General features: G+C 66.6%; 107 protein-coding genes (2 of these 107 only partly in view). 43 read left to right on the top strand and 64 right to left on the bottom strand.

The annotated features are described in order from the left end of the window. The 3 genes from AB4Z16_RS09365 to mbfA all read left to right on the top strand — a co-directional run. A protein-coding gene (locus AB4Z16_RS09365; RefSeq protein WP_441511057.1) for a L,D-transpeptidase crosses the window boundary here: on the top strand, window positions 1-311 show its 3' end. The gene continues 451 nt to the left of window position 1, outside the view; the window shows 311 of its 762 coding nt (coding positions 452-762); the start codon falls outside the window, past its left edge; it ends in the stop codon at window positions 309-311. Between the two features lie 100 nt (window positions 312-411). Then, a complete protein-coding gene (locus AB4Z16_RS09360) occupies window positions 412-1248 on the top strand; it encodes a DUF2076 domain-containing protein (RefSeq protein WP_441511056.1) in 837 nt (278 codons plus the stop codon). A 114-nt stretch (window positions 1249-1362) separates the two neighbouring features. Then, window positions 1363-2319 (top strand): iron exporter MbfA, encoded by a 957-nt coding sequence (gene mbfA, locus AB4Z16_RS09355; protein ID WP_441511055.1) that lies wholly within the window; start codon window positions 1363-1365, stop codon window positions 2317-2319. Window position 2320: 1 nt separating this feature from the next. Here mbfA and AB4Z16_RS09350 read toward each other — a convergent pair whose 3' ends face one another. Together AB4Z16_RS09350 and AB4Z16_RS09345 are read right to left on the bottom strand one after the other, a co-directional pair. Further along, the gene (locus tag AB4Z16_RS09350) at window positions 2321-3127 is read right to left on the bottom strand and encodes a L,D-transpeptidase (protein ID WP_441511054.1); all 807 of its coding nucleotides are present in this window, start codon (window positions 3125-3127) and stop codon (window positions 2321-2323) included. 166 nt (window positions 3128-3293) lie between these two features. Continuing rightward, window positions 3294-4724: a lipopolysaccharide biosynthesis protein gene (locus tag AB4Z16_RS09345; RefSeq protein WP_441511053.1), complete on the bottom strand. Its 1431-nt coding sequence runs from the start codon at window positions 4722-4724 to the stop codon at window positions 3294-3296. 150 nt (window positions 4725-4874) lie between these two features. Between AB4Z16_RS09345 and AB4Z16_RS09340 the strand changes: the two genes are divergently transcribed. Together AB4Z16_RS09340 and AB4Z16_RS09335 are read left to right on the top strand one after the other, a co-directional pair. Continuing rightward, window positions 4875-5378, top strand: coding sequence for a GNAT family N-acetyltransferase (locus tag AB4Z16_RS09340; protein WP_441511052.1), 504 nt, complete (start codon window positions 4875-4877; stop codon window positions 5376-5378). Further along, complete coding sequence (locus AB4Z16_RS09335) at window positions 5375-6217, top strand: DMT family transporter (protein ID WP_441511051.1); 843 nt, start codon at window positions 5375-5377, stop codon at window positions 6215-6217. The genes AB4Z16_RS09340 and AB4Z16_RS09335 overlap by 4 nt, the downstream gene beginning before the upstream one ends. Here the strand turns inward: AB4Z16_RS09335 and AB4Z16_RS09330 are convergent. Both AB4Z16_RS09330 and AB4Z16_RS09325 read right to left on the bottom strand, forming a co-directional pair. Further along, complete coding sequence (locus tag AB4Z16_RS09330) at window positions 6204-6686, bottom strand: PaaI family thioesterase (RefSeq protein ID WP_441511050.1); 483 nt, start codon at window positions 6684-6686, stop codon at window positions 6204-6206. The genes AB4Z16_RS09335 and AB4Z16_RS09330 overlap by 14 nt on opposite strands. A gap of 95 nt (window positions 6687-6781) precedes the next feature. Next, window positions 6782-7249 carry a MarR family winged helix-turn-helix transcriptional regulator gene (locus tag AB4Z16_RS09325; RefSeq protein WP_441511049.1) on the bottom strand — a complete coding sequence of 156 codons (468 nt, stop codon included), beginning with the start codon at window positions 7247-7249 and terminating at the stop codon, window positions 6782-6784. 228 nt (window positions 7250-7477) lie between these two features. Between AB4Z16_RS09325 and groES the strand changes: the two genes are divergently transcribed. The 5 genes from groES (at window position 7478) to AB4Z16_RS09300 (ending at window position 14206) form a co-directional block, all read left to right on the top strand. Then, entirely contained in the window at window positions 7478-7765 is a 288-nt protein-coding gene (gene groES / locus AB4Z16_RS09320; RefSeq protein WP_047576256.1) for a co-chaperone GroES, read from the top strand. A 54-nt stretch (window positions 7766-7819) separates the two neighbouring features. Then, complete coding sequence (groL, locus tag AB4Z16_RS09315) at window positions 7820-9457, top strand: chaperonin GroEL (RefSeq protein WP_441511048.1); 1638 nt, start codon at window positions 7820-7822, stop codon at window positions 9455-9457. 221 nt (window positions 9458-9678) lie between these two features. Then, complete coding sequence (gene phnD, locus AB4Z16_RS09310) at window positions 9679-10593, top strand: phosphate/phosphite/phosphonate ABC transporter substrate-binding protein (RefSeq protein ID WP_441511047.1); 915 nt, start codon at window positions 9679-9681, stop codon at window positions 10591-10593. Window positions 10594-10768: 175 nt separating this feature from the next. Then, window positions 10769-11881: a branched-chain amino acid ABC transporter substrate-binding protein gene (locus tag AB4Z16_RS09305; protein ID WP_441511046.1), complete on the top strand. Its 1113-nt coding sequence runs from the start codon at window positions 10769-10771 to the stop codon at window positions 11879-11881. A gap of 231 nt (window positions 11882-12112) precedes the next feature. Then, window positions 12113-14206 carry an ABC transporter ATP-binding protein/permease gene (locus AB4Z16_RS09300; RefSeq protein WP_441511045.1) on the top strand — a complete coding sequence of 698 codons (2094 nt, stop codon included), beginning with the start codon at window positions 12113-12115 and terminating at the stop codon, window positions 14204-14206. A gap of 39 nt (window positions 14207-14245) precedes the next feature. On the opposite strand, the gene AB4Z16_RS09295 is transcribed toward AB4Z16_RS09300, so the two are convergent. From AB4Z16_RS09295 to AB4Z16_RS09250, 10 genes are all read right to left on the bottom strand, one after another. After that, window positions 14246-14728, bottom strand: a complete 483-nt coding sequence (locus AB4Z16_RS09295; RefSeq protein ID WP_441511044.1) for an META domain-containing protein — start codon at window positions 14726-14728, stop codon at window positions 14246-14248. Window positions 14729-14860: 132 nt separating this feature from the next. Continuing rightward, complete coding sequence (gene hisG / locus AB4Z16_RS09290; protein WP_441511043.1) at window positions 14861-15847, bottom strand: ATP phosphoribosyltransferase; 987 nt, start codon at window positions 15845-15847, stop codon at window positions 14861-14863. Continuing rightward, a complete protein-coding gene (locus AB4Z16_RS09285) occupies window positions 15844-16956 on the bottom strand; it encodes an ATP phosphoribosyltransferase regulatory subunit (protein WP_441511042.1) in 1113 nt (370 codons plus the stop codon). The genes hisG and AB4Z16_RS09285 overlap by 4 nt, the downstream gene beginning before the upstream one ends. A gap of 172 nt (window positions 16957-17128) precedes the next feature. Beyond that, on the bottom strand, window positions 17129-17446 hold the full coding sequence (locus AB4Z16_RS09280; RefSeq protein ID WP_441511041.1) for a GIY-YIG nuclease family protein: 318 nt from the start codon (window positions 17444-17446) through the stop codon (window positions 17129-17131). A 58-nt stretch (window positions 17447-17504) separates the two neighbouring features. Then, the gene (gene hisS / locus AB4Z16_RS09275; protein WP_441511040.1) at window positions 17505-19139 is read right to left on the bottom strand and encodes a histidine--tRNA ligase; all 1635 of its coding nucleotides are present in this window, start codon (window positions 19137-19139) and stop codon (window positions 17505-17507) included. A 222-nt stretch (window positions 19140-19361) separates the two neighbouring features. Further along, a complete protein-coding gene (gene glcF, locus AB4Z16_RS09270; protein ID WP_441511039.1) occupies window positions 19362-20735 on the bottom strand; it encodes a glycolate oxidase subunit GlcF in 1374 nt (457 codons plus the stop codon). 3 nt (window positions 20736-20738) lie between these two features. Continuing rightward, a complete protein-coding gene (locus AB4Z16_RS09265) occupies window positions 20739-21374 on the bottom strand; it encodes a DUF2585 domain-containing protein (protein ID WP_441511038.1) in 636 nt (211 codons plus the stop codon). After that, complete coding sequence (locus tag AB4Z16_RS09260; protein ID WP_441511037.1) at window positions 21374-22561, bottom strand: FAD-binding protein; 1188 nt, start codon at window positions 22559-22561, stop codon at window positions 21374-21376. Before AB4Z16_RS09260 ends, AB4Z16_RS09265 begins: the two co-directional genes overlap by 1 nt. A 163-nt stretch (window positions 22562-22724) precedes the next feature. After that, window positions 22725-23012, bottom strand: a complete 288-nt coding sequence (locus AB4Z16_RS09255) for a GIY-YIG nuclease family protein (protein ID WP_441511036.1) — start codon at window positions 23010-23012, stop codon at window positions 22725-22727. A 171-nt stretch (window positions 23013-23183) separates the two neighbouring features. Then, window positions 23184-24620 (bottom strand): FAD-binding oxidoreductase, encoded by a 1437-nt coding sequence (locus AB4Z16_RS09250; protein ID WP_441511035.1) that lies wholly within the window; start codon window positions 24618-24620, stop codon window positions 23184-23186. A gap of 137 nt (window positions 24621-24757) precedes the next feature. Between AB4Z16_RS09250 and AB4Z16_RS09245 the strand changes: the two genes are divergently transcribed. Together AB4Z16_RS09245 and AB4Z16_RS09240 are read left to right on the top strand one after the other, a co-directional pair. Further along, window positions 24758-25663, top strand: coding sequence for a LysR family transcriptional regulator (locus AB4Z16_RS09245; protein WP_441511194.1), 906 nt, complete (start codon window positions 24758-24760; stop codon window positions 25661-25663). 149 nt (window positions 25664-25812) lie between these two features. Then, window positions 25813-26751, top strand: a complete 939-nt coding sequence (locus AB4Z16_RS09240; RefSeq protein ID WP_441511034.1) for an SMP-30/gluconolactonase/LRE family protein — start codon at window positions 25813-25815, stop codon at window positions 26749-26751. Window positions 26752-26767: 16 nt separating this feature from the next. Here AB4Z16_RS09240 and AB4Z16_RS09235 read toward each other — a convergent pair whose 3' ends face one another. The 3 genes from AB4Z16_RS09235 to mscL form a co-directional block, all read right to left on the bottom strand. Further along, window positions 26768-27829 carry an AbrB family transcriptional regulator gene (locus AB4Z16_RS09235; protein ID WP_441511033.1) on the bottom strand — a complete coding sequence of 354 codons (1062 nt, stop codon included), beginning with the start codon at window positions 27827-27829 and terminating at the stop codon, window positions 26768-26770. Window positions 27830-27948: 119 nt separating this feature from the next. After that, window positions 27949-29142 (bottom strand): pyridoxal phosphate-dependent aminotransferase, encoded by a 1194-nt coding sequence (locus tag AB4Z16_RS09230; RefSeq protein ID WP_441511032.1) that lies wholly within the window; start codon window positions 29140-29142, stop codon window positions 27949-27951. A gap of 121 nt (window positions 29143-29263) precedes the next feature. Further along, window positions 29264-29686 carry a large conductance mechanosensitive channel protein MscL gene (mscL, locus tag AB4Z16_RS09225; protein ID WP_441511031.1) on the bottom strand — a complete coding sequence of 141 codons (423 nt, stop codon included), beginning with the start codon at window positions 29684-29686 and terminating at the stop codon, window positions 29264-29266. Window positions 29687-29966: 280 nt separating this feature from the next. Between mscL and AB4Z16_RS09220 the strand changes: the two genes are divergently transcribed. Next, on the top strand, window positions 29967-33533 hold the full coding sequence (locus tag AB4Z16_RS09220) for a hybrid sensor histidine kinase/response regulator (RefSeq protein WP_441511030.1): 3567 nt from the start codon (window positions 29967-29969) through the stop codon (window positions 33531-33533). Window positions 33534-33623: 90 nt separating this feature from the next. Here AB4Z16_RS09220 and AB4Z16_RS09215 read toward each other — a convergent pair whose 3' ends face one another. Then, window positions 33624-34184, bottom strand: coding sequence for a thioesterase family protein (locus AB4Z16_RS09215; protein WP_441511029.1), 561 nt, complete (start codon window positions 34182-34184; stop codon window positions 33624-33626). A 222-nt stretch (window positions 34185-34406) separates the two neighbouring features. Here AB4Z16_RS09215 and AB4Z16_RS09210 point away from each other — a divergent pair, with 222 nt between their 5' ends. The 4 genes from AB4Z16_RS09210 (at window position 34407) to AB4Z16_RS09195 (ending at window position 37198) form a co-directional block, all read left to right on the top strand. Next, the gene (locus tag AB4Z16_RS09210) at window positions 34407-34916 is read left to right on the top strand and encodes a tyrosine phosphatase family protein (RefSeq protein ID WP_441511028.1); all 510 of its coding nucleotides are present in this window, start codon (window positions 34407-34409) and stop codon (window positions 34914-34916) included. Between the two features lie 253 nt (window positions 34917-35169). Further along, window positions 35170-35634: an Lrp/AsnC family transcriptional regulator gene (locus AB4Z16_RS09205; RefSeq protein WP_441468969.1), complete on the top strand. Its 465-nt coding sequence runs from the start codon at window positions 35170-35172 to the stop codon at window positions 35632-35634. Between the two features lie 139 nt (window positions 35635-35773). Continuing rightward, complete coding sequence (locus AB4Z16_RS09200; RefSeq protein ID WP_441511027.1) at window positions 35774-36046, top strand: exodeoxyribonuclease VII small subunit; 273 nt, start codon at window positions 35774-35776, stop codon at window positions 36044-36046. A 231-nt stretch (window positions 36047-36277) separates the two neighbouring features. Then, window positions 36278-37198 carry a pirin family protein gene (locus tag AB4Z16_RS09195; protein ID WP_441511026.1) on the top strand — a complete coding sequence of 307 codons (921 nt, stop codon included), beginning with the start codon at window positions 36278-36280 and terminating at the stop codon, window positions 37196-37198. Window positions 37199-37225: 27 nt separating this feature from the next. Here AB4Z16_RS09195 and AB4Z16_RS09190 read toward each other — a convergent pair whose 3' ends face one another. Further along, window positions 37226-38455 (bottom strand): MFS transporter, encoded by a 1230-nt coding sequence (locus AB4Z16_RS09190; RefSeq protein WP_441511025.1) that lies wholly within the window; start codon window positions 38453-38455, stop codon window positions 37226-37228. A gap of 183 nt (window positions 38456-38638) precedes the next feature. Here AB4Z16_RS09190 and dxs point away from each other — a divergent pair, with 183 nt between their 5' ends. After that, the gene (gene dxs, locus AB4Z16_RS09185; RefSeq protein ID WP_441511024.1) at window positions 38639-40549 is read left to right on the top strand and encodes a 1-deoxy-D-xylulose-5-phosphate synthase; all 1911 of its coding nucleotides are present in this window, start codon (window positions 38639-38641) and stop codon (window positions 40547-40549) included. Between the two features lie 198 nt (window positions 40550-40747). Next, complete coding sequence (locus tag AB4Z16_RS09180; RefSeq protein ID WP_441511023.1) at window positions 40748-41476, top strand: TlyA family RNA methyltransferase; 729 nt, start codon at window positions 40748-40750, stop codon at window positions 41474-41476. On the opposite strand, the gene AB4Z16_RS09175 is transcribed toward AB4Z16_RS09180, so the two are convergent. Further along, a complete protein-coding gene (locus tag AB4Z16_RS09175; RefSeq protein ID WP_441511022.1) occupies window positions 41477-41980 on the bottom strand; it encodes a hypothetical protein in 504 nt (167 codons plus the stop codon). 85 nt (window positions 41981-42065) lie between these two features. On the opposite strand from AB4Z16_RS09175, the gene AB4Z16_RS09170 reads away from it, so the two are divergent. Next, window positions 42066-42833 (top strand): SOS response-associated peptidase, encoded by a 768-nt coding sequence (locus AB4Z16_RS09170; protein ID WP_441511021.1) that lies wholly within the window; start codon window positions 42066-42068, stop codon window positions 42831-42833. A gap of 49 nt (window positions 42834-42882) precedes the next feature. After that, window positions 42883-44478 (top strand): gamma-glutamyltransferase family protein, encoded by a 1596-nt coding sequence (locus AB4Z16_RS09165; protein ID WP_441511020.1) that lies wholly within the window; start codon window positions 42883-42885, stop codon window positions 44476-44478. A 1-nt stretch (window position 44479) separates the two neighbouring features. On the opposite strand, the gene AB4Z16_RS09160 is transcribed toward AB4Z16_RS09165, so the two are convergent. The 5 genes from AB4Z16_RS09160 to AB4Z16_RS09140 form a co-directional block, all read right to left on the bottom strand. Further along, entirely contained in the window at window positions 44480-45256 is a 777-nt protein-coding gene (locus AB4Z16_RS09160) for an ABC transporter permease (RefSeq protein WP_441511019.1), read from the bottom strand. Further along, on the bottom strand, window positions 45256-45981 hold the full coding sequence (locus AB4Z16_RS09155; protein WP_441511193.1) for an ABC transporter ATP-binding protein: 726 nt from the start codon (window positions 45979-45981) through the stop codon (window positions 45256-45258). Before AB4Z16_RS09155 ends, AB4Z16_RS09160 begins: the two co-directional genes overlap by 1 nt. 170 nt (window positions 45982-46151) lie before the next feature. Then, window positions 46152-47225 (bottom strand): ABC transporter substrate-binding protein, encoded by a 1074-nt coding sequence (locus AB4Z16_RS09150; protein WP_441511192.1) that lies wholly within the window; start codon window positions 47223-47225, stop codon window positions 46152-46154. A 259-nt stretch (window positions 47226-47484) separates the two neighbouring features. Further along, complete coding sequence (locus AB4Z16_RS09145) at window positions 47485-48897, bottom strand: FAD-binding oxidoreductase (RefSeq protein WP_441511018.1); 1413 nt, start codon at window positions 48895-48897, stop codon at window positions 47485-47487. A gap of 171 nt (window positions 48898-49068) precedes the next feature. Beyond that, window positions 49069-50307, bottom strand: a complete 1239-nt coding sequence (locus tag AB4Z16_RS09140; RefSeq protein WP_441511017.1) for a class I SAM-dependent RNA methyltransferase — start codon at window positions 50305-50307, stop codon at window positions 49069-49071. A 142-nt stretch (window positions 50308-50449) separates the two neighbouring features. On the opposite strand from AB4Z16_RS09140, the gene AB4Z16_RS09135 reads away from it, so the two are divergent. Together AB4Z16_RS09135 and corA are read left to right on the top strand one after the other, a co-directional pair. Then, complete coding sequence (locus AB4Z16_RS09135; RefSeq protein WP_441511016.1) at window positions 50450-51496, top strand: cysteine synthase A; 1047 nt, start codon at window positions 50450-50452, stop codon at window positions 51494-51496. Window positions 51497-51608: 112 nt separating this feature from the next. Continuing rightward, window positions 51609-52664: a magnesium/cobalt transporter CorA gene (gene corA, locus AB4Z16_RS09130; RefSeq protein ID WP_441511015.1), complete on the top strand. Its 1056-nt coding sequence runs from the start codon at window positions 51609-51611 to the stop codon at window positions 52662-52664. Here the strand turns inward: corA and AB4Z16_RS09125 are convergent. The 4 genes from AB4Z16_RS09125 to AB4Z16_RS09110 all read right to left on the bottom strand — a co-directional run bounded on the left by AB4Z16_RS09125 (window position 52661) and on the right by AB4Z16_RS09110 (window position 57270). Beyond that, window positions 52661-54439: an SLC13 family permease gene (locus tag AB4Z16_RS09125; RefSeq protein WP_441511014.1), complete on the bottom strand. Its 1779-nt coding sequence runs from the start codon at window positions 54437-54439 to the stop codon at window positions 52661-52663. The genes corA and AB4Z16_RS09125 overlap by 4 nt on opposite strands. Before the next feature lie 33 nt (window positions 54440-54472). Beyond that, on the bottom strand, window positions 54473-55462 hold the full coding sequence (locus AB4Z16_RS09120; RefSeq protein WP_441511013.1) for a magnesium transporter CorA family protein: 990 nt from the start codon (window positions 55460-55462) through the stop codon (window positions 54473-54475). A 79-nt stretch (window positions 55463-55541) separates the two neighbouring features. After that, on the bottom strand, window positions 55542-56402 hold the full coding sequence (locus AB4Z16_RS09115; protein WP_441511012.1) for an SDR family oxidoreductase: 861 nt from the start codon (window positions 56400-56402) through the stop codon (window positions 55542-55544). Next, window positions 56386-57270: an SDR family NAD(P)-dependent oxidoreductase gene (locus AB4Z16_RS09110; protein ID WP_441511011.1), complete on the bottom strand. Its 885-nt coding sequence runs from the start codon at window positions 57268-57270 to the stop codon at window positions 56386-56388. Before AB4Z16_RS09110 ends, AB4Z16_RS09115 begins: the two co-directional genes overlap by 17 nt. Before the next feature lie 80 nt (window positions 57271-57350). Here AB4Z16_RS09110 and AB4Z16_RS09105 point away from each other — a divergent pair, with 80 nt between their 5' ends. Continuing rightward, on the top strand, window positions 57351-58145 hold the full coding sequence (locus AB4Z16_RS09105) for a class I SAM-dependent methyltransferase (protein WP_441511010.1): 795 nt from the start codon (window positions 57351-57353) through the stop codon (window positions 58143-58145). A 17-nt stretch (window positions 58146-58162) separates the two neighbouring features. Here AB4Z16_RS09105 and AB4Z16_RS09100 read toward each other — a convergent pair whose 3' ends face one another. Then, the gene (locus AB4Z16_RS09100; RefSeq protein WP_441511009.1) at window positions 58163-59938 is read right to left on the bottom strand and encodes an acyl-CoA dehydrogenase; all 1776 of its coding nucleotides are present in this window, start codon (window positions 59936-59938) and stop codon (window positions 58163-58165) included. Window positions 59939-60112: 174 nt separating this feature from the next. Between AB4Z16_RS09100 and AB4Z16_RS09095 the strand changes: the two genes are divergently transcribed. After that, on the top strand, window positions 60113-61093 hold the full coding sequence (locus AB4Z16_RS09095) for an L-threonylcarbamoyladenylate synthase (protein ID WP_441511008.1): 981 nt from the start codon (window positions 60113-60115) through the stop codon (window positions 61091-61093). 174 nt (window positions 61094-61267) lie between these two features. Further along, window positions 61268-62167, top strand: a complete 900-nt coding sequence (locus AB4Z16_RS09090) for a LysR family transcriptional regulator (protein ID WP_441511007.1) — start codon at window positions 61268-61270, stop codon at window positions 62165-62167. A gap of 3 nt (window positions 62168-62170) precedes the next feature. On the opposite strand, the gene acuI is transcribed toward AB4Z16_RS09090, so the two are convergent. Then, complete coding sequence (gene acuI, locus AB4Z16_RS09085) at window positions 62171-63157, bottom strand: acrylyl-CoA reductase (NADPH) (protein ID WP_441511006.1); 987 nt, start codon at window positions 63155-63157, stop codon at window positions 62171-62173. Window positions 63158-63254: 97 nt separating this feature from the next. Further along, window positions 63255-64487, bottom strand: a complete 1233-nt coding sequence (locus AB4Z16_RS09080; RefSeq protein WP_441511005.1) for an MFS transporter — start codon at window positions 64485-64487, stop codon at window positions 63255-63257. A 233-nt stretch (window positions 64488-64720) separates the two neighbouring features. Between AB4Z16_RS09080 and AB4Z16_RS09075 the strand changes: the two genes are divergently transcribed. Next, window positions 64721-66022, top strand: a complete 1302-nt coding sequence (locus AB4Z16_RS09075) for a cell wall hydrolase (protein WP_441511004.1) — start codon at window positions 64721-64723, stop codon at window positions 66020-66022. Window positions 66023-66263: 241 nt separating this feature from the next. Continuing rightward, complete coding sequence (locus AB4Z16_RS09070) at window positions 66264-66857, top strand: hypothetical protein (protein ID WP_441511003.1); 594 nt, start codon at window positions 66264-66266, stop codon at window positions 66855-66857. Between the two features lie 129 nt (window positions 66858-66986). Here the strand turns inward: AB4Z16_RS09070 and AB4Z16_RS09065 are convergent, their stop codons facing one another. The 4 genes from AB4Z16_RS09065 to AB4Z16_RS09050 all read right to left on the bottom strand — a co-directional run bounded on the left by AB4Z16_RS09065 (window position 66987) and on the right by AB4Z16_RS09050 (window position 69456). Then, window positions 66987-67253 (bottom strand): hypothetical protein, encoded by a 267-nt coding sequence (locus AB4Z16_RS09065; RefSeq protein ID WP_441511002.1) that lies wholly within the window; start codon window positions 67251-67253, stop codon window positions 66987-66989. An 11-nt stretch (window positions 67254-67264) separates the two neighbouring features. Continuing rightward, entirely contained in the window at window positions 67265-67534 is a 270-nt protein-coding gene (gene infA / locus AB4Z16_RS09060) for a translation initiation factor IF-1 (protein WP_047578165.1), read from the bottom strand. 93 nt (window positions 67535-67627) lie between these two features. Further along, window positions 67628-69073 carry a DEAD/DEAH box helicase gene (locus tag AB4Z16_RS09055; RefSeq protein ID WP_441511001.1) on the bottom strand — a complete coding sequence of 482 codons (1446 nt, stop codon included), beginning with the start codon at window positions 69071-69073 and terminating at the stop codon, window positions 67628-67630. Between the two features lie 173 nt (window positions 69074-69246). Continuing rightward, window positions 69247-69456 carry a cold-shock protein gene (locus tag AB4Z16_RS09050; protein ID WP_441468752.1) on the bottom strand — a complete coding sequence of 70 codons (210 nt, stop codon included), beginning with the start codon at window positions 69454-69456 and terminating at the stop codon, window positions 69247-69249. A gap of 276 nt (window positions 69457-69732) precedes the next feature. Between AB4Z16_RS09050 and AB4Z16_RS09045 the strand changes: the two genes are divergently transcribed. Next, window positions 69733-70227 carry a GFA family protein gene (locus AB4Z16_RS09045; protein WP_441511000.1) on the top strand — a complete coding sequence of 165 codons (495 nt, stop codon included), beginning with the start codon at window positions 69733-69735 and terminating at the stop codon, window positions 70225-70227. Between the two features lie 27 nt (window positions 70228-70254). Here AB4Z16_RS09045 and AB4Z16_RS09040 read toward each other — a convergent pair whose 3' ends face one another. The 3 genes from AB4Z16_RS09040 to AB4Z16_RS09030 form a co-directional block, all read right to left on the bottom strand. Next, complete coding sequence (locus AB4Z16_RS09040) at window positions 70255-70965, bottom strand: HAD family hydrolase (RefSeq protein WP_441511191.1); 711 nt, start codon at window positions 70963-70965, stop codon at window positions 70255-70257. 118 nt (window positions 70966-71083) lie between these two features. Next, window positions 71084-73768, bottom strand: coding sequence for a pyruvate, phosphate dikinase (ppdK, locus tag AB4Z16_RS09035; protein ID WP_441510999.1), 2685 nt, complete (start codon window positions 73766-73768; stop codon window positions 71084-71086). A 182-nt stretch (window positions 73769-73950) separates the two neighbouring features. Next, window positions 73951-74445, bottom strand: a complete 495-nt coding sequence (locus AB4Z16_RS09030; protein WP_441510998.1) for a YcgN family cysteine cluster protein — start codon at window positions 74443-74445, stop codon at window positions 73951-73953. Window positions 74446-74687: 242 nt separating this feature from the next. On the opposite strand from AB4Z16_RS09030, the gene AB4Z16_RS09025 reads away from it, so the two are divergent. From AB4Z16_RS09025 to AB4Z16_RS09015, 3 genes are all read left to right on the top strand, one after another. Next, window positions 74688-76907 carry a transglycosylase domain-containing protein gene (locus AB4Z16_RS09025; protein ID WP_441510997.1) on the top strand — a complete coding sequence of 740 codons (2220 nt, stop codon included), beginning with the start codon at window positions 74688-74690 and terminating at the stop codon, window positions 76905-76907. A gap of 73 nt (window positions 76908-76980) precedes the next feature. Beyond that, window positions 76981-77556, top strand: a complete 576-nt coding sequence (locus AB4Z16_RS09020) for a DUF1214 domain-containing protein (protein ID WP_441510996.1) — start codon at window positions 76981-76983, stop codon at window positions 77554-77556. An 89-nt stretch (window positions 77557-77645) separates the two neighbouring features. Further along, the gene (locus AB4Z16_RS09015; RefSeq protein ID WP_441510995.1) at window positions 77646-78185 is read left to right on the top strand and encodes a DUF1254 domain-containing protein; all 540 of its coding nucleotides are present in this window, start codon (window positions 77646-77648) and stop codon (window positions 78183-78185) included. Between the two features lie 19 nt (window positions 78186-78204). On the opposite strand, the gene AB4Z16_RS09010 is transcribed toward AB4Z16_RS09015, so the two are convergent. Both AB4Z16_RS09010 and AB4Z16_RS09005 read right to left on the bottom strand, forming a co-directional pair. After that, the gene (locus AB4Z16_RS09010) at window positions 78205-79002 is read right to left on the bottom strand and encodes a hypothetical protein (RefSeq protein WP_441510994.1); all 798 of its coding nucleotides are present in this window, start codon (window positions 79000-79002) and stop codon (window positions 78205-78207) included. Next, entirely contained in the window at window positions 78999-79217 is a 219-nt protein-coding gene (locus AB4Z16_RS09005; protein WP_441510993.1) for a hypothetical protein, read from the bottom strand. The genes AB4Z16_RS09010 and AB4Z16_RS09005 overlap by 4 nt, the downstream gene beginning before the upstream one ends. Before the next feature lie 172 nt (window positions 79218-79389). Between AB4Z16_RS09005 and AB4Z16_RS09000 the strand changes: the two genes are divergently transcribed. Beyond that, on the top strand, window positions 79390-80526 hold the full coding sequence (locus tag AB4Z16_RS09000; RefSeq protein WP_441510992.1) for a DUF2336 domain-containing protein: 1137 nt from the start codon (window positions 79390-79392) through the stop codon (window positions 80524-80526). A gap of 9 nt (window positions 80527-80535) precedes the next feature. On the opposite strand, the gene AB4Z16_RS08995 is transcribed toward AB4Z16_RS09000, so the two are convergent. From AB4Z16_RS08995 to AB4Z16_RS08985, 3 genes are read right to left on the bottom strand one after another with little or no spacing between them, the layout of a single operon-like run. Continuing rightward, window positions 80536-80871: a DUF1491 family protein gene (locus AB4Z16_RS08995; RefSeq protein ID WP_441510991.1), complete on the bottom strand. Its 336-nt coding sequence runs from the start codon at window positions 80869-80871 to the stop codon at window positions 80536-80538. An 18-nt stretch (window positions 80872-80889) separates the two neighbouring features. Then, window positions 80890-81483, bottom strand: a complete 594-nt coding sequence (locus AB4Z16_RS08990) for a hypothetical protein (RefSeq protein ID WP_441510990.1) — start codon at window positions 81481-81483, stop codon at window positions 80890-80892. A gap of 14 nt (window positions 81484-81497) precedes the next feature. Continuing rightward, entirely contained in the window at window positions 81498-83300 is a 1803-nt protein-coding gene (locus tag AB4Z16_RS08985; protein WP_441510989.1) for a sensor histidine kinase, read from the bottom strand. 325 nt (window positions 83301-83625) lie between these two features. On the opposite strand from AB4Z16_RS08985, the gene AB4Z16_RS08980 reads away from it, so the two are divergent. Further along, on the top strand, window positions 83626-83892 hold the full coding sequence (locus AB4Z16_RS08980) for a hypothetical protein (RefSeq protein ID WP_441510988.1): 267 nt from the start codon (window positions 83626-83628) through the stop codon (window positions 83890-83892). Between the two features lie 103 nt (window positions 83893-83995). After that, window positions 83996-84424, top strand: a complete 429-nt coding sequence (locus AB4Z16_RS08975) for a SufE family protein (RefSeq protein WP_441510987.1) — start codon at window positions 83996-83998, stop codon at window positions 84422-84424. 6 nt (window positions 84425-84430) lie between these two features. Here the strand turns inward: AB4Z16_RS08975 and AB4Z16_RS08970 are convergent, their stop codons facing one another. From AB4Z16_RS08970 to AB4Z16_RS08960, 3 genes are all read right to left on the bottom strand, one after another. Further along, on the bottom strand, window positions 84431-85228 hold the full coding sequence (locus tag AB4Z16_RS08970; protein WP_441510986.1) for a DUF6456 domain-containing protein: 798 nt from the start codon (window positions 85226-85228) through the stop codon (window positions 84431-84433). Further along, window positions 85225-85590, bottom strand: a complete 366-nt coding sequence (locus tag AB4Z16_RS08965; protein ID WP_441510985.1) for a helix-turn-helix domain-containing protein — start codon at window positions 85588-85590, stop codon at window positions 85225-85227. Before AB4Z16_RS08965 ends, AB4Z16_RS08970 begins: the two co-directional genes overlap by 4 nt. A gap of 206 nt (window positions 85591-85796) precedes the next feature. After that, on the bottom strand, window positions 85797-86213 hold the full coding sequence (locus AB4Z16_RS08960) for a Ros/MucR family transcriptional regulator (protein ID WP_441511190.1): 417 nt from the start codon (window positions 86211-86213) through the stop codon (window positions 85797-85799). A gap of 334 nt (window positions 86214-86547) precedes the next feature. Between AB4Z16_RS08960 and AB4Z16_RS08955 the strand changes: the two genes are divergently transcribed. Next, window positions 86548-88719 (top strand): S9 family peptidase, encoded by a 2172-nt coding sequence (locus tag AB4Z16_RS08955; RefSeq protein ID WP_441510984.1) that lies wholly within the window; start codon window positions 86548-86550, stop codon window positions 88717-88719. On the opposite strand, the gene AB4Z16_RS08950 is transcribed toward AB4Z16_RS08955, so the two are convergent. After that, window positions 88720-90078: a hypothetical protein gene (locus AB4Z16_RS08950; protein ID WP_441510983.1), complete on the bottom strand. Its 1359-nt coding sequence runs from the start codon at window positions 90076-90078 to the stop codon at window positions 88720-88722. A 288-nt stretch (window positions 90079-90366) separates the two neighbouring features. On the opposite strand from AB4Z16_RS08950, the gene AB4Z16_RS08945 reads away from it, so the two are divergent. Continuing rightward, entirely contained in the window at window positions 90367-90966 is a 600-nt protein-coding gene (locus AB4Z16_RS08945; protein ID WP_441510982.1) for a superoxide dismutase, read from the top strand. 69 nt (window positions 90967-91035) lie between these two features. Here AB4Z16_RS08945 and AB4Z16_RS08940 read toward each other — a convergent pair whose 3' ends face one another. Both AB4Z16_RS08940 and AB4Z16_RS08935 read right to left on the bottom strand, forming a co-directional pair. After that, on the bottom strand, window positions 91036-92721 hold the full coding sequence (locus AB4Z16_RS08940) for a methyl-accepting chemotaxis protein (RefSeq protein WP_441510981.1): 1686 nt from the start codon (window positions 92719-92721) through the stop codon (window positions 91036-91038). 120 nt (window positions 92722-92841) lie between these two features. Then, complete coding sequence (locus AB4Z16_RS08935; protein ID WP_441510980.1) at window positions 92842-93675, bottom strand: ChbG/HpnK family deacetylase; 834 nt, start codon at window positions 93673-93675, stop codon at window positions 92842-92844. Window positions 93676-93798: 123 nt separating this feature from the next. On the opposite strand from AB4Z16_RS08935, the gene AB4Z16_RS08930 reads away from it, so the two are divergent. Together AB4Z16_RS08930 and murJ are read left to right on the top strand one after the other, a co-directional pair. After that, a complete protein-coding gene (locus AB4Z16_RS08930) occupies window positions 93799-94830 on the top strand; it encodes a glycosyltransferase family 2 protein (protein WP_441510979.1) in 1032 nt (343 codons plus the stop codon). Window positions 94831-94945: 115 nt separating this feature from the next. After that, window positions 94946-96472, top strand: coding sequence for a murein biosynthesis integral membrane protein MurJ (gene murJ, locus AB4Z16_RS08925; protein ID WP_441510978.1), 1527 nt, complete (start codon window positions 94946-94948; stop codon window positions 96470-96472). A 3-nt stretch (window positions 96473-96475) separates the two neighbouring features. On the opposite strand, the gene AB4Z16_RS08920 is transcribed toward murJ, so the two are convergent. The 4 genes from AB4Z16_RS08920 to AB4Z16_RS08905 form a co-directional block, all read right to left on the bottom strand. Beyond that, entirely contained in the window at window positions 96476-97456 is a 981-nt protein-coding gene (locus AB4Z16_RS08920; protein WP_441510977.1) for an NAD(P)H-dependent flavin oxidoreductase, read from the bottom strand. Window positions 97457-97472: 16 nt separating this feature from the next. Continuing rightward, on the bottom strand, window positions 97473-98345 hold the full coding sequence (locus AB4Z16_RS08915; protein ID WP_441468778.1) for a branched-chain amino acid aminotransferase: 873 nt from the start codon (window positions 98343-98345) through the stop codon (window positions 97473-97475). A gap of 126 nt (window positions 98346-98471) precedes the next feature. Beyond that, entirely contained in the window at window positions 98472-98789 is a 318-nt protein-coding gene (locus AB4Z16_RS08910) for an AzlD family protein (protein WP_441510976.1), read from the bottom strand. After that, window positions 98776-99489, bottom strand: coding sequence for an AzlC family ABC transporter permease (locus AB4Z16_RS08905; RefSeq protein WP_441510975.1), 714 nt, complete (start codon window positions 99487-99489; stop codon window positions 98776-98778). The genes AB4Z16_RS08910 and AB4Z16_RS08905 overlap by 14 nt, the downstream gene beginning before the upstream one ends. 126 nt (window positions 99490-99615) lie before the next feature. Here AB4Z16_RS08905 and AB4Z16_RS08900 point away from each other — a divergent pair, with 126 nt between their 5' ends. Further along, a complete protein-coding gene (locus AB4Z16_RS08900; RefSeq protein ID WP_441510974.1) occupies window positions 99616-100233 on the top strand; it encodes a 4'-phosphopantetheinyl transferase family protein in 618 nt (205 codons plus the stop codon). A gap of 3 nt (window positions 100234-100236) precedes the next feature. Here the strand turns inward: AB4Z16_RS08900 and AB4Z16_RS08895 are convergent, their stop codons facing one another. From AB4Z16_RS08895 to pheS, 7 genes are all read right to left on the bottom strand, one after another. Next, complete coding sequence (locus tag AB4Z16_RS08895; protein ID WP_441510973.1) at window positions 100237-100977, bottom strand: TerC family protein; 741 nt, start codon at window positions 100975-100977, stop codon at window positions 100237-100239. 21 nt (window positions 100978-100998) lie between these two features. Then, window positions 100999-101703, bottom strand: a complete 705-nt coding sequence (locus AB4Z16_RS08890; RefSeq protein ID WP_441510972.1) for a TerC family protein — start codon at window positions 101701-101703, stop codon at window positions 100999-101001. A gap of 88 nt (window positions 101704-101791) precedes the next feature. Then, window positions 101792-102868 (bottom strand): tartrate dehydrogenase, encoded by a 1077-nt coding sequence (locus tag AB4Z16_RS08885; RefSeq protein ID WP_441510971.1) that lies wholly within the window; start codon window positions 102866-102868, stop codon window positions 101792-101794. Then, window positions 102865-103776, bottom strand: a complete 912-nt coding sequence (locus AB4Z16_RS08880; RefSeq protein ID WP_441510970.1) for an alpha/beta fold hydrolase — start codon at window positions 103774-103776, stop codon at window positions 102865-102867. The genes AB4Z16_RS08885 and AB4Z16_RS08880 overlap by 4 nt, the downstream gene beginning before the upstream one ends. Window positions 103777-103965: 189 nt before the next feature. After that, complete coding sequence (pheT, locus tag AB4Z16_RS08875; protein ID WP_441510969.1) at window positions 103966-106389, bottom strand: phenylalanine--tRNA ligase subunit beta; 2424 nt, start codon at window positions 106387-106389, stop codon at window positions 103966-103968. Between the two features lie 26 nt (window positions 106390-106415). Continuing rightward, window positions 106416-107597, bottom strand: a complete 1182-nt coding sequence (locus AB4Z16_RS08870; protein WP_441510968.1) for a ceramide glucosyltransferase — start codon at window positions 107595-107597, stop codon at window positions 106416-106418. Between the two features lie 28 nt (window positions 107598-107625). Then, window positions 107626-108708 carry a phenylalanine--tRNA ligase subunit alpha gene (pheS, locus tag AB4Z16_RS08865; RefSeq protein ID WP_441510967.1) on the bottom strand — a complete coding sequence of 361 codons (1083 nt, stop codon included), beginning with the start codon at window positions 108706-108708 and terminating at the stop codon, window positions 107626-107628. A gap of 112 nt (window positions 108709-108820) precedes the next feature. Here pheS and AB4Z16_RS08860 point away from each other — a divergent pair, with 112 nt between their 5' ends. Beyond that, window positions 108821-109597, top strand: a complete 777-nt coding sequence (locus tag AB4Z16_RS08860) for an LOG family protein (protein WP_441511189.1) — start codon at window positions 108821-108823, stop codon at window positions 109595-109597. 60 nt (window positions 109598-109657) lie between these two features. On the opposite strand, the gene rplT is transcribed toward AB4Z16_RS08860, so the two are convergent. Continuing rightward, window positions 109658-110032 (bottom strand): 50S ribosomal protein L20, encoded by a 375-nt coding sequence (gene rplT / locus AB4Z16_RS08855; protein WP_265052281.1) that lies wholly within the window; start codon window positions 110030-110032, stop codon window positions 109658-109660. A 28-nt stretch (window positions 110033-110060) separates the two neighbouring features. After that, complete coding sequence (gene rpmI / locus AB4Z16_RS08850) at window positions 110061-110261, bottom strand: 50S ribosomal protein L35 (RefSeq protein WP_066718776.1); 201 nt, start codon at window positions 110259-110261, stop codon at window positions 110061-110063. A gap of 270 nt (window positions 110262-110531) precedes the next feature. On the opposite strand from rpmI, the gene AB4Z16_RS08845 reads away from it, so the two are divergent. Continuing rightward, entirely contained in the window at window positions 110532-111557 is a 1026-nt protein-coding gene (locus AB4Z16_RS08845) for an amino acid ABC transporter substrate-binding protein (protein ID WP_441510966.1), read from the top strand. 24 nt (window positions 111558-111581) lie between these two features. On the opposite strand, the gene AB4Z16_RS08840 is transcribed toward AB4Z16_RS08845, so the two are convergent. After that, on the bottom strand, window positions 111582-112790 hold the full coding sequence (locus tag AB4Z16_RS08840; protein WP_441510965.1) for an MFS transporter: 1209 nt from the start codon (window positions 112788-112790) through the stop codon (window positions 111582-111584). A 101-nt stretch (window positions 112791-112891) separates the two neighbouring features. Between AB4Z16_RS08840 and AB4Z16_RS08835 the strand changes: the two genes are divergently transcribed. After that, on the top strand, window positions 112892-113401 hold the 5' portion of the coding sequence (locus tag AB4Z16_RS08835) for a TetR/AcrR family transcriptional regulator (protein WP_441510964.1). 87 nt of this gene lie beyond the right edge of the window; 510 of the gene's 597 nt are visible here — the first part of the coding sequence; the start codon lies at window positions 112892-112894; its stop codon lies beyond the right edge, outside the window.

The raw sequence follows: 113401 nt of genomic DNA, 5'->3' as shown, positions 1-113401 counted from the left end.
CGGAGCGCAACCGCCCCTGGGCGGCCGGCATGGCTGGCGGTCTCGAGAACCCGCTCGGCGCGCGCGCCCTCTATCTCTACCAGGGCAACCGCGACACGATGTATCGCATCCACGGCACGTCCGAGCCGTGGTCGATCGGCAAGTCCGTCTCCTCGGGCTGCATCCGCCTGTTCAACCAGGACATCATCGACCTCTATAGCCGCGTGCCGACCGGAACGTCGGTCCTGGTGCTCAACCGCGGCACGCTGCAGCCGGGCTCCGAGGTCGACGAGATGCCGCCGCCGGACGACGATCTCGATGGCAGCATCTGATCCGCGGCAGCTTGCCGCGGCCACGGCCTTGATACTGTCACAGGCCGGTCCCACCTCTTCAACGCGGCGCAACCGCGCCGCGTAACGAGAGGAGATGACGATGACGCCGCAAGAACGCGACGTGATCGCCGGGATTTTCGACCGCCTCAGGCAGGCGGCCAACCAGCCCCGCGACCCCGAGGCTGAAAACTTCATCGCAGAACGCCTGCGCGACCAGCCCTATGCGCCCTATGCCATGGCCCAGGCTGTCTATGTGCAGGAGCAGGCGCTCGCCAATCTGCACCAGCAGGTCGAAGCCCTGCAGGCGCAGCTGCGCGACGCCGAGAAGCGAGCGAGCGAGGCTGCGGCCCAACCGGCTGCCGGCGGCTTCCTGTCCGGCATCTTCGGTGGCGGCAACGTGCCGCGCACCGGGTCGGTACCATCCGTGACGCCGCGAGCCGATGCGCCGGCCCCCTCCGGCGCCTGGAACACGCAGCCGCAGGGCCAGCCTATGCAGGCCGCTCCGATGCAAGCCGCTCCACAGACCGCCGCGCCGATGCAGCCCGGCCCATGGAGCAATCAGCCGCAGCAGGCGCCCGGCCGCGGCGGCGGCTTTATGGCGAGCGCACTGAGCACGGCGGCGGGCGTCGCAGGCGGCGTCGTTCTCGGCAACGTCCTTGCCAACGCCTTCAGTGGCGCGGGCGGGGCTGCGAAGGCCGCAACCCCGGCGGCCGCAGCCGATACGAACGCCAATGCCGGCGCCAATACGCAGCAGGCGGCCTATGATCAGGGCGCCTCGGATCAGGCGGCCTATGATCGCGGCTCGTCCGACCAGGCGGCGCAGGATCGCTCGGATCACGGCCAGGGCTATGACGGCGAGGCCGACACCCAGCAGGCCAATTACAATGACGACGACGATCCCGGCTTCGATTCCGGCGACGACGACAGCTGGGTCTGACGTCAGAGTCTCCGCAACGCCCGCCCAAAAGGCGGGCGTTCTTTTTTGGGGCGAGCCCTTCCCTTTGTAATCCAGAGCTCGTAGATTGGAATTATTCTAATCTACGAGTCTCCCATGAAACGCGTCACCGATCTCAGCGAGGCCGAAATCCTCGCCCTCGCCATTTCGAACGAGGAGGAGGATGCCCGCATCTACCTCTCCTTCGCCCAGCGCCTGCGTGCCAACTATCCGCATTCGGCCGGGATGTTCGAGGAGATGGCGGCCGAGGAGCACGGCCACCGCCATAGTCTGCTTGCCCTTTATGAGAGCCGTTTCGGCAAGGAGCTGCCGCTCATCACACGACAGGACGTGAAGGGCTTCCTCAAGCGCAACCCGGTCTGGCTGCACGAAGACCTGCAGCTCGACGCGGCACGCCGGCATGCCGCCTTGATGGAGCTCGAAGCGAGCCGCTTCTATGCGAGCGCAGCCGAGCGCGCTGTGGACACCGGCACCCGGAAGCTTCTCGCCGACCTTGCCGAGGCGGAACGCGCACATGAGAGCCTCGCCGAGCGGCTCGGCGAAGAACTCAAGACCTCGGGCGCAGCGGATGAGGAAGAGGAGACGCGGAAGCGGCTGTTCGTGCTCCAGATCGTCCAGCCGGCACTCGCCGGGCTGATCGACGGCTCGGTCTCGACGCTGGCGCCGATTTTCGCCGCGGCTTTCGCGACGCATGATTCCTGGAACGCCTTCGTCGTCGGCCTCGCGGCCTCGATCGGCGCCGGCATCAGCATGGGCCTGACCGAGGCACTCTCCGACGACGGCGTGGTCACCGGGCGAGGCCACCCCTGGGTGCGCGGCGGCGCCTGCGGCATCGCGACGACGATCGGCGGGCTCGGGCACACCCTGCCCTATCTCATCCCCGATTTCTGGCTGGCGACCGCCATCGCCGGCGTGATCGTCGCCTGCGAGCTCGTGGTGATCGCCTGGGTGCGCTGGCGCTACATGGATACGCCGTTCGGCTCCGCCATCGTGCAGATCATCCTCGGCGGCCTGCTCGTGCTGGCCGTCGGCATCGCGATCGGCAGTTCCTAACTCAGATCACCAGGACCTTGGCGCCGACGCGGACGCGCTCATAGAGGTCCTGGACGTCGTCATTGGTCATGCGGATGCAGCCCGAAGAAACGGCCTGCCCGATCGTGTTCGGCTCGTTGGTGCCGTGGATGCGGTAAAGCGACGAGCCGAGATACATGGCGCGCGCACCCATCGGATTCTCCGGCCCGCCGGCCATGAAGCGCGGCAGATCGGGGCGGCGCTTGAGCATTTCCGCCGGCGGCGTCCAGCTCGGCCATTCCGCCTTGCGCGAGACCGTCTTCATCCCGGCCCAGGAGAAGCCGGGGCGGCCGACGCCGATGCCATAGCGCAGGGCACGGCCACCCGGCTGCACCAGGAAGAGGAAGCGCTGTGGCGTGTCGATGATGATGGTGCCGGGCTTGTGCGGCCCGTCATAAGCGACTTCCTGCTTACGGAAGCGCGGGTCGACGAGTTGCTGGATGCCCTGCTGCGGCTCGACAGGCTGACCGAGCGCCGCCACACGGCGACCGGCCTCCGGCTGGCGCGCGGCCTCGAAGGGATCGGCCTCGTAGCCGGGGGCAGATCGAACGTTCTGGCCGTAGGCGTACTGACCACCGGGACGGTTATAGACGGCACCGCCGCGGCCATAGGGCGTGGGGTCACGGCCCGTCATCAGCATCTCGATGAAGCCGCCGCCGTAATTCGCGCGGCCGTGCGCCGCTGCCATCGGATCACGGGGCGCGGCATAGCCATAGCCCTGCGCCATGGCTGCGCTGGTGGTGAGGGTGCCGGCAGCGACCAGCAACGGAAGGACAATCGTTCGACGCATGACGCAAGACTCTCGACATCGGCTGCCGAAAACCTGCGGAATGGCCTGAAAGGAATGGTGAATCGCGGAGTTCCAGCACGCGAATCACGCCGAAACCCAGCCAATTCGCGGAATTAACCTTAGCGGGGCATCAAGCCGCAGGGTGAAGGAAGTGTTGCAGCGCGGGTCAGCGCTTTAACCCTTTTCGGGCGAGCCAGCGCAGCTTCAGGCCACTGCGCCAGCGGCCGACATCGCAGGCGAGAATCGCCACCGCATAGGCCAACCCGCCAAGGCCGATCTGGAGCGGCAGCTCCGCCAGAGCCGGCAGGCGGTTCTGCAGCGGCCAGACCACGAGAACCATCACGGCAGCGGCGAGGACGACACAGCCGAGATCGCGCAGCGGCGGCCAGGACGGCAAGCTGCGCAAGGCCACGATTCCCGTCACTGCAAAGGCCGTCACGAAGGCGGCACTTTGCGAAATCGCGATCGTTCCCGGTCCGGAGGCGCCCGGTATTGCGAAGATCGCGGCGAGATTGACGGATAATCCGGCGAGGGCCGCGAAGGTGGCGACAAGGGTGCGCCTTGCCAGCAGGAAGACCGGGTAGATCGCCGCCTGGAACAGCGCGATGGCGGCGAAGCCGGGCAGCAGCAGGGCCATGTAGTAGGCGAAGTGACCTCGGAAGCTGGCCGGCACCACGAGGCGTTCGAAGGCCGGCAGCGTCAGCCAAAAGCCGAGCGCAACGGGCAGCACGACGGCAAGCACGCCCACCATGTTGCGCGCGATGCGCTTCTGGGCGGCAGGGCGGCCGCGCGTCTCGTCGAGGCGAATGACCTCACGCAGCAGCAGGATCTCCAGCATCGAGGCCAGCACCGGAAACAGCCTGAGGCCGATATCGGAGGCGAGCGAGAAATAGCCGGCTTCCGCGAGGCCGAAGCGCTCCGCCAGAATGGCGCGATTGAGCAGCGGGATCAGTGAATAGACGGCGTTTCCGGCCACCAGCGGGAGTGCGTAGCGGGCGAAGCTGCGGGCAAGATCGGCGCGTGCGGCGGCAAGAACCGGCCCCGCATCCGCCAGCCTGCGGCGCACTGCGAGCACCGAGACGATGGTGCTGGCCAGCCCTCCCAGCAGGACGGCCATCGGATCGCGGAGCCACCATGCCGCGCCGACCATCAGCGCGAGGGCAAAGCTGCTCCTGACGAGGACGAGCCGGGCATAGGCAGCGTCGAGGAAGCGCGAGCGGGCGATGGCACCGTGATAGTCGAACCAGCCGGCGCCGACGCCGCCGGCAACGGCCACGGCGAGCAGGGTCATCGGCAGGCCCGTGTCGATTCCGGCGAGCAGCGCCGCCGCCAGGAGCGCGCAAAGGGAAAGGCCGATGCCGGCGAAGAGCAGATCGAGCGTCGCGCGGATGCCGGGGTCGCTTTCGCAGCTCTGCGCCGAATAGAAGCGGACGACCGAGAGCTTCAGCCAGTCGAGCAGTGCCGTGTTGATGAGCACGACGATCGCGGCGCCGATGGCATAAAGGCCGAACGCCTCGGGCCCCAGGAACAGGGCGACGAGCAACCCGAGGACGAAGTTCAGCCCGGCATTGACGATGAAGGGCAGAAGAACGGTCATGTTGTCTCGGTCGCGGCGCCCGTGCGGCAAGGGTCTTTTGACACCGGCAAGCGCAGGAAACCTGCCATGGTCCCTAACAGCCTCTAGGCCATCGGATCGAAAAGTGGAATCGGGTTTCTCGGAACAATCCGATGCTCTAAGTCAATCGCCATGACTGCCTTGCTACCGCCGATCCGCGACGCCCGCGATTCTGATTCCGAACCGCTCGCCAGGCTCATCGCCGCGAGCTTCGCCGAATATCCGAATTGCCATTTCGAATGGTCCGAGTTTCCCGAACTGCGTCGCCCGGCCAGCCACTTCGCAGCCAAAGGCGGAAAACTCTGGATCGCGGATTCGCCCCATGGCGGCATCGCCGGCTCGCTCGGCGTCACGCCGCTGCCGGAGCAGAACGCAATCGAGATCACCAAGGTCTATGCCGATCCGGCCTTTCGCGGTTCGGGCCTGGCGCAGGCGCTCTTCGACGAGGCGCTGCGCTTCGCCGAGGCCGGCAGCTTCAGCGAGATGATGCTATGGTCCGACAGCCGCTTCGCGCGTGGCCACCGCTTCTACGAAAAGCTCGGTTTCGTGCGCTGGCCGGGCGAGCGCTATCTGGCTGACGTCTCCGCGAGCTGGGAATACCATTTCCGCAAGCCGCTTGCCGCGCCGCCGGCATGACCTTGTCCATCGCCCTGCGCGCTGCGCTCGGCATCGCCCTCCTCACCGCCATGGATGCGGTGATCAAGGGCCAGATGCAGCAGCATCCTTTCATCGTCGCGCTGTTCATGCGCTTCCTGATGGGCGGCCTCTGCGCGCTCGCCGTCCTCGCGCTCGCCCGCCCGGCCCGCCCGACCCGCGACAGCATCATCGGCAATGTCGCGCGCGTCCCGCTCGTCGTGCTGACGGCTGGCAGCTTCTTCTATTCGGTCTCGGTGCTGCCGCTCGCCGAAGCACTGACGCTGTCGTTCCTTGCCCCTGTCTTCGTCGCGGTGCTCGGCGGCCTGCTCCTCAAGGAGACGATCGACCGGCGCGTGCTGCAGGCGCTCGCCTTCGGCCTCGCCGGCATGCTGGTCATGGTCTGGCCGCGGTTGCAGGGCCATGTCAGCGGCGCCAGCCTCGGCGTCGCCACGGCGCTGTTCTCGGCGGTGAGCTACGCCTTCAACCTGATCCTGCTGCGGCGCATCGCGGTCCGGGAGCACCCCACGGTCATCGTCGCCTTCCAGAATATCGGGCCGGCGCTGTGCCTCGCCGTCCCGGCATTCCTCGCCTTCGTGCCGATGACATTGGCGGATCTCGCGATCTATCTCTTCGCCGGTGCGCTGGGCGTCGCGGGCCATCTCACGCTTACCTCGGCCTATGCCAAGGCTGCGGCGTCCCGGCTGGCGGCCATCGAATATACCGCCCTGATCTGGGCGAGCCTGCTCGGCTTCTTCCTCTTCGGCGAGGTGCCGCTCTACACGACCTATCTCGGAGCGCTCCTGATCGTGGCCGGCGCCGGCGCGGTCAGCCGGCGCTAGCTTTCGCCGGAAACACCATGCAGGTTTCGGTGCCGTGCGCGAGCAACTTGCCGCGCTCGTCGCGCAGATTGCCTTCCGTCGTGATGACGGAACCGCCACGATGGATCAGCCTGCCTTCGCAGCGCACCGTGCCGGAATCCGGCATCACCGGCCGGACATAGTTCAGCTTCATCTCGAGCGTGGTGTAACCCTCGCCCGGCTTGAGCGTGGAATGGGCGGCGCAGGCCATGGCGGAATCGAGGATCGTCGCGGTCCAGCCGCCATGGATCGTACCGAGCGGGTTGAAGAAGCGCGGGGACGGCCTGCCGACAAAGACGACCCGCCCTTCATCCGCCTCCACCAGATCGAAATCCATGGTCCCGGCGAAGGGCGGGGCCGGGTGCCTGCCGTCGATGATGCCGCGCAGGAAGCTCAGGCCATCGCCCGCGACCAGCACCTCGCGGGACACCACTCCGAACGTTCGATCCATGACCACCCCTCAATTCGTGTATCTGCACGATAGAGAAAGCACGTTGAATGCGTCAACAGAGCCAACGGGAATCGTGCGGAAGGAGCCTCGATATCTCAACGCGGATCGCGCGCGGCGCGGCGCAGCGCCTTCAGCCCGTCGCGGGTCTCGCGCCAGCGCTCCTCGCCGAAGCCGCCTTCGATCTTGTCCTGCGCCGACCGCCAGAAGGGGATGGCAGCCTCGATCGCCGCCCTGCCCTTCTGCGTCACCGCATAGACAGCGGCACGACCGCGGCAGTCGACCGGCTCGACCATGCCCTCGGCGGCAAGGAGCTGGAGATTGCGGGTCAGCGACGTCCGCTCCAGGGCAAAGCGCTCGGCCAGCTCGGTGATCGACTTCCAATGTCCGGTGCTCAGCGCCGAGAGCAGCACGAACTGGGTGATCTTCAACCCGCTCGGCCGCATTGCCTCGTCATAGGCACGGGTGACGGCGCGGGCCGTCATCCGGACATGCAGCGCCACGCAGGATCGGGCGATATCGTCGAGGCGCGGATCGGGCGCAGGCGGGGGAGGGAGTGTCGTCATTCAGCCATCTTAGCGTGTTCTAGCGCGTGCGGCAGCTGGAAGGCGAAGGGCTGCGGTGCCGCATCCGGCGACGTTCACTTTGTTGTCGCAGGCTTCCTTGACTCTCCGGGACCCCGAGCCTATCTCCCCGCCATCTGTTAGCACTCTCATTCGCTGACTGCTAACAGCCTCCCCCGGGTGTCCATCAGCGGCGCCCGAACCGAATAAGACCGAGAGGAAGACAGAACCATGAAGTTCCGTCCGTTGCATGACCGCGTCGTGGTCCGCCGCCTTGACAGCGAAGAGAAGACCAAGGGCGGCATCATCATCCCCGAGACCGCCAAGGAAAAGCCCCAGGAGGGCGAGGTCATCGCCGTCGGCTCCGGCGCGCGTGACGAGGCCGGCAAGCTCGTTGCCCTCGACGTCAAGAAGGGCGACCGCGTCCTGTTCGGCAAGTGGTCGGGCACCGAGGTCAAGATCGATGGTCAGGACCTCCTGATCATGAAGGAATCCGACATCATGGGCGTCGTCGGCTGATAGCCGCCTGACCGCTTTCTCAACTTTTCAATTTCAGTCCAAGGAGTAGCTCTCATGGCTGCCAAAGACGTCAAATTCGGCACTGAAGCCCGCGACAAGATGCTGCGCGGCGTGGATGTCCTCGCCAATGCCGTGAAGGTCACGCTGGGTCCGAAGGGCCGCAACGTCGTGATCGAGAAGTCGTTCGGCGCTCCGCGCATCACCAAGGACGGCGTCACCGTCGCCAAGGAGATCGAGCTTTCCGACAAGTTCGAGAACATGGGCGCCCAGATGGTCCGCGAAGTCGCTTCGCGCCAGAACGACCATGCCGGCGACGGCACCACCACCGCCACCGTTCTCGCCCAGGCGATCGTCCGTGAAGGCGCCAAGTCGGTTGCGGCCGGCATGAACCCGATGGACCTGAAGCGCGGCATCGACCTCGCTGTCGAGGCCATCGTCGCCGATCTCAAGAAGAACTCGAAGAAGGTCACCTCGAACGCGGAAGTCGCGCAGGTCGGCACCATCTCGGCCAACGGCGACTCGTCGGTCGGCGAGATGATCTCGAAGGCCATGCAGAAGGTCGGCAACGAGGGTGTCATCACCGTCGAGGAAGCCAAGACCGCCGAGACCGAGCTCGACGTCGTCGAGGGCATGCAGTTCGACCGTGGCTACCTCTCGCCGTACTTCATCACCAACTCCGAGAAGATGGTCGCCGAGCTCGACGACCCCTACATCCTCGTCTTCGAGAAGAAGCTGTCCTCGCTCCAGGCGATGCTGCCGATCCTCGAGGCCGTCGTTCAGACCGGCAAGCCGCTCCTCATCATCGCCGAGGACGTCGAGGGCGAGGCTCTGGCCACGCTCGTCGTCAACAAGCTCCGTGGCGGCCTGAAGGTCGCGGCCGTCAAGGCTCCGGGCTTCGGTGATCGCCGCAAGGCCATGCTCGAGGACATCTCGATCCTGACCGCCGGCCAGATGATCTCGGAAGACCTCGGCATCAAGCTCGAGACCGTGACGCTCAACATGCTCGGCCGCGCCAAGCGCGTGCGCATCGAGAAGGAGAACACCACGATCATCGACGGCGCCGGCAAGAAGAAGGACATCGAGGCTCGCGTCGGCCAGATCAAGGCCCAGATCGAGGAGACCTCCTCGGACTACGACCGTGAGAAGCTCCAGGAGCGTCTGGCCAAGCTCGCCGGCGGCGTCGCGGTCATCCGCGTCGGCGGCGCGACCGAGGTCGAGGTCAAGGAGAAGAAGGACCGCGTCGACGATGCTCTGAACGCGACCCGCGCTGCGGTCGAAGAAGGCATCCTTCCCGGCGGTGGCGTTGCGCTCCTGCGCGCCCTGTCCTCGGTCAAGGGCATCAAGACCCAGAACGACGACCAGAAGACCGGCGTCGAGATCGTCCGCAAGGCGATCGCCGCTCCGGCCCGCCAGATCGTCGACAACGCCGGCGATGACGGCGCGGTCGTGATCGGCAAGCTGCTCGAGTCGAAGGACTACTCCTACGGCTACAACGCCCAGACCGGCGAGTACGGCGATCTGGTCAAGGCTGGCATCATCGACCCGACCAAGGTCGTGCGCACGGCGATCCAGGACGCGGCTTCGATCGCGGGCCTGCTGATCACCACCGAGGCGATGGTCGCCGACCTGCCGAAGAAGGACGCCCCGATGCCCCCGATGGGCGGCGGCGGCATGGGCGGCATGGACTTCTGAGGAAGTCCAGGCGCTCAAGCGCTTTGACTGCCGAAACCGGGCACGCCCGGTTTCGGTGGCGGCATGGACTTCTGATCCACCGCTCCCGGCGAGACCACGGAAGGCCCGGCGCAAGCCGGGCCTTCTGCGTTTCACGGCGCCGTCATCCACCCGCCATCCAGCCGTCGCCTGATGCATGCACCCAACCGCGGTCAATTCATTCGCGTACCCTGGGAGGCATCATGCCGACACGCCGCTCAGTCCTCGCCGGCCTTGCCGCCACGACCGCCGTCCCTGCTTTCGCGCAGGCGCCGGACTGGCGACAGAGCATCAAGGAGGTGCGCTTCGGCGTCTCTTCCGCCGAGAACGAAGCGGGTGCCGTCGCCCGCACCCAGCCGATGGTCGACTACCTATCGCAGCGTCTCGGCGTGCCCGTGCGGTTCTTCCGAGTTTCGGACTATGCCGGTCTTGTCGAGGCGATGCGGGCCGATCAGGTCGACTTCGCCCGGTTCGGGCCCGCGGTCTACGCGCTCGGGCGCCGCGTGCTGGGCGACAAGCTCCAGCCGCTGCTCCGCGATGTCGATAACCACGGGCAGGAGGGGTACTATTCGGTGCTGCTGGTCCGCGCGGAGAGCCCCTACCAGAACCTTGCCGATCTCAAGGGCAAGGTCATGGCCTTCGCCGATCCGAACTCGACCTCCGGATACGCCTTCCCCGCCTATTTTCTGCGCAAGCAAGGTTTCGACCCGAAAGCTCATTTCAGCGGCACGGTCTTTTCCGGCGGGCACGACAACTCCGTATTGGCGCTGGTGCGGGGCCAGTTCGACGTCGTCGCGACCTATCAGGTCAATACCGAGTCCGGCGTCGCCCAGCGCCTCGCCCAACGCGGCATGATCCAGGCCGGCTCGACCCGCGTGCTCTGGACCTCGCCACTGATCCCCTCCAGCCCGTTTTCGACGCGCGCCAACCTGCCGCAGGGTCTCAAGGACGACTTCGTCGCCGCGATGAGCGCGATGAAAGAGGCCGCTCCGGACGTCTGGAAGACCTTCACCGACGGCCATGTCTCGCGCTATGCGCCCGCGCGCCATGAGGATTATCTTGACGTCATCGCCGTCACCGAAGAGCTGGAGGCTCAGCGCAAGGCGCGGAGCGGCTGAGGCCTTTCCGAGCCACCCGCAAGCTCCCCAAGCCCGCCATGGCATTGCCATGCGTTTGTCGCCGTGCCTGATGAAAATGCGGGCAGTGTCCCTCGGGTCGCCCCTGGCCTATACAGGCGACAAGCGATCCCCGGCGGGATCGCGCGCATAAATTGCATGTCGTAGGGAGATGCAGATGAAAAAGTCCCACTTCCTCTCCGGCGTCGCGCTGGCCGCTACGCTGTTCCTCTCGGCCCAGGCCGCCCAGGCCGACATCACGATCGGCCTCATCGCGCCGCTGACCGGCCCTGTCGCCGCCTATGGCGATCAGGTGAAGAACGGTGCCCAGACCGCCGTCGACGTCATCAACAAGAATGGTGGCGTGCTCGGCGAGAAGCTCGTGCTGAAGCTCGCCGACGATGCCGGCGATCCCAAGCAGGGCGTCTCATCCGCCAACCTCCTCGTCGGCGAGAAGGTCAAGTTCGTGGTGGGTCCGGTGACCTCGGGCGTCGCCATGGCGGTTTCCGACGTGCTCTCCGAAAGCGGCGTGCTGATGGTGACGCCGACCGCAACCTCGCCGGCCCTGACCACGCGCGGCCTGACCAATGTCTTCCGGACCTGTGGCCGTGACGACCAGCAGGCGGAGATCGCCGCCGCCTATGTCCTGAAGAACCTGAAGGACAAGAAGATCGCGATCGTCCACGACAAGGGCACTTACGGAAAGGGCCTCGCCGACGCCTTCCAGAAGGGCATCAATGCCGGCGGGCTCAAGGAAGTCGTCGCGCTGACCGTCAACCCCGGCGACAAGGATCTCTCGGCCGTCGTGACGCGCCTCAAGGCCGCCAATGTCGATCTGATCTATTTCGGTGGCTACCACCCCGAGGGTGGCCTGCTCTCGCGCCAGCTCGCCGATGCCGGCGTCAAGGCCACGATCATCGGCGGCGAGGGTCTCTCCAACACGGAGTTCGCGGCGATCGGCGGCGATCACGCCACGGGCACGCTCTTCACCAACGCCACCGACGCGCTGAAGAACCCGGACTCGGCCCAGGCGGTCGCCGCGCTGAAGGAGAAGGGCATTCCGCCGGAGGCCTTCACGCTCAACGCCTATGCCGCGGTCGAGGTGCTCAAGGCCGCCATCGAGAAGGCCGGCAAGCCGGGCGACGCAAGCGGCGCCGCCAAGGCCTTGCAGGCGGGCACGCCCGTCAAGACGGCCATCGGCACGCTGACCTACGGCAAGACCGGCGACCTGAGTTCGCCGAGCTTCTCGATGTACAAATGGGATGCCGGCAAGATCGTCGCCGCCCAGTGATGCTTGCAGCTAGCGGGCCGCTGTTCCGCTAGGTTTTGCCTTCCGCCCCGGGCGAGCCAAGCTCGTTCCGGGGCGTTTTGCTTGATGGCGCGGCGGCCTGTCTCAGCCTCGCCGCCGCCTCTCCACCAGATGACAATTTGCTCATTCGGGCGCATCGCCATTGAAAGGCCCCATCCGCTGCGACATGGTCCGAATCGTGGAGCCCACTGTTTCCCGCCAGGATCCCTGCCCATGCGTCTGTTGAGCATCCTCGTCGCCGTGTTGGCGGCTGTCACCCTGGTCGTCGGCCAGCAGGCCGGCTCGGCCGGGCTGATCGGCATGGGCGTCGTCGGCCTGCTTCTGGCAGCGGTAACCTTCCGCTCACCGACCCTTCCGTTCTTCCTGCGCATATTCTCTGGCGTCTTCGCGATCGAGTATGTGTTGTTCGGCGCGGCGGCGGTGCTGGCACAGATCGATTGGTGGCCCCCGGCGCTGCAGATTCCGCCGGTGCCGTCCAGCCTGCCGACCACCGTGGGCGTCTTCGCCATCCTGATCTACGCGATCTCCTTCGTGCCGGTGATCGCGCGCATCGCCCGGCTCGCCTCGCCCTATTTCGAATCTAATGAGATCACAACAGCCAATCTCTGGCCAATCGGGCCGTTCAGAATTCGACTCGGAGCCCTGGCTGTTTCGCTGCTCGTCTTGCTGATTGTGATAAACCAGGCGCAGGTCGGCGCATCGCTTCGCCTCTCCTTTTTCAATCGCGACATGTACGACGCATTGCAGAACAAGGACGCGGCGGCGTTCTGGTACCAGCTCTTCTACGTCTTCTGCGTCTGGGCCGGCTTGCTTGTTATTTCCAACCTGATCGAACTTTTCGCCAATTATACGATCCTGATCCGCTGGCGGCAGTTCATGGCGAACGAGTACACCCAGCGGTGGCTCGACCATGCCACTCATTACCGGATCGCGCTCGCCGGAAGCGTCGACAATCCCGACCAGCGCATCGCCGAAGACACCCGCGCCTTCGTCAACCAGACCTATAATTTCGCGCTGCCCCTGCTCTCGCAGGTTTCGACGCTGGTCTCGTTCTCGATCATCCTCTGGAACATCCCCGTCGCATTCACCCTGCCGGGAACCTCCTTCGCGGTGCCGGGCTATATCTTCTGGGTGGCGTTCTTCTATGCCGCGGCGGCCACCTGGTTGACCCACCTCATCGGCCGCCCGCTGATCCGGCTCGAATTCGAGCAGGAGAAGCGCGAGGCGAATTTCCGCTTTTCCCTGGCGCGCCTGCGCGAATATTCAGAGCAGATCGCGCTGATGGTCGGAGAGCCGACGGAGCGCGCACATCTAGCACAGCGCTTCCGCGATATCGTCGAGAACTTCTACCGACTAGTCTGGCGCCGGTTGAAGCTAAACAGCTTTACATGGTCCTATAATCAGCTCAGCGTCGTTCTGCCCTACATCATCCTTGCCCCCTACTACTTCGCGGGCACGATCACGCTTGGCATCATGATGCAGGTGGCCGGCGCCTTCGACCGGGTGCAGACCGCGCTCTCCTTCATCATCAACAGCTATTCCTCGATCGCTTCCTATCTCGCCTCGATCAACCGTCTGACCTCGTTCGAGACAGCGATCGCCGACGCGCAGCACGGCCCGATCAGCGAGGAAGCGCTCAGCCGCGAGACTTCGCGCGACAAGGGCCTGCACATCCGCAACGCGACGCTGCTGCTGCCGAACGGCAAGCCGATCGTGAAGCTCGGCGCGCTCGATTTCGGCAAGGCGCGCTCGACCCTGCTGATCGGCCCGTCCGGCTCGGGCAAGTCGACGCTGTTCCGCGCCATTGCCGGCATCTGGCCCTTCGGCGACGGCAAGGTCGGGATTCCGCCCGACGCGCAGATCATGCTGCTGCCGCAGCGCCCTTATCTGCCGCAAGGATCGCTGCGAGCCGCGCTGGCCTATCCCGCCAAGGAAGGCGCCTATGACGACGCCGCGATCCGCGCCGCAATGGAGAAGGTCAAGCTCGGCCATCTCGCCGACAAGCTCGACGAAATCGATCTCTGGGGGCAGCGGCTTTCGGGCGGTGAGCAGCAGCGGCTGGCCGTTGCGCGGGCGCTGCTGAGCAAGCCGGACTGGCTCTTTCTCGACGAGGCCACCGCCTCGCTCGACGAGAAGCTGGAGGGCGAGATCTACGCCACGATCGACCGGGAGCTCCCGCAGACCCGTATCGTCTCGATCGGCCACCGGACGACGCTGCGCTCCATGCACGACGTCATCGTCACCATGGAACCCAACGCGGACGACACCTTCACCCCCACACCGATGGAAAAAACGCCGGCTGCCTGAGGCAGCCGGCGCCGAAACATCCGGTCGAAGCTGAAGCGATCAGAGCGAGCGGCTGAGGGTCAACTCGCCGGCCGCGCCCTTGATGACGAGGCGGCCATTGACGATGTCCCAGTTGCGCGCTGCGCGCAGGGCGGTGAGGAAGGTGCGCTCGAACTCGAGCAGCCCCTTGTCGCAATCGCGCTTGGTGAGGGCGATCGGCCCCACCGCGATCCCCTGCTGGCGCAGAGGGTAGGCCGAGGCCGAAAAGGTGTTACAGCCGCCGAAACCGGTGCCGCGCAGGTTCTTGTCGATGATCAGCGTCGCCCGGCGATCATAGACGGGCTTGCCATTCAGCTGAACGACGCTCCAGCTCGCGCCGACCGGAAAGGTCTTCTCCTGCTGGGCCTGCGGAATCTCGGTCTGCCCGCCGAGCTCCGTGCGGGACGGCATCTGCTGGCGGCGCTGCGCCATGGCCTCGTCCGGCATCAGCATCGGCACGGCCAGGCCAGCAAGAACGGCCGCAAGGCCAAGGCGTCGGATCATGATCGTCTTACCTGCATTCACTCGCACGGCCGCGCGGCCGGCCGCCAAACCGGTTAACGCCTAGAGGCCAATTGGTTCAGGATCAAGGCTGAACCGCGACGGATACCGTCATTCCGTCGCAGAAAAGCGGCTTCAGATCCGGCCGTTGAGTCGTTCCAGCAGGCGGTTCGACCGGCGGAAGACGTAAGCCAGGGCGGAGACGGTCACATCGTCGGCACCGAGACCGTCGAGATGATCGACCAGCGCGAAGACGGCCTTGTCCGGGCAATGCAGCGTCAGCGGCGCACCGGCCGCCGGCGCACCGAACGGCAGGCGGGCGCCGAAACGCTCCCCGAGAACCGCCAGTACCTCCGGAGACAGATCGAGACGCGCGCGGACCTCGCGGATCGTGCGCCCCTCTTCCTCCGCCGCGATGCGCGAGAGGATGGTCTTCGCCGCTGCCTTGGCACGCTCGCCCCAGGGCGCGCGCATCGAGGCAACGAGATTGGCCTCCGAGGCCAGCATCACGCCGTCGTCCAGCACCTTCAGCGCGTTGGCAGCAAGCGTCGCCCCGGTCGTGGTAATGTCGACGACGATCTCGGCCGTGCCGGCGGCGGGCGCGCCTTCGGTCGCGCCGAGGCTCTCGACGATACGGTAATCGGCGAGGCCGTGCTCAGCGAAGAAGCGGCGGGTCAGATGCACGTATTTGGTGGCAACGCGCAGCTTGCGGCCATGGCGGGCGCGCATATGCGAAGCGACGTCTTCGAGATCGGCCATGCTGCGCACGTCGATCCAGGCCTGCGGCACCGCGACGACGACATTGGCGTGGCCGAAACCGAGCGGCGTCAGCATCTCGACCGCGGCGTCGGCATCGGACAACTGCTCACGGACGAGATCCTCGCCGGTGATGCCGAGATGGGCCGCGCCCGATGCAAGCTGTGAGACGATCTCGGAGGCAGAGAGGAACGCGACCTCGGCGCCATCAACCCCGGCGATCGTGCCGCGATAGCCGCGCTCGCCGCTGGCCTTGACGAATTTCAGCCCGGCGCGGCCGAAGAAGGCGGTCGCGTTCTCCTGCAGGCGACCCTTCGAGGGCACGGCGAGGACGAGGGGGGCATCATTGCCGGATGGCTGGCTCATGCCGCGTCTCCCGTCAGCCGGTCGAGCCAGAGCGAGGCGCCGACGGCCGGGATCGGCCGGCCCGCACCGAGACGGCCGAGGAGGTTGTCGTAGCGGCCGCCGCCGGCGACCGGCTTGCCGTCACCGCGAGTGGTGTCGTGCAGCTCGAAGATGAAGCCGGTGTAGTAGTCGAGATTGCGGGCAAAGCCGGCCGAGAAGCGGATCGTGCCGACATCGACGCCGCGCGCGGCGAGGAAGCCGGTGCGTTCGTCGAAGGCATCGAGCTGGCGGCCAAGATCGAGCGAGGCCTGATCGGCCAGCGCCCGCAGCGCGGCGGACGCGGTGTCGGGATCGCCGGAGACGGCGAGCACCTGCGCGAGCAGCGCCTTGACGTCACCATTGACCGGATTCTCGCGCTCGGCGGCGCGGGCCAGGAAACGTTCCGCGATATCGCCAGCGGTGCGGCCGCCGACGGTCGAGATGCCGGCGATCGACAGCACATCCTCGACGAAGGCGCGCGCGGCCTTGGGGTCCTGCCCTTCAAGCGCCTTGAGCAGGCCGGCATGGGCGGCGTCGCCCTCGGCGGTCGGCGGATCGAGTGCCTCGACGGCCTCCGTGCCCCTGCCCTGCACGATGGCGCGCACGAGGCGGCGTCGCGCGCCCTGCGGCACTGAGAGCCTGTCAAGCAGCGCACCGAGCAGCGCGACATCGCCCATGGCGATGCGGGGCGCCTTCAGCCCGAGAACGGCAGTCGCCTCGATAGTAACTGCCATGATCTCGGCGTCAGCGGCAGTGAAATCGCCACGACCGAAGGATTCGATGCCCGCCTGCTGGAACTCGCCCGGCTCACTGGCACGCATGCGGAAGACCGGGCCGGCATAGGCGTAGGCCGCCGGCTCGGTCGAGCCCGAGGCGATGTGATCGAGCGCGACGGGGATGGTGTATTCGGGGCGCAGGCACCAGTCGCGGCCATCGGCATCCTGCGTCATGAAGATGCGGCGGCGGATATCCTCGCCCGAAAGATCGAGGAAGACGTCGGCGGGCTGGAGGATCGCGGGCTCGGCATGGACATAGCCCTCGCCTGCGAAGAGCGCGATCACGGTCTCAATGCTGGCGCGGCTTGCGGACACGGCTTCCTATCCTGTTGCGAGCGCCGTCCTAGCAGCGGTGCGCCTAATTTTCGAGGGATTTGAGGGAAATGGGTGAACGGGATTTTCCGGTCGTCATGCTCGGGCTTGACCCGAGCATCTCGGGACGATGGAGGCTGCTCTACTCTTCCTGCCCGAGATTCTCGGCTCTCCGCTACGCTTCGGCCGAGAATGGCGATGGGTAAATATCTTCGAACAGATCTCGCCAGTTCGGATTACCATTCTCGATCAGTTCGATTTTCCATTCGCGATTCCAACGCTTCAGACTCGTCTCGCGCTGGATGGCCAGATCGATATGATCGAACGTCTCGAACCAGACGAGCTTGTCGAGATTGTATCGTGCCGTAAACGACCGACTGACAAGCAGCTTATGCTCCGAAATGCGTTTGACCAGATCAGCGGTCACACCAAGATATAACGCGCCTCGCGGCTTGTTCGTCATGATGTAGACGAAGGACGATTCGAGGTTCACGTCATTCTCGGGCGAAGCTAAGCGCAGACCCGAAAATCTCCGGCAAGAGATGCTCGGGTCAAGCCCGAGCATGACGCTGGAGCACGGTCTTCACCCCGTCCACCAATCGATCCACCGGCACGGCGAACTGCGCCTGCGCCTGCTTCGCCTTGTGCTCGGCGGAATCCTTGACGTCGCGGCTGGCGGCAGCGAGCTCGGCGCCGAGGATCAGGTCCTTGATGACGACGGTGCCGGCCTCGCGCTCCGAAGAGCCCTGAATGACAGCGCAGATGGCGCCGCGCCGGTCGGCGTATTTCATCTGCGCGTTGAAGCCGGAGGCGCCGAGATAGAGGTCCGCCCGCAGCAGCGGCTTGCCGTCCGCGTCTTTGGCCTGGCGGAGCGCCGAGACCATCGCCTGATAGCCGGGCATGAACTCCGGCGACTTGTTGTCCATCGCGGTGACGACGACGAGCGGGAGTTCGTTCTTGCTGTCGACGATGGGGGACTTCACCGCCTTCAGCGCCGAATAGAGCCTGGAGACGCCGATAGAAAAGCCGGTCGCCGGCACCGGCTCGGGCCGGAAGCGTCCGACGAGGCCATCATAGCGCCCGCCCCCTGCCACCGAACCGAAACGCACGACCTGTCCGTCGTCATTGGTGACCGGGAAGGTCAGCTCCACCTCGTAGACCGGGCCGGTATAGTATTCGAGGCCGCGGACGACGGAGGGATCGATCTTTATTCGTCCCGGGCCATAGTCGCTTCCTCGAATTAGCCGACACAATTCTTCGAGTTCTTGAACCCCTTGCTCACCAACATCCGATCCGGCAACAGCTTGGCGCAGAAACGAGATTGTCATGCCGTCGGACGGAAAGGTAGCCTCACCCGGCGGATCACCGGCCGGCGCGGGTTCACCTCGACGCTCAGACGCCGAACGTAGCTCAGGCGTCGATTCCCTAAAGCCAATTTGGCTCGTGATCAGCAGAACTCTCGCGGCTTGATCGCCGCTTAGGCCGGCCCCTTTTGTAAAATCTCCGCTTTCGTCCGTACGCCCTTCACAGAGAAGTTTGCGGACCTCTTCTGGTGGGAACTTGTCTGCCTTATCGATTGCGCGAAGCACCGTAAGCCGGCGCCCCGCATTCTCCTCGCCGCCGAGGCCGATGGCTTCCATCACGCCGTCGAGCACCTTGCGGTTGTTGACCTTCACGACATAGTCGCCGCGCTTGATGCCGAGCTTCTCCATCGTGTCGGCGGCGAGCATGCAGATCTCGGCATCGCCCGCGACGGTGCCGCTGCCTACGATATCGGCGTCGAACTGCATGAACTGGCGGAAGCGACCCGGCCCCGGCTTCTCGTTGCGGAAGACGTAGCCGACACGATAGCTGCGATAGGGCTTCGGCAGCGCGTCGAAATTCTCGGCGACATAGCGCGCGAGCGGCGCGGTCAGGTCGTAGCGCAGCGAGAGCCACTGCTCGTCATCGTCCTGGAAGGAGAAAACGCCCTCGTTCGGCCGGTCCTGATCCGGCAGGAATTTTCCGAGCGCATCGGTGTACTCGACGAAGGGCGTCTCGACCGGATCGAAGCCATAGACCGAAAAGCTCTCGCGGATGACGGAAAGCATGCGCTCGGTGGCGGCGACATCGGCCGGGCCACGATCGACGAAGCCGCGCGGCTGGCGGGCCTTCAGCTTGGCAGGGGCGGATTTGTCGGCGGACATGGGCGTTCGAACTCGAATTGGGCCAAATAACCCAGATATGCGTTGGGCAACACAGATGTGGGTTGATGGCGGGTTAGACCGTACGAGCGCGAGGGGCAAGGGTTCGAGCGTCGATAGCTCACTCCGTCATGGTCGGGCTTGTCCCGACCATCCACGTCTTCGTTCGGCGAGCGCGGTGTTCAAGACCTGGATACTCGCCACAAGGGCGAGCATGACGGCGTGCTACTCCGCAGCCGCCAGCGCCTTCTCCCGCAACGGCCGATCCGCGATCCCCGCCCGCGCCAGCTTCTCCGGCAGCGGGCCGCCGGTCGCCCAGTCCAGCAGTTCGGCGGTGTGGACCACCGGAGTGGTCGCGCCCTTGTCGGCAAAACCCTTCGCGAGCTGGGTCATGCAGCCAATATTGCCGGTCGCGACCAGCACCGGCTTGGTGCGCTCGATATTGCCGATCTTGCGCTCGCGCAGGCGGCCGGCGATCTCGGGCTGGAGGATGTTGTAGACGCCGGCCGAGCCGCAGCAGATATGGCCCTCCGGCACCTCCTGGACCTTGAAGCCCGCGCCAGAGAGCAGCCGCTTCGGCCCGTCCTTGAGCTGCTGGCCGTGCTGCATCGAGCAGGCCGAGTGATAGGCGATCGGCATGGCGACATCGCGGACCGCCGCAAGCTCCAGCGTCTCCAGGAATTCGGTGACGTCCTTCGCCAGCGCGGAGACCTTCGCCGCCTTCTCGGCATAATCAGGCTCGCCACGGAACATGAAGCCGTAATCCTTGATCGTCGTGCCACAGCCAGAGGCCGTGATCAGGATGGCGTCGAGCCCCTCGCCTGCGGCCTCCGCCATCCAGGCGTCGATATTCGCGCGGGCGAAGGACAGGGCATCGTGCTCCTGGCCCATATGATGGACGAGCGCGCCGCAGCAGCCCTCCCCCTTCGGCAGCACAACCTCGACGCCGTGCCGGTTGAGCAGACGGATCGTCGCCTCGTTGATGGCGGGATCGAGCACCGGCTGGGCGCAGCCGGAGAGCAGCGCCACGCGCTTCGTCCGTGCCGCAGGCGGGGGGAAGCTCTGCGGCCCCTCCATCGTCGAGCGAGTCGGCAGCCGCACCGGGGCCAGTGCCAGCATCGCCCTCAGCCGCGGCCCGACGACCGGGAGCACGCCGAGGACGGGAGCGAAGGGCTTGCCGATGAGCGCCGCGAGCATCGCCGCGCGGAAGCGGCCGGGATAGGGCAGGATCGCCGCCAGAATCTTGCGCAGCAGCCGGTCATGCCAGGAGCGCACATAGGTTTCCTCGATATGGGCGCGGGCATGGTCGACGAGGTGCATGTAGTGCACGCCCGAGGGGCAGGTCGTCATGCAGGACAGGCAGGAGAGGCAGCGGTCGATATGAGTGACCACCTCCGGCGTCGCCGGCTTGCCGTTCTCCAGCATGTCCTTGATCAGGTAGATGCGCCCGCGCGGGGAATCCAGCTCGTCACCGAGCAGCAGATAAGTCGGGCAGGTCGCGGTGCAGAAGCCGCAATGCACGCAGGTGCGCAGAATCTTCTCCGAGGCCGGCATGCGCGGATCGGAGGCAAGGCGTTCGGGGGTGAAGTTGGTCTGCATGGCTCAGGCTCCGCCCTGCCAGGCTTTGATCCAGTCCATCGGCCAGAGCAGCATGATGACGTTGAGGGTGAGGTTGTCACGGATCAGCCAGCCGACGATCAGCTCCATTGCGAGCGCGCTCGAAACAGTCAGCCAGACAGGCGCCAGCCGCGCGACGAAGAAGCCCAGTACCATGGCCAGGATATCGGAAACCGAGTTCAGGACGCTGTCGCCGTAATAGTCCAGCGAGATCGTGGCGGAACGGTAGTGGTTGATTACCGCGTCGGTGTTCTCGGTGATCTCCCAGGCGCTCTCGATCACGATGGCGAGCAGCAGCGCGAGGCCGAAGGAGAGCGGCAGGCCGGTGAAGCGGCGGATCAGCCAGAACAGGCCGTAGAACAGGAAGCCGTGGATGATGTGAGAGAAGGTGTACCAGTCGGCAATGTGCTGGGAGTTCTCGGAGGACATCACCGTGCCCTGCCAGAGCTTGATGGTCCCGCACTTGCAGATGGGCTCGCGGCCCATCCAGAGCAGGACGGCCGCCGCGCCGACCGTCAGCAGCGCCGCCAGCACGGCGATAACCACTGGGCTCAGACGGCCCGGCGCCCAATTCGCTCCGATCGTAGGCCTCTCGGCGGAAAGCGTATCAGCGAGCGTCATCAGATCCCCGCATACATCCGGCCGGGCTCGAAGATGCCGGCCGGGTCGAAGCTCTTCTTGATGCCGGCCGTGACCCGCATCAGCGGCTCGGCCAGCGGCTGGAACACTTCGACCGAATCGCGCACCGCATCGGGCGCCCGCACCAGCATAGCGTGGCCGCCGAGCGGTTTCAGCGCGGTGCGGATGGCGGCCGTACCGGCATCGCCATCGGCGGAAACCGCCAGCCAGACCAGCCCGCCGCCCCAGTCGTAGAACCAGCGCGCGCCCGGCAGCATCCGCCCGATCGCCGCGGCCGCCTTCGGGCCGTCCGTCGGCTTGAGCGAGAGGCGCCAGACGGCCTCGTCCGTTCCGGCGAAGAAGGCAGCGTCGCGGATATCGCGCCAGAGTTCGGCCATGCCCTCGCCTTCGAGACGGTCGGGCACGCCGTATTCGCCGAGAAGCAGGGCGAGCTCGCCGGCGCGGTATTCGATCGAGTCCGGGAAATTCTCCAGGCGCAGGAGCGTCACGGCTGCCTCCCCAGCGAGGCCAGCAGGAAGATGGGCCGCGGCCATCGGCTCGAAGGGCGAGCCCAGCGCCTTCGATAGAAGAGCAACGCCCTGCGCATCCGACAACCCGCGCCATTGCAGCGTCGCGATCTCCGCCGGCTTCGGAAGCACGCGGAAGGTGACTTCAGTGAGGAAGCCGAGCGTGCCGTGGCTGCCGCTGACGAGCTTCACCAGATCGAGGCCGGTAACGTTCTTCATCACGCGGCCGCCGGATTTGATCATCTCGCCGCGGCCATTGACCATGCGGATGCCGATCAGGGAATCGCGCGCGGCGCCGGCATTGATGCGGCGTGGGCCGGAGATGTTGCAGGCGGCGATGGCGCCGATCGTCGGCTCGCCCTCGGTGCCATAGAGGGCACGGTGGTCCATCGGCTCGAAGGGCAGCATCTGACCGCGCTCGGCGAGCGTCTCCTGCACCAGGGCGAACTGCGTGCCGGCGCGCGCGGCGATAACCATCTCGGCCGGCTCGTAGAGGGTGATGCCGGTGAGGCCCGCGCTGGACAAGGTGCTTGCAGCCTGGGCCGGGCGGCCGAGACCAGCCCGTGTACCGCCGCCGCTCAAGGTCAGCGGCACGCGGGAGTCGATGACCGATTTCACGACGGCGCAGGCCTGCGCCTCAGTGGTGGGGGTGTGGATGATCACGTGCAGGCTCCCCCGTCATTCCGGGGCACGCCAAAGGCGTGAGCCCGGAACCCATAAGCACGACATATGTCATCGTGCGTTGGGCGCCTCCCCTTCCTTGCAACGTCGAGTTCATGGGTTCCGGGATCTTCGCTACGCGAAGCCCCGGAATGACGGGGGCGGTTCACTGCGCCAGTAGCGGATATAGATCCGCCCAATCGGGATTGTTCGCCTCGATCAGGTTGATCTTCCATTGTCGCCGCCACTTCTTGATATCCTTCTCGCGATCGATCGCCTCGGCCGCCGTCGCATGTTCCTCGCACCAGACCAGACGCTCGACCCCGTACCGGCGCGAAAATCCCGGAACCACCTTGCTTTTGTGCTCGTGAACGCGGCGAGCGAGGTTGCGTGTGACTCCTAGGTAAAGCGTTCCCTCGCGTCGGCTCGCCAGCAGGTAGACGTGAAACGGCACCCTCTTCCTCCGCGGTCTTTCCGGAACTTCGCGCAGCGAAGAGCCCGGAACCCATGACCACAACGCCGACGGAAGGTCGCAGATTGAACGATCGATTCAATCCGGAAGCGAGGGTGTCCATGGGTTCAGGGTTCGGCGCTTTGGGCCGCCCCGGAATGACGAAGAGATTCGTCACGCCGCCACCCTGCCTTCCAGCGGAAAAACCTTCGCGGGATTGAGCAGCCAGCGCTCGTCGAACACCGCCCGCACCCGCATCTGCTGGGCAAGATCCGCTTCGTTGAACTGGAAGGTCATCAGGTCGCGTTTCTCGATGCCGACGCCGTGCTCGCCGGTGAGGCAGCCGCCGACCTCAACACAGAGCTTGAGGATGTCCATGCCGGCATCCTCCGCTTTCTGCGCCTCGACCGCGTCGTTGCAATTGTAGAGGATGAGCGGGTGGAGGTTGCCGTCGCCGGCGTGGAAGACGTTGGCGACGCGCAGGCCATAACTCTTCACGATCTCGTCCATGCGCTTGAGCACGTAGGGGAGCTGCCCGGTCGGGATGGTGCCGTCCATGCAGATGTAATCCGCGATGCGGCCGGTGGCGCCGAAGGCCGATTTACGGCCCTTCCAGATCGCGGCCGACTCCATGGCGGACTGGCTCTCCTTCACCGTCTTGACGCCGTGCTCCCTAGCGATGGCGACGATGCGGGCAAGCTGGGCATCCATCTCGGCATCCGAGCCCTCGACCTCGATGATCAGCAGCGCCTCGACATCCATCGGGTAGCCCGCCTTGGCGAAGGCCTCGCAGATCTCGATCGCCGGCTTGTCCATGAACTCCATCGCGACCGGGATGATGCCGGCACCGATGATGGCGGCGACCGCCGCGCCCGCCTGCTCGCTTGTCGGGAAGCCGAACAGCACCGGACGCGCGCCCTCGGCCGAACGCAGGATGCGGACCGTCGCCTCGGTGATGATTCCGAGCTGGCCCTCCGAGCCGTTGATCAGGCCGAGCAGGTCGTAGCCCGGCGAATCGAGATGGCCGCCGCCGATCTCGACGATGCTGCCGTCGAGCATGACAAGCGTCACGCCGAGCACGTTATTGGTGGTGACGCCGTATTTCAGGCAATGCGCGCCGCCCGAATTCATGCCGATATTGCCGCCGATCGAGCAGGCGAGCTGCGAGGACGGGTCGGGCGCGTAGAAGAAGCCCTCCGCCGAAACGGCGCCGGTCACCGCGAGATTGGTGACGCCGGCCTGCACCCTGGCGGTGCGGTTGGAATAGTCGATCTCGAGGATGCGGTTCATCTTGGAGACGCCGATGACGATCGCATCCTCCTGCGGAATCGCGCCGCCGGCGAGCGAGGTGCCGGCGCCGCGCGGCACCACCGGGACGCCCTGCTCAAGGCAATAGCGCAGCACGGCTGCCACCTCCTGCGTGGTCGAGGGCAGAACGACCGCGAGCGGCATGCGGCGATAGGCAGTCAGCGCATCGGTCTCGTAGGGGCGGCGCTCGTCGTCGCTGGTGATCAGGGCGTCCCGCGCCACCAGACCGGCGAGGCCGGCAATGATCGATTCGCGGCGGGCGAGAATGCCGGCATCCGGCACCGGAAAAGCTATCGCGCTCATCACTCCCTCCCATCTCAACGGCACCAGAGCACCGCTCTCGGCGCATTGTTTGCGCTGCAAGATTAGATCAATTCAATGGCTCTTGCAGCGCGGCTAAAGCCAGCCATTATTTCCAGAATGGAAAAGGTGGCGTGCTGATGGACCGATTCGGCGATCTCGATGTGTTTGCGCATGTGGTGACGGCGAAAAGCATGTCGGCGGCAGGCCGCCAGCTCAACCTGTCGCCCGCCGTCATCTCGAAGCGGATTCGCCGGCTCGAGGAGCGGCTCGGCGTGCGCCTGCTCCAGCGCACGACCCGGCAGCTGGCGCTGACCGAAGCCGGACAGGGCTTCTATGAGCGCGTCGTCTCGATCCTGTCCTCGATCGAGGAAGCCGAGGCCTGGGTCGCGAGCGGCGCGGGCCAGGTGCGCGGCACGCTGCGGGTCTCGGCGCCGACCTCCTTCGGGCGCATGCATGTCGCGCCGCATCTCAAGCGCTTCCTCGACGATAACCCACTGGTGACGGTCGAACTCGTCCTGAGCGACGCCTTCGTCGATGTCGTCGGCGAGGGTTTCGATCTCGCCATCCGCATCGCCGACCTGCAGGATTCGAGCCTCGTCGCGAAGCGGCTCGCGCCGAACCATCGCGTGCTCTGCGCCACGCCGGGCTATCTCGCCGCGCATGGCGTGCCGGCGGAGATCGGCGACCTCCCCCGCCATACGCTGATCGCGCATAACGCCGATCACTGGCGACTGGACGGGCCTGAGGGCCCGGTCTCCGTCCGGGTCAACGGCCCGCTCCGGACCAATTCGAGCGAGGTAGTCAGGGAGGCGCTACTGGCCGGCGTCGGCGTCGCGCTGCGCTCGACCTGGGATGTCGGCCCGGAGCTGAAATCGGGCGCGCTGCAGCCGGTACTCCCGGCCTATGCGGTCGGCTCGCGCGTCGCGGTCTACGCGGTCTATCCAAGCCGCCGCCACATGGAACAGAAGGTGCGCGCCTTCGTCGATTATCTCGGAGATCTCTACGGCGCCACGCCTTATTGGGATGCGGGGCTTGCACTCTAGCATTCGCTGGACCGAGATCATGCGGAGCCGTCATGCTCGGGCTTGACCCGAGCATCTCAAGACAAGAGAGCTGCTCCTCTGCCTGAGATTCTCGGGTCTACGCTTCGCTTCGCTCGAGAATGACGATCCGGCAGCAAGGGAGGAATGACATGTTCGGTGTGCTCGAAGGCACGGGGGTCTCGGTGCTCGATCCGCGGTTCCACCGCGTCATCCCCGGCTCGGCCCGGGTCGAGCGCCTGTGGACCGGCGCGCGCTGGTCGGAGGGACCGGCGTGGTTCCCGGCGCACAACTCGCTGGTCTGGTCGGACATCCCGAACAACCGGATGCTACGCTACGATGCGCTTACCGGCCATGTCGGCACCTTCCGTCAGCCGGCGCGCAACTCCAACGGCAACACCGTCGACGCTCAGGGTCGGCTCGTAACTTGCGAGCATGGCGGGCGGCAGGTGACGCGCACCGAGCATGACGGCTCGATCACCGTGCTGGCGAGCCACTATGGCGGGAAGCGGCTGAACTCACCCAACGATGTGGTGGTGAAGTCCGACCGCTCGATCTGGTTCACCGACCCCGATTACGGCATCCTGACCGACTACGAGGGCGACAAGTCACCGAGCGAGATGGGCGCCTGCAACGTCTACCGCATCGACGGAAATACCGGCGAGATCTCCATCGTCTCCGATGATTTCGTCAAGCCGAACGGGCTCGCCTTCTCCCCGGACGAGAGCATCCTCTACATCGCCGACACCGGCGCCAGCCACGACCCCGAGAACGGGCCGCGGCATATCCGCAGCTTTACGATCGGGAGCGATGGCCGCACGCCCGGCGCTTCCAAGGTGTTCGCCACCTGCACGGCCGGGCTGTTCGACGGCTTTCGCCCCGACGTCGAAGGCCGGATCTGGACGAGCGCGGCCGACGGCGTGCACATCTACCACCCTGATGGCACGCTGATCGGCAAGGTCGCGATCCCCGAGATCGTCGCCAATGTCTGCTGGGGCGGGCCAAAGCTCAACCGCCTGTTCATCTGCGGCACGACTTCGCTCTATTCGGTGATGACGCACACTAACGGGGCGGCGCGGCCGGGCGGCTGAGCCGCCGCGACCTGCCTCAGCGTGGCGGCTCGCTCTTCACCCGCATCAGCACCAGCGGCATGGCAAGGCCGATGATGACGAAGCGCACGAGATGGTGAGCACCGACATAAAGCGTGTCGAGCCCCATCGCGAAGGCCAGCATCGCCATCGCCTCCAGCCCTCCCGGCGCAAAAGCGACCATGCCGCTGGCGTAGGATGTACCGGCGAGCCAGGCCGCCGGCCAGGCGAACAGGAAGGCGACACCGATCGAGACGGCGAAGCCGCCGATCGCCAGCGGAAACAGCCCCCTGAGCTCCTTGCGCGGGATATGGGCGATGCGCCCGCCCATGGTCGAGCCCAGCAGGATCTGGACGGCGATCTGGACCGGCTGCGGCAGCGTGCCCTCGATCAGGCCGCTGCCGTGCAGGACCGCGCTGGCGAAGGTCGCGCCGAACATCAGCGGCGCCGCAAGCCCAAGCCGGTCGAGGCCGAGGCCGAGCAGCAGGCCTGCCATCGTCACGCCCAGCATGGTGCCGGGGCTGATCGAGACCGAAGCCGGAATGGGGGCTCCGGCAGAAATGCCGGTCGCCTGCATGAGGCTGGGAAGACAGGCGACCAGGACGAGCAACCGGAACAGCTGAACCACCGAGATGCGTCCGATATTGGCGCCCTTGGCCTGGGCCACGGCGAGCACCGTCGAGAGCGCGCCGGGCGCGGCGGCGAGCAGCGCGTCAATCCACGGCCAACGCGCGACATGGCGCAGATAGGCGCCGGTCGCGAGCATGATCGCGGCGACACCGACGAGGAGCACCGCGAGCGAGGCAGGGTAGCGTGCGGCGGCGGCCAACGCTTCAGGCGTGGCCGAAGAGCCGAGAATGGTGCCGGACAGCACCATCGTCGCGTCGAACCAGGGCCGCCGCAGCGTCGGAAGCGGGCGCACCAGCGCCACGGCCGTGCTCAGCACCATCGAGCCCGAGAGCCAGGCGGCCGGCATGCCGAGCAGCGCAAACAGGCCGCCGCCCACAGCGGCCAATGCAATGACGAGAACCTCCCGCCAGAGGATCGTCAGCCGGTTCGTCGGGTATCCGAAGGGTTTCATTGAGCTCCGGGCGCGCAGATTGGGCCGCGCCGGAGCGTTCATGGCGGCAGGCGCCGCAACGGTCAATCGCGCTCGGCTTGCCCGCGCGCAAGGCAGCCCTGCGCTGCGGGCGCGGCGGCTCAGATCGTCGCCAGAGCCTTCTGCAGCCGGGCAACCGCCTCGACCAGATCGGAGGACTTGCGGGCGAAGCACAGGCGCAGACCCGTCTCGCCACCGGGGCCGAAGGCCGTGCCGGGAGCGAGGCCGACATTGGCCTTGTCGACCAATTCGAGCGCCAGCTTGCGGGAATCGTCGCGGCCATCGACCGAGAAGAACTGGTAGAACGCCCCGACCGGCGCCGAGAGCGTCACGCGGTTCGTCGCCTTCAGGCCCTCGAAGATGATCCGCCGGCCTTCCGCGGCACGCGCGATCTGCTCGGCGACAAAGCTCTCGCCATTGTCCAGCGCTGCGACCGCGCCCCGCTGCACGAAGACCGGCGAGCCGGAGGTCGAGTACTGGATCAGGTTCTCGATGACCTGGCCGAAGGCTTCCGGCGCCTCGATCCAGCCGATGCGCCAACCCGTCATCGCCCAGTTCTTCGAGAAGGTCTGAACGAAGACGACGCGGTCCTCCGGCCCCATGATGTCGTGGAAGGAGGGCGCGCGTTCCGAACCGTCGAAGACGAAGCGGCCATAGATCTCGTCGGCGATGATCCAGATGCCGTGCTTGCGCGAGAGCGCGAGCAGCGCTTCCTGCTCAGCCCGCGTCGCGGTCCAGCCGGTCGGGTTGGAGGGCGAATTGATCAGGATGCCGCGCGTCTTCGGCGTGATCGCAGCTGCGAGCTTGTCGAGATCGAGCGTGAAGCGGCCCTGCGCATAATCCATCGGGACGCAGACCGTGCGCGCGCCGGCAACGCTGACCGCCGCGCCGAAATTCGGCCAGGCGGGGGTCGGGATGATCAGTTCGTCGCCGGGCCCCGCGATCATGCGGACCGCGATCTGGACCGACTGCATGCCCGAGCCGGTGATGAAGAACCGCTCAGGCGAGAAGCTCTGGCCGTAGAGGCGCTCGTGATAGCGCGCCAGCGCCTCGCGCAGCTCGGGAATACCGCGCTGCCAGGTGTAGAAGGTCTCGCCGGCCGCAAGCGAGCGCGCCGCCACATCGCTGATGAAGGACGGGGTGGGCAGATCGCCCTCGCCGACCCACAGCGGAATCAGGCCCGGCCGCAGCCGGCCATAGTTCATGACCTCGACGATGCCGCTTTCCGGCGCGTTGACGGCTTCCGGGCGGAGCTCCGCGACCAGGGTGCTACCGGGCAAAGTGGCGGTGTTCATCAGCATCGACCTCGCGACATTCGATGTCCTGCTTTAGCCGATCGCGGCGCCGCCTGGCATGAAATCGCGAGATCAGGTCGATCGGCGGCCGTGATGAATCGCGGCCGCGGGGACGAAACCGTCAGGCACCCTTCTGCTGTTTGAGCAGGTCCCGGATCTCGGTCAGCAGGGCGACATCGGCGGCGGGCGCGGCCGGGGCCGGCGTAGCTGCTTCCGCGCGGCGCTTGAGCTGGTTGATGCCCTTGACCACGAGGAAGAGGACGAAGGCGATGATCAGGAAGTTGATCGCCACGGTGACGAAGTTGCCATAGGCCAGCACCGCGCCCTGCTTCTTAGCGTCCACCAGAACGGGCGAGGTGACGGCGCGGTTGAGGCCGAAGAAGTAGTTCGAGAAGTCGACGCCGCCGAGCGCGCCGATGAACGGCATGATGATGTCCTGGACGAGAGAATCGACGATCCTGCCGAAGGACGCGCCGATAACCACACCGATGGCGAGGTCGATGACATTGCCTTTCAGTGCGAATTCCTTGAATTCCTTCAGCATGCTGGACCCCTTCTAGTCGACGACACTGCCCCGTCAGCCGGTTTCAGGACGCTAGACCAACCCGGCGGAACAGGAAAAGCCCGAATGCCCGGCAAAATCAGGCGCATCGGAGCTTTTGCAGCAAAGAGCTGGGGATGACTTGCGCCTTTGTCCTATGGCGGGCTCGGGGCACGTCCGATAAACTGTCACAAAACTCGAAGCGACAGCTCATTTCGAAACGGAAGTTCATGGCGATCGGACTCCGGCCTCGTTCGCGCATCGGCACGCCAGGGATCGCGACATGATTCCCGCCTGGTCCGTGATTCTGGTCGCGCTCGCCTATCTGTGCGGCCTGTTTGCCGTGGCCCATATCGCCGACACCTCGGGCCGCAAGCTGATCTCCGGCCGGGCGCGCACCACGATCTATGCGCTCGCACTCGGCGTCTACTGCACCTCCTGGACCTTCTACGGCTCGGTCGGCTTTGCCAATCGCGCCGGCTTCGACTTCCTCGGCATCTATGTCGGGCCAATCCTCGTCATCGGCCTCGGCCACCGCTTCGTCGGGCGCATCGTCAGCATCGCCAAATCCCAGAACATCACCTCGATCGCCGACTTCGTCGGCGCGCGCTACGGCAAGAGCGAGCGGGTCGCGGCGCTGGTCTGCATCGTCGCCGTCATCGGCGCGCTGCCCTATATCGCCCTGCAGCTGAAGGCCGTCGCCAACTCGCTCTCGGTCTTCCTCACCGCGACGGGCGGCCATGCGCTGATGCCGGGCGTCCCGCTGCTGAGCGACCTGCCATTCGTCGTCGCGATCGTGCTCGCCAGCTTCGCCTGCGCCTTCGGCACGCGCCACATCGACGCCACCGAACACCAGGACGGGCTCGTTCTCGCGATCGCTGTCGAATCGCTGATCAAGCTCGTGGCCTTCCTCGTCCTCGGCGTTTTCGTCGTCTACGGGCTGTTCGGCGGGCCGGGCGACCTGCTGGCCCAGGCCGCGAAACCCGCCGAGGGCATGCTGCCGATCTGGGAGCGGACGTCGAGCTGGCCGAACTTCCTGACGCTGACCCTGCTGTCGAGCTGTGCGGCGCTGCTGCTGGCGCGCCAGTTCCACATGACCATCGTGGAAAACCGCGACGTGCGCGACGTGCGGCGCGCAGCCTGGATGTTCCCGCTCTACCTCGTCCTGATCAACCTGTTCGTGCTGCCGCTGGCGGCCGCCGGCGAGATCATGATGCCCGGAAGCGGCGTCGATCGCGACATGACGGTCCTGCTGCTGCCTTTGCAGAGCGAGGCGGGGGTGATCGCGCTCTTCGTCTTCGTCGGCGGCCTATCCGCGGCGACGGCGATGGTGATCGTCGCTTCCGTCGCGCTCGCGATCATGATCTCCAACCACATCGTGATGCCCGTGCTGCTGCGCGTGCGGCGCGCGCTGAGCGACCCCAATCGTTCCGGCCGGCTTTTCAACGGCAGCAGCGACGGCAGCACGGGCGGCGACCTCGGCTCGCAGGTCGTCGTCATCCGCAGGCTCGGCATCTTTCTCGTGATCCTGCTCGGCTATGTCTATTACCGCGCCTCCGGAGAGGCTGCGCTGGTCTCGATCGGCCTGCTCTCCTTCGCGGCGACCGCCCAGATCGCGCCGGCCTTCTTCGGCGGGCTGTTCTGGCGGCGCGGCACGGCGCTCGGCGCGGCGGCGGGGTTGACGATCGGCACCATGGTCTGGGCCTACACCTTGCTGATGCCGAGCCTCGCCCTACCCGGCGGCTGGTGGAGCAGCATCGTCGCGAACGGCCCCTTCGGCGCCGAAACCCTGCGGCCGGAAGCGCTGTTCGGGCTCGACTGGCCGGCGCTGCCGCATGGCGTGTTCTGGAGCCTCGGCCTCAACATCCTCGCCTATGTCGGTTTCTCGCTGCTCAGGCCCGCCAATGCGATGGAGCGGCTGCAGGCCAATGCCTTCGTCGAATCCCAGCCCGCGACGATGGCACAGTCCTTCTCGCTCTGGCGCACCAGCGTCACCGAAGGCGAGTTGCAGGCGACCATCGCGCGTTATCTCGGCCACGAGCGCACCGAACGCGCCTTCGAGGGCTTCAATTCCAGCCGCGGCGAGATGCCGGACCCCAATCGCCATGCCGATATCCACCTGCTGCGCTTCGGCGAGCATCTGCTCTCCTCCGCCATCGGCGCGGCCTCGTCGCGGCTCGTGCTCTCGCTGCTGCTGAAACGGCGCAATCTCTCGACCGAAGCGGCCTTCAAGCTGCTCGACGACGCCTCGGCGGCCCTGCAATATAATCGCGACATCCTGCAGCACGGCCTCGACCATGCCGGCCAGGGCATCACGGTGCTTGACCGGGATCTGCGCATCGTCGCCTGGAACCAGGCCTTTGTAGCGCTATACGACCTGCCGCCCTCGCTGGTGCGCTTCGGCACCGGGCTCGACGAGATCGTGCGCTTCAACGCCGCGCGCGGCGCCTATGGCGACGGTGCGCAGGACGAGCTGATGGCGGCGCGGCTGGAGAGCTTCGTCAAGGACCGCGAGCCGGTGCGCCTCAAGCTCTATCCCTCCAAGAAGGTCATCGAAGTCCGCACCAATGCGCTGCCGGATGGCGGCTTCGTCACGACGTATACCGACATCACCGAGACGGTCGCCGGCGAGGAAGAGCTCGAACGCGCCAATGAGCGCCTGGAGAAACGCGTCGCCGAGCGCACCGAGGAGCTCCTGCACGTCAATGCCGAGCTGCAGCGCGCCAAGGCCGAAGCCGAAGCCGCCAACGCGTCCAAGACGCGCTTTCTCGCCGCCGCCAGCCACGACATCCTGCAACCGCTCAACGCGGCGCGGCTCTATGCGACATCGCTGGTCGAGCGCGACCGCACCGCCGGGGAGCCGGATCTGGCCGAGAACATCGACGCCTCGCTCGACGCGGTCGAGGAGATCCTCACCGCGCTGCTCGAGATCTCCCGGCTCGACGGCGGAGCGCTGAGGCCCGAGCTCTCCTCTTTCCGGCTCGACGAGCTGATGCGCCAGCTCCAGCGCGAATTCGAGCCGAGCGCTCAGGAAAAAGGCCTCAAGCTCGTCTTCATGCCTACCAGCCTGACGCTGCGCTCGGACCGGCGCCTGCTGCGCCGCCTCCTGCAGAACCTGATCTCGAACGCGATCAAATACACGCCGAACGGCAAGGTGCTGATCGGCTGCCGCCGCCGGGGCAATCAGGTGGCGGTCGAGGTGATCGATACCGGGCTCGGCATTCCGCAAAGCAAGCAGAAGACCGTTTTCCGGGAGTTCCAGCGGCTCGACCAAGGCGCCAAGGTGGCGCGAGGCCTGGGTCTCGGGCTCTCGATCGTGCAGCGCATCGCACGCGCCCTCGACCACGGGCTGACGCTTGATTCGGCGCCGGGACGCGGCACGCGCTTCTCGGTCGCGGTGCCGCGCGCGGCGCCGCTGCCGGCCATGGCGACGGGGAGCGCGCCGCGGCAGGCGCCGGCCGGACAGCTCGCCGGAATGCGGCTGCTGGTCATCGACAACGAGCCGGCCATTCTCGACGGCATGAAGCGGCTGCTCGAAGGCTGGGGCTGCCAGGTGCGCACCGCCTCCAGCCTGGAGGAGGCCCTGCCGCATGTCGGCGGCAAGGGCGAGGCCGACGTGCTGATCGCCGATTATCACCTCGACCACGGCAACGGGCTCACCGCGATCAGCGCGCTCAGGGCGCGGGCGCGCACCCCGATGCCGGCGATCCTGCTCACCGCCGACCGGACGCCGCATGTCCGCGAGGCGGCGAATGCGCTCGACGTCTATCTGCTCAACAAGCCGCTGAAACCAGCGGCGCTACGCGCGCTGCTGGCGCAGTGGCGCGCAACACGGCTGGCGGCGGAATAATGTTCTGCCCTGAAAGCCGACGAGCCCTGATCTAAGGAGCGCTCGAAGAGCGCGTCTCGAAGGATGAGGGCTGGAATTCCAGAGAATTCCTCAGCGCTCGCTCGCAGCAGCGCTGCGCATGGCGTCCTCCGAGGCGAGGAAGGCCGCGACCTCGGTGCTCGGCTCCGGGCTTTCCACGCCGATGCCGATCTCGCCGAGCAGGCGGGTGACTGGCACATAGGCCCGGGCGCCCTTGTCGTAGAGCGCCGCCCGGACCAATGCGACGGCCGCGACGATCTCGCCGCCGTCGCGGCCGCGCATCAGCATCCGGTGCTGCATCACCAGCCAGTTGTCGCTCCAGCACAGGATCTTCGTCTCCAGCCGGAAAGGGCGGAACAGGCGCATCTCGCGGCGGAAGCGGATCGTGCCGGCATTGACGACGGGCAGCCAGCGGTGACGCAGCACCGCCCGCCACAGCCCGCTGCGCAGCATCAGATCGAGCCGGCCGAGATCCATCAGCGACCAGTAGCGGCCATTGTTCATGTGCAGGCTGGTGTCGAGATCGTGGAACCAGACGCGGAAAGGCAGGACGGAAGCCTCGCCCGGCAGGTCGAGCCGCGGCCGGAAGCGCGTCGTCAGCAGGAGCCAGATCAGCCGGAGCCAGAGATTCATGGGACGTTTCGCCGTGGCGGGTCGATGGATCGCAGCTTCCATGTCATGGAGACGTCGGCACTGTCGATCATGCTGGATCGCCGCGCGTCCGACAGGACGCGATAACGGCGATCTATCTATTTGTTATCGCATCGGATTTTTCGAAAAGTGGATTCCATTTTTCGGTCCGATGCGATAGCGTCTGCCCCACTGGTTTCGCCCCGAGACACCCGGAGCCGCCCCTTGCCGAGCCTTCACGTTTCCCCGCTGTCCAGACTGGGCGAGACCGTCGCGGCCGTCCGCGCCCGCCATCTGGTGACGCTGATCAATGTCGGCACCGTGGTCGAGCGACCGGCCGGCATCGATGCGGATCGCCATCTCTTCCTGGGCATGTCCGATATCGCCACGCCGCTGGAAGGCCATGTGCTCGCGGGGCAGGACCATATCGAGCGCCTCATCGCCTTCCTCCACGGATGGGACCGCGAGGCGCCCATGGTGGTTCATTGCTGGGCCGGCATCAGCCGCTCGACAGCCGCCGCCTACATCGCCGCCTGCGCGCTCGATCCCGGCCGCGACGAGGAGGAGGCCGCCGACGCGCTACGGATCGCCGCTCCCTCCGCGACGCCCAATGCCCGGCTCGTCGCCCTTGCCGATACGGCGCTTGGCCGCCGCGGCCGGATGATCCGCGCGATCGGACGAATCGGGCGCGGCGCCGACGCCTTCGAAGGCACGCCCTTCGCCATGCCCCTGTAGCATCGGACCGAGAAGCAGCGTCCGTCTTTCGGAAGGATCCGGCGCGATAACAAGGACATAGATCACCGTTATCGCGTCCGATGAGACGCGCGGCGGTCTGGCCTGAATCGGCCGACGCAGCGGCGCATTTTCCTGCGAGGTCAAGCCAAGAAGCTGCGGATGTAAGCGCATCTGCCCAAGATCGGCGCAGAAGATTGCTTGCATCGGACCAATTTTGCGACGATGCATCGCGCGGGAGGTTTCCGCCGTGACCATGATGATCGAGCTCGACTCGCGCGACCGCGCCATCCTGCGACTTCTCCAGCAGGACGGCCGCATCACGAACTCCGACCTCGCCGAGAAGGTGCATCTATCGCCCTCGGCCTGCCTGCGGCGCGTGCGGCAGCTCGAGGAAAGCGGCCTTATCCGCGGCTATGCGATGATGCTCGACGACAAGATCGCGGGCTTTCCCGGCACGGCCTTCGTCTTCGTCACGCTCGACCAGCAGGGCCGGGCTTCGCTGGAGAGCTTCGAGCAGGCGGTCCAGAGCCTGCCCGAGATCCTCGAATGCCATCTGCTCGCCGGCGCGCATGATTATCTGATGCGCGTGATCTACCGCGACAGCGCCGATTTCGAGCGCATCCACACCGACATCATCACGCAATTGCCGGGCGTCACCCGCGTCCAGTCGACACTGACGCTGCGCACCATCAAGAAGACCTCGGCGCTGCCGGTCTGAGGCGAGACAGCGAACTTCCGAGCCCTCATCCTTCGAGACGCCGCTTCGCGGCTCCTCAGGACGAGGGCTGAGCGAATTCAGGCGGGTTGCGGCCGGGCGCGGTCCGGCCGATAAGCTGACGGCAAAGAGGAATCGGTCCGTGAGCCAAGACAGCAAGTCTCAAGACAACCCGAATGCCGATGTCGCCACCTTGCCCTTCGAGGCGGCGATGAAGGAGCTCGAAGGCATCGTCGCGCGGCTGGAGCGCGGCGACGTGCCGCTCGAGGAATCGATCGCCATCTATACGCGCGGCGAGGCGCTGAAGGCACGCTGCGATGCGTTGCTGAAGCACGCGGAAGCCCGCATCGAGCGGATTACGCTGAGCGCCGACGGCAAGCCGACCGGCACGACCCCGCTCGACGTCGACAGCTGAGCCGGAACGGCTGCCGCCCCCCGATAAAGTCTCAGACCGAAAAGTGGAATCCACTTTTCGGAAAACTCCGATGCTTGAACTAAAGACCAGATCGGCACTGCGCGTCCGGTAGGCCGCGCGGCGATCCAGCGGGGCCTTGAGATTGCGCTCCTGCCAGGAGCCGGTTGCAGCCGGCCGGCTTGCCCGCGGGCGCGATCGGGATCACGCTCCGTCCCAACCAAGGAGGCCGCCATGTCGCAACTGCCCGCCGACGACCCGATTCTGGGCGACGCCCGCTCCTGCGAGGCGATCGAGAAGGTGATCGTGCCGCGTACGCATGATCTGGGCGGATTCCAGGTCCGCCGCGCCCTGCCGGCGATCGGCCAGCGCATGGTCGGACCCTTCATCTTCTTCGACCAGATGGGGCCGGCCGAGTTCCATCTCGGCGAGGGGCTCGACGTCCGCCCGCATCCGCATATCGGCCTTTCCACCGTCACCTATCTCTTCGATGGCGAGATCATGCATCGCGACTCGCTCGGCACGGCGCTGGCGATCAAGCCGGGCGCGGTCAACCTGATGACGGCCGGGCGCGGCATCGTCCATTCCGAGCGCACGGGGCTGGAGGCGCGCGCCACCGGGCCGAAGCTCTACGGCATCCAGGCCTGGCTCGCGCTTCCCAGGACGCATGAGGAGATCGCGCCGCAATTCGTGCATCACGGCGCGCCCGAACTGCCGCGCATCGTCGAAGGCGGAAAGCGCATCAGCCTGATCATGGGCTCGGCCTATGGCCAGACCTCGCCGGTGCAGTTCCCCTGGGAAGCGCTCTATGCCGAAGCCGTGCTCTCGCCCGGCTCGATCCTGCCGCTCGACCCCGATTACGACGAGCGCGCGGTCTATATCGTCTCGGGCAAGATCGACATCGCTGGCGAGGAATTCGGCGCCGGCCAGCTCCTCGTCTTCAAGCCGGGCGACCGCATCTCGATCCTCGCAGTCGACCAGAGCCGCCTGATGCTCGTCGGCGGCGAGCCCATGGACGGGCAGCGCTACATCTGGTGGAACTTCGTCTCGTCCTCGAAGGAGCGCATCGAGCAGGCCAAGCAGGAATGGAAGACCGGCCGCTTCGACACCGTCCCCGGTGACGACAAGGAGTTCATTCCGTTGCCCGAGGGCTGAAACAGTCGGCGGATTGCCGCCGCCGCTTCAGGCAATCTCGGACAGATCGCGCAGCCTCGGCACCTGTGAAAAAGCGATCACGAGGAGCTGAACCAGGAAGCCCGCCGTCGCGAGCCCCAGGCACGCGGCGATGCCGAGATGCGCCGCCACGGATGCGCCGATCGCCGCGCCCAGCGGCCTCGCGCCGAAAGTCGCCGTCATGATCAAGGCGGAGACCCGGCCGAGCATCGCATTGGGGGTAACCGCCTGCCGCAATGTCATCGTGGAGATCGTCCAGATGATCGGCCCGACGCCGAACAGGAAGAAGCTCATGCCGACCAGATGGACGGACGGTATCCAGAGCGTCGCGAGCATCACGCCCGCGGCGCAGAAGCCGGCGAGCGGCCCGAGCAAAATCAGCGTTCCGAACGAGACCTGCCGTGCGATATGGGGCGCGAGAACGGCGCCGACGATCATGCCCGCACCGTAGATGCCGAGCGTGACGCCGACCTCGGTCGCACCGAGACCGAGATTCTGGACTGCGTATGCGACATAGACCGCCTGGAAGACGAACCAGGAGACGTTGAAGAAGACCGCTGTCATCAGGATCGGCCTGAGCAGATCGTGCCCGGCCACGAAACGGGCGCCCTCCTTCAGATCATCGAGCAGATCGCGCCGCGGGCTGGACGGAGGCTCGTCCTGCGGGAGTCCGGCGAGCAGGAGCGCAGCGAGGATGGAAAGCCCTGCGGCCAGACCATAGGCCGTCGAGGCACCGAGCCAGCCGACGAGCGCCCCGCCGAGCGCCGGCCCTCCGGCATAGGCGGCGCTGCGCGCCAGCTCCAGCAAGCGATTGGCGTCCGCGAGCTGCGCGCGCGGCACCACGGACGGAACGAAGGCCGGTGCCGCCACGCTGTAGCAGACCGTGCCGACAGCGCCGAGCGCTCCGAGCGCGGCAAGCCATGCCAGGCTGAGGCCGCCCGAAGCAAGAAGCAGCAGAATCGCCAGAAGCGAAAGCGCCCGCAGCGCTTCCGTGCCGACCATGAGCCGGCGCCGCGAGGCACGATCGACCATCAGGCCTGCGGGGATGGAAAGCAGGAGAAATGGCAAGGTCTGCGCCGTCTGCAGCCAGCCGGTTTCAGCCGGCCCGGCCGAGAGCAGGAGAACCGCGGCCAAGGGTGCGGCGGCGAGCGCGATCTGCTCCGAGAACTGGGCGGAGAGATTGGACCAGCCGATGCGCCTGAATGCCGCCGGCAGGGGAGGATTATCGCTCGGGTTCATTGCCTGATGTCCTCAGAAGTCGTCATAAGGACACTGAAAAGCCTTGCCGGCGTGGGAACCACCCGTTTCGTGGGAAGACAGGGCGCCTGCCAATGCCGGGGGCCGATCTCACCCGCGGTTTGCCAGCGCGGCGCGCAGGCACTATTTCAGGACAGAACCATTCCTACGAGCCCGGACAGCCTCGTGCCACGCCCTGCGACTCCTCTGCTCGACACCATCCACGACCCCGCCGATCTGCGAGAACTCGACGATGCCGAGCTTCGGCAGGTGGCGGACGAGCTGCGGCTGGAGACGATCGACGCCGTCTCCGTCACCGGCGGACATCTCGGCGCGGGCCTCGGCGTGGTCGAACTCACGGTGGCGCTGCACCATGTCTTCGACACGCCGCGCGACAAGCTGATCTGGGATGTCGGCCATCAGGCCTATCCCCACAAGATCCTCACCGGCCGCCGCGACCGCATCCGCACGCTGCGCCAGCCGGGCGGCCTCTCCGGCTTCACCAAACGCGCCGAGAGCGCGTACGACCCCTTCGGCGCCGCCCATTCCTCGACCTCGATCTCGGCCGGTCTCGGCATGGCAGTCGGGCGCGATCTCAAGGGCGAGCGCAACAACGTCGTCGCCGTGATCGGCGACGGCGCGATGTCGGCCGGCATGGCCTATGAGGCGATGAACAATGCCGGCGCGCTCGGCTCGCGCCTGATCGTCATCCTCAACGACAACGACATGTCGATCGCCCCGCCGGTCGGCGCGATGTCGGCCTATCTGGCGCGGCTGGTCTCAGGCCGCACCTATCGTTCGCTGCGCGAGGTCGCCAAGCAGCTCGCCGAGAGATTGCCGCGCTTCTTCCACGACAAGGCGAAGCGCACCGAGGAATATGCCCGCGGTTTCTGGACCGGCGGGACGATGTTCGAGGAACTCGGCTTCTACTATGTCGGGCCGATCGACGGGCACAATCTCGACCATCTGCTGCCGGTGCTGCGCAATGTTCGCGACGCCGGGAACGGGCCTATCCTCGTCCATGTCGTGACGCAGAAGGGCAAGGGCTATGCCCCGGCCGAGGCGACCGCCGACAAATACCACGCCGTCGTCAAGTTCGATCCGGTGACGGGCCTGCAGGCCAAGGCGCCGGCCAATGCGCCGAGCTACACCGCCGTCTTCGCCAACGCGCTGATCAAGGAAGCGCGGGAGGACGACAAGGTCGTCGCCGTCACCGCCGCCATGCCGTCGGGCACCGGGCTCGACGCCTTCGGCAAGGAGTTCCCCGCCCGCACCTTCGATGTCGGCATCGCCGAGCAGCATGCGGTGACCTTCGCGGCCGGTCTTGCCACCGAGGGCTACAAGCCCTTCGTCGCGATCTACTCGACCTTCATGCAGCGCGCCTACGACCAGATCGTCCATGACGTGGCGCTGCAGAAGCTCCCCGTCCGCTTCGCGCTCGACCGGGCCGGGCTCGTCGGCGCCGACGGCGCCACCCATGCCGGCTCCTTCGACATTGCCTATCTCGCCTGCCTGCCCGACATGGTGGTGATGGCGGCGGCCGACGAAGCCGAGCTGACCCATATGGTTGCGACCGCCGCCGCCTATGACGAAGGGCCGATCGCCTTCCGCTATCCGCGCGGCGAAGGCGTCGGCGTCGAGATTCCCGATGTCGGCGTGCCCTTGGAAATCGGAAAAGGCCGCATCGTCCGGGAAGGCACCCGCGTCGCGCTGCTTTCGCTCGGCACGCGTCTCGCAGAAGCGCTCAAGGCGGCCGACCTGCTGGCGCAGCGCGGGCTTTCGACCACGGTCGCGGATGCGCGCTTCGCCAAGCCGCTCGACGAGGCGCTGATCCTCAAGCTCGCCCGCGAGCACGAGATCCTGGTCACGATCGAAGAGGGCGCGGTCGGCGGCTTCGGCAGCCATGTGCTGCACCTACTGGCGCGCAGCGGCGCGCTCGATGCCGGGTTGAAGGTCCGGACGCTGACGCTGCCGGACGTCTACCAGGACCACGACAAGCCCGACGCGATGTATGCCGCCGCCGGGCTCGACGCCGCAGGCATCGTCGCCGCCGTCGAGGGGGCGCTCGGGGCGCCCAGCGTCGTCAAGCGCGCCTGATCCGGCGCCAAAAGCCATGTCAGCGATGCCGACATCCTCAGCCCTCATCCTGAGGAGCGATCCAACGGATCGCGTCTCGAAGGATGCTCCAGGAGGTTCCGGAGATATCCGGAGCATCCTTCGAGACGCCATTTCTGACGAAATGGCTCCTCAGGATGAGGGCTGGAGGCAAAGGCTTGCCGATGCGGGCGAAGCACGATGAAAAGCCGCGCGGACCAACTGCTTGTCGAGCGCGGCTTCTTCGAGAGCCGGGCGCGGGCTCAGGCCGCCATTGCCGCCGGGCTCGTCAGCGTCGCCGGCCGGCCGGTACGCAAGGCCTCGGAAATGGTGGCTGATGACGCCGAACTGACCGCCGAAGCGCCTCACCCTTACGTATCGCGTGGCGGCCTCAAGCTGGAAGGCGCCCTCGACTCCTTCGGTTTCGACCCGCAGGGGTTGACCTGCCTCGATGTCGGCTCCTCGACCGGCGGCTTCACCGACCTGCTGCTGAAGCGCGGCGCCCGCCATGTCGTCGCCGTCGATGTCGGGCGCGATCAGCTCCATGCCTCGCTGCGCGCCGATCCGCGCGTCACCAGCTTCGAAGGTCAGGACATCCGCACATTGGCCCCGGAGGCCCTGCCGGAACCGCCATCCTTCGCAGCCATCGACGTCAGCTTCATCTCGCTCAAGCTCGTACTGCCCGCGGTGGCGGCGCTGCTCGCGCCGGCTGCCGGCATAGCCGCGCTGATCAAGCCCCAGTTCGAGGCCGGCCGGGCCGCCCTCAAGAAGGGCATCGTCCGGGACGAGGCGATCCAGCGTCAGGTCTGCGACGAGATCGTCGCGGAATTGCAGGCGCTCGGCTTCACGGTCGATGGGCCGATCCCCTCCCCGATCGAGGGTGGCGACGGCAACCGGGAATTTCTCGTCGGGGCGCGGCGGCAAGCCTGATCAGCGCGCGATCAGCGCATCGATCTGCGCCTGCAAGACCGCATCCTCGAAAACGGCGATGTCGATCGCGCCATTGGCGTTGATAAACTGCGTGGCGCGGGCGATCTGCCGGCGCAGGGCATCGCTCGCGACCTCGACGATCACCGGCAGTTCCTTCGGCTGCGGCGTCTCGACAAGCAGCGCGGTCACAGTCCGCACCAGCCGGGTCATTGATCGGCAGACATCCTCGAAGGCGACCGCGCGGGCGGGCTCGATCCTGTCATAGGCCGCCAGCGCCGAAGCCGCACAACGCAGCGGCGAATTTCGGAAATGCTCGCGATAGCCGACGCTCTGCCAGGCCTGAAGATCGGCGACGAGACTCTCGTCCATGCCGGCCATCTCGATCAGCATCAGGGCCTCGCTGTAGCGGTTCAGAAAATCGGTCGAGAGACGGGGAGCGTCGACGCTTCCAGCCAGTCCCGCCGGCGCCACAGCCAGCACATTCGTCGCGATGGCACTCATCATCCGCCCCGGAATCGGCGCGACTATGTTTGGCCAACCGGAAAGAAAGTGTTGATCTGACCGCCTCGTCTCGACCTAAACAGCCGCCATGTGCGGACGCTATGCGATTACCCTCCCCCCTGTAGCGATGCGCGAGGCCTTCGGCTATCGCGAGCAGCCGAATTTCCCGCCGCGCTACAACATCGCGCCGACACAGCCGGTGCCGGCCGTCCTCCTGCACGATGGAACGCCGCGCTTCCTGCTGATGCGCTGGGGCTTCATTCCCAGCTGGGTGCGGGACGCGAAGGACTTTCCGCTGGTCATCAACGTGCGCAGCGAGAGCGCGGCCGAAAAGCCGTCCTTTCGCAACGCGCTGACACGCCGGCGCTGCCTGCTGCCAGCCGATGCCTTCTATGAATGGCGGCGCAGCGGCACCGGCCGGCAGGCGCAGAGCGAGCCATTCCTGTTTCGCCGGCCGGATCGCGGCCTCTTCGCCTTCGCCGCGCTGTGGGAGACCTGGCATTCGCCGGATGGTTCGGAGATCGACACGGTCGCGATGATGACGGGGCCGGCGAACGGGCTGATGGCCGCGATCCACCACCGCTGCCCGATCATTCTCGATCGGCGCGACTACAATGCGTGGCTCGATCCGCAGGCCACGGCCGAGCAGACCGGGCGTCTGCTCAAGCCGCCACCGGACGAGATGCTGGAGGCCGTCGCCATCGGCAACACCGTCAACAAGGTCGCCAATGACGGGCCGGAAGTGCAGCTGCCTCTGGGCGATCCGCCCCATCGGGAGACTCCCGAAGAGCCCAAGCGCCATGCGCGCAAGGCGACCCGGCCTCCCACGGATGACGGGCAAGGCAGCCTGTTCTAGCGCCGGAATCATGCTCTGATCGCCGCAGAAGACGACGAGGAGACGAGAGATGCACGGCCGCCGCCCCACCATGACCTCTCGCCACGGCATGGTCGCCGCGGCCCATCCACTGGCGGCGCAGGCCGGAGCGCGCATTCTGGCGCAGGGTGGCAATGCCTTCGACGCCGCAGCCGCCACCGCCGCCGCGCTCAATGTCGTCGAGCCGTTCATGTCCGGCCTCGCCGGGATGGGCTTCGCCACGCTATGGGTCGCGGCCGAACAGCGCGTGCGGGTGCTCGATTTCGTGCCGCCGATTCCCGCGAGCTTTCCGGCCGAGCGCTTCAGCAAGCGCACCGACCTCGAGCGCGGCCCGCTCGCCGTCGCTTCGCCGGGCAACCTCGCCGGCTGGTGCGAGCTGGTGAAGACCTACGGTCGCAAAGCCCTGCCGGAGGTTTTCGCGCCCGCCATCGCGCTGGCGCGGGATGGTTTCGCGCTGGCCGAGTTCGGCGCGGCGGAGTTCGAAGAGAACGATCCATTGCTGAAGAATCGCCCCGCGCTCTACCCGGCCTGGTCCCAGAACTATCAGCCCAATGGCGCCCTGCATCTCGGCTCGCTGCTCGTGCAGTCCGACCTCGCGCAGACGCTGAGCGATATCGCCGCCAAGGGGCCGGATCACCTCTATCGCGGCGCCCTCGGCGAGAAGGTCGTCGCCCATCTGCAGGCGCTCGGCGGCTCGATGACGATGGCCGATCTCGCGGCGGTGAAGACGGTGTGGCGCGAACCGCTGGCGGCGAGCTTCCGCGGGCTGACGGTGCATGTGCCGCCGCCGCCTTGCGAGGGCTTCCAGTACCTGCTGACGCTGCGCCTGCTCGACGGGCTCGACTTCGCGGACCTGCCAAAGGACGGGGCTGATCATCTCGACCTCGTCTACCGCGCGATCCGCCTCGCGGCCGGCGAGCGCATCGCCCACAACAACCCCGGTCCTGACAAGCTCGCCGAACTCTTGTCCGACGGCGCGGTGGAGCGCCTGCGCAAGCGCCTCACCGACGGCAAGCCGGTTACGGGACCGACCGAACAGTGGACGCCGCAGGCGAGCGAGGACCCGGCGCATACGACCTCGTTCTCGATCGCCGACAGCGACGGCAACCTGATCTGCATCACGCAGAGCCTCGGCAGCCCCTTCGGCAGCGGCGTCGTCGTGACCGGCACGGGGCTGTGCCTCAACAACTTCCTGTACTGGGCGGACGTCCAGCACGACAGCCCGAACCGCTCCAAGCCCGGCGACGAACTGGCGATGTGCATGTCACCCTCGCTCTCGACGCGGGACGGCAAGCCGGTGCTCGCTCTGGGCACGCCCGGCAGCTACGGCATCATGCAGACCCAGGCGCAGGCCATGGTCCAGCATCTCGTCTTCGGTCTGCCACTGCAGGAGGCGATCGAGGCGCCGCGCGCCCGGCTCTGGGACGGCAGCCTCGTCGAAATCGAGAACCGGATCGGGCCGGAGACCATCGCCGAACTCGTCCGGCGGGGCCATGAGGCGCGCGCCTTCGATGTCGGCTGGACGATGCGCTGCGGTGGCATGCAGGCGGTGGCGGTCGATCCGGTGACCGGCGTGTTCACCGGCGCGGCCGATCCGCGCCGCGACGGCTACGTCGCGACGCCGTAGCTCAGGCGACGATCTCGCCGCGGAAGGCCCAGCGGGTCATCCGCCGCTCGACCAGGGCGCAGAGCGCGTAGAGCGCCATGCCCATGATGGCGATGGAGAACAGGCCGGCGAAGGTCGTCGGCGCGTCGTTGCGCGCGCCGGCCGACAGCATCAGGAAGCCGATGCCGCGATTGCCGCCGACCGTCTCCGACAGCACCGAGCCGACGAAGGCGAGCGTCACCGAGACCTTCAGGCTGGCGAAGAGATAGGGCATCGCGCGGGGAACGCCGACCTTGGTCAGGATTTCCCACTGGCTCGCGCCGAGCGAGCGCATCACGTCGCGCATCTCCGGCTCGATGGTCGCGAGCCCCGTGGCGACGTTCACGACGATCGGGAAGAAGGAGATGACGAAGGCCGTGATCACAGCCGGCAACGCGCCGACGCCGACCCAGATCATCAGGATCGGTACGATCGCGACCTTCGGGATCGCGTTGAAGGCGATCAGCAGCGGATAGAGCCCGGCATAGACGAAGGGCGATGCGCCGATGGCAAGACCGAGCAGCAGGCCGAAGCCGATCGCCATCGCGAAGCCGATCAGCGTGGTCCAGAGCGTCTCCAGGCAGAAGCGCAGCAGGATGTCCCAGCGCAGCACCATGGTCTCGAAGATGCGGCTGGGGCGCGGCGCCAAGATTTCCGGCACGTCGAAGACGATGCAGGCCAGTTCCCAGGCCAGCAGCAAGCCGGCCATAGCCAGCCAGGGCATGGCGATGAGCAGCAGGCGCTTCTGAGGTTCGCTCATCACGCATGCTCCAGATGGATGCGTTCGCGCAGCTCGTGGACGATGTCGACGAACTCGACCGAGAAGGTCGTCTCCAGGGTGCGCGGGCGCGGCAGCTCGACCTTGCGGATCTTGACGATCTTGCCGGGGCGCCGGCTCATCACATAGACGGTGTCGGCGAGATAGACGGCTTCGCGCAGGTCGTGCGTGACGAGCACGGCCGTGAAGCGGCGCTCCATCCAGAGCTTCTGCATCACACCCCAAAGCTCTTCACGCGTGAACGCGTCGAGCGCGCCGAAAGGCTCGTCGAGCATCAGGATATCCGGCTCGTGGACAAGGGCGCGGCACAGGCTGGAGCGTTGCTGCATGCCGCCCGAGAGTTGCCAGGGGAATTTGTCCCCGAAGCCGGCGAGCCCGACCGAGGCAAGCAACGCCTCGACACGCGCGATGTACTCGGCCTTGTTGGATCGAAAACGGCGCTTGTGCGGCTCGACCACCTCCAGTGGCAGCAGGATGTTGTCGCGCGTGGTCCGCCACGGCATCAGGGTCGGCGCCTGAAAGGCCATGCCGACGCCGCGGATCGGCCCCTTCACGACCTGTCCGTGCACGCGGACTTCGCCGCTGGTCGGAGGCAGCAGGCCGGTGACGAGTTTCATCAAGGTCGACTTGCCGCAGCCGGACGGACCGACCACGGCGATGAACTCGCCCTTGTCGATGGAGAGCGTCGCGTCATCCAGCGCCAGCATGCGGTTTGAACCACTGCCATAGGCGAGACCGACTTGCCGCAGTTCGACGAGGGGAGAAGCGGAAGTTTCGGGTATCAAATGCGTCATTCTCGGGCTTGCCCCGAGAATCTCGGGAAGGAAAGGCTCCAAGGAGATGGTCGGGTCAAGCCCGACCATGACGGCTGTATGCGCTACGGCGCGACCATCCGCTCCGCCTTCGGCGGCAGGAACTTGCCCGTGAAGACCTTGTCCGGCTCGGGTGCAGAGGGAAGGCCGAAGGCTTCGGCCACGTCCTTGACCGAGCGGGCGAAGCGGGCGGGATCGACATCGCCCATGCCGTTTTCCTTCACGAAGGGCGTCAGCACGTTCATTTTCAGCGACATGTCGAGGCGCTCGGCCTCCAGCTTCTCGTCGATCAGCGGGTCGCGCTTCTTGGCGGCAGCGATGCCCAGGGCCGGATTGGCGGCGACCTCCTTCCAGGCCTTGGCGGTGGCGCGCAGGAAGCCGGTGACGACCTCCGGCTTCGCGGCGAGCGCCGGCGAGACGATGATACCGTTGCCGTAAACGTCCATCTTGTAGTCGGAGTAGTTGAACGAGACGACGTCCTCCGCCTTCACGCCGCGCGCCTTCAGATCGAGGATCGACGAGAAGTAATGGCCGGAGATGAAGTCGACCGTGCCCTGCACCAGCGACTGCTCGCGCAGCTGCGGCGTCAGGTTGACGTGCTGGACGCTGGCAGCGTCGATGCCGACCTTCTTGGCGAAGGCCGGAAACAGGCGGAAGGAGGCGTCGAAGACCGGCGCGCCCAGCTTCTTGCCGGCGAGGTCTGCGGGCTTGGCGATGCCGCTCTTCTTCAGCGCGTGGACGCCGAAGGGCGGGAAGTCATAGGCCATGAAGACGCAGAGGATTTCCTTGCCCGCGTTCTTGGCGTTGTACTCGATCAGCGAGTTCACATCGGCGAAGCCGATGTCGTAGGCGCCGGTCGCGACGCGCTGGACGGCGCCGGCCGAGCCCTGGCCGGGGTCCATCGTCACATCCAGCCCTTCGGCCTTGTAGTAACCCTTGTCGAGCGCGACGAGGAAGGGCGAGGTCGGCCCCTGGAAGACCCAGTCGAGCGTGAACTTGAGTGGTGTCTGGGCGGTGGCGGGCATCGCCCCGGCCAGCGCGACCGCTCCCACCAAAGCCGCCCCGACAAGACCGCGCCGCGTCGGCCCGAAGCCCGTCATCCGCGCGCAATTCGACAGCATCCGCGTCACGCCGATCATACCAGCCAACCCCTCACGTTCTCGTTATGAGGCCGAAGGCTAGTGACGAGGCAAAAAGCGGTCAATCGAGCGCGGGGACCATCCTGCCAAATTTTTGAGCAGCGAGCACCGACGGCGATGCTTCACGACGCAGCTTGCCGATGGGGCAAGCAGGCCAGTAGCCACCGCGCGTTGGCGTCATTCTCGGGCTGGGCGGAGCGCAGACCCGAGAAGCTCGATCAGGAGATGCTCGGGTCACGCCCGAGCATGACGGGCGTGCTCAGCCCTGCGCCAGCATCGCGCCGGGGTTGAGTATCCCCTTCGGGTCGAGCGTCTGCTTGATGCTGCGCATCAGGTCGAGCTCGACCGCATCCTTCACGCCCGGCAGCAGGTCGCGCTTCAGGCGGCCGATGCCGTGTTCGGCCGAGATCGAGCCGTGCAGCTCCGTGACGATGGCGTGGACCGCCTCGTTCATCTCGTTCCAGCAGGCGAGATACGTCGCCTTGTCGGCGCCGACCGGCTGGCTGACGTTGAAATGGATATTGCCGTCGCCGAGATGGCCGAAAGGCACGGGCCGGCAGCCCGGCACCATCGCCTCGACTACCGGAATTGCCCGCTTCAGGAATTCGGGCGTGGCATGGACCGGCACCGAGACGTCGTGCTTGATCGAGCCACCCTCATAGGTCTGCACTTCCGACATCATCTCGCGCAGCTTCCAGAAATCGGCGCGCTGGGTCAGCGATCCCGCCAACGCCGCATCCGTGACGATGCCCTTCTCAAGGGCATCGCCGAGGAAGGCCTCGACAGCCTCGTCGAGCCCGGCCGCGGACTGAGCGGAGACTTCCATCAGGACGTACCAGGGCGACGGCTCCGAGAGCGGGTCGCGCGCGCCCGAAGCGTGGCGCAGGACGAATTCGAGGCCGATGCGGGGCATCAATTCGAAAGTGGTGAGCGTGCCGCCGGCACCGGCCTTGGCGGCATTCAGCAGCGCGAGCGCCGCTTCAGGGTCCGGCACGGCGAGGAAGGCCGTGGCGCGTGCCGCCGGCAGCGGGAAGAGCTTGAGCACGGCAGCCGTGATGATGCCAAGCGTGCCTTCGGCGCCGATGAAGAGGTCCTTCAGGTCGTAGCCGGTGTTGTCCTTGCGGAGCTGGCGCAGCCCGTTCCAGATGCGCCCGTCGGGCAGCACGACCTCAAGCCCGAGGCAGAGCTCGCGGGCATTGCCATAGGCGAGCACGGCCGTGCCGCCGGCATTGGTCGAGAGGTTGCCGCCGATGGTGCAGGAACCTTCCGAGGCAAGCGAGAGCGGGAAGAGACGGCCGGCCGCCTCGGCCGTGTCCTGCGCGCGCTTCAGCGTGACGCCGGCTTCGACGATCATGGTGTCGCCGTCGGTGTCGACGACGCGGACCTTGTCGAGCCGCTGCAGCGAGAGGATGATCTCCCTGCCCTCCGCAATCGGGATCTGGCCGCCGACGAGGCCGGTATTGCCGCCCTGCGGCACCAGCGTCGTGCCGGTCTCGGCGGCGAGCTTCACCAGCTCCGCCACCTCGGCGGTCGAGCCGGGGCGGACGATGCCTTGCGCCTTGCCGCGGAAGAGATCGCGCCACTCCTTGAGGTAAGGCACCATCGCGTCGGGATCAGTGACGACGTTCTTCGCGCCGACGATGCCGGCCATGCGATCGAGAATTGTGCTCATCCTGAAGCCCTGCCTCGTAAGCCTTTTCGAACCTCAGCCCTCATCCTGAGGAGCAAGCGGAGCTTGCGTCTCGAAGGATGCTCCAGATGGTTTCGGAGCCTCCTGGACCATCCTTCGAGACGCCGCTTCGCGGCTCCTCAGGATGAGGGCTGAGAGATGTTCGAACCGGGATTATCCCTTCCTGCCTCGCCGGAACACGCCGACGAGCTCGACATGGGCGGAATAGCGGAACTGGTCGACCGGCGTCACGGCCTCCAACGCATAACCGCCCGCAACCAGCGTCGCAGCATCGCGGGCGAAACTGCCGGCATCGCAGGAAACGTAGATCACGTCCCTGACCTTGGAGGCGGCCAGCCGCTTGACCTGCGCTTCCGCGCCGGCGCGCGGCGGGTCGAGCACCACGACGTCGAAGCCGTTGAGTTCATGCTCCAGCAGGGGGCGTCGGAACAGGTCGCGCGTCTCGGTGGCGATGGGCTTCAGCCCCTGCGTCGCACCGGCGCCCCTGGCAAGGGCGAGCATCGCCGCGTTCTCGCTCTCCACCGCCAGCACCTGCATGCGCTCGGCCAGCCGGAAGCTGAACGGGCCGCAACCGGCGAAGAGATCGGCGACGCGCTTGCCCTTCGGCAGGGCATCCATCACGAGACCGGCCAGAACCTCCTCGCCCGCTGCCGTCGCTTGGAGGAAACCGCCTGCAGCCGGGGCGACCAGGGCCTTGCCCATGTGCTGCAAGGGTGGCCGGCGCTCGACGACGATTTCGCCATGATTCGAGAGCCGGGCGAGGTCGAGCCGTTCGGCCAGCTGCGTCAGGGCGAGCCTGAGCTTGTCGCCGAGCGGGCCGTGACCGCGCATATCGACGTCGAGTCCGGCTTCCGAAGCGGTGATCTGGATGTCGAGCGGCTTGTTCGCGCCGCCCATGCGGTTCGCCAACATCAGGGCGACGGCAGGCGCTCGATCCAGGCCCGGCACCAGCACCGGGCAAGCCTCGATCGCGATGAGTTCATGGCTGCGCGCAGCCATGAAGCCGACGACCATCGCCTCGCCCTGGCGGCGGGCATGGAAGGTCACACGCCGGCGCCCGGCGCCATGGGCATCGACGAGGCCGGCGACCGGCGCCTCGATGCCGGCGCGGCTCAATGTCGTGACGACCTGCTGGCGCTTCCATTCCCGGTAGAGGCCGGGCTCCATATGCTGCGCCGCGCAGCCGCCGCAGCGGGTGAAGAGCGGGCAGATCGCAGCGATGCGGGATGTGGAGGGCGCTATGATCTCCACGAGTTGCCCGCGCTCGCCGTCGACCACGGCGCGCACGGTTTCGCCCGCCAGAGCATAGGGCACGAACACGGTGCCAGCGGGCGTTCGCACAATACCGTCGCCGCGCTGACCGAGGTGATCGACGACCAGAATTTCATTCATGGCGAGCCTTGGAGAAGAGTTTTCTCCCGGCTGCGGTTTGGCGATTGGCATTGTTGCGAACTCGGGGCGTGCGGCCCGCTTGCTTGGTGACCTTGGCGAGCGTTTCGCCTATCAGGTCAGAGACGAATTGGGAAATCCGGCCATGACCATCCGCGACGGCGTCATCGAAGCGATCGGCAACACCCCGCTCATCAAGCTGCAGCAGGCATCGCGGGAAACCGGCTGCACCATCCTCGGCAAGGCCGAATTCATGAATCCCGGGCAGTCGGTGAAGGACCGCGCCGCGCTCGCCATCATCCGCGACGCAGAGGCGAAGGGGCAGCTCAAGCCCGGCGGCGTGATCGTCGAAGGCACGGCGGGTAATACCGGCATCGGCATCGCGCTGGTCGGCAATGCGCTGGGCTATCGCTCCGTCATCGTCATCCCGGAGACGCAGAGCCAGGAAAAGAAGGACATGCTGCGGCTGGCGGGCGCCACGCTGGTCGAGGTGCCGGCCGCGCCTTATTCCAACCCCAACAACTATGTGAAGGTCTCCGGCCGCCTCGCCGAGGAGCTGGCGAAGAGCGAGCCGAACGGCGCGATCTGGGCCAACCAGTTCGACAACACCGCCAACCGGCAAGGCCATTTCGAGACGACCGGCCCGGAAATCTGGGAGCAGACGGCAGGCAAGGTCGACGGCTTCATCTGCGCGGTCGGCTCGGGCGGCACGCTTGCCGGCGTCGGCATGGCGCTGAAGGCACGCAATCCGAAGGTGACGATCGGCCTCGCCGACCCGATGGGCGCGGCGCTCTATTCCTACTACACATCAGGCGTGCTGAAGGCGGAGGGATCCTCGATCACCGAGGGCATCGGCCAGGGCCGCATCACCGCCAATCTGGAGGACGCGCCGGTCGACGCCGCCTTCCAGATTCCCGATGCCGAAGCGGTGCAGATCGTCTTCGACCTGCTCGAGCAGGAAGGGCTGTGCCTCGGCGGCTCTTCGGGCATCAATGTCGCCGGCGCGATCCGGCTGGCGAAGCAGATGGGTCCCGGCCACACGATCGTGACGGTGCTGTGCGACTACGGCACGCGCTACCAGTCCAAGCTGTTCAACCCCGAATTCCTGCGCTCGAAGAATCTGCCCGTTCCCGGCTGGCTGGAGCGCGACAGCGCGGCGCTGAAGCAGGTCGCCGCCAGGGTGATGGCGTAGAGGTCGACCCGTCGCCGCCACAGCGCTCCTTTTGCCGGAAAAGTGATTTCCAAGGACCAGGAACAGTTCTAGCCTGCCCGCAGGGTGATCTCGCGATCGACGAGGTGATCGCATGACAGTCTCGAACGTCCGGTTTGCCGCCTCCGCGGCTCCAAAACCGCTTCCTCGCGATCCAGGGGCCGAGGGGCAACTTCACGAAGCCGGCGTCGTCGCATCAAGCGTCTATGCTCATGGCGTTCGCATCGCCGACATTCCGGTGGAGGAAGCCGGCGAATGGGCAAACAAGGACGGCCATGTCGTCTGGATCGGGCTCTTCGAACCGGAACCCGCCGTGCTCAAATGCGTGCAGCAGCAGTTCAACCTGCATCCGCTCGCGGTCGAGGATGCCACCAATGCCCATCAGCGCCCGAAGCTCGAGCAATATGGCGACGCCCTGTTCGTGGTGGCGCGCACCGCGCAACTGATCGACGGGCGCATCGCTTTCGGCGAGACGCATATCTTCATCGGCCGCGGCTATATCGTCAGCGTGCGTCATGGCGCCTCGACCTCATATACGTCGGTCCGGCAGCATTGGGAGACCTGCCCGACCTCGCTGGCCAAGGGCGAGGACTTCATCCTCTATGCGATCCTCGACTTCATCGTCGACAATTACATGCCGGTGCTAGAGGCGATCCATGACGAGGTCGAGGAGATCGAGGACAGGGTTCTCGCCAAGCCGATGACGCGCTCCGACATCGAGCGGCTCTACATGCTCCGGCGCGACCTGCTGCGGCTGCGCAATGCCATCGCGCCGCTGGTCGATGTCTGCCAGCGCCTGACCAATGGCAACGTGCCCCAGGTGCGGCCGGCGCTCGCCGCGATGTTCCGAGACGTGACCGACCATGTCCGTACCGTGCAGGAGAAGATCGACAGCCTGCGCGAGGTGCTGGCCTTCGCCTTCGAGGCGAGCCTGCTGGTCGGACAGAGCCAGGAGAACTCCATCACCAAGCGGCTCGCCTCCTGGGCAGCCATCCTGGCGGTTCCGACCGCGGTCGCCGGCATCTACGGCATGAACTTCAAGAACATGCCGGAGCTGGAATTCCAGTACGGCTACTACGTGGTGCTGCTGCTGATCGCCTGCGCCTGCGTGACGCTGTATTGGCGGTTCAAGCGGAACGGCTGGCTCTAGCGCAGCGGCCAGACCAGCAGGATCATCGGCACGGCGAGCAGAATGACGATGAGCGAGAGCGGCGCGCCGAGCCGGGCATAATCGCCGAAGCGATAGCCGCCCGGCCCCATTACCAGCGTGTTGCACTGATGGCCGATCGGCGTGAGGAAGTCGCAGGCCGCGCCGATCGCGACCGCCATCAGGAAGGCGTCGGGATTGTAGCCGAGATTTTTGGCGAAGCCGGCGCCGATCGGCGCCATCACGAGCACTGTCGCTGCGTTGTTCAGGAAGGGGGTCACGGCCATCGCCGCAATGAGGATCAGCGCAACGGAGGCCCAGCCCGGCATGCCACTTCCGGCCGCAGCAAGCCAGGACGCGAAGAGATCGGTCGTGCCCGTCGTCCGCAAGGAGTCGCTGACCGGGATCAGCGCCGCCAGCATCAGCAGGATCGGCGCGTCGATGTTCTGATAGGCCTCGCGCAGCGGCACGCAGCGGAAGGCGATCAGCGATACGGCCGCGGCAAAAAAGACAAGCGGCACCGGAGCGAGCCCGGCCGCGAGCGCGATGATCGCAGCCAGCACGATCGTCACGGTCAGCAGCACACGACGCGTCGAGCCGAGCGGCAGAAGCCGGTCAGCCAGCGGCAGCAGCCCCGTCTCCGAGAGTTTTTCCGGCAGCAGCTTCTCGTCGCCCTGGATGACGACGATATCGCCGGCGCGCAGGCGGATATCGCGCAGTCGCTGGCTGAAGCGCTCGCCGGAGCGGCTGATCGCGATCATGTTGACGCCGAAGCGGCTGTGCAGCGCCAGATCGCCGGCGGATTGTCCGATCAGAACAGAGTCCGGCCCGATGATCGCCTCGGCTATGCGGTCGGGATCGAGCGCATCCTCCTTCTGTGTGGGACGGTTCTTTCCGATCAGGTCCAGCCCGCCCTCGGCGACGACGCGCTCGAGCACGGCCGCATCGCCGCGCAACAGCAGAATGTCCCCTGTTCGCAGGCCCGCATCCGGCAGCGGCGCCTGCACGCGGCGCTCTTTGCGCAGGATCGAGACGATCTCGGCCCCGCCGTCGCCGATCGCCTTGAGGTCCGCCACTGTCTTGCCGGCGAGCGGCGACTTCTCCGCGACCTTCGCTTCGGTGAGGTAATCCTTGATGTCGATAGCCTGATCGAGCGTGACGGCGCCACGACGGTCGCGCGGCAGAAGCCGGTAGCCGACGCTCAGGAAGGCGCAGCCCGCCAGCGCCACAACGATGCCGACCGGCGCGAAATCGAACATCCGGAAGGGCTCGCCGCCAAGCTCCTGCCTGACGCGTGCGACGATGACGTTGGGCGAAGTGCCGACCAGCGTGACGATACCGCCCAGCAATGAGGCAAAGGCCATCGGCATCAGGAAGACCGAGGGCGATCTCCCGCCCTTGCGCGCGAGCTGGTAGGCGATCGGCAGCATCATCGCGAGCGCGCCGATGTTCTTGATGATCGCCGACATGATGGCGACCGCGAAAACGAGCAGGGGCACCTCCAGCTGGGTCGAGGAGAGGCGCGGACCCAGCTTCGAGAACAGGCGCTCGATGATGCGGGAGCGCGCAACCGCCGCGCTCAGCACCAGCGCGCTGCCGACGATGATCACGATGTCATCGGAGAAGCCCTTGAAGGCCTCTGCGGCCGGCACCAGCCCCAGGACCACGGCGAACAACAGCGCCAGCATCGCAACGATGTCGTAGCGCAGCCGCCCCCAGAGGAAGGCGGCCATCATGCCGGCGACGAGGAGAACGGAGAGAAGCTGAGGCTGGGTCATCCGGTCGTCTGGGTAGCCGCCGCAAGCCTGGCGTCAGAGCCATTTCTTCCAGCGAAAGAGCATATAGGGCAGAACAGCGAACAGGATCATCAGCCCGATCGCCATCGGATAGCCCCACTGCCAATCCAACTCCGGCATGGTCTTGAAGTTCATGCCGTAGATCGAGGCGATCAGCGTCGGCGGCATGAGCGCGACCGAAACGACCGAAAACAGCTTGATGATCTTGTTCTGCTCGATCGAGACGAGCCCGAGCGTAGCGTCCATCATGAACTGCAGCTTGTTGGAGAGGAAGGCGGCGTGCTCCTCGATGGCCTGCACGTCGCGCACAGCCGAGCGCCACTCCGCCGAAAATCCGGTCTGCGCCTTCTTCGGCCGGGTATAGTTGGCCGAGAGGAAGAGCAGCACGCGCTCGACCGAAACCATGCTCTCGCGCACATTCGAGATGATGTGCTCGTACTGGCCGATCTTCTGGATGACGATCTGATAGACGCCGCCCCGCTCCACATCCTGTCCCCGCCCGGCGAAGATCCGGCGCGAGGCGATGTCGATCTTGTCGCCGACGCCGCGCAGCACCTCCGCCGCACGATCGACGATCGCCTCGATCAGCCCGTCGAGGACCGCTTCCGGTTGCTCGCCGCAACCGCCCGGCTTGGTCGCGCGGTTGAGGAAGATGTTGAAGGCGCCCGGCTCGTCATAACGCACCGTCACCAGCGCCTTGTCGGTCAGGATGAAGGTGACGTCCGCCAATTTGGGAACGACCGTATCGGACTGGCAGATGATGCGCGCCGTCATGAAGCGCGCGCCATCCTCGGTGTAGATGATCTCGGAAGGCTCGAGATCATGCATCTCCTCGCGCGTCGGGATCGAGATGCCGAGATGCTGCTCGACGCGCTTGTCTTCCTCGGGCGTCGGGTTGAGCAGATCGATCCAGATGGCGTCCGCCGGAAAGGCCTCGCCCGGCCCGAGCGCCGCATGCCGAAGCTTGTCGCGCGAATCGGGGCAGACGCCATGGATAATCAGCATGGGCGCGAATCTCGCTGCACGGTCAGGACAGGTGCCGGCAGGAACTCCGATCCGGGACGCATGTCAAACCGATGACGGCTCAGACGCCACCCTTTACCCCCTGCGGCGGCTTGCTGTCGGCCGGGACGAAGAAATCCGGCATCAGCGGCACGGACGGATCGACCCGATAGGGCGTGAAGTCCGTGACGCCCTCGCCCGCCATGAAGCTGTCGTCGATCAGGAAGTTGCCCGAGAATTCGCGGGACGACTTCGAGAAGATCATATGGGCGGCATCGGCCAGGATTTCGGGCGTGCGGCTCGCCTGCACCATCTTGTCGCCGCCGAGCAGGTTCTGGACGGCGGCGGTCGCGATGGTCGTGCGCGGCCAAAGCGCGTTGACCGCGATGCCTTTCGGCGCCAACTCCCCGGCGAGGCCGAGCACGCACAGGCTCATGCCGTATTTGGCGATGGAATAGGCCAGATGCGGCGCGAACCACTGCGTCTTCATGTCGAGCGGCGGCGAGAGCATCAGGATATGCGGATTCGCGGCCTTCTCCAGATACGGAATCGCATATTTCGAGACCATGAAGGTGCCGCGCGTGTTGATCTGATGCATCAGATCGAAGCGCTTCATGTCGATCATCTGGGTGTTGGCGAGTTGGATCGCGCTGGCGTTGTTCACGACGATGTCGATGCCGCCGAAGGTCTCGGCCGTCTTGGCGATCGCCTCGGCAACGCCCTGCTCGTCGCGGACATCGACCATCAGCGGCAGGCATTTGCCGCCGGCCGCCTCGATCTCGGCCGCGGCCGTATAGATCGTGCCCGGCAGCTTCGGGTGCGGCTCGGCCGTCTTGGCCGCGATGGTCACATTGGCGCCGTCCTTCGCAGCCTTGATCGCGATGGCAAGGCCGATACCGCGCGAGCCGCCGGTGATGAAAAGCGTCTTACCCTTGAGCGACATCGCCGCCTCCCTGTTCGTTCGTGATGACGAAGCGGCCGGGCTGCGAGCCGTCCCGGTCGGTGAAGCCATAGGCGCGCGCCAGATCGGCGACTTGCAGCACCTGTCCGGCGAAGCGAGCAAGTTGCGGGTCGGCGGCGAGCGCGGCGACGGCGCGGCCGGCATAGAGCGGCGTTTCCGTGGTTTCCGCTGCGAGGCCGGCGTCGCGGACGCGCTCGGTCAGGACATAGCCCGGCGAAAGCCCGAGCGCGGTGACGCCGAAGGACTTCAACTCTTCGGCCATCGCAAAGGTCAGCCGATTCATCGCGGCCTTGGCGAGATCGTAGAAGACATCGCCGAGATAGCTGCCTGCCGTGTCGAAACTCACCGTGACGATGAGGCCGGAGCGCATCTGCACCATGGCCGGCGCGACGGCACGTGCGAGAAGGAGCTGGGCATAGACGCCGCTCTCGAAGCTCTCCCCCAGCCTCGCGACCGGGCGGCGCCAGAAGGGAGTGCCGAAGCCCGAGCCGTCCGGGTAGCGCTCGCCGTCATAGCCTTCATTGCCGCCCCAGACCGCATCGACGACGCAGTCGAGCCGGCCGAAGCGGCGCAGGGCCCAGGCGGCGAGCCCGTCGACATCGCGTTCACTGGTGTGGTCGCAGCGATAGGGGTAGCCCTTGCCGCCGGCCGCCTCGACCTCGCGGGCCGTATCCTCGAAGGTTTCCGGGCGCTGATCGGTATGCGGCCCGGCCTCGCTGGAGCGCCCGGTGACGATCACCGTGGCGCCGGCCTCGCCCAAGGCCCTGGCGATGCCGCGCCCGACCCCGCGCGAGGCTCCCGCCACAAGGCAGATGCGGCCGGTGAGTGTCGGCGCGACAGCTTCGCTCATCAGCGCTTCGCCTCTTTCTCGGCTAGCCAGGGCACGTCCGCTGCTCTATAGCCCCGCTCCCCTCGCAACGGAGCAGAACGATGGACAGTGGAGATGTCGCGGCCTGCTGGGAGGCGAATGCCGAGATCTGGACCCAGCATGCGCGGGCCGGCTACGACCTCTATCGCGACGCGCTGAACACGCCGGTCTTCCTGGCGAACCTGCCTGATATCGCCGGGCTGAACGGCCTCGACATCGGCTGCGGCGAAGGCTCGAACACGCGCAAGCTCGCCGAGGTCGGCGGGCGCCTGACGGCAGTCGACATCGCGCCGACCTTCATCCGCCACGCGCAGGAGGCGGAGGCTGAGAAGCCGCTCGGGATCAACTATCTGGAGGGCGACGGCACCGCCCTGCCCTTCCCGGATGCGAGCTTCGACTTCGCCACCGCCTTCATGTCGCTGATGGATATGCCGCGGCAGGACCTCGCCCTTGCGGAAGCCGCGCGCGTGCTGAAGCCCGGCGGCTTCCTGCAGTTCTCGATCCTGCATCCCTGCTTCGCGCCGCCCTATCGCAAGGTGCTGCGCGACGAGGCCGGCAATGTCCGGGCGATCGAAGTCGGCCGCTATTTCGACGGCATCGACGGCGAGGTCGAGACCTGGCGCTTCGGCGCTGCGCCCCCCGAGGTCAAGGCCAGCGTCGGGCCGTTCCGCGTGCCGCGGTTTCACCGCACGCTGAGTGAATGGGTCGCCATGATCGTCGCGGCCGGGCTGACGATCGAGCACATGGCCGAGCCGCCCATCGATGCAGAGCGGGCGCAACGGGAGCCCTATCTGGCCGATACACTGATCGCCCCGCTGTTCCTGCATATCCGCGCCCGCAAGGGCGCGGCCGCCTGAACGGGGCGCTGCTGCGCTCACGCGGCGAAGACCGCCGCCGCGTCGGCGATAGCGCCGGCGCCTTCCGTCACCGCGAGTTCCAGTGCGGGCGCTTCGGTCGCGAGGCATTCGGCATAGAAGCGAGCCGTAGCGAGATCGCCGGTGCCTTCCGCCTCGGCCCGAGTGGCGAGCGCCTTCTTCGCCAGCCCCGTGCCGCCCTGCGCCAGCGCGAAGAGCTTCAGGTAAGGCGTTGCGCCGGCCAGAGCATCGGCCTGGCTCGAACCCAGCGTCGCCAGCATCCACTGCGTTGCGCGCTCCAGCGCATCGACCGCAGCGCCGAGACGCGCAGCCGCATGGCCGAAGCCCGGCGTGTTGGCGCGCTCGACCTCGCCGACCACGGCGCGCATCTCGGCGATCAGCCCCTTGACCGCCTCGCCGCCGGAGAGCGGCAGCTTGCGGGTGACGAGATCGATCGCCTGGATGCCGTTGGTGCCCTCGTAGATCGCGGCGATGCGCGCGTCGCGCAGGTGCTGGGCGGCGCCGGTCTCCTCGATGAAACCCATGCCGCCATGGACCTGCACGCCTGTCGAGGCGACATCGATGCCGATATCGGTGGAATAGGCCTTGGCGACGGGGGTGAGGATGGCGGCGCGCTCGGCAGCGGCCTTGCGCTTCGCCTCGTCCGGCTCGCGGTGTGAGCGGTCGAGCGCCTCGGCAACGAGGTAGGAGATCGCGCGCGCGCCTTGCGTCTTGGCGCGCATGTCCATGAGCATGCGGAGCACATCCGGATGGACGATGATCGGGCTCATCGGCGCGCCCTTCGGCGCGTCGAGCGCAGCGCCCTGCTTGCGCTCGTGAGCGAAGGCGAGCGCCTGCTGATAGGCACGCTCGGCGATGGCGACACCCTGCAGCGCGACATTGAGGCGGGCATTGTTCATCATCGTGAACATGCAGGCGAGGCCGCGGTTCTCCTCGCCGATCAGCCAGCCGACGGCGCCGTCCTCGTCTCCGAAGGCCATGGAGCAGGTCGGCGAGGCATGGATGCCGAGCTTGTGCTCGATGCCGGAGCAGCGGAGGTCATTGTGTTCGCCAAGCGTTCCGTCGGCATTGACCAGATATTTCGGCACGAGGAAGAGCGAGATGCCGCGCGTGCCGGGAGGGGCGTCGGGCAGGCGCGCCAGCACGAGATGGACGATGTTCTCCGTCAAATCGTGCTCGCCATAGGTGATGAAGATCTTCTGGCCGGTGATCCGATAGGTGCCGTCCGGCTGGCGCTCGGCCCTGCTGCGCAGCGCGTTGAGATCGGAGCCCGCCTGGGGCTCGGTGAGGTTCATCGTGCCCATCCACTCGCCGGAGACGAGCTTGGCGAGATAGGTCTCCTTCAGATGGTCGGAGCCATGCGCATAAAGCGCCTCGATGGCGCCGACCGTCAGCAACGGGCCGAGGGCAAAGGCAAAGGCGGCCGAGTTCCACATCTCGATGCAGGCGGATTGCAGAAGCGCCGGCAAGCCCTGCCCGCCATAGGCTTCGGGCGCCGGCAGCGAATTCCAGCCGGCTTCGGCCCAGGCCTTGTAGGCCTCTTTCCAGCCTGGCGGGGTGGTGACGGCGCCGTCCTTCAGCTTCGAGCCGTAGGCATCGCCGACCCGGTTGAGCGGCGCGATGACGTCCGTCGCGAACTTCGCCGCCTCGTCCAACACCGCTTCGGTGACGCCGCCCTCGAGCTCCGGAGCCAGCCCCTCTGCGATCAGCCGGTCGAGGCCTGCGACATGGCGCATGGTGGCGAGCATGTCCGAAACCGGGGCGCGATAGCTCATATGTCGTCTCCCTGAGGCGCGCGGGCCCGAAAGGGCAGCCGCAGCCTGCATTTGCCGTTGCCGCGATGGTAGCGAGGAACTATCGCCTATGCCACGCGCAAGCGAGCGCGACCTTCGTCCCGTGTCGCGCCTGTCAGTTAGTTTATATATAAACCATCTTCGGTCAATCTCGTCGTGAACCAGCCCCTCCCCGCCCTCCGCCAAACGAAGCTTCTTGCTGCCGACGCTGCCGGCATTGCCGAAGCCGCGGCGTTGCTGCGTGCAGGCGGCCTTGTCGCGATGCCGACGGAGACCGTCTACGGCCTCGCGGCTGACGCGACCGAGGGCACCGCCGTTGCCGGCATCTACGCCGCCAAGGAGCGGCCGAGCTTCAACCCGCTGATCTCGCACCTGCCCGATCTGGCAAGCGCGCGCCGGCAAGGCCTTTTCGACGCCAATGCGCTGGCGCTGGCGCAAGCCTTCTGGCCGGGACCGCTGACGCTGGTCGTACCGATATCCTCCGGCTGCACCGTCAGCGAACTGGCGCGGGCGGGGCTCGCCACGGTGGCGCTGCGCGTCCCGGCCCACCCCGTCGCGCATGCCGTTCTCGAAGCGGCTGGGCGCCCGATCGCGGCACCTTCCGCCAATCGCTCCGGCAGGATCAGCGCGACCAGCGCCGCCCATGTCATGGCCGATCTTGACGGGCGCATCGACGCCGTTCTCGATGCCGGCCCGACCGAGGTCGGCGTCGAATCGACCATCGTTGCCTGCCTCGACGGCGCGCCACGCCTGCTCAGGCCCGGCGGCGTGCCGCGCGAGGCGATAGAAGGCGTGATCGGCCGCCCGCTCGTGCTGGCGGGCGAAGCCGGCCAGGCCCCGATCGCGCCGGGCATGCTGACCTCGCACTATGCGCCGGTCGCTGGCGTCAGGCTCGATGCCGGTGCCCCCCGCGATGGCGAGGCCTGGCTGGGCTTTGGGCCGGGGCAGGACTTCCCGGCCTCGCTCAATCTCAGCCCGACCGGCGATCTGCGCGAGGCGGCGAGCCATCTCTTCGGCCATCTGCGCCGGCTGGACGAGATGGGCCTGCGAATGATCGCCGTCGCCCGCATTCCGGAGCAGGGGCTGGGCGAGGCGATCAATGACCGGCTGCGTCGGGCGGCCGCCCCACGCAGCTGATAACGAGCACAGGCGTCGTTCTCGGGCGAAGGGAAGCGCAGACCCGAGGATCTCTTGCAAGATGACGCGCCCTCCTTCCTGAGATGCTCGGGTCGAGCCCGAGCATGACGGCCCCTTCCAACTTGCATCGATGCAAGATTTCGGCTTGCGTGCCGGCCGGAGGACGCGTTGCCGATGAATGCCAAGCTCGCCTGGGACGATTTCCGGCTGATCAAGGCCATCGCCGATCATGCCGGGTTGACCGGGGCCGCAGCGGCGCTGTCGGTCAACCACTCGACGGTGTTCCGCCGCCTCGGCCAGATCGAGGAGATCGTCGGCATGCCGCTCTTCGAGCGGCGCAAGACCGGCTATGTCGCGACAGTGGCCGGCGCGGAGATGACGGCGCTTGCGAGCCGCATGGACGAGGATGTAACCGCCTTCTCCCGGCGTCTCGCCGGACGCGATGTCGCGCCTTCGGGCGAATTGCGAATCACCACGACCGACACTCTCTACCAGAACGTGCTCCTGCCGATCTTCTCGGCCTTCCGCCGCGCCCATCCCTTGATCAGGCTCGATGTCGTCGTCGGCAACCAGGCACTCAACTTGTCCAAGCGCGACGCAGACATTGCGATCCGCGCCAGCGACACGCCCGGCGAGACGCTGGTCGGCCGGCGCATCGCGACCATTGCCTGGGCGATCTATGGCCGCGCGGAAGACGGCATCACGCCTGAGGAAAAAGCGGATCCCACCTTGCTCTACGAGCGGGACTGGGTCGCGCTCGGCGACCAGCTCTCCCATGTGAAGGCGGCCCGCTTCGTGCGCGAGCATGTCGAACCGGAGCGGATCGCCCTGAAGAGCTCGGCCGTGCTCGGCATCGCCGAAGCGGTCGGGCGCGGCCTCGGCATCGGGCCGATGCCGTGCTTCATCGCCGACCAACGGCCAGACCTCATCAGGCTCCTGCCGCCCAATCCCGATTTCGCGACAGGGCTATGGGTGCTCACCCACCCCGACATCCGTCACGTGCCGCGCGTGCGAGCCTTCATGGATTTCTGCAGCTGCGAGCTGGCGCGGCAGCGAGCTCTGTTCGAGGGATAGGGATTAGCCGATCTCAACGACGACGCGGCCCTTCACCTTGCCCTCGACGATAGCCTTGCCCGTTTCGATCACGGCTTCGAGCGGGATCGTCGTGGTGATCAGCGCGAGCTTCTCGCGGTCGAGGTCGCTGGCAAGGCGCTTCCACGCTTCGAGCCGGCGCAGCTTGGGACACATCACCGAATCCACGCCGAGCAGCGCGACGCCGCGGAGGATGAACGGCGCAACCGAGGCCGGCAGGTCCATGCCCTGCGCAAGGCCGCAGGCGGCGATGGCACCACCATATTTCGTCATCGAGAGCAGGTTCGCCAGCGTATGCGAGCCGACCGCGTCCACGCCGGCGGCCCAGCGCTCCCTCCCGAGCGGACGGCCCGGCGCCGAAAGCTCGTTTCGGTCGATGATTTCGGCCGCGCCGAGATCCTTGAGATAATCGGCCTCCTCGGCGCGGCCGGTCGAGGCGATGACGTGCCAGCCGGCCTTGGCCAGCAGCGCGATTGCGACCGAGCCGACGCCGCCGGCAGCACCTGTCACGACGACCGGGCCGTCGGAAGGCTTGAGACCATGCTTCTCGAGCGCGAGAACGCAGAGCATGGCGGTGTAGCCGGCAGTGCCGATCGCCATCGCCTCAGCGGGCGTCAGGCCCTCCGGCAGCGGCACTAGCCAGTCGCCCTTGACCCGGCTCTTCTGGGCGTAGGCGCCCAGATGCGTCTCGCCGGTGCCCCAGCCGTTGAGGACGACGAGATCGCCTGGTTTGAAATCGGGATTGTCGGAGGCCTCGACCCGGCCGGCGAAATCGATGCCGGGGATCATCGGCCAGCGGCGCACCACCGGCGCCTTGCCGGTGATGGCGAGGCCATCCTTGTAGTTCACCGTCGAATGCGTGACGCGGACGGTGACATCGCCCTCCATCAGGTCACCCTCGGCGAAATCGGTGAAGGCGAGGTTCGGCCCGGTCTCGCCCTTGGTTGCCACGAGGGCCTTGAACGTCGTCATCACCATCTCCTCAGCGCTGAAACGCGAAGGCCGACAAGGTTGCAGCGGCAGCCCGCCGCCGCAACCCCATCGGCCGTGCGTCGGATCGTCTTCCGAATCAGGCCGGCTGCACCTGCGGCCGCTGCACCGGCCGCTCGACGATCGGCAGATTGATCAGGGCCGAGGCGATGCCGAGCGCGACCGAGAGCCACCAGACTAGCTGGTAGTTGCCCATCGATTCGTAGAGCACGCCGCCAAGCCAGACGCCGAGGAAGCCGCCGACCTGATGCGAGAAGAAGGCAAAGCCGTAGAGCATCGCCATGTATTTGGTGCCGAACATCAGCATGACCAGCGAAGAAGTCGGCGGCACGGTGGAGAGCCAGAACAGGCCGATGACGACGCCGAAGGTGATCGCGGTCACTGGGCTGGGCGGAAGCATGATGAAGGCAGCGATCGCCACGGCACGGCCAAGATAGATCCAGGCGAGGAGATGGCGCTTCGGCATGCGGGTCGAGAGCCAGCCGGAGGACAGCGAGCCCACGGCATTGGCAAGGCCGATCACCGCGAGAGTCCAGCCGCCGACCCAGGCCGGCAGGCCGGCGTCCTTGAGATAGGCCGGCATGTGGACGGTGATGAAGGCGAGCTGGAAGCCGCAGGTGAAGAAGCCGAGCACGAGCAGGACATAGCTGCGGTGCTTGAAGGCCTCGCTCAGAGCCTGCACCACGGTCTGGTTCGGCAGGTTGGCAGCAGCCGTCGTACCGGCCGAACCGAGCTTGCGCGTCGCCAGCACGATCGAAACCGGGAGGATCGGCAGCAGCGTAAACGCAAAGACGATCAGCGCCTGCTGCCAGCCCAGCGTATCGATCAGGATGTTGCCGATCGGCGGGAACAGGAACTGGCCGAAGGAGCCAGCCGCCGTGCCGGCGCCGAATGCCATCGGCCGCCACTGCTCCGGCAGGAGCTTGCCGAAGGCTGCGAGAACGAGGTTGAAGGAGCAGGCAGAGAGGCCGAAGCCGATCAGCACACCGGCGCCGAAATGGAGCTGCAGCGGCGTGGTGGCATAGGCCATCATGACGAGGCCGGCAGCGTAAAGCACAGCGCCGACGCAAAGCACCCGCACAGTGCCGTAGCGATCGGCGATGGCGCCGGCGAAGGGCGCGCCGAGGCCCCAGAGCAGGTTCTGGATCGCGAGCGCCAGGCCGAAGATGTCACGGCCCCAATGGAACTGCAGCGTCATCGGGATTTGGAAGAGGCCGGCGCTGGCGCGCGGGCCGAAGGTGATCAGGGCGATCAGGCAGCCGGCGGCGACGATGACCTCCGGTGCGTAGCTGCGCGCTGGAGTGGACGACATGGATTTCTCCGGCGAGTCGGGAGTGTCGGAAGTGTGGCTACACGTTATCGCCCTGCCCTCGCGGCAACCAGCGCGATTTCGTGAAATTTGACATCACGGCACCGCATGGAATGCCGGAGCCACGGCGGTGTTAACCGGCGCTCAACCTTACCAAGGCGATAACGGATTCCAACGAAGGCGCGGCGTCGTCTGCTGGGTTTTTCGTTCCGTGCGATCGGGACGGGTGTGTCGCTTTGAGTCATCGGCGTCTTCACAGGCATGGGCGGGGAGCGCGCCCCCTCGGCATCAAATGGGCCGCGAACACGGTCGCGCCCTGGGCGCTGTCGGTCGGGTTGCTTGTGTCCTTCACCGCCTCCGCCGGCCAGAATTTCGGGCCTACCGGCCTGCCCTCCAGCGCCATCGACCGGGTCGCGCCCGGCCCCGCCTCGGAACTGGCCGAAGGCCCCTCGATGCTGGTCGCGGCCAGCGCCTTCCGTCTGCCCGGTCTGGCGCTCACCTCCGCCGTCACCCAGGCCAAGCTCTCCTTCGAGGATCCGGAGCGCCGGATCGTCGTCGACCCCCGCGCGCCGCGCGAGGACATGAAGCGCACCGCCGCCAACTTTCCCGAGGTCGACCGCACCGCCAAGGGCGACATGCTGCCTAGCTTGCGGCCGGGCCTCACCGAACACCCTTCCGTCGAACTGGAGCGCGTCGTCTTCGGAGACACCCAGCCCAAGCTGATTTCAGGGGGCTTCTCGATCGACGCGCTGCGCGCGGCCGAGGCCGTCGATGGCCCGCAGACCGGCTTCGAGGCCTATGCCAACGAGGAGGGCCTGACCGACCCGGCCCTGTCGGATTCCTCTCCCGTCTCGCTCAAGCCGAAGATCACCTCGGCGCGGCAGGCGGAGCTCTTTCTCGAAAGCATCGACGGCTCGTCTCCATCGGTGCCGAAGGCCAACCGGCAATCCTCCTCGACACCGCTCGTCGGCTCGGTCATCGGCACGCTGACGCCCCCCGCCCTGCCCGCGCATGGCGCGCCGCAGCAGCGCAGCCGCATCGCGCTCGCCTCGGCACCGGCCAATCGCGACCTGCGCCTGGCCGAGCCCGGCGTGAAGCAGGATTACACCGGCCTGATCGCACCGGAGGCCATGGCGAAGGAACAGCGCTGCCTGGCTGAGGCGGTCTATTTCGAAGCGCGCTCCGAATCCTTCCAGGGGCAGGCAGCGGTGGCGCAGGTCGTGCTCAACCGCGCCAAGAGCGGGCTTTATCCAAGCAGCGTCTGCGGCGTCGTCTACCAGAACAGCAACCGCTACCTTTCCTGCCAATTCACCTTCACCTGCGAGGGCAAGTCGCTACGCATCACCGAGCCGGGCCCGTGGCGCGATGCGGTCAGGATCGCACGCGAGGTCTATGAGGGCACGACGTACCTGCCCGAAGTCGGCGCCTCCACGCACTACCATGCGCAATATGTGCGGCCGTACTGGGCCAAGAAGCTGCAGAAGATGGACACGATCGGCCAGCACGTCTTCTACCAGCTTCGCCCCGGCCAGACCTGACGGCTGAGGCCGGGCCTCAAACACCCGGAGCGATGGCCGCCCACGCTCGCGGGCTGCTACGACAGGATCCGCAGCGCCATTCGGCAGCGAAGCCGACGCCGGATCTCTGCCGATCCGCGCGCGGTTAAACGTGGTTAATTTTACCTTGTTGCAGCATTTACCTTGCGTTCACCTCTTCGCCCGGGCTTTCTGACCATAACGAACGGCGCGCTGACGCCGGAACCGACAGGTCAGGTCCAACATGGTGCGCTCGCTCCCGTCATCCCGGATCATTGCCGCCTCGGCCTTTGCCACGACGCTGCTTCTTGGCGCCTCCGCTGCCGAAGCCGGTGGCTGCCGCGGCTCCGCCTGCTACAACCTCGTCAACGCGCCGCCGGTCTACGGCACCATCAACGAGACCTATCAGGTTCGCCCGGCGCAGACGCAGCATCGCGTCGTTCCCGCCGAGTACGAAACCGTGACCGATAACGTGATGATCGCGCCGGAGCGGCGTATTGCGCGCCCTCGGGCCGCCGTCTACGAGACCGTGACCGAGACGGTGCTTGTCGCGCCCGCGACGCGGCGCTGGGAAGTGACGCGCGATGCCTGGGGAAATACGGTCGGGTGCTGGGTCGATGTGCCCGCGCAATACGGCTATCGAAACCGCCGGGTCGAGGTTTCGCCGGCGACCGTCGAATACGAGATGGTTCCGGCGGTCTACACGCAGCGTCAGCGCAAGGTGATGGTGCGTCCCACCGAAGTCGTGCGGGAAGAAATCCCCGCCGTCTACGAGACGCGGCAGCGCCAGGTTCTGGTCAGTCCCGGCTCGCAATACTGGTCCCGCGCCGGCTACTGAGCCGACCGGGCAGGAGTTTCACGCAGACCCTTTTTTACCACGGAAATGACCACTTACACCCCGGCCTCGCGCCGGGGTTTTTTTGTGGCGTCCGGTTTTTGGGGTCGCAGTGCGGCGCGACCAGTCCGCTCAGATGTAGCGTTCGCCGAGCAGGAAGATGCAGACCCCGACGACGAAGGCGAGGAAGCGGGCGGGCATGCTGACCAGCGTGCCGGGCGAGCGCCCTGCCGCGTAGCCGATCAGCAGCTCCGCGAGGCCAAGCCCCAGCAGCACGATGACGAAAGGCGGAAAGGCTCCGTCCCGAACGACGAAGCCCGCTTTCGCGCCGTAAGCGACCGCAGCGCCGAGAATGGCGCCCAGCGCGATGAAGAGAAGCTCATTCCGCGACAGGCGCATCGGCAGATCGCTCAGCGACGGCGGAAGTTCTGGCGCGGCGGACCGCCGGGGGCCGGGCCGGCCGTCTTCTGGCGGAAGTTGATGCGGCCGCGATCGAGATCGTAAGGCGACATCTCGACGATGACCCGGTCACCCGCGATGGTGCGGATGCGGTTCTTCTTCATCTTGCCGGCCGCATAGGCCAGGATCACATGGTCATTGTCGAGCTTGACCCGGTAGTTGCCGTCCGGGAGCACCTCGACCACGGTGCCGTCGAATTCAAGCAGTTCTTCTTTCGCCATCTGTCGTCCTTCGTGAGCCCTTTGGCGCGGGAGCGGACCACCGTCCGGCAAGTAAGCCGAGATGAGGCCCGCCCTGTTCTGGCCGATCGCGCGTCAGCGCGCGCGCCGCCGGGCGCCGTTGGTGCGTGGTTGCTGTGTTCTTTGCTGCAAGAACGCGACGCCGCCAAGCCCTTCTTTTGCGGAAGCACCGTCTTTTCGCTGCGTCGCCTGCTCGGGACGCGGGGTGCGCTCGGGATTGCGCGGACGTTCGTGGCGCTCCTGACGCGCGCCGCCACCGGCATGGTGGTGGCCGCCCTGCTCGGAACGCTTGCCCGGCTGCCCCTGCGGACGACCCTGCCCCTGCGGGCGGCCTTGCTGCTGGCCGCGCCCGCCGCGATTCTGCTGTGGCTTCTTGGGCGTGCGCCCATCCCAATAGGGCACCTCGCCGATCGGCGTCGGCTTGACGCCGGTGAGCTTCTCGATTGCCGCGAAATCGCCGCGCTCTTCCGGCGTGCAGAAGGCGATGGCCACGCCGGAAGCGCCGGCGCGTGCCGTGCGGCCGATGCGGTGGACATAGCTCTCGGGCACGTTCGGCAGGTCGTAGTTCACGACATGGCTGACGCCGTCGACATCGATGCCGCGGGCGGCGATGTCGGTTGCGACGAGGATGCGCAGCGAACCGTCGCGGAAGGCGCCGAGCGCACGTTCGCGCTGGCCCTGGCTCTTGTTGCCGTGGATCGCCGCCGCCTCGATTCCGGACTGGGCGAGTTGGCGCACGACCTTGTCGGCACCGTGCTTGGTGCGGGTGAAGACGATGGCGCGCTCGAGCTCCGGCACGTTCAGCGTCTTCGCCAGCAGCGCCGGCTTGTCGTTGGGCTCGGTGAAGATGACGCGCTGGTCGATCTTTTCCGCGGTGGTCGCGACCGGCGTCACCGCGACCTCGACCGGATTGGTGAGATAGGCGGAGGCGATATCGCGGATCGGCTTCGGCATGGTCGCCGAGAAGAGCAGCGTCTGGCGCTCCTTCGGGATCAGCGTGGAGATGCGGCGCAGCGCATGGATGAAGCCGAGGTCGAGCATCTGATCGGCTTCGTCGAGGACGAGGAACTCGATCTCGCGCAGCGAAACGGCGCGCTGGTCGACGAGGTCGAGCAGGCGGCCGGGGGTGGCGACGAGGATGTCGATCTTGTCGCCGAGGGCGCGGATCTGCTTGCCGACCGGGACGCCGCCGAAGATCACCGTCGAGCGCAGCGTTGTGAACTGCGCGTAGGTGCGAATCGAGGTCTCGATCTGTGCGGCGAGCTCACGCGTTGGCGAGAGGACGAGGACACGCACGGAGCGGGCCGGCATCTGGCGCGGCTTGCCGAGCAGCCGATGCAGCATCGGCAGCGAGAAGGCAGCCGTCTTTCCGGTGCCGGTCTGGGCTGCACCGAGCAGGTCACGGCCCTGGAGAATGTGGGGGATCGCCTGCGCCTGGATCGGCGTCGGCGTTTCATAGCCCTCGGCCGCGAGCGCCTTGAGCAGCGGCTCGGCGAGGCCAAGATCGGTGAATTTGGTCAAGAAAAGTCTTTCCGGACGCCGCGATGCGAGGGGCGCATGTGGAATTCGGCCGCGCCGCAGGCCCGCATCCGGCCTGATACTGATAGTCGAACCCGCCGGCGAACCGCTAGCCACAGCGCCGGCAGGCTTGTCGTAAGCCGGGCGGCGCGATGCCGTCCCGGCGTTGGTCTGGCTCAGGCGACGACGAGGTTGCCGGCCGAAGTCTTGCCGGTCTTGCGATCGGCAACGAGCTCGAAGGAGACGACCTGGCCGTCGCGCAGCTCGCGCAGGCCGGCGCGCTCGACAGCGCTGATGTGGACGAAAACGTCCTGGCCGCCGTTCTCAGGCGTAATGAAGCCGTAGCCCTTGGTGGTGTTGAACCACTTCACGGTGCCCTTGTTCATGGGGGTAGTCCTTACGTTTCAGATCCGCGTCTATCGTGATGACACGACGGGACGCGCGGACGCCTCGCCATGGCCTTGTAGCGATGTGTGGTGGATCTGATTCGTAACCGCCGACCGGACAAGCAGCCGAACGGAGGGGTGGCCAGAACCCGGCCGCATCTCGTCTTACATCGTGCTCCCTAGCATGGAATGCAAGAAGGGTCCAGTAAGCCGGCAGCAGACATCTCGGAACACTCGGCCCAAGCCGGTGTTTGACTGGCGAATGGAGGCTGCATCATGCCGATTAAGCTGAAGGGCTCATGCCGCTGCGGAGCGGTGCACTTCTCCGTCGAGAGCCATGCACCCGTCCCGTATCAGCTCTGCTATTGCTCGATCTGCCGCAAGACTGCCGGCGGAGGCGGCTTCGCGATCAACCTGTCGGCCATAGCCCAGACGCTGAAGGTCGAGGGCGAAGACGCGATCGGCAGCTTCAGCGCGGAAATCAGAGGCGATGACGGTATTTGCGAGCGCTCGCAAGCGCAGCGCCGCTTCTGTACGGGCTGCGGGACGGCGCTGTGGCTGTTCGATCCGCGCTGGCCGGATCTGCTGCATCCCTTCGCCTCGGCGATCGACAGCCATCTGCCGCGCGCTCCCGAAAAGACCCATATCATGCTGCGCTTCAAGGCCGGTTGGGTCGACCCGGATATCGCTGCGAATGACCAGAGCTTCGAAGACTATCCGGAGGAATCGATCGAGGAATGGCATCGCAGACATGGCCTTTGGGTCGACTGACCCCTGGCACCGCCGGGCTGCGAAACGCTAGCGAAACAGTTTCTCGACAAGGCCCCGCAGAGGGCCAAGGTCCGGTAGTGCATGATAGCGCCCGTGACCGACGGGCTCTTCGGCATGCTCCAGCACCCAGGTCAGCTCATGCGGGACATGTACCGCCCATGAGCCCGCTTCCAGTGCCGGCAGGATATCCGACTTGAGCGAATTGCCGACCATCATCGCCCGCCCCGCTCCGTCGCCGTGACGGGTGAAGATGCGGTCGTAGGTGGCGGCCTTCTTGTCGCTGACGATCTCGACCGCATGGAAGAAATCGCCGAGGCCGGACTGGGCGAGCTTGCGCTCCTGGTCGAAGAGATCGCCCTTGGTGATGAGCACGAGCCGGTAGTCGCCGGACAGGGCCTGAAGGGTCTCTTGGACATGAGGCAGGGTCTCGACCGGATGGGCTGCCATCTCGCGGCCAGCGGCGAGGATCTCGCCGATCACAGCGCCAGGGACCTTCCCCCCGGTGATATCGATCGCAGTCTCGATCATCGAGAGCACGAAGCCCTTGATGCCGAAACCGTAGAAGCGAAGGTTGCGCTTCTCGGCTTCGAGCAGGCGGCCGGAAATCTCGGCCGCCTCGCCATGCTCGCCGAGCAGCGCGACGAAGCGATCCTCCGTCATCCGGAAGAATTGCTCGTTCTGCCAGAGCGTGTCGTCGGCATCGAAGCCGATAGTGGTGAGGTTCAAGGACACGGCCACCTCGTCATGGTCGGGCTTGTCCCGACCATCCACGTCTTGCTTTGGGCAATGCGGTGTTCAAGACGTGGATGCTCGCCACCAGGGCGAGCATGACGGCTTGTATCCCGCGCCTCCCGTCTCAACCATCCTTCGGCTTGATCGCGCCCAGCGCCGCCTGCGCGGCCGCCAGCCGTGCGATCGGCACGCGGAAGGGCGAACAGGAGACATAGTCGAGGCCGACGCTCTCGCAGAAGCCGATCGAGGCCGGGTCGCCGCCATGCTCGCCGCAGATGCCGAGCTTGATGTCGGAGCGGGTCTTGCGGCCGCGCTCGGCGGCGAGCTTCACCAACTCCCCGACGCCGTCCTGGTCGATGGTGACGAAGGGATCGGCGTCGAGCAGCCCCTTGGCGGTGTAGGAGCCAAGGAAGGAGGAGGCGTCGTCGCGGCTGATGCCAAGCGTCGTCTGCGTCAGGTCGTTGGTGCCGAACGAGAAGAACTCGGCGCTCTCAGCGATCTCGGCGGCGCGCAGCGCGGCACGCGGCAGCTCGATCATGGTGCCGACCTGATAGTCGATCCTGGTGCCGCTCTCCTCGATCACGGCCTTGGCCATGGCGTCGATGCGGCCCTTGACCAGATCGAGCTCGGGCTTGCCCATGACGAGCGGAACCATCACCTCCGGGATCACCGGCTTGCCGGTTTCCTTGGCGGCGATGACGGCCGCCTCGAAGATGGCACGGGCCTGCATCTCGGCGATTTCGGGGAAAGCCACCGCCAGACGGCAGCCGCGGAAGCCGAGCATCGGGTTGAACTCGTGCAGTTCGGCGGCACGCTGCCGCAACGCATCGGAGCTGACGCCGAGCGCCGCGGCGACCTCGGCGATCTCCTTCTCGCCATGCGGCAGGAATTCGTGCAGCGGCGGGTCGAGCAGGCGGATCGTGACCGGCAACCCGCTCATGATGGTGAAGAGCTGGACGAAGTCCTGGCGCTGCACCGGCAGGAGCTTGGCGAGCGCGGCGCGCCGGCCCTTGTCGTCCTGGGCGAGGATCATCTCGCGGACGGCCTGGATGCGGTTCTCGTCGAAGAACATGTGCTCGGTGCGGCAGAGCCCGATGCCCTCGGCGCCGAACTCGCGGGCCGTCTTGGCGTCTTCCGGCGTCTCGGCATTGGCGCGGACCTTGAGGCGGCGGACCTTGTCGGCCCAGCCCATCAGCGTCGCGAACTCGCCGGAGAGCTCCGGCTTCTGCATCTTGACCTCGCCGAGCAGCACCTGGCCGTTGCCGCCGTCGATGGTGAGGAAATCACCGGCCTTCAGCGTGGTCGGGCCGATCGAAAGCGTGCCCTTGGCGTAGTCGACGCGGATCTGGCCGGCGCCGGAGACGCAGGGCTTGCCCATGCCGCGCGCCACGACCGCCGCATGCGAGGTCATGCCCCCGCGCGTGGTCAGGATGCCTTCGGCGGCGTGCATGCCGTGGATGTCCTCAGGGCTCGTCTCGACGCGCACGAGGATGACCTTGCGGCCGGCCTTCTTGGCGGCTTCAGCGTCGTCCGAGTTGAAGACGATTTCGCCCGCGGCAGCGCCGGGCGAGGCCGGCAGGCCGGTGGTCAGCACGCGGCGCTCGGCCTTGGGGTCGATGGTCGGGTGCAGGAGCTGGTCGAGGGCAGAAGGCTCGACACGGCCGACCGCCTCCTCCTGCGTGATCAGCCCCTCGGTAGCCAGTTCGACCGCGATCCTCAGCGCCGCCTTGGCGGTGCGCTTGCCGGAGCGGGTCTGCAGCATCCAGAGCTTGCCCTCCTGGATGGTGAACTCCATGTCCTGCATGTCGCGATAGTGCTTCTCAAGGATGCCGTAGATGCGGACGAGCTCCGCATAGGCCTCCGGCATCTCCTTCTCCATCGAAGGCTTGTCGGAGCCCGCCTCCTTCTTCGCCACCTCGGTGATGTCCTGTGGCGTGCGGATGCCGGCGACGACGTCCTCGCCCTGGGCATTGATCAGGAACTCGCCATAGAGCGCGTTCTCGCCGGTCGAGGGGTTGCGGGTGAAGGCGACGCCGGTCGCGGAGGTGTCGCCCATATTGCCGAACACCATCGACTGGACGTTGACCGCCGTGCCCCATGAGGCAGGGATGCTGTTGAGCTCGCGATACTTGATGGCGCGGGCGTTCATCCAGGAGGAGAAGACGGCGCCGACAGCGCCCCAGAGCTGCTTCTGCGGGTCCTGCGGGAAGTCGGCACCGAGCGCCTTCTTCACGATGTCCTTGTACTTGCCGACCAGCACCTTCCAATCGGCGGCCTTAAGGTCGGTGTCGAGGTGCAGGCCCTTGCGCTCCTTGTAGTCCTCCAGCGCTTCCTCGAAGAGGCCGTGGTCGATATCGAGCACGACGTTGGAATACATGGTGATGAAGCGGCGATAGCTGTCCCAGGCGAAGCGCTCGTCATTGGCGGCCTTCGCAACCGCCTCGACCGTCTCGTCGTTGAGGCCGAGATTGAGGACAGTGTCCATCATGCCCGGCATCGAGGCGCGCGCGCCGGAGCGGACGGAGACGAGCAGCGGGTTGGCGGGATCGCCGAAGGTCTTGCCGGTGAGCTTGGCCATGCCGTCGAGCGCGGCCTTGACCTGCCCGTCGAGATCGGCCGGGAAGCTCTTGCCGTTGTCATAATACGAGGTGCAGACCTCGGTGGTGATGGTAAAGCCAGGGGGAACCGGCAGGCCCAGATTGCTCATCTCGGCGAGGTTAGCGCCCTTGCCGCCGAGCAGGTTCTTCATCCCGGCCTCGCCTTCGGCCTTGCCGTCGCCGAAGGTGTAGACCCACTTCCCACCAGCCATCACTTCAACCTCTTGGTTTGCAGCCGGACGCAGCAACGCCGCGGCGATGCGAAAGTTTCGTGTGCATGCCGTCGGTGCCCTGGCGGCCCCGGCGGCGGGACGGGGCGGTCATGCCCAAAAGCACCTGAACAATCAATGAGCAGGTGCAATAAAATGCCCGGCAGCGCACAAACGCCGATGCTTCACTTCGCCTTGCCGCGCGCAGCGCGCGGCCAGCGCAGCGGCCAATTGACGATGCGCTCGGCGACCTCCTCTTCCGGGACCTCGTCCTCCGAGGCGAAGACGCGGCCGCGGACGGATACGCCCGCCGCCACCACCGTTTCGTGATCGCCCGAAACGAGAGGATGCCACCAGGGCAGATCCTTGCCTTCGGCAACGAGGCGATAGGCACAGGTCGGCGGCAGCCAAGGGAGCGTACGCACGTCGTGCGGGGTCAGCGTCACGCAGTCCGGCACCTTGAGCGAGCGGTTCGGATAGTCCTTGCAGCGGCAGGTTCCGGCGTCGAACAGCCGGCAGCCGACGTCGGTCGCGAAAATCCGGCCGGTGTCTTCGTCCTCCAGCTTGACGAGGCAGCAGCGGCCGCAGCCGTCGCAGAGCGATTCCCACTGCTCCACCGACATCGCCTCGAGCGAGGTGGTGCGCCAGAACGGCTCGTCTTTCGGCTGCTTCAGCGTCATGGCGGGCTTATGCGCCGCCGCGCGCCAAGATGGAAGAGCGCCGCGTCGGCGGCAGCTCCCGTATCAGGATGGGACAACGGCACTGGCTCGCTTCCTGCTCACGGGACAGGATTCTTTGCGCCCGTCCCTTATCTGGAGATGGCGCGTAACTATGTGTCCATTCTCGGGCGCAATGCTGTTGCCAAGGCGATCATCGCGCGGCAGGACTGTGCCGGGGGCCATTCGGGAAGCCTGGAACGGCCATGGAGTTCAGGAAGGCGGGCTGGAAGACGCGGCTGAAGCGCTATGCGCTCGCTGCCGATTCATGGCTCGATGCCAGCCTGTGGGGCGCCGGCCGCCGCGCCGGAGACATCTACGAGCGCATCCGCAGCCAGGCCGACCGCCTGACCGTCACCGGCTTCAAGCGCGTCGCGGCCGAGTTCGCCAGCGAAGGGCTGAACGTCGGCATCGTCGGCGCGCTCATCCTGCTGATGCTCGCCCTGCCCGCCTTTCGCATCGGCAATGAGGAAGCCCTGAGGAACCAGGTCCTCGCCGTCACCTTCCTCGACCGCTACGGCCAGCCGATCGGCCATCGCGGGGCGCGTCACGACGATTCCCTCAAGCTGGAGGAGATGCCCGACCATCTGCTCAAGGCCGTGCTGGCGACCGAGGACCGCCGCTTCTACGACCATTTCGGCATCGACGTGATCGGCACTTTCCGGGCGTTGCTGGTCAACACCCGGGCTTCGGGCGTGGTCCAGGGCGGCTCGTCATTGACCCAGCAGCTCGCCAAGAACCTCTTCCTCAACAACGAGCGTTCGCTCGACCGCAAGATCAAGGAAGCCTTCCTGGCGCTGTGGCTGGAGGCCCGGCTAAGCAAGAACGAGATCCTCAAGCTCTATCTCGACCGCGCCTATATGGGCGGGGGCACCTTCGGCGCCGCGGCGGCAGCCGAATACTATTTCGGCAAGTCGGTGAAGGATGTTTCGCTGGCCGAGGCGGCGATGCTGGCCGGCCTGTTCAAGGCGCCGACGAAATATGCGCCGCATGTCAATCTGCCGGCCGCCCGCGCGCGCGCCAACGACGTGCTCAATGCCATGGTCGATGCCGGATTCATGACCGCCGGCCAGGTCGACAGCGCCAAGCGCAATCCGGCGACGCCGGTCGATCGCAAGCGCGATTCCAGCCCCGACTACTATCTCGACTGGGCCTTCGACGCGGTGAAGGAACTGGTGAGCGAGGGCAAGCTCGGGCCCGACCGCGTTCTGCTGGTGAAGACGCCGCATGATTCCGCGATCCAGGCACGCGCGGACGAAGCGATCGAGACGGTTCTGCGCCAGCATGGCCCGGCCTATCGCGTCAAGCAGGCCGCGACCGTCGTCATGGACCCTGACGGGGCGGTGCGCGCCATCGTCGGCGGCCGGGACTACGGCGCGAGCCAGTTCAACCGGGCGACCGCGAGCCAGCGGCAGCCCGGCTCCTCCTTCAAGGCCTATGTCTACGCAGCAGCGCTCTCGACTGGGCTCTACAAGCCGACGACCATGGTCGTCGACCGACCGGTCTGCATCGGCAACTGGTGCCCGAACAATTACGGCCGCTCCTATGCCGGGTCGATACCGCTGACCGTCGCGCTGGCGAAATCGATCAATACCATCCCCGTGCAGATGTCGATCGCCATCGGCCGCGCCACCGGCGAGACCCATGAAGCGCGCGCCGCCGCCATCGGCCGCAAGAAGATCGTCGAGACCGCCCACGCCATGGGCCTGACCACGCCATTGACCGACACGGTCTCGCTGCCGATCGGCGCGGCCGAGGTCACCGTCATCGACCAGGCGGCGGGCTATGCCGTCTTCGCCAATGGCGGCAAACGGGCGAAGCCCTATGCCGCCATCGAGATCGCCAACTCGCAGGGCGAGGTGATCTACCGCCACGACCGGGATGAGCCACCGCCCAAACAGGTGCTGAGCGCGCAGGTGGCGCAGGACATGAACTTTATGCTCTCGAAAGTGCCGACCGAAGGCACCGGCCGCCGCGCGGCGCTGGATGGCGTGGTGACGGCCGGCAAGACCGGCACCACCAACGGCTATAAGGACGCCTGGTATGTCGGCTACTCCGGCAACCTCGTCGCGGCCGTATGGTTCGGCAACGACAACTCGGCCGAGACCGCCAACATGACCGGCGGCTCGCTGCCGGCGATGACGTTCAAGGAGATCATGCAGTTCGCCCATCAGGGTCTCGAACTGAAGCCGATTCCGGGCGTGCCCACCACCGATCCCAAGGCTCTGGTCGTCGCCAAGGCAGCAGCCGCGCCGGATGCCGGCCAGCAGCCGGGGCCCGGCGCCGGGCACATGCCGCGGCAATCCTTCGAGGTGCTGTCGGCCGTCGGCTCGCTGTTCAAGACGATCGAGCGATCGCGCGTGGCGGGCAAGCCGGTGCAGGTCGGCATCCGCGAGGTCTCCGGGGCCGACACGCGGCTGCGCTAGGCGCAGAAGGTTGACGAGCCGGATTCACACGGGTCAATTCGCGCGAGGGGCATCACGCCAGCGGAAGGCAAGCGTGCGGATTCTCGATCTCGCCTATATCCTTGCGCTCGGAGCCGGACTCGGCCTCGGCTCCGCGCATTGGGCCGTGGCCGGCCGGCCCGCTCTCGGCAAGGTCGAGGTCGGGGCGTGGATGGCTTGGCCACGCAGCGGCGGACGCGACATCGACCCCTATATGCGCGCCTATCTCGCCCGCGGCGTCCATCTGCCGCTGGGCTCGGGCGAAGGACTAGAGCTCATCGCCGAGCGCGACGACGACGGACAGCTGCTCGACGGGCGCTGCCGCTACCAGATCTCCGGCGCCACGCCGACGACGCGCGGCTGGACGCTCGGCGTCACCGATATCGACGGGCTGCCCTTCCGACTGCCGCTGGAACGCACGAGCTTCACGGATTCCGAAATTGTCCGTCCCGAGGACGGACAATTGTCGATCGCGGCCGCGGCAACGCCGGTCGCAGGCAACTGGCTTCCCCTGCCGGCGAGCGGGCGCTTCCAGTTCCGCTTACGCCTCTACGATACTCCGATCTCCAGCCAGACCGGCGAGACGCGGGCCACTAACCTGCCCCGCATCGCACGCCTCGACTGCCGATGAGCGCGATCGGACACGACGTGGCGACGCCCCCCGCTCCATCAGCCGCAATTTGGAGAGCCCGGCTGCGCAGCGGCGCCGTGCGCCTTGTCATGACCACGTTGGCCGGGCTGATCCTTGCCGCCATCGTGCATATCGTCACCATCCTGGCCTTGCCCTCGCTGTCCTTGCACGATGCCGCGCACGCCTATCGTGAACTCGGCACCAATGGCCGTGCCGAACTCATCCCGGCGCCCGGCGATGCACGCGGGCTGCCGGCACTGCGCGAAGCCGATCCCGATGTCGTCACGGCGATCTGCAGCTATGACCTCTCCAGCGGGCCGATGCGCGTCGTCGCCAGGACCGGCTTTCTGCCGCTCGGCCTGACCCTGCACCGCCAGGGCGGCGGCGTGATCTACGCGATCACCGACCGGGCGGCGATCCGCGGCGTGCTCGAATTCCTGGTCATGACGGAAGCCCAGCGCGACGAGCGCATCGCGGCCGACGAGGAGGGCGAAACCAGCCGGGAGCTGCGTATCGTCTCCGATACCGATCAGGGGCTGATCGCGGTGCGCGTTCTCGTTCGGCTGCCCTCTGACAAGGCCGACGCCGAGGCGCTCGCGACCGGGGTCGAATGCGGGATGGCGAACTGAGCGAACCCCGGCCGGAAAACTAGCCCTTGTAGACCACGGGCCGCTTGCCCTCACCGAAAGTGCCGTTGAGCGGCATCTGGCAGAGCGGCGCGGACTCGGCCGCCAGCGCCATGATCGCACGTTCCGCCCGGACTGCCTCCCGCGAAGGCATCTCCACGACGAGATTGGTCAGGGCGTAACGATAGCTTCTGATCCGGAAATCCAGGCGCTCGCAGACCCAGTAGATCAGCCCCTCGTTCTCGATCACGCGCGCCATGGCCGGCTCGATCTTGCCCGGAGCGACATCCGGCGATCCCTCGGCAGCCCGCATGCGGACCCGGTCCATGGAGACGACGCGCATCGCGTTGGCCCGAAACGGGCCGATCAGCAGGCGGTCGGCATTCGCGTCTTCCGCGAGGCGGTTATAGCGCGAGGCCTGCGAGGCGAAGGACACCGAAGTCAGCCCGCGGAAGTAGTCCGAAACGTCGTTCGACTGCGCCGCGACCGGCAGGATGCGGCTATGCGCGAAATTCGATATCTCGCCCTGGAAGACGCTGTGCGGGCTGGCGGGCATGACGAAGCGCCAGGCGCGATCGCGCAGTTGCTCCTCGTCATCGGTCAGGCGGAAATAGGACGCTGCCTCGCCTCGCGACGCCGCGGCGAAGAACCCGCTCTCCGGCGCGATGAGCTGCGACCAGACCGTCGGACGCGGGCGACCGAGATCGCCGTCGGTCGCTGTGCAAGCGGTGAGGACAAGCGCGGAAGACAGCGCCAGTGCGACAATGGCCGGGGACGGCGGTCCGGCCGGCAGCGCTTGATCGGATAGACGTCGTCTCACGCGGGCTGCCTGTGATCCATCTTGCTTGCCGCCTTGCGCGGGCGCCGCGCGGGCCGCGCCTTTGCCGAGGAAGGCTTGGCCTTAAGCGGAGAGGTCTCGGCAGGCCGCTCGTAGCGCACGCCGGTGAAGAACAGGATTTCCGCCACGCGTCGCGGAAACGGGCAGGACCGCGCCTGCGGATAGCGATAGAGCGCGAAGGGGATGATGACGGTCATGCAGCGCCTCCTATCCAGCGCCCGAGTTGCAATCGCGAGAGCCGTCCTGGTGCGTAAGGCCGCACCCTTTGTCGCAGGCCCTCAAAGCCATCAGGCTCCAGCATGGTTAACGTGGCCTTAATGCCTCGGGGATAATCTGAGCGAACCCGTCGGATTCGCAGCCGAGCCAAGCATGCCTGCCCGTATTTCCCAGGAACTCGCCGATCTTGCCCGCCTCGCCCGCGACGGCGACCTCGGTCTCAGCCAGGTCTCGCTGCGGGTGAAGGCCGACCTGCTGATGTCGACCCAACAGCCGCCGCAGGAGGATCTGGCTGCCTTCAGCGAGATGGCGGCGATGCTGATTCCGACCATCGACGAGCCGACCGCGCTGATCCTGGCGCGCAAGCTCGCAGGCTGGCGGCATGCTCCGCTCGCGGTGCTGACAGCGCTGGCCGCCCGTGGCGGCGCGGTTCTGATCGAAATGCTGCGTCACGGCATGCCGCTTTCGCCCGTCGAGCTCGAACGGCTCGCCGAGACCGGCGATACGGCGATGCGTAGCGCGCTCGCTGTCCGCCAGGACCTCACCAATACCGCGGTCCTGCTGCTGGTTTCCGAAGCCGATCGCGCTATCGATCTTACCCTTATCGGCAATCGGGAGGCGCCGCTGCCTCGCGCCGCCGTCGACACGCTGGTCGCGCGCTCGCGGATCGATCCGTCCTATCAGCTCGGCCTTCTCGCACGGGAAGACCTGTCCAATCTCGAACTCGCACCGCTGTTCCTGCGCGCAGGCACGGTGCGCCGCCTCGCCATTCTCGAATCGCTGATGGCGCGCGAGGCCTTGCATCCGAGCGAGCGGCGGCCGGCGGTCGCCAGCTCGACCTTTGCCGACTGGCTCGTCCTTGCAGGCGAAGACCGCGCGAGTGCATTCGCCGCGGTCGCCGGGCATCTCGGCGGCGACGCGCCGCTCGCTGCTGCGATTGCGAGCGATGCCTCGCGCGATCTTGCGGCTCTGAGCCTTATTGCCAGCGGAGCGCGCGTCGAAGACGCAACGCGCTTCCTGATCCGCCTCGGCGACGAGACGGCGCATTCGGTCGAACGGATCTTCGCGCTGGTCGAGCTGATGCGCCTGGCCAAGCCATCGATCGCGCTTCGGCTGGCGATGCTGATTGCCGGCGTGCAGCCGGTGTCCGCACCGCAGCGCAAAGGCCAGCACCAGCCGGCGATGGACCCGAGCGGGACGCCGAGCCGGCCCGGCGCGGCCCGCCCGGACGTTCAGCCCGGCCTCGCCGACGTTCTCGGCCGGATCGGTTCGAAGCGTGAGCGGGGCTGAGAGAAGGGGCTAGCTCTCGGCAAGCTTGAGGCGCGGATCGCCGGTCCGGTTCTCGATCTCGACCAGCCAGAGATCGCTGTCGAAGCGCAGCTCCTTGTCGACCCGATCCTCAACCGTGAGCGGATCGGCATCGATCAGGAGCTGGAAGCGACGCTCGCCGTCATCCTCGGCCATTGATTGCGGCGCCGGCCCATAGAGGGCGGCCGTGCCGTCGAGGCGATCGAGCTTGACGAAAATCGCACCGGCCTCCCGCGCGCCCCGCCGACGCAGCACCGCCACGTGTCCATCGAAGGCGGCCTGCCGAAGGTAGGCCGAGACCCAGAAATCGCTGGTCAGGCGCGCCATCGCCCGGCGCCGCCCGGCTCAGTTCTCGGCCGATCGGCGCGGGGCGGCAGCGGAGCGGGAAGCCGCGCCCTTGACGTCGGCCGGCGGGCGAAGGTCGCCACCGTTGATGAGGTCGGCAATCGGGTCGCGAAGCGGGGCCGCCTTGGGCACCGAAGTCGTCGCCGACTGCGCCGTGCGCGGCTGGCTGGCGACCGGGGCCGGCGGACGCGGCGCCGCCTCGCGCACCGGTTGCGCGCTCGAAAGATCGGCCGGCCGCGCCGGCGGCCGCGACGGTGCCGCCGCCGGCGTCGCAAGCGCAGCCGGCGCAGCGTCCGGGATCGACGCGGGGGCCGGCTCGGCGCGGCGTTCGGCCGCCGCGCGGGGCGGCGCGGCCGGTGCAGCCGAGAGCATCGGCGCCGGATGGCGCGCCTTCTGGAACATCAGCGCATTGGCGACGATCGCACAGGAAACGATGCCGAAGGCGAGAAGCAGGATCGCCCGGCCCGGCCGCCGTCCGACTGTGCGGCCGATCCGCCCGAGCCAGGAGGATTTGCGACGCGCCGGCTGCGCGCGCCGAACCGGGGCGGACAGGGAAGCGCTGGAATGGGCACGGGCGGCCATGGTCACGGACATCGGTCAGCTCGGTTTCAGGCGGTCAGACGGAGTGGTTCTTTGGTTTCGAGCCCCTTCCGCGGGGCGCGCGCGAAAGTGACGATCTTGGCCAGCGGCTCGACGGCTTCAGAGCAGCCGACCGGCAGCCGGATCGAGACCCGCGTGCCGACACCGAGAGCGCTCTCGACAGTCATGCGCCCGCCATGCAGGCCGACCAGGCCACGGACGACCGAGAGGCCAAGGCCGGTGCCCTCATGGTTGCGGTCATAGGCGCCCTTGACCTGGAAGAAGGGATCGCCCAGCCGCGGCAGGTCGGCAGCCCCGATGCCGATACCGGTGTCGGAAACGGACAGGTCGATCATATCGCCGTCGCGGACGATGGCGAGCATGACGCGCCCGCCTTCCGGCGTGAACTTGATCGCGTTGGACAGCAGGTTCAGCACGACCTGCTTCATTGCACGCTTGTCGCCCTCGATCGGCGGAAGAGCCGGGCCCGCGACACGGTCGAGCGCAACGCCGCCGTTCTGGGCGCGCAGCGCCATCAGCGTGCAGCAGTCGCGGGCAAGCTCGGCAAGATCGAGCGGGTCCCGCTCGATCTCCATCGCGCCGCTCTCGATCTTCGAGATGTCGAGCAGGGTGTTGACGACTTCCAGCAGGTGGTGGCCGGACGCATGGATGATCCGGGCGTATTCGAGCCGCTTGGCCGCATCGATCCAGCCGTTCTCCTCGGTCCCCAGCATCTCGGAGAAGCCGATGATGGCGTTCAGCGGCGTGCGCAGCTCGTGGCTCACAGTCGCCAGGAACTGCGCCTTGACGTCATTCGCCCGCAGGGCTTCGGCGTGGCCGCGGTCGCGCTCGTCGTCGGCCGCCCGGCGCGCCGTGACGTCGCGCATCACGCAGACCACGGCTGTTCCGTCCCTCCCCTCGGCCTCCCCGGTGCGATAGGCCTGCATTTCCAGCCAGAGCGAGACTGGCCGCCGATTCTCGCCCTCCCGCGGGACGAAGAGCGTGCGGAAGCAGGCGGTCGCCGCGCCATCGCCGTGGGCGGCATCGCTGAGCGCCTTCAGAAAGAGCGGCCGATCCGCGACATGCACGCGATCGAGCAAGCCGCGCCCCAGCAGTTCGCGGGGCTCCGCGCCAGCGAGAGCGCGCGCGGCGGCATTCGCAAAGACGACGGAACCGTTGGCGTCATGCCAGGTCACGAGATCGCCGACATGATCGAGAAGGAGCTGCGCCCGCGTATCCGCCGCGCGGTGCGCGCGTCGCTCGGCATCGCGCCGGCGCAGCATGATCGCGGTCGCGATCAGCACCTGCGCCAGGGCCACGATGACCAGCATCGACATTGCTTCGCTCGTCCAGACGGCAGGCCCGGCCAGGAGGCCAAGATGCTGCAGGCCGATGGCGGCCAGCAGCGCCGCAACGGCCACCCAGCCCGCCCTCAAGACGAAGTCGCGCGAGCCGAAAAAGGCCGCCTCGACCGGAACGACGACGAGCCACAGCAGCAACGGTGAAGACAGGCCGCCGGTCGCACCGGCGAGCGCGATGATGAAGAGCGACAGAGCCGCCGACGAGATCAGGTGCGCGATGTCGAGCCGGCCGGTGCGAGAGAGCAGCACGACGGCCAGGACGGGAAGCGCCGCGGCCACAACCATGACTGCCTCGAAAGCGCCGAGCGCGCCGCGCCAGGCAAGATAGGCTGGTGCAAGGCTGAGCGCGCCGCCTCCGACGAGCAGACGCGACAGAACGAAGCGCTCGTGGCGCAAACGTTCAGCCGGGTTCGACCGCACCGATGCATGCACCAATGCCGCCGCCTGTGTCCTCAGTGCTGTGATCGCCATACGGAACGCAACGCCTAAAACTCTGCGGACCACCCGTCCGCGTCACGCATCTCGCCATGCGCGGTTTAAGCGGGACTTAAGGCGCAAGCTCCCACATACTCCATCGGAAGCGGAAAAGAAGAATTATCCCAGATTTTTCATGATCTTAACTGAAATTCTGACGTTTCCGCGTCGATATTCGATGTTCGCAGCAGGGTGAATGGAACCTGAAGATCGGCTGTGGCATTCGACTCGCATTTGAGCGTTCGGAATGACGCGTTTTTTCCGGATCTCTGCCTAATCTCGCTTGTCCGGTGCCGAAGGCGCATCAGCGATGGAGATCGAGATGGCTCACTTCCTGCGCAAGGTCGCGATCATCGGGCTGATCGCGGTGAACTCTCCGGTTCACGGCAACAAGCCCGCCGAGACGACGCTGCCGCAGACCGTCCGTCACGCCGTCGAAAGCGCCCAGGCGAGCGCGCGCAACGCTGCCGGTAGCCTCACGGCCGCGCGCGAAGCGGCGGAGATTCTCGCCGGCCTCGATCCGGCGCTGCGCGAGCGCATCCTGAATACCGCAATGACGACCGCGACCGCCAAGCCGGCGACGCGCTAGCAACGCACAAAGAGGCCGGGCTTTACGCGCTTGACGCGGAACTCCCCTCGCGGGAAGAGGTCGCGCGCCCTATCTGAAGGGAACAATCGCGGCCAGGCAGGACATGACAGCAAGCCTCGACGATATCGTCGCCAATTTCGAGCTGCTCGACGAGTGGGACGACCGCTATCGTTACCTGATCGAGCTGGGCAAGAGCCTTGAACCGCTGTCCGAAGCCGCACACAACGATGCCAACAAGGTGCGGGGCTGTGCTAGCCAGGTCTGGCTTGAAGCGCGGCGTGAGGGCGGTCCAGGTCCGCAGACCCTGCTGCATTTCCGCGGCGACAGCGACGCCCATATCGTGCGCGGGCTGGTCGCGCTGGCGCTGGCGATCTTCTCGGGGCGGCCTGCGTCCGAGGTTCTCGCAACCGATGCCTTCGCCATCTACGAGCGGCTGGGCCTTGCCGCCCATCTCACGCCGCAGCGCTCGAACGGCGTGCGCGCGATGATCGACCGGATCAAGCGCGACGCCGGCGCTGCCGCGGCAGGCTGAGCGGCGTCATTCGGCCGCTGCCGGAAAGAGAGCTGGACGAGAGTCCGCAGCCTGCCAGCTTCTGAGGCCGGCCGGCCGCGCAGGGCGAGCCAGCCCGTAATGCGTCGCCAGCGTCGCCAACGCGATGCGGAGCACGACCTTGGCCGAACGCGCCGGCCAGCGTCGCTCCCTCTCGACCAGATCGAGCCCCTTGAGAAAGCCACAGATGTCGATGACCAAACCAGACAGCTCCGGCCCCAGCTTGTCGCAGGCCAGCCTGACCCGCTGACGGGCCGCGAGCGAAGTATCGGACGCGCCTGCCGCGTCGCGGGGCCCCGGGCTCCGCTGTTCCGGCGTCAAGGCGGCGTCCCAGTTCATCGTCGTACGCGGCAGCATCTGGGCCAGCGTAATGTCGGCGCGAAAACGTTCGCCGGCCGCGAATTCCTCGTCAGTCACTTGCGGCTTCCCGTCCTTCCCCGAACGGCGATATAGCCAGAGCAACGGACTCTCGCGCTCATCCAGCAGGGGCCGGCTCGGATCTGCGGCCTGGGGGCCCGTATCCTCAGCCGGCAGGCGAGCCTGCGCCTCCCCACAGAGGGCGAGCCTTGCAGATTTGCCCGCGCCGCTCCAGCCGACGAGACCATCGGCAATCAGCGCGGTGGCGACTTCCGCCGAGGCGTAGCCCGCGCCAAGGCTGGCACCTCTCGCCTCACGATAAAGCGCAATGCGTCCGCATCCCAACGGAGACGCAATCGCATAGCATCCGGGCTGCGCGAGGTGCCGGAGCAGCCGCTGCCGCTCGTTGCGATCCTGTCCAGCGGTCATCGGCGCGCCTCCCTTGCCCGGCATTCCAGCCTGTGCATCACAGCCAGGAGCGCGGCTTCGAGCGCGTTGAGCCCGCATTCGAGGCGCAGATCGTCGCGGCGGTCCTCGACCAGAGCGCAAGCATGCCGCACCGTCGTCCGATCGCGGCCAAAGCAGGCGCCCACACGCGTCAGGCTGAGGCCAAAGGTGACATGGGCAAGATACATCGCCACCTGCCGCGCCAACGCCACCTGCTGGCGGCCACGCGTGGCGCCGCGCAGAGCGGCGAGAGGAACGCGTGCCAGCCCGGCAACCGCGGCCTCAGCCAACCGCGCCCCTGCCGTGGCGCGCAGGGAAGCCTCACTCTCAGCATGAATGTTCATGATATGTTCCCAATTTCAGACGACGCTCACCGCTAGGGAGTCGCCGTCCGAAATAGGATTATATTCTTAAATCCAGACTGACAAGCCTTGGCGGCACGCTATCCCCGGCTCCTGCCACGGGCTGACAGGTATGAAAAAAGCCGCCGGGTGCCCGGCGGCTTCCTCTTTGCCAGATCGTCTGGCCAGCAGACTGGCCGGATGTCGGCTCAGCGGCGCTTCCGGCGCTGCTGACCGAGGCCCATCTTCTTCGCGAGCTGCGAGCGCGCCTCGGCATAGTTCGGCGCAACCATCGGGTAGTCCGGCGGGAGGCCCCACTTCTCGCGATACTGCTCCGGCGACATGTTGTACTGCGTCCGCAGATGTCGCTTCAGCGATTTGAACTTCTTTCCATCCTCAAGGCAGATCAGGTAGTCGGCCGTGATGGACTTCTTCACCGGAATGGCGGGCTTCGGCGCCTCGACCTGAACAACCGGGGCGGCCCCGCCGATGACGCGATTCAACGCAGAATGAACTTCGCTGATCAGAGCAGGTAGTTCAGATGCAGGCACGGAATTGTTCGAAACATAAGCGGAAACGATATCCGCCGTCAGCTCGATGTAATCCGATCCCTCGTTTTCGGTCATGGCGATGTCACTCCTTATCGTTCTTGGCAGCAGTTTTTTCTGAGGATCGCCCGTTTTGCTCTGCCTGTTTTCTGACCAAACTTTGCGATAGCGGATCAAGCACTACCGCGCCCAGAATCGGACAACGCGGACTGATCGAGATAAGCGTTTAGTCCATGCCGACTATTCATGCAAGAGAACAATTCCCAACAATTGAAATTCTGGAAAGCTCTATAATTCAACCCCTGCGCGAGTTCATTTCATTGCACCGCAAAATCAAACACACGATTCCGCAGGCATCTTGCCAGGGCTTGCGCCGCTCTCTACCTGTCGCCGCCCCTATCGGAGAATTCCCATGCGCTCGGATCAGCATCGTCAGGCTCGCGGCACGCCGCCATCCCGCCGCGGCGGCCGGCCGAAGGCGCCAAGGGCCGAGATCAGGCCCAAGGAGACCGTCGTTCATGGCGTGCCCCTGCGCGACGACTATGATTGGCTGCGGGCAGCGAATTGGAAAGACGTCCTGCGCAGCCCCGATGCATTGCCAGCCGACATTCGGGAATATCTCGAAGCAGAAAACGCCTATTGCAAGAAGCTGATGGCGCCGACGCGCGCGCTGCAGCGCGATCTCGTCAAGGAAATGCGCGGGCGGATCAAGGAGGACGACTCCAGCGTACCGCAGCCGGATGGTCCGTTCCTCTACTATTCACGCTACCGCAAAGGCGCAGAGCATCCGCTGATCTGCCGGCGTGCGCGAGGTCCGTCAGATCAGCGGAAGGCGACGCGCGAACAGATCATGCTCGACGCAGATGCATTGTCCGAAGGGAAGGACTTCTTCGACCTTGGCGATACCGCGCACAGCCCAGACCACAAGCTGCTTGCCTGGAGCGCCGATGAAGCCGGCTCGGAATTACATACGATCCGCATCCGTAACCTGGAGAGCGGTGCGGATCTGCCCGATCAGGTCGAGGATACAACCGGTGACATCGTATGGGCGAATGACTCGCGCTCGTTCTTCTATGTCGCGCTCGATGCCGATCATCGTCCGTCGCGCGTGCTGCGCCATCGCCTGGGCACGCCCGGCAGCGCGGACGAACTGCTGCATGACGAAGCGGATGCCGGCATGTTCGTCGATATCGACCGGACGCAGTCCAGCCGTTTCCTGCTGATTACCATCAGCGATCACGAGACGTCCGAGACGCGCGTGGTCGATCTCGACAAGGACGACGCCAAGCCTGCCCTGATCGCGCCGCGTCTCGTCGGGCGGCAATACGCGCTGGAGCATCATGGCAACGACTTCCTGATCCTGACCAATGCCGACGACGCCGAGGACTTCAAGATCGTCAGCGCGCCCCTCTCCGGGCCCGCGCCGGAGAACTGGCACGATCTCGTGCCGCACAGGCCGGGGCGGCTGATGCTGAGCCATGTCTGCCTGAAGGGGCGCCTGATCCGGCTGGAACGCGAAGACGGGCTGCCCCGCATCGTCATCCGCGATCTCGCCAACGGAGTGGAGAGCAGCATCGCCTTCGACGAGGAGGCTTATGGCCTGGGCATGGACCCCGGCTACGAGTTCGACACGGATACGCTGCGGTTCATCTACGCGTCGATGGCCCGGCCGGCCGAAACCTATGACTACAACCTCGCCACCGGCGAGCGGACCTTGCTGAAGCGGCAGGAAATTCCGTCCGGCCATGACCCCGCCACCTACAAGGTGCGCCGCATCTTCGCGACGGCGAAGGACGGCGAGCGCGTGCCGATCTCGATCCTGCACCGCGTCGACACGCCACTCGACGGCTCCGCGCCATGCCTCCTCTACGGCTATGGATCCTATGGCTCGGCGATGTCGGCTTCGTTCCGGACACGGCCGCTCAGCCTGGTCGATCGCGGCTTCCTCTATGCGATCGCCCATGTTCGCGGTGGCACAGACAAGGGTTGGCGCTGGTATCTCGACGGCAAGCGCGAGAACAAGCGCAATACTTTCACCGACTTCATTGCTGCGGCGGAGGCTCTGGCCGAAGCGGGCTTCACCAGCCGCGGCCGCATCGTGGCCGAGGGCGGAAGCGCCGGGGGCATGCTGATGGGCGCGATCGCCAACATGGCGCCGGAGCTCTTCGCCGGTATCGTGGCGGAGGTGCCCTTCGTCGACGTGCTCAACACGATCCTGGACGACACCCTGCCGCTGACGCCGCCGGAATGGCCGGAATGGGGCGACCCGATCCGCGACGTGCAGGCCTTCGAGACGATCCGCAGCTATTCGCCCTACGACAACGTGACGGCGCAGAATTACCCGCCGATCCTCGCCATGGGCGGATTGACCGATCCTCGCGTGACCTATTGGGAACCCGCGAAATGGGTGGCGAGACTGCGGGCCACGATGACAGGCGGCGGGCCGATCATGCTTCACACCAACATGGAAGCCGGCCATGGCGGCGCCGCCGGCCGCTTCGACTCCCTGAAAGAGACGGCGCTGGCCTATGCCTTCGCAATCCAGACGGTTGGCGAAGGCTGGCCGGGCGCCGGTGATGCCTGATCACATGCCCAACCGGCTCTTCTCGCTGGCGAGATAGACTTTGAGCTCGTCCATCGAGGCGAAGCTATATTCGCCGTCGGGGGTGCGCGCCCGGATCGAGCCGTCGGCATAGATGGTGAAATGGGCGTCGCCGACCTGATAGGCGCCGACGACGCCTTCATCGGAAGCGGCTCGCTCCGGCGCGGCAGCCTGATCGTCTTCCGCCTCGTCCTCGACGGCCTCAGCGTGCGTGGCGGCCGTCGTCTGTGCGCCTTCGCCCGGGGCGGCATCTTCCAGAGCGGTTTCGGCGTGAGGTTCGGGATCGGGCTCCACCCCTGCCGGCGCGGGAGCAGAAGCAAACTCCGGCGCCTCCGTCCGCGGCGGCCATGGCGGCGAAGCGGCCTCGGCAGTGGCTTCCTCCGCCGGTGCGGGGGTCTCGAACCATGGCTCCTTGCGGGGCGAGGCCTTGTCCATCCAGGCTTCCGCCTCAGCGAAGGGATCGGTCTCAGGTTCGAGCCTCGGCTCGACCCGGAGACCGGGCTGGGCGGGTTCGTTCAGGTGGCCGGCCAGGCTCTCGCGCAACGCGCTGAACTCGTCGAGATCGGCATCGCGTTCGGCAGGCTTGCCCTCGTCCTGCCCAGCCGGGGGCGTCGTCTCGTGCTCCGGCGAAGGCCCGGCATCAATGTGAGCCGGCTCGACCGCATGCGCCAGCGCCTCATCCTCGCCCATCGGCTGGATCTTCGCGGCGACGATTTCAGCCGGCTCAGGGCTCTCCGTCTCGATCGCAATCGGAGCGTCCTTCGGCTCTTCGGCATGCCCGGACGAGATTTCCTCGAACATGTCGGGGAGCGGCTCCGCAGGCTCCGGGGACGCAGCGTCCCCTTCGCTGCCATGCGGCGGCTCCGTCTCTTCGAGACGCTTTGCCACGAGTGCTCCGAACAGGTCCCGATCCGGGGGCGACGCGCGATCGGCAGCAGGCGCCGCCGTTTCCGGTGCCGGCGCCACGAGCGCTTCGGCCACCGCACCGACAGCGACGGCGCCGGCCGCTGCTCCAACCGCCGCGGGCACGAACGCCGACTGCTTCGCGATGCGCTCCTCGCGCGCAGCCTCCCAAGGCGCGCGGACGGGCTCGGCGGCAGCCTGCGCCGGGTGCACATCCACGCGCATCTGCGCGCCTTCCGCCAGCGACCGCTTGAGCGCGACAACCTCGCGCAGCACCCAGGCGAGCGACAGGAGGATAAGCCCGGTGCCGCTTGCGATCGTACCGATGATGACCTGGGTGAAGCCGCGTTCGAGGACCAGATAGGGCCAGCCGTCATAGATGGCGTAGACGCCGCCGCCGAAGAGAACGAAGCCCAGAACGGTAAATATCGCGATCAATTTCGCATCCTTGGCATGAGCCGCGCCGGCGCTGAAGTGACGCAAAGCCGTGCGACTATCTAACGTATTGAATAAGGGAGAGTTTCCAATCCGGACCGCTTAGGCGCAGGAAATTGGCGCGATTGTGGCCGCCTGTCGAGAAGACATGCGCATTTCGCCGTGGAAGCGGTTGTCGGCCGGCACCGGGAGGCTTAACTATCGCGTGGAATGGCAGGGCCTCCCTGCCCCCGTCCGTCGACGGCAAGCCATTCTCATTCAAGCGATTTTCATAGCCCAAGGAGAGGCCTCATGTCTTTTACTCTTCCTGATCTGCCCTACGCTCATGATGCTCTCCAGCCCTTCATGTCGAAGGAGACGCTCGAGTATCATCACGACAAGCACCATCTCGCTTACGTGACCAACGGCAACAACGCGATCAAGGGCACGGAATTCGAGGGCAAGTCGCTCGAAGAGATCGTCAAGGGCTCCTACGGCAAGAACCCGGCCGTCTTCAACAACGCCGGCCAGCACTACAACCACCTCCATTTCTGGAAGTGGATGAAGCCGAATGGCGGCGGCAAGGTGCCGGGCGCGCTCGAGAAGGCGATCGTGGATTCCTTCGGTTCGGTCGACAAGTTCAAGGAAGACTTCGTCGCGGCCGGTATCGGCCAGTTCGGCTCGGGCTGGGCCTGGCTCGAGGTCAAGGGCGGCAAGCTCGCCGTCAGCAAGACCCCGAACGGCGAGAGCCCGCTCGTCCACGGCGCCACGCCGATCCTCGGCGTCGACGTCTGGGAGCACTCCTACTACATCGACTATCGTAACCGCCGCCCGGACTATCTCAAGGCCTTCCTCGAAAGCCTGGTGAACTGGGAGTATGTCGCGGAGCTCTACGACGCCGCCAAGGCCTGAGTCTGTCGGCAAGCCCAAATGCAGACGGGGCCTCGCGGCCCCGTTTTTTATAGCGGGTCCTGCAGCCGTTCAGGATGCGACGCTGCGCAGGAACTGGTCGACCGTCGAATCGAGACGCTGGGCCTGAGACGAAACCTCGCTGGCGGCGCCGCGCACCTGTTCGGCCGAGCGCCCGGTTTCCTCGACACTATCGGCCAACACGCTGAGATCGCTGGAAACCGAGAGCGAAGACGAACTCGCCATCGCAACGCCGCTGGCGATCTCGCCGGTAGCGATCGCCTGCTGCTCGATCGAGGTGGCGACCGAGTTTGCGAACTTCTCGATCGCATTCATGCGCTCGGCGATGTTCTGGATCGCACCGACGACCTGGCCGGTGGCGCCCTGGATGGCGGCGACCTGGGCAACGATGCGGTCGGTCGCGTCCGCGGTCTGCGCCGCAAGCGACTTCACCTCGGAGGCGACGACGGCAAATCCCCGCCCTGCCTCACCGGCGCGCGCAGCTTCGATGGTGGCATTGAGCGCCAGCAGATTGGTCTGCGAGGCGATGTCACGGATCAGGTTGACGACCTCGCCGATCGCACGCGCCGTCTCGTCAAGTTCACGCACGGAACCCGCCGTATCGCGCGAGGCCGAAGCCGCCTCGACGATCTCGGTGCGGACACGCCGCACCTGGAATTCAACTTCCCGGATAGCCGCACCCATCTCTTCGGCTGCCTGGGCAGCGTTCTCGACGTTCCCGGAAGCACCATGGGCGTTGTCGGCAGCGCGCGCAGCGCGCTGCGACGATTCTGCCGCGACCCGTGCAAGACCGTCGGATGCCTCGCGCATCCGCTCCGCATTGTTCTTGAACGCTTCGAGTGCGAGCCCGACCTCGCTCCGGAACGAGGTGATGGCCATGTCGACGCCCTGCTGGCGCGCGCGCTGCTCATCCTCAGACGCGCTCTGCTTCTCCTGCAGCGTCGCACGCTCGGCGAGACGAACCTTGAGCACGCCGAGCGCACGGGCGATCGCGCCGATCTCGTCGCGCCGTTCCAGCGCATCGATGGGTGTGTCCAGCTTGCCGTCGGAAATGCTGACGATGGATTTCGTCATGCTGCGCAGGGGGCGCATCGTCCGCGACAGCGAGATCCATAGCAGAGGCCCGAGCACGACCAGAATGAGAAGGCCGAGCCCAATGGTGACGAGTTGCTCCCAGGCGGCGCGTGCCACGAGCCGGGTCTTGTCGAAGCGCAAGGCGACATAGCCGATCAGCTTCTGCTGGCCGCCAACGCGCACGGCATGGATTTTGGTCACGAAGACGTCGTCTTCGATTGCGATCTCGTCGCGGCCTTCCAAGGCCTTCCAGGGCTCCTGGCCGACGGCGGCGGTCAACCAGCGAGGTGTCAGCGCGAGACGCGCCTCCTCGGTGCGCCCCGCCGATGCCAGGGCGGACAGATCATCCCCGACCACGCCGGCGTCGAAATCGGGGTCGCGGCGCAACGAGTTCAGGATGTAGCCGAGGGTGTTCGTGTCGCGCGACAGGATGAGCGACGGTGCCGCATTGACCACCATGAGGGTCAGCGCCGTGACCTTCTGATCGAGATCGGCGCGGGTGCGTGCATCGTTATAACGCGCGATCGCCATGACGACGAGGACAACCGTCACCGCGACGATCGCAACGGCGGCAGCGGCGATCTTTCGGCTGAGCGAACCCAGGTCCCGCCCGATCGGCTGCGCCAACTCGCCCGCAACCGAGGCGCGTCTGAACCACGTCATCGCCCCGAACATCCTCGCAATCCGGCGCGCGCATTTTGCGGCAGCACGCCAAGCCAATCCTCCGGCAACATTGGCCGATGCGGGTAAACAAATCGCTTGCGCGTCGGCCCGGAACGCCAGTCAGCCCGCCAGTTCGTGGAAGCGTCGCAACGGCATGTCCGGCGGCGGTTCGAAGGCGGCCAAGGCGGCATGCTCGATGGGCCGCGTCGCGGTGACCGGGTCGAGCCCCGCCAGTTCGGCATCGACGAAACCGGGATGGCACATGACGAGATGCACCTTGCCGGGCTTGATCAGAAAGCGGGCGAGGTCAGCGCTGAAATCGCGATGCGGATCGAAGGGTGCCACGCCCGCGAAGCCGGAGTTGACGCGCAACTCTCGCCTGAGCACCGCGCTGCGGAAACCCGCCGCAAGCCCGGCGATTACGAGCGCCTTGCCGACCGCCACGCCGCGCGCACGAATTGCCGCGATCCGATCGGCCGGATCGCGTACATAGAGCGAACCTGCGGGATAGCGCCGGGCCAGCAAATCGAGCAGCGCCCGCCGGACGCCTGGCAAGACGTGAACATGCTGGTGACCATCGACGAAGTCCGGCGGGCGGCCCATCGCATCCTCGAAAGCGTCGAGCTGTCGCGCGATCTCGCTGGCGATCTCGGCTCTGACCACACCCGAGACCGCAGCGGCACGCGCGACGTCCTTCAACCCCGGCAAGGCGCCGCCGGGTGCAAGGCGCGGCATGGTGGCGATCGGGGCGGCGCAGGTCAGGTTCAGATGCAGGCCGAGATCGGCCGTACCGGCGAAAGCGGCGAGCTTCGGCGCCAGCCGGCGCCAGTGCGGGCGATTGGTCATGGCGCCGGTGGCGGTCAGCCTGCCGCGCGCCAGCAAATCCAGAATCGCGCGGCTGACGCCTTCGGTCATGGCGAAATCGTCGGCGCAGAGGATGAAGCCTTTCGCCATGCCGTTTGTTGTCCCTCGTTCAGCCGGATCGCGGTATAGCGCGGCGGGCTTGTCGGCCGGCAAGCTTTAAGGTTCTGTGCGTCGCGCGTCACCTCGGCGAGGAGGCGCGTGGAAAGGTTGTTCGTGTCGGATTCCGCATCTCAGCCGGTTCAGCGCGCGCCCCGGGCGGCCCGTTGGCCGGAGCTTTCGATCGTCGTGCCCGTGCACAACGAGGCCGAGAACCTGCTGCTGCTGGTCGGCCGGCTGCGCAGCGTGCTCGAAGGTAAGGTGTCCTCCTGGGAAATCGTCTTCGTCGACGATGGCAGCCGGGACGACACGCTGCCGGTCATCCGAGACCTGAACGCCGCCGATCCGCGAATCAGCGCCGTCTCCTTCAGCCGCAATTTCGGCAAGGAGATCGCGATCGCCGCCGGCCTCGACCACGCGATGGGCGATGCCGTGGTCATCATGGATGCCGATCTCCAGCACCCGCCGGAAGTCATCCCGACCTTTCTCGAGAAATGGCACGAGGGCTATCTCAACATCTACGGACAGCGCACCGACCGCGAGGATGAAACCCCGCTGAAGCGCAATTTCGCCAAGGCCTTCTATCGGATCTTCTCCTATTTCGGCGAAACCGACCTGCCGGAAGGCGCCGGCGATTTCCGGCTGCTCGACCGCAAGGCGGTCGATGCGCTGCGCGCATTGCCGGAGCGGGCGCGCTTCTCGAAGGGGCTCTATGCCTGGGTCGGCTTCCGTTCGATCGGCGTGCCCTTCCATGTCGCCGAGCGCGAGCACGGCCAATCCAAGTTCAAATATCGCAATCTGTTCTCCTTCGCCTTCGACGGGCTCTCCTCCTTCTCCACGGTCCCTCTCAAGATCGCGACGTGGTCGGGAGCTGCCATCGCGGTGATCGCCGCGTTCAGCGCGGTCTACTTCCTGCTGCGCACGCTGCTGTTCGGCACCGACCTGCCAGGCTTCCCGTCGCTGATCGTCTCGATCATGTTCTTCTCCGGCATCCAGCTGCTGTCGCTCGGCATGATCGGCGAATATGTCGGGCGCATCTTCGCAGAGGTGAAGCGCCGCCCGCTCTATCTGATCGGCGAGCGCGTCGGCTTCGATGCGCGCACCGTCGACCATCCGCGCGGCGACGCCCTGCCGCCGCTGATCCGTTGATGAACATGACAGGGCGTCATTCTCGGGCTTGACCCGCGAATCTCGTTCAGGAAGAGGCTCAGGCGCCTCACTGTCCCGAGATGCTCGGGTCAAGCCGAGCATGACGAGGTTGCAGATGCTCAGAAACATCCTGTCGGTCGGCGGCTACACGCTGATCTCGCGCTTCACCGGCTTCGCCCGCGACGTCATGCTGGCGGCTGTGCTCGGTGCCGGCGCGATGATGGACGCTTTCTCGGTGGCGCTGCGCCTGCCCAACCATTTCCGCGCCATCTTCGGCGAAGGCGCCTTCAACCAGGCCTATGTGCCGACCTATGCCCATGTCGCCGAGCGCCAGGGCCAGGAGGCGGCGAATCTCTTCGCAGACCGACTTTTCACCGTCCTCCTCGTGATCCAGATCGTGCTGCTGGTGCTGGCGTTGCCGCTGATGCCCTGGCTGGTGGCGCTGCTGGCGCCGGGCTTCGTCAACGACCCCGCCGTCTTCGACCTCGCCGTCGCGCTGACGCGGATCACCTTCCCCTATCTGCTGTTCGTGACCATGGTCACGTTTCTGGGCGCGACACTGAACGCAGTCGACCGCTTCGCCGCCTTTGCCGCCGCGCCGATCCTGTTCAACCTCTTCATCATGGCGGCGCTGGCCGTGCCCTTCCTGTTCCCGAGCGCCGCCTATGCCGCGGCCTGGGGCGTCGCGGTCTCGGGCGTGGCTCAATGGGCCCTGCTCTATATCGCGGCCAAGCGGGCCAAGGTCTCCAGCACGATCGTGCGGCCGCATATGGATCCCGGCGTCCGGCGCTTCCTCAAGACCTTCGGCCCGGCCGTGATCGGCTCGGCCGGGCAGCAGATCGCGATCTTCGCCGATACGATCATCGCCTCGCTCCTGCCGCGCGGCGGCTATGCGGCGCTCTACTATGCCGAGCGGCTCTACCAGCTGCCGCTCGGGCTGATCGCCATCGCGGTCGGCACCGTCGCGCTCTCAGCGATGAGCCGCGCGATCGCGCGCGGCGACGAGGCTGCCGCCAACCGGGCGCAGAACCGCGCCATCGCGATCTCGCTCGTCGCCAGCGCCCCCTTCGTCGCCGCCTTCGTCGCGGTGCCGGAACTGATGGTCGCGGGGCTGTTCCAGCGCGGCGCCTTCGGCGCGCAGGCAAGCGCCGCCGCCGGAGCCGTGCTCTTCGCCTATGCGCTCGGCCTGCCGGCGATCGTAATGATCCGCACGCAGGTCTCCGCCTTCCAGGCCCGCGGCGACACGACGACCCCGATGCTGGTGGCGCTCGCCGCCATCGCCTGCAACCTCGCGCTCAAGCTCCTGCTCTGGCGCGACTGGGGCGCTCCGGGCCTGGCGCTCGCGACAGCGGCCGGCGCCTGGGTCAATCTGCTGGCGCTGTTCGTGCTGGCGCGGCGGCGCGACTGGACGGTGCCCGACCGACGCCTGCCCGGGTTCGCGGCGATCGTCTGCGGCGCTGCGGCCCTTTGCGGCCTCCTGGCATGGTGGGGCGCGCCGCTCGTGATCAAGCTCACGGCGTCCCTTCCCTTCGAGCCGCTGCTGATGGCAGTCCTGCTGATCTCGACCGCCGCCGCGGTGCTCTACGCGTTGCTCGCCATCGGCGGCCTGAAGGCGACGGGCCTGCTGAAGCTGTTGCGCTGACGCTCAGGCGAGGTATCGGCCCGCGCGCCCGAGCAGGGCCGCAGCTTCCGCCGCCATCCGCTCGACGATCTCCGCGGCGCTTGGAATATCGGAGATCAGACCGGCTGCCTCGCCGAATATGACGGCAGCCTTGTCGGGATCGCCCGCCGTCACGGCCTCCCGATAGGTGGGTGCCTCCGTCTCGATAGCGCCCATCAGCTCGGCATCACGCCCAGCCCATTTGGCAATGAAGGCGTTGTTGGAAACGCGGATGTCGAAGGGCTTCGGCCAATCGAGCTGGCGGACGATGTCGGGTAGCGAGGAGCGCACGGTCTCGTCTCCAGTCGCCGCCACCGCGGCCGCATGGTGGCGTTCGTGGACCAGCGCCTCCCGGCTCGCCCAGAAGCGCGTGCCGACCAGCACGCCATCGGCGCCGAGCATCAGCGCGGCGGCGAGGCCGCGGCCGTCCGCGATCCCGCCCGCTGCAAGCAGAAGCGTGTCAGGGCTTTCGCGTGCGATGAGATCGGCCGCTTCCGGCACGAAGGGCAGCGTCGCGCGGCTGGCGCCATGCCCGCCGGCCTCGGAACCCTGCGCGACGACGATCGCGGCACCGGCCTCCAGCCCTTGCCGAACATGATCGAGCGTCTGGCACTGGCAGATCAGCGGCACACCGGCCGCGGCGATCCCGGCGGCGAAGGGGCGTGGGTCGCCGAAGGAGAGCATCAGTGCGGCGGGCCTGTGAGCCAGCGCCTGCGTCAGCAGCTCCGGCTTCCGCGCCATCGACCAGGTGATGAAGCCGCAGCCGACCTGCATATTGCCGGCAGCGGCGAATTGCTGCTCGATCCAGGCGCCCTCGCCATAGCCGCCGCCGATGAGGCCGAGGCCTCCGGCGTTGCTCACCGCGGCTGCCAGCGCCCCGCCGCCTGCCAGCGCCATCGGCGCCGACAGGATGGGGTGGACGATGCCCAGCCGCTCGGTGAGCCGCGTGGCGAGGCGCGCCGTCACGGGGCGAACCGCCTTCTCAGGCGGCCTTGGCCTTGCTGTGCGCGAAGTCCATGTAGAGCTCGCGGGCGCGGCGGAAGAGCGGGCCGGGCTGGAGCGTGCGGTTGTCGATGCGCGTCACCGGCATGCACTTCGAATAGTTGCCCGACATGAAGATCTCGTCGGCCTGCTCGAAATCCTCGTAGCGCAGGCTGCACTCCTCGACCGGCACGCCGCTCTCGCGCATCAGCTTGATGACGCGCTGGCGGGTGATGCCGTTCAGGAAGGTGCCGTTCGGCACCGGGGTCTTCACCACGCCGTCCTTGGCGAGGAAGATGTTCGAGGTCGCGGTCTCCGCGACATGGCCGAGCATGTCGAGCACCAGCGCATTGTCGAAGCCGGCGGCCTTCGCGGCCTTCAGCACGCGGGCGTTGTTCGGATAGAGGCAGCCCGCCTTGGAATCGGTCGGCGCGGTCTCGTAGCTCGGGCGGCGATAGATGCCCTTGGTCACCGAGAAGCCGGCGGTCGGCTGCGGCATCGCCGCCTCGAACAGGCAGAGCGCGAACTGGGTCGATTCCGGATCGGGCATGATGGTGGACGGGCCGTCGGCCTCGGCCCAGTACATCGGCTTGACGTAAAGCGCGGTGCCGGGGGCGAATTTCTTGGCGCCTTCATACATCTTCTCGACGATGAAGTCCGGGGTGACCGTGGGGTTCAGGCCGAGCGCCAGCGCCGAGCGGTTCACGCGGGCGGCGTGCAGATCGATATCGGGCGCGACGCCGTCGAAATAGCGGCCGCCGTCGAAGACCGAGGAGCTCTGCCACAGCACATGGCTGCGCGGACCGACGAGGCCGGGGTTGCCCTCATGCCAGGCGCCATCGAACCAGGTCCACGTCTGAGAATACCATGCCATGACGGCGCTCCATTTTAGCTGATTTTACTGTGACGCACCGTCCTCCCCCCGCCCTTCGTCGTCAACATGCGCCGGTGCATATCGGGATGACGTGATGTGATGGAAGCAATCGGCGCGGGTGATGGATCAGAAGCCGAACGCGCGCAGGGCGGAGATCGCGGCCATGCCGGTCAGCAGCGCCAGCAACTCGCTGCGCCGCAGGATCATGGTGCCGATCGCGACCAGCAAGGCAACGGCCGCGGCCGCCCCGAGGCGCTCGATCAGCGGCAGCACGGTCGCGACAACGATCGAGCCGGGCAGCGCTGCGAGCCCGCGCCGGACATGCGGCGTCAGCGGGATGAAGCTCATCAGGACGACGCCGGCGATGCGGCAGAGATAGGTCGCGATCGCCATCGCGCCGATGGCGAGGACGGCGCCCCAGGTTCCGGGATCAGGCAGCGTCATCGCGGAACGCTCCCGTGACGGCGCCGGCGAGCGAGCCGACGATGATGAAGGCATAGCCGTCGACGAGCTTGGCCGTGACCAGCGCGACGAGGCCGGCGACGACCCAAGGCACCATGCCGCGCCGGCCACGCCAGAGCGGCACGATCATCGCGGCGAAGAAGATCGGCATGACGAGGTCGATGCCGTAACGGCGCGGATCGCTCACCAGCGCGCCGAGCATGTAGCCTCCGCCCGTCGCCACGACCCAGACCAGCCAGAGCGCAAGTCCAGCCCCGACGAGCACGCCGAGATCGCGCCCGCCCTCGGCCTGGTAGCGTGTGCCTATCAGCCAGTTGGCATCGGTGAAGAAGAACAGGTGGAAGGCGTTGAGCGCCTTGGGGTACTTCGCGAACCAGGGCTGGAGGGACGCGCCCTGCAGCACCATGCGCGCATTGACCGTCGCCGTGACTACGGCAACGCCGACGATGGCGCCCCAGCTCCATTCGGGGCGCCAGAGCTCCAGCGACACCAACTGCGCGACGCCGGCATAGACGAAGGCGCTCATCGACAGCGTCTCGAGCATGGAAAGTCCCTTCGCCGCCGCGGCCGCTCCGAAGGCGACCGCAAAGACGACGATGCCCGGCATCAGCACGGACACCTTGCGTATGCCCAGCACCATGCCGGTGCCCGTGATCGGGGCCCTCTGGGCAGTCGGTTCCATGTTCTGATCTGGCGGCATCGCCCTCCAAAAGGGGAAACACCCAGCGCTCGTCAACGCGCATCACCGGGACGGGCGCATGAATGGCGCGCAGAACGCGACAGCATGCGGCGGTGCCGGTAGAGTCGAATGATGCTCTGGCTCGATTCCGCCGACAGCGCGGCCCCTGCCCTCCCGGCCGTCTGGCTGATCCCAACGGGGGCAAGCCCGCGTAACCTGGCGGAGCGCTCCGAGCTGAGACGTGGAACGGCGCGGCGTTTGCTGGCCCGACAGCTCGGCTGCACGGAAGAGGATGTCGCCATAGCGCATGACCCGGCCGGGCGACCGCTGCTCGGCCTGCCCGCGGCATCGGGGATCGAGCTTTCTGTCGCGACGCGGGCGGGCATTGTTGCTATCGCGCTGGCGCGTCAGCCGGTCGGCGTCGATGTCGAGCGCATCGAAGCGCCGACCGCTCCGCCGCTCGATGTGCTGCATGCCGACGAGCGCAAGCGCCTCGCAGCGATGCCCCTCGCCCTGCGCCCACTCGCCTTCGCGCAGATCTGGGCGGCGAAGGAAGCCTATGTGAAAGCACTCGGCGTCGGCTTCCGGCGAGCGCCGGAGAGCTTTGCGGTATCGCTCCTGTCGGAAACAGCCTTTCGCGTGGACGACCCGTCGCACCCGACACAAGCGCGCGGGCACCTGCGCACCATGAAAAACGGCGGCCAGGAAATCCTGGCCGCCGCAGCAATTGTCCTCGACGGAGGCTGAAGCTCAGCCCGGCTGATCGACCGGCTTGCGCTTCAGCACATAGGCGACGACGCAGACGAAGAGCGCGCCGATGACGGCAGCCGCATAGTGCGGCAGGTTTGCCGGGCCGATGCCGATGGGGCTGACATCGGTCGAAACCGGCTTCACCCAATCCGGCCAGTTCACCTGCAGCCACTGCAGCACCGCAATATCGCCAAGGATCATCTCGCCAGCGATCCAGCCGAGCAGCGCGGCACCGAGCCAGATCAGGATCGGGAAACGCTCGATGATCGAGGTCAGGAGCTGCGCGCCCATGATGATCAGCGGGATCGAGAGCAGCAGGCCGAAGATGAACAGCTCGGCATGTCCGCGCGACGCCGCCGCAATGGCGATGACGTTGTCGAGGCTCATCACGGCGTCTGCGATGGCGATGGTGCGGACGGCTTTCCAAAGGCTCTCGCTCGCCTCGATTTTACCGTGCGATTCCTCCTCGCCGACCGCCAGCTTGATCGCAATCCAGAACAGCAGGACGCCGCCGATCACCTTCAGATAGGGCACGCCGAGCAGATAGGTCACCACCAGCGCGAAGATGATGCGCAGGCCGACGGCCGCACCGGCGCCGAGCCAGATACCGACCTTCTTGCGGTTCTCCGGCAGCGAACGGCAGGCGAGCGCGATCACGACCGCATTGTCGCCGGAGAGCAGCAAATCGATCCAGATGATCTGCAGCAGCGATATCCAGAAGGTGGAGGAGGAAAAATCCATCGGTCAGAGTGCCTCTTTTCGTCAGTGAGCCGGATCGGGCCGGCGCGATTTGATGAAGTAGCCGAGACCGACCACGAGCAAAGCGCCCAGGATCGCGGCCGGATATTCGAGCTTGTGCAGCAACTCCGCGCCGAACCGCTCGACCAGCCAAGGATCGCTCTCGAACATCTCGCCCGCGACCCAGCCCAGCAGCGCAGCGCCGGCCCAGACGAGGATCGGAAAGCGGCTCAGGAGATTGGTGATGAGCGATGCGCCGAGCACGATCAGCGGGATCGAGATGATCAGCCCGGCGACGAGCAGCGGGATCGAATCCTTGGCGACGGCGGCGATGGCCAGCACGTTGTCGAGGCTCATGACGATGTCGGCGATGGCGACGGTCTGCACCGCCTTCCAGAGCTTGCTGCTGGCGGCGACGGAGTTCTCGTCCTGCCCCTCGTCCTCGACGATAAGCTTCACCGCGATCCAGATCAGCAGCCCCGCGCCGATGATGCGCAGGAAGGGCGCGTTCAGCAGCGAGGCGATCAGTACCGTGAAGACGACGCGCAGCACGACCGCGACGCCCGCGCCGAGCGCGATCCCCTTGGTCCGCTGCGCCGGCGCCAGTGCGCGGCAGGCGAGTGCGATCACGACCGCATTGTCGCCCGAGAGCACGATGTTGAGGGCGATGATTTCGGCAAGCTTACCCCACATCCGGGGGTCGACGATGGAAATCGACGAAATATCCATGAGCTCAAATCCGTTCTCAGCCACATGACCCCGGTCGAAGCGGCCGGGGCTCGTCTTGTTGCAACCTGACGTCCCTGTTCGTCGCCGATCAGAGAGCCTGTTCGACCGCCCGGCCGGCGGCCTCCGTTCCAAGCGATCCGCCGAGATCACGCGTGCGGGTGCGGGCATCGCCCAGCGCCCGCTCGATCGCGGCCTCGATCGCCTGCGCCGCCTCGCGCTCGCCGAGATGGTCGAGCATCATCGCGCCCGACCAGATCATGCCGACCGGGTTGGCGATGCCCTGGCCCGCGATATCCGGCGCCGAGCCGTGGACCGGCTCGAACAGCGAGGGATGATCGCCCGTCGGGTTGATGTTGCCGGAAGGCGCGATGCCGATCGTGCCCGTGCAGGCCGGCCCGAGATCGGAGAGGATGTCGCCGAAGAGATTGGAAGCGACGACCACGTCGAAGCGGTCCGGGTTCAGCACGAAATGCGCGGTCAGGATGTCGATATGATACTGATCGACCGCGACATCCGGATAGCTCTTGGCCATTTCCTTCACCCGCTCGTCCCAATAGGGCATGGTGATCGAGATGCCGTTCGACTTGGTGGCCGAGGTCAGCTTCCTGCGCGGCCGGCGCTGCGCCAGCTCGAAGGCGTATTTCAGCACGCGGTCGACGCCGACGCGGCTCATCACCGTCTCCTGGATGACGATCTCGCGCTCGGTGCCGGCATACATGCGGCCGCCGACCGAGGAGTATTCGCCTTCGGTATTCTCGCGCACGACGAAGAAGTCGATGTCGCCGGGCTTGCGGCCCACCAGCGGCCCGGGAACGCCCGGCATCAGGCGCACGGGGCGCAGGTTGACGTATTGGTCGAACTCGCGCCGGAACAGCAGCAGCGAACCCCAAAGTGAGATGTGGTCCGGCACCTGCTGGGGCATGCCGACCGCGCCGAAATAGATGGCGTCGTGACCGCCGATCTTCTCCTTCCAGTCGTCCGGCAACATCTTGCCGTGCTTGGCGTAGTAATCGCAGGAGGAGAAATCGAACTCGTCGAGCCGCAGCTCGAAGCCGAACTTCTTGGAAGCGGCCTCCAGCACGCGCAGGCCCTCGGGCATGACTTCCTTGCCGATGCCGTCGCCGGGGATGACGGCGATGCGATAGACGCGATTGGTCCCGCTCATGATGCTGCTCCGAAAAAGGCCTTGAATTCCGCGGCAACGAGGTCGGGGACCTCTTCCGCGAGGTAGTGCCCGCCCGGGAGGGCGCGGCCGCGCACATCCTGCGCACGCTCGCGCCACAAGGCCAGAGGGTCGAAGCACTTGCCGATAATGCCGTTGGCGCCCCAGAGCGCGAGCAGCGGCTGCGTCAGTTTGCGGCCCTCGTCCTCGTCGTCATGGCGGATGTCGACAGTCGCGGCGGCGCGGTAATCCTCGCAGGAGCCGTGGATCGTCGCCGGGTCGGCGAAGCAGCGCAGGTAGTGGGCAAGCGCCTCCGGCGCGAAGGGCGTCATCCCGGCCGAGCCCGAGCCGCATTTCTTGCGCCAGTAAGCCTCCGGATCGGCGCCGATCATCCGCTCCGGGAAGGGGGCCGGCTGGATCAGGAAGAACCAGTGCCAATAGGCGCGGGCGAAGGCGTCCGTCGTATGTGCGTACATCTCGCGCGTCGGCGCGATGTCGAGCGTCGCGAGGCGGATGACGCGCTCGGCATGGTCGAGCGCGAGGCGATGCGTGACCCGCGCCCCGCGATCATGGGCCCCGACGAAGAAGCTGTGATGGCCGAGAGCCGTCATCACCTCCGCCATGTCCCGCGCCATGGCGCGCTTGGAATAAGGGGTGTGCTCGGTGTCGGTCTTCGGCTTCTCGCTGTCGCCATAGCCGCGCAAATCGGCGCAGACGAGTGTGAAGCTCCCTCTCAGCCGCTCCGCCACCTTGTGCCAGAGCGCGTGAGTCTGCGGATAGCCGTGCAGCAGCAGAAGCGGCGGCCCCTCCCCGCCGGTGCGCACACGGATGCGCGCGCCCGACGTCTCGACGTCGAGCAGGCGAAAACCGGGAAACAGATTGTCCGCAACGGGACGTTCGGTGAGGCTCATAGGACCGTGGCGATGCAAGAATGCGCCAGCCGATACCCTGAAAGCTCACGGATTGCTTTGGCGGATTATTACATAATCCTGATCAATGGTGGCGCATGCGTCATTCTCGGGCGGAGCGAAGCGCAAACCCCAGAATCTCTGGCAGGAGATGCTCGGGTCAAGCCCGAGCATGACGTGCGCGCCGGACTATCAGCCCCTGAGCGTCGCGCTATAGCGCTTGGCCATCTCCGCAACGATCTTGGCGCCGACCGCCTCGATCTCCGCCTCGGTCAGGGTCTTTTCGGTCGGCTGCAACGTCACCGCGAGCGCGACCGACTTCTTGCCGGCTTCGACACCCGGCCCCTCATAGAGATCGAAGACGCCGACATTGGCGATCAGCGCGCGGTCGGCGCCCTGCGCCGTCCTGGCCATGTCGCCGGCCGCCACCGCCTTGTCGACAATGAAGGCGAAGTCGCGCGTCACCGGCTGGAAGTCGGAAAGAGCGAGCTTCGGCTTGACTTTGGTCGGCTTGTACTTGGGCAGCGGCAGCGCATCGAGATGGATCTCGAAGGCGACAAGCGGCCCCTTGACGTCGAGCGCCTTGAGGATGCGGGGATGGACCTCGCCGAAGGCACCGACGATGCCCTTCGGGCCGAATTGCAGCGTGGCCGAGCGACCGGGATGAGCCCAGGCCGGGCCGCCCGCAACAATCTGCAAACCGCCGGTCGCGATGCCAAGACCGGAGAGCAGGCCGAGGACATCGGCCTTGACGTCGAAGACGTCGACGGGTTTGGCGCCGCCATCCCAATGGCGGCCGACGCCGTCGAGGCGGGCGGTGCCGCGACGCAGCCCGGTCGCCGCGATGAGCTGGCCTTCCGGCTCATCGCTCTTGAAGACCTGCCCGACCTCGAACAGGGCGACATCGGGGAAGCCGCGATCGGCGTTGGCCTGCGCCGCCCGGATCAGGCCCGGCAGCAGAGAGGGGCGCATATCGGAGAGATCCGCGGCGATCGGATTGGCGAGGGCGAGCTTGGGCGAGCCGCCACCGAAGAGCTTGGCCTCGTCATGCGAGATGAAGGACCACGTCACGGCCTCGACGAGACCGCGCGCCGCAAGCGTACGCTTGGCGATGCGCGTGCGCTTCTGCAGCACGGTCAGCACCGGCTTGACGACCTCGCCCTTGATACGCGGCAGCGGCGTCGAGGCGACGCGGTCGAGACCGGCGATCCGGACGATCTCCTCGACGAGATCGGCCTTGCCTCCGACATCGCCGCGCCAGGACGGCGGAGCGACCTTGACGCGGTCACCCGCGCCCGAGACGTGGAAGCCGAGCGAGGTTAGCGCCAGCTCCATCTCGACTTGGGGCAGATCGAGCCCGGTCAGGCGCTTGACCTCGGACCAGGGGAATTCGATGGCGGCCGTGCTGGCGGGCAGTTCGCCGACGAATTCCATCTCGGAGGCTTCGCCGCCGCAGAGCTCGATCACCATCGCGGTCGCGAGATCGAGGCCGGGTCGCGCGAAATCGGGATCGACGCCGCGCTCGAAACGGTAGCGCGCATCCGAGTTGATGCCGAGCGCGCGACCGGAGCGGGCGACGTTGAGCGGGTCCCAGAGCGCGCTCTCGATCAGCACGTCGGTGGTGCCCTCGCTGCTGCCCGAGGCCTCGCCGCCCATGATGCCCGCAAGCGACTCGACGCCATGCTCGTCGGCGATCACGACCTGCTCGTCGGTGAGTGTGTAGGTCTTGCCGTCGAGAGCGAGGATCGTCTCACCCGCCTTGGCGCGGCGCACGGTGAGATTGCCCGTAACCTTGGCTGCGTCGAAGACGTGGAGCGGCCGGTTGCGGTCGAGCGTCATGAAATTGGTGATGTCGACCAGCGCATTGATCGGACGCAGACCGACGGCCCGCAGCCGCGCCTGCAGCCAATCCGGCGACGGGCCGTTCTTCACGCCGCGCACGAGACGCAGGGCGAAGGCCGGGCAGAGCTTGCGGTCCTCGTCGGCGAAATCGAGCGTGACCTTGACCGGGCACGGGAAAGAGCCGCCCACCGGCTGGATGGCTTGCGTCTTGAGCTTGCCGAGGCCGGCGGCTGCCAGGTCGCGCGCGATACCGGCGACGCCCAGCGCATCGGCGCGGTTCGGCGTCACGGCGATCTCGATCACGGCGTCGTCGAGCCCGGCATAGGCCGCATAGGGCTGGCCGACCGGCGCGTCGGCCGGCAGCTCGATGATGCCGTCATGATCCTCGGAGAGCTCTAGTTCCGCTTCCGAGACCAGCATGCCGTTCGATTCGATGCCGCGGATCACGCCCTTGCCGAGCGTGACCTTCTTGCCGGGGATGTAGCTGCCCGGCGGCGAGAACACGCCCTTCATGCCGGTGCGGGCATTCGGCGCGCCGCACACCACCTGCACCGGTTCGCCGGTGCCGGTGTCGACCATGCAAACGCGCAGGCGATCCGCGTTCGGATGCTGCTTCGCCTCGATGACATAGGCGATGGTGAAGGCCGAGAGCGCGGCGGCGCGATCCTCGATCGCCTCGACCTCAAGACCGATGCGGGTGAGGGTTTCGGCGATCTCGGCAACGGAGGCGTCGGTGTCGAGGTGCTCTTTGAGCCAGGAAATCGTGAATTTCATCGCGCTATCGGGTCAGTATCTTCGGATCAGTCGGAAATCTTCGCGTTCGCCGCCGAAAGCTTCGGGGCCGTATCGTTGAGCTCGTTGGCGCCGTCGGCACGGATCTTCATCGCGTTGCCGCGCCAGCTCACCTCGCCACCGACGAAGGCATAGGCCCAGACGCCGGGGAAGGCGATGTCGCGCGCGAGCATGGCGATCGGCGTGCGCCAGTTCAGGAACCAGCCGACGCTCGCCGACAGAATGATGTCGCCGGCATACCAGAGCAGCAGCACCAGCAGCGGCGGCGCCCAGAATGGCAAGCCCACGGCGGAGGCACCAAAGGCCGCCAGCACGGCCGCAAGGAACGGTGTGGAGAGAAGCTCCAGCATGAAGAAGGGCAGGAAGGTGACGCGCCTCAACCGTGCCCAGCGGAACTGCCGCTGCACCGCATCCGCGAGACGACGTGGGCCAAGCGGCTGCTCGAAGGGTTGCCCGACGAGATGGACGCGCCTGCCTGCCGCGCGCACCAGCTTGGTGGAAGCGGCATCCTCGGCAATCTCGGCGCCGAGCGCGGCGATGCCGCCATTCGCATCGAGGAAGGGCTTGTTCCAGAGCATCGACTTGCCCTGCGCGAAGCCGAGCCCCAGCGCTTCGCCGACATATTGCCAGCGCGCCTGGAATGCGTTGAGGAAGGCGCATTCGACCTCGGCGCCGAAGCTTTGTGGCCGGGAACCCGCCGGCGTCGAGCAGACGAGGCCGGTATCGGACCGCCAGGCGGCGAGCATGCGCTGGATATAGTCCTTCGGCATCAGCACGTTGGAATCGGCGAGGATGACCCAGTCGGTCGTCGCCTCTTCCCAGCCGCGCACGCAGTTGTTGAGCTTGGGATTGGCGCTGACGGGGACGTCGCCGACGATCAGCCGGACCTTCTCGGTGCCATAGATGCCGATCAGCTCCTCGATCAGCGGGATGATCGGATCATGCGCGTCGGCGACGCAGAAGATCGTGCTGTAGCGGGGATAGTCGAGCTCCAGGCCGGAGACCGCCGTCTCGCGGCTGAAGGCCTCGATGCCGCGCACCGGCCTGACGATCGTGACCGGCGGCAGCTCGGCGAGCAGGGCGGAGCGCTGCATGGGCCAACGCAGGCGCCACAGCGCGATCGCCTGGCTCGCCAGGTTCGTCGCGCTCAGCAGCCCGGCAAACAGCGCCGCCCAGCCTGCAGGCGTCATCGCGCCCTCCCCTGCCCCGCCAGCAGCATCATGAGGAGAGGCCGCCCGTCAGCGTCGGCAGGTCGAGCGGGCGGAAGCCGTAATGGGCGAGCCAGCGCACATCCGCCTCGAAGAAGGGGCGCAGGTCCGCCATGCCGTATTTCAGCATCGCGATGCGGTCGATGCCCATGCCCCAGGCGAAGCCCTGATAGACTTCGGGATCGAGCCCGCAATTGCGCAGCACGTTCGGGTGGACCATGCCGCAGCCGAGAATCTCCAGCCAGTCGTCACCCTCGCCGAAGCGGATCTCGCCGCCCTTGCGCGAGCACTGGATGTCGACCTCCATCGAAGGCTCGGTGAAGGGGAAGAAGGACGGGCGGAAGCGCATCTTCACGTCGTCGATCTCGAAGAACGACTTGCAGAACTCTTCCAATATCCACTTCAGGTGGCCGAGATGGGCCGACTTGTCGATGACGAGCCCCTCGACCTGATGGAACATCGGCGTGTGGGTCTGGTCGGAATCGTTGCGATAGGTCCTGCCCGGGCAGATCACGCGGATCGGCGGCTGCTGCGCCAGCATGGTGCGGACCTGCACCGGCGAGGTGTGAGTGCGCAGCAACTTGCGCTCGCCATTGGCGTCAGGCTCGAAGAAGAAAGTGTCGTGCATCTCGCGGGCGGGGTGACCGACCGGGAAGTTCAGCTTGGTGAAGTTGAGGTCGTCGGTCTCGACATCCGGCCCTTCGGCGATGGCGAAGCCCATATCGCCGAAGATCGCGGTGATCTCGTCGATGACCTGGCTGATCGGATGGATACGGCCCCGCGCCTCCGGGCCGTCCTGCACCGGCAGCGACACGTCGACGCGCTCTGAGGCCAGTCTGGCCTCCAGCGCCGCCTCGCCCAGCGCCTCCTTGCGGGCGGCGATCGCGCCCTGCACGCGGTCGCGCAGGCCGTTGATCAGCGGCCCCTTTTCCTTGCGCTCATCCGGCGTCATCGCGCCGAGAGTCTTGAGCAGCGCCGAGATCGAGCCCGATTTGCCGAGCGCGGCAATCCGCACATCCTCGACGGCGGCTTCGTCGGCGGCGGTGTCGATCGCAACGAGGACGTCGCGTTCCAGGGTGGCGATATCGGTCATGAACGGGTCGCAAGCGTTGAAGGCGTGGGAACGGCGCGTTCTAGCGGGAACGGTCGGCATATGCCAGAGCGAAGCGACGCTTTGCCGAACCGGTCGAACTTGGCCGGTGCCGATGCAGGAGGATGCCTTGCCCGACAACACCCATCAGAAGGAAGCGCCGTCCTACCGGCTCGCCGCGCTCGACCCGGATTTCATCCTGGGCGATTCGACCCGCGGCGTGCGCTTCATGCTGGAGTACCAGAAGGCGGAAGATCATCTGAGGGCGCGCGGGGTCGTCTCGACCATCGTCGTCTTCGGCTCGGCGCGGGTGCGCGAGGGCAATCCCTGGTACGAAGCGGCAAGGCAATTCGGCCGCATCGCGTCCGAACGGGGCGGCGCGCTGCTGGATGGCGAGGCCGGACGCCATCACGTCATCGCAACGGGCGGCGGACCCGGCATCATGGAAGCGGCCAATCGCGGCGCCACCGAAGCAGGCGCCATCTCGATCGGCTTCAACATTACCCTGCCGCATGAGCAGGAGCCGAATGCCTGGTCGACACCCGACCTGACCTTCCTCTTCCACTACTTCGCGATGCGCAAAATGCATCTCGCCATGCGCGCCGCCGCCCTGGTGGTCTTCCCCGGCGGCTTCGGCACGCTCGACGAGCTGTTCGAGATCATGACGCTGGTGCAGACGGGCAAGATGGCCCCAGTGCCGATCGTGCTCTACGATTCCGGTTACTGGCAGGGCCTGCTCAACCTCGACCGGATGGAGGCCGCCGGCTTCATCCGCCCGGAGGATCTGAAGCTGTTCAGTTACGCCGACACGCCCGAGCGGGCATATGACCGCATCGTCGAGGGCGCAGGCGAAGGCTGGAACCCGCCTGGCAACGGCAGCGTGCAGACTTGAATTCAAAGAAAAAGGCCGGCGTCACCGCCGGCCTTTTCCAATTCAGCGATGCCAGTCCGCTCAGGCGGCCTTGGCTTCGGCGCCCAGCGCGCCCTTGACGGTCTCGACCACGGCCGTGAACGAGGCCACGTCGTCGATCGCCATCGCGGACAGGGTCTTGCGGTCGAGCTCGATGCCGGCCTTGATCAGGCCGCCGATGAAGACCGAATAGGTCAGGCCGTGCTCACGCACCGCAGCGTTGAGACGCTGGATCCAGAGAGCGCGGAACGAGCGCTTCTTGTTCTTGCGGTCGCGATACGCGTACTGCATCGAGCGATCGACGGCCGCCTTGGCGGCGCGGATCGTATTCTTGCGGCGGCCATAGAAGCCCTTGGCGGCCTTCAGCGTCTTCTTGTGCTTGGCGTGGGCAGTAACGCCCCGTTTCACGCGAGCCATGTCATGATCTCCGGAATGTCAGGTGGCGTCAGCCGTTGGGGAGGAAGTACTTCTTCACGTTGGCAGCGTCGCCCTCGAAGAGGGTCGTCGTGCCGCGGTGATTGCGGATCTGCTTGTTGGTCCGCTTGATCATCCCGTGACGCTTGCCGGCCTGGGCGTAGAGCACCTTGCCGGTACCGGTGATCTTGAACCGCTTCTTGGCGGCCGATTTAGTCTTGATCTTGGGCATTTCAGCTCCTCAATGGTCGCGGCATCGCGCTTTTTTGAACGCGTCGCCAATGTCTTGCTTTCAGGAAGCAAAGCACGACCGCCACGGCAGCCCTTATCAGCCGGGCGATCGAAGGCCGGCCCTATCGCAGAAAAGTGCCGTTCTGGCAAGTGCGAAGCCGGCAATGCCGAGCGAGGCTGCCGATAAAAACAGCAGCCATCCGCGCACTTCCTTCAGACGCCTGTCACAACGTAAGGTCAACAGGCGCGTTCCGCATCTGGAGAATCCCCCGTGAAGAAGCTTCTGCTCAGCCTCGCCGCAGGCCTCGCCCTGACGGCAGCAGCCTGTGCCCCTGCGCTTGCCCAATCGACCCTCGATAAGATCAAGGCGCGCGGCAACATCATCTGCGGCACCAGCGAAGGCGTGCCGGGCTTCTCCCTGCAGGACAAGAACGGCATCTGGCGCGGCTTCGACACCGATGTCTGCCGGGCGCTGGCCGCGGCGATCTTCAACGACCAGGACAAGGCGAGCTATCTCTCGCTCTCGAGCAAGAACCGCCTCGTCGCGCTGCAATCGGGCGAGATCGACGTGCTCGCCCGCACCACGACCTGGTCGCTCGGCCGCGACATCGGCCAGGGCGTCAGCTTCACCGCCATCAACTATTATGACGGCCAGGGCTTCATCGTCCGCAAGAAGCTCGGCGTGAACACGGTGAAGGACCTGAACGGCGCCTCGGTCTGCGTCGCGCAGGGCACGACCACGGAGCTGAACCTCGCCGATTACGGCCGCACCCACGGCATCAAGTTCGAGACCGTCGCCTTCGCAACCCTGGAGGATACAGTGCAGGCCTATGAGGCCGGCCGCTGCGACGCCTATACCACCGATCTCTCCGCACTCGCCGGCACGCGCGGCAGGCTGAAGGATCCCGACGAGCACATGCTCCTTCAGGAGGTCATCTCCAAGGAGCCGCTTGGCCCCTGGGTTCGCAAGAACGACCCGGCCTGGTTCGATCTCGTGCGCTGGACCGTGTTCGCGACGATCAATGCCGAGGAACTCGGCGTCACCCAGGCCAATGTCGAAGAGCTGGCGAAGACCTCGCAGAACCCGGAAATCCGCCGCATGCTCGGCGCCGAGGGCAAGTTCGGCGAGGGTCTCGGCCTGACCAATGACTGGGTGGTGCGCATCATCAAGGCCGTCGGCAATTACGGCGAGAGCTTCGACCGCCATTTCGGCCCGAAGACCAGCAACCCGCTGCCGCGCGGCGTCAACAAGCTGTGGACGCAGGGCGGCCTGCAATACGGCCCGCCGATCCGCTGACCTGCCGACAAGCGGGCCGGCCGATCAGGCCGGCTCGCAAACCGCCGTCTCCTTCCATTCGCCCAGCAGCCGGCTGTAGCCGGCGAGCGTGACGAGCAGCGCGACGGCCCCGGCCGCGACCGAGATCCAGAAGCCGCTGCGGGCGCCGAAAGCATCGATCAGAGCGCCGGCGGCCGAGGCGCCGAAGGCCATGCCGATGCCGATGCCCGTGATGCCCCAGGTCATGCCCTCGGTGAGCTGGCGCGGCGGCACCAGCCGCTCGATCAGCCCCATGGCGATGATGATCGTAGGCGAGACGGCCGCGCCGGCCATGAAGAAGACCAGAGCCAGAGAGGTCAGGCCGGTCACCGCCAGCAAAGGCAGAGTGGTCGCCGCCGCGAGCGCTATGGCAGCGACGAACTGGGTAGCGAGCGACGCCCTCAGCCTGAGCGCCCCGAAGACCAGGCCGACGATGAGAGAGCCAGCCGCGTAAATCGCCAGCACCACGCTCGCCATCGCCTTCTGCCCCTGCGCCTCGGCGAAAGCGACGGCGGTGATCTCGGCCGTACCGAAGATCGCGCCGACCGCAATCATCGCGAGCACCACGACCCGCACACCGCCGAGCCGGATGACCGAGGCATCCATCCCCACGGAGTCGGCACGGACAGGCGGCTCGGTACGGCGCTGGGCGCAGAGCAGCGGCACGCCGACGATCAGGAAGATCATGGCGGCGAGCGGCCCGGCCTCGGGAAAAAGGCTGACGCTGAGCCCGATCGCCACGATCGGGCCGACCATGAAGATGACCTCGTCGACCACCGATTCGAAGGCGAAGGCGGTGCGCAGCTGCGGTGTATCCCGGTAGAACTCCGTCCAGCGTGCCCTGACCATCGCGCCGATGCTCGGCATCAGCCCGGAGAGCAGCGCGAAGACAAAGAGCAGCCAGCTCGGCGCGCCCGCCCAGGTCGCGAGGATGAGGCCGCTCAGCGCAAGCACAGCGGCAGTCGCAGCCGGCATCAGCACGCGGCGCTGGCCATAGCGATCGACGAGGCGCGAGACCTGCGGCGTGATCAGCGCGCTCGCGAGCGCGAAGGTCGCGGCGACGGCACCGGCGATGGCATATTCGCCGCGCCGCTCCGACAGCATCGTCACGATGCCGAGGCCGACCATCGAGGCTGGCAGGCGTGCAACGAAGCCGGCGGACGAAAAAGCGAGGGCGCCGGGCACCCGGAAGATCTCACGGTAGGGATTAGGCATGATTGTCCCGAAGGAAGCGGACATACGCCGCGTATGCGAATGGATAATTGCATGCATCTCGTATGTCAATTAACGTACGAGACGTATGTGAAAGGGAAATGATGGCTCGCAGGCTTCGCGCCGACATGATCGCGGAAACCCGCGCCAGCCTGATCGCCGCCGCACGCGAGGCGTTCGGCACGGTCGGCTATGCGGCTGCGTCGATGGATGATCTGACCGCTGCGGCGGGGCTCACCCGCGGCGCGCTCTATCATCATTTCGGCGACAAGAAGGGCCTGTTCGCCGCCGTCCTCGACCAGATCGATGCCGAGATGACGGTGCGGCTGCGTGCCGTCTCGGCTAAGGCGCAGGATCGCTGGACCGGCTTTCGCGACGAATGCGCAGCCTATCTCGCCATGGCCCGCGAACCGGAAATCCAGCAGATCGTGCTGCGCGACGGGCCCGCCGTCCTCGGCGATCCCTGGAACTGGCCGATCCAGAACGACTGCATCCGCATGATGACGCACGGGCTCGGCGAGTTGGTGGCCGAAGGCGTGCTGGCCCCGCTTGATCCGGAGGCCATCGCGCGGCTGATCGTCGGCGCGACCCAGCATGCGGCGCAATGGATCGCG

The organism is Allobosea sp. TAF32, from assembly GCF_052113585.1.
Taxonomy (GTDB): Bacteria; Pseudomonadota; Alphaproteobacteria; order Rhizobiales; family Beijerinckiaceae; genus Allobosea.
The sequence above is the reverse complement of the archived record's forward strand: the minus strand, read 5'-3'. Positions and strand labels throughout refer to the sequence as shown.

Coding starts and splice junctions, on each gene's coding strand:
- AB4Z16_RS09360 (WP_441511056.1), top strand. CDS start 412: ATGACGCCGCAAGAACGCGACGTGATCGCCGGGATTTTCGACCGCCTC.
- mbfA (WP_441511055.1), top strand. CDS start 1,363: ATGAAACGCGTCACCGATCTCAGCGAGGCCGAAATCCTCGCCCTCGCC.
- AB4Z16_RS09350 (WP_441511054.1), bottom strand. CDS start 3,127: ATGCGTCGAACGATTGTCCTTCCGTTGCTGGTCGCTGCCGGCACCCTC.
- AB4Z16_RS09345 (WP_441511053.1), bottom strand. CDS start 4,724: ATGACCGTTCTTCTGCCCTTCATCGTCAATGCCGGGCTGAACTTCGTC.
- AB4Z16_RS09340 (WP_441511052.1), top strand. CDS start 4,875: ATGACTGCCTTGCTACCGCCGATCCGCGACGCCCGCGATTCTGATTCC.
- AB4Z16_RS09335 (WP_441511051.1), top strand. CDS start 5,375: ATGACCTTGTCCATCGCCCTGCGCGCTGCGCTCGGCATCGCCCTCCTC.
- AB4Z16_RS09330 (WP_441511050.1), bottom strand. CDS start 6,686: ATGGATCGAACGTTCGGAGTGGTGTCCCGCGAGGTGCTGGTCGCGGGC.
- AB4Z16_RS09325 (WP_441511049.1), bottom strand. CDS start 7,249: ATGACGACACTCCCTCCCCCGCCTGCGCCCGATCCGCGCCTCGACGAT.
- groES (WP_047576256.1), top strand. CDS start 7,478: ATGAAGTTCCGTCCGTTGCATGACCGCGTCGTGGTCCGCCGCCTTGAC.
- groL (WP_441511048.1), top strand. CDS start 7,820: ATGGCTGCCAAAGACGTCAAATTCGGCACTGAAGCCCGCGACAAGATG.
- phnD (WP_441511047.1), top strand. CDS start 9,679: ATGCCGACACGCCGCTCAGTCCTCGCCGGCCTTGCCGCCACGACCGCC.
- AB4Z16_RS09305 (WP_441511046.1), top strand. CDS start 10,769: ATGAAAAAGTCCCACTTCCTCTCCGGCGTCGCGCTGGCCGCTACGCTG.
- AB4Z16_RS09300 (WP_441511045.1), top strand. CDS start 12,113: ATGCGTCTGTTGAGCATCCTCGTCGCCGTGTTGGCGGCTGTCACCCTG.
- AB4Z16_RS09295 (WP_441511044.1), bottom strand. CDS start 14,728: ATGATCCGACGCCTTGGCCTTGCGGCCGTTCTTGCTGGCCTGGCCGTG.
- hisG (WP_441511043.1), bottom strand. CDS start 15,847: ATGAGCCAGCCATCCGGCAATGATGCCCCCCTCGTCCTCGCCGTGCCC.
- hisS (WP_441511040.1), bottom strand. CDS start 19,139: ATGTCCGCCGACAAATCCGCCCCTGCCAAGCTGAAGGCCCGCCAGCCG.
- glcF (WP_441511039.1), bottom strand. CDS start 20,735: ATGCAGACCAACTTCACCCCCGAACGCCTTGCCTCCGATCCGCGCATG.
- AB4Z16_RS09265 (WP_441511038.1), bottom strand. CDS start 21,374: ATGACGCTCGCTGATACGCTTTCCGCCGAGAGGCCTACGATCGGAGCG.
- AB4Z16_RS09250 (WP_441511035.1), bottom strand. CDS start 24,620: ATGAGCGCGATAGCTTTTCCGGTGCCGGATGCCGGCATTCTCGCCCGC.
- AB4Z16_RS09245 (WP_441511194.1), top strand. CDS start 24,758: ATGGACCGATTCGGCGATCTCGATGTGTTTGCGCATGTGGTGACGGCG.
- AB4Z16_RS09240 (WP_441511034.1), top strand. CDS start 25,813: ATGTTCGGTGTGCTCGAAGGCACGGGGGTCTCGGTGCTCGATCCGCGG.
- AB4Z16_RS09235 (WP_441511033.1), bottom strand. CDS start 27,829: ATGAAACCCTTCGGATACCCGACGAACCGGCTGACGATCCTCTGGCGG.
- AB4Z16_RS09230 (WP_441511032.1), bottom strand. CDS start 29,142: ATGAACACCGCCACTTTGCCCGGTAGCACCCTGGTCGCGGAGCTCCGC.
- mscL (WP_441511031.1), bottom strand. CDS start 29,686: ATGCTGAAGGAATTCAAGGAATTCGCACTGAAAGGCAATGTCATCGAC.
- AB4Z16_RS09220 (WP_441511030.1), top strand. CDS start 29,967: ATGATTCCCGCCTGGTCCGTGATTCTGGTCGCGCTCGCCTATCTGTGC.
- AB4Z16_RS09215 (WP_441511029.1), bottom strand. CDS start 34,184: ATGAATCTCTGGCTCCGGCTGATCTGGCTCCTGCTGACGACGCGCTTC.
- AB4Z16_RS09205 (WP_441468969.1), top strand. CDS start 35,170: ATGATGATCGAGCTCGACTCGCGCGACCGCGCCATCCTGCGACTTCTC.
- AB4Z16_RS09195 (WP_441511026.1), top strand. CDS start 36,278: ATGTCGCAACTGCCCGCCGACGACCCGATTCTGGGCGACGCCCGCTCC.
- AB4Z16_RS09190 (WP_441511025.1), bottom strand. CDS start 38,455: ATGAACCCGAGCGATAATCCTCCCCTGCCGGCGGCATTCAGGCGCATC.
- AB4Z16_RS09180 (WP_441511023.1), top strand. CDS start 40,748: ATGAAAAGCCGCGCGGACCAACTGCTTGTCGAGCGCGGCTTCTTCGAG.
- AB4Z16_RS09175 (WP_441511022.1), bottom strand. CDS start 41,980: ATGATGAGTGCCATCGCGACGAATGTGCTGGCTGTGGCGCCGGCGGGA.
- AB4Z16_RS09170 (WP_441511021.1), top strand. CDS start 42,066: ATGTGCGGACGCTATGCGATTACCCTCCCCCCTGTAGCGATGCGCGAG.
- AB4Z16_RS09165 (WP_441511020.1), top strand. CDS start 42,883: ATGCACGGCCGCCGCCCCACCATGACCTCTCGCCACGGCATGGTCGCC.
- AB4Z16_RS09160 (WP_441511019.1), bottom strand. CDS start 45,256: ATGAGCGAACCTCAGAAGCGCCTGCTGCTCATCGCCATGCCCTGGCTG.
- AB4Z16_RS09155 (WP_441511193.1), bottom strand. CDS start 45,981: ATGCTGGCGCTGGATGACGCGACGCTCTCCATCGACAAGGGCGAGTTC.
- AB4Z16_RS09150 (WP_441511192.1), bottom strand. CDS start 47,225: ATGATCGGCGTGACGCGGATGCTGTCGAATTGCGCGCGGATGACGGGC.
- AB4Z16_RS09145 (WP_441511018.1), bottom strand. CDS start 48,897: ATGAGCACAATTCTCGATCGCATGGCCGGCATCGTCGGCGCGAAGAAC.
- AB4Z16_RS09140 (WP_441511017.1), bottom strand. CDS start 50,307: ATGAATGAAATTCTGGTCGTCGATCACCTCGGTCAGCGCGGCGACGGT.
- AB4Z16_RS09135 (WP_441511016.1), top strand. CDS start 50,450: ATGACCATCCGCGACGGCGTCATCGAAGCGATCGGCAACACCCCGCTC.
- corA (WP_441511015.1), top strand. CDS start 51,609: ATGACAGTCTCGAACGTCCGGTTTGCCGCCTCCGCGGCTCCAAAACCG.
- AB4Z16_RS09125 (WP_441511014.1), bottom strand. CDS start 54,439: ATGACCCAGCCTCAGCTTCTCTCCGTTCTCCTCGTCGCCGGCATGATG.
- AB4Z16_RS09120 (WP_441511013.1), bottom strand. CDS start 55,462: ATGCTGATTATCCATGGCGTCTGCCCCGATTCGCGCGACAAGCTTCGG.
- AB4Z16_RS09115 (WP_441511012.1), bottom strand. CDS start 56,402: ATGTCGCTCAAGGGTAAGACGCTTTTCATCACCGGCGGCTCGCGCGGT.
- AB4Z16_RS09110 (WP_441511011.1), bottom strand. CDS start 57,270: ATGAGCGAAGCTGTCGCGCCGACACTCACCGGCCGCATCTGCCTTGTG.
- AB4Z16_RS09105 (WP_441511010.1), top strand. CDS start 57,351: ATGGACAGTGGAGATGTCGCGGCCTGCTGGGAGGCGAATGCCGAGATC.
- AB4Z16_RS09100 (WP_441511009.1), bottom strand. CDS start 59,938: ATGAGCTATCGCGCCCCGGTTTCGGACATGCTCGCCACCATGCGCCAT.
- AB4Z16_RS09090 (WP_441511007.1), top strand. CDS start 61,268: ATGAATGCCAAGCTCGCCTGGGACGATTTCCGGCTGATCAAGGCCATC.
- acuI (WP_441511006.1), bottom strand. CDS start 63,157: ATGACGACGTTCAAGGCCCTCGTGGCAACCAAGGGCGAGACCGGGCCG.
- AB4Z16_RS09080 (WP_441511005.1), bottom strand. CDS start 64,487: ATGTCGTCCACTCCAGCGCGCAGCTACGCACCGGAGGTCATCGTCGCC.
- AB4Z16_RS09070 (WP_441511003.1), top strand. CDS start 66,264: ATGGTGCGCTCGCTCCCGTCATCCCGGATCATTGCCGCCTCGGCCTTT.
- AB4Z16_RS09065 (WP_441511002.1), bottom strand. CDS start 67,253: ATGCGCCTGTCGCGGAATGAGCTTCTCTTCATCGCGCTGGGCGCCATT.
- infA (WP_047578165.1), bottom strand. CDS start 67,534: ATGGCGAAAGAAGAACTGCTTGAATTCGACGGCACCGTGGTCGAGGTG.
- AB4Z16_RS09050 (WP_441468752.1), bottom strand. CDS start 69,456: ATGAACAAGGGCACCGTGAAGTGGTTCAACACCACCAAGGGCTACGGC.
- AB4Z16_RS09045 (WP_441511000.1), top strand. CDS start 69,733: ATGCCGATTAAGCTGAAGGGCTCATGCCGCTGCGGAGCGGTGCACTTC.
- ppdK (WP_441510999.1), bottom strand. CDS start 73,768: ATGGCTGGTGGGAAGTGGGTCTACACCTTCGGCGACGGCAAGGCCGAA.
- AB4Z16_RS09030 (WP_441510998.1), bottom strand. CDS start 74,445: ATGACGCTGAAGCAGCCGAAAGACGAGCCGTTCTGGCGCACCACCTCG.
- AB4Z16_RS09025 (WP_441510997.1), top strand. CDS start 74,688: ATGGAGTTCAGGAAGGCGGGCTGGAAGACGCGGCTGAAGCGCTATGCG.
- AB4Z16_RS09015 (WP_441510995.1), top strand. CDS start 77,646: ATGACCACGTTGGCCGGGCTGATCCTTGCCGCCATCGTGCATATCGTC.
- AB4Z16_RS09005 (WP_441510993.1), bottom strand. CDS start 79,217: ATGACCGTCATCATCCCCTTCGCGCTCTATCGCTATCCGCAGGCGCGG.
- AB4Z16_RS09000 (WP_441510992.1), top strand. CDS start 79,390: ATGCCTGCCCGTATTTCCCAGGAACTCGCCGATCTTGCCCGCCTCGCC.
- AB4Z16_RS08995 (WP_441510991.1), bottom strand. CDS start 80,871: ATGGCGCGCCTGACCAGCGATTTCTGGGTCTCGGCCTACCTTCGGCAG.
- AB4Z16_RS08990 (WP_441510990.1), bottom strand. CDS start 81,483: ATGTCCGTGACCATGGCCGCCCGTGCCCATTCCAGCGCTTCCCTGTCC.
- AB4Z16_RS08985 (WP_441510989.1), bottom strand. CDS start 83,300: ATGGCGATCACAGCACTGAGGACACAGGCGGCGGCATTGGTGCATGCA.
- AB4Z16_RS08980 (WP_441510988.1), top strand. CDS start 83,626: ATGGCTCACTTCCTGCGCAAGGTCGCGATCATCGGGCTGATCGCGGTG.
- AB4Z16_RS08975 (WP_441510987.1), top strand. CDS start 83,996: ATGACAGCAAGCCTCGACGATATCGTCGCCAATTTCGAGCTGCTCGAC.
- AB4Z16_RS08970 (WP_441510986.1), bottom strand. CDS start 85,228: ATGACCGCTGGACAGGATCGCAACGAGCGGCAGCGGCTGCTCCGGCAC.
- AB4Z16_RS08965 (WP_441510985.1), bottom strand. CDS start 85,590: ATGAACATTCATGCTGAGAGTGAGGCTTCCCTGCGCGCCACGGCAGGG.
- AB4Z16_RS08960 (WP_441511190.1), bottom strand. CDS start 86,213: ATGACCGAAAACGAGGGATCGGATTACATCGAGCTGACGGCGGATATC.
- AB4Z16_RS08955 (WP_441510984.1), top strand. CDS start 86,548: ATGCGCTCGGATCAGCATCGTCAGGCTCGCGGCACGCCGCCATCCCGC.
- AB4Z16_RS08945 (WP_441510982.1), top strand. CDS start 90,367: ATGTCTTTTACTCTTCCTGATCTGCCCTACGCTCATGATGCTCTCCAG.
- AB4Z16_RS08940 (WP_441510981.1), bottom strand. CDS start 92,721: ATGACGTGGTTCAGACGCGCCTCGGTTGCGGGCGAGTTGGCGCAGCCG.
- AB4Z16_RS08935 (WP_441510980.1), bottom strand. CDS start 93,675: ATGGCGAAAGGCTTCATCCTCTGCGCCGACGATTTCGCCATGACCGAA.
- murJ (WP_441510978.1), top strand. CDS start 94,946: ATGCTCAGAAACATCCTGTCGGTCGGCGGCTACACGCTGATCTCGCGC.
- AB4Z16_RS08915 (WP_441468778.1), bottom strand. CDS start 98,345: ATGGCATGGTATTCTCAGACGTGGACCTGGTTCGATGGCGCCTGGCAT.
- AB4Z16_RS08910 (WP_441510976.1), bottom strand. CDS start 98,789: ATGACGCTGCCTGATCCCGGAACCTGGGGCGCCGTCCTCGCCATCGGC.
- AB4Z16_RS08905 (WP_441510975.1), bottom strand. CDS start 99,489: ATGGAACCGACTGCCCAGAGGGCCCCGATCACGGGCACCGGCATGGTG.
- AB4Z16_RS08900 (WP_441510974.1), top strand. CDS start 99,616: ATGATGCTCTGGCTCGATTCCGCCGACAGCGCGGCCCCTGCCCTCCCG.
- AB4Z16_RS08895 (WP_441510973.1), bottom strand. CDS start 100,977: ATGGATTTTTCCTCCTCCACCTTCTGGATATCGCTGCTGCAGATCATC.
- AB4Z16_RS08890 (WP_441510972.1), bottom strand. CDS start 101,703: ATGGATATTTCGTCGATTTCCATCGTCGACCCCCGGATGTGGGGTAAG.
- AB4Z16_RS08885 (WP_441510971.1), bottom strand. CDS start 102,868: ATGAGCGGGACCAATCGCGTCTATCGCATCGCCGTCATCCCCGGCGAC.
- AB4Z16_RS08880 (WP_441510970.1), bottom strand. CDS start 103,776: ATGAGCCTCACCGAACGTCCCGTTGCGGACAATCTGTTTCCCGGTTTT.
- pheT (WP_441510969.1), bottom strand. CDS start 106,389: ATGAAATTCACGATTTCCTGGCTCAAAGAGCACCTCGACACCGACGCC.
- AB4Z16_RS08870 (WP_441510968.1), bottom strand. CDS start 107,597: ATGACGCCTGCAGGCTGGGCGGCGCTGTTTGCCGGGCTGCTGAGCGCG.
- pheS (WP_441510967.1), bottom strand. CDS start 108,708: ATGACCGATATCGCCACCCTGGAACGCGACGTCCTCGTTGCGATCGAC.
- AB4Z16_RS08860 (WP_441511189.1), top strand. CDS start 108,821: ATGCAGGAGGATGCCTTGCCCGACAACACCCATCAGAAGGAAGCGCCG.
- rplT (WP_265052281.1), bottom strand. CDS start 110,032: ATGGCTCGCGTGAAACGGGGCGTTACTGCCCACGCCAAGCACAAGAAG.
- rpmI (WP_066718776.1), bottom strand. CDS start 110,261: ATGCCCAAGATCAAGACTAAATCGGCCGCCAAGAAGCGGTTCAAGATC.
- AB4Z16_RS08840 (WP_441510965.1), bottom strand. CDS start 112,790: ATGCCTAATCCCTACCGTGAGATCTTCCGGGTGCCCGGCGCCCTCGCT.